A 115,343-nucleotide genomic window follows, 5' to 3' on the forward strand; every position below is an offset into this window, starting at 1 on the left:
TCGTCTGGCTGACAAGCCGGTTTGTAAGCCGTTGTGCCGTGTCAGTGGAGGCGCAGTATAGGGATTTTCTGGAAGCTGACAACCCCTATTTTCAATTTTTATTTCAACCGTCGATTTTTTATTCGAAATCGCTACAAACAGCCAGTTTTTCAAGCCTTAGGAAGCCATAACGCTGCAAAACGGGTGCTAATTGTGCAATCTCAGGCGTAAGCCCCATACAGAACGCAATGTTCTCATCAGAAGATAATGCTTTCGGAGATTCATGCTCTAAAAGCCATACGGTACGGCGAGCAATCGCAGCACCTGAATCAATCAGCCTGGTGCCTTCCGGCAGGACTTGCAGTAACTCTTCTTCTAATAGAGGGAAATGAGTGCAGCCTAATACAACTGTATCAGGTGGCTCTTTCATTCTTAGCCATGGACGAAGGATCTTACGCAGTTCTTCAAGGTCGACAGCGTACCCGTGTAATTTGGCCTCTGCTAACTCCACCAGCTCTGCCGAACCGAGCATTTCGATTTTGCATTCTGACGCAAAGCGCGCAACCAGCTCGTGAGTATAAGGACGGCGAACCGTACCGCGCGTTGCAAGCAAACCGACAACACCGTTAGTCGTCAGACGCGCAGCAGGTTTAATAGCAGGGACAACGCCGACGACGGGGAAAGCGAATTTTTCACGTAGCGCAGGAAGCGAAACGGTACTCGCCGTATTACAGGCGATAATGGCGAGCGCGAGTGGGTAACGTTCCTGAACCGCAGTAACAATTTCAACTACGCGCTCAACAATGAACTCTTCGCTTTTCTCACCGTAGGGAAATGCCACGTTATCGAAGGCATATATATAGTGCAGGTCAGGCAAAAGCTGCCGGACTTCGTCATACACAGAAAGCCCACCGACACCGGAATCGAAAACCAGTACGGTGGGACGTGTATTAGAAGGTATAGCTGCCAGTGAGGTAGTATTCCCGTCCTGGGGTTTGATAGCCATAAACCGTCTCGTAATCTTTATCGAACAGGTTGGCAATTCTACCACGAACGGTTAGCTGTGAGGTGACAGGATATGATGCGGAAACATCAACAGTGCTGTAACTCGGCAAAACCTGCTGAGTCGGGCTGTACGAAGAAGTATTGTTGTCGTAGCGTTTGCCGTAGTACTGCCACGCAACATCCATATCGACATTAAACATACTCCAGTCGAGCTGATACTTCGCCTGACGTTTGGCGCGACGAGCCAACACCTCATCAGTCTGGTCATCACGCGGGTCCATATACTGAAGCGTCACTTTATGGGTAAAGATGCCGGTATCAACGCTGCCCGTCCATTCCAGCCCTTTGATGGTCGCGGACTTGATGTTGTCGTAATTCCCTTCGAAAGATCCCGGGGCAGAATAGTAGGTAATGAGGTTTTCTATCTGGTAATGATAAGCCGACAAGCGCCAATCTACTGGCCCTGTCAATCCTTCAAGTCCGGCTTCCCATTGTTTAGACTCTTCTGGCTTCAGGTTTGGATTTGAGTCGATACCAAAACGTGTCGAACCAAACTGCTGCCCAAGCGATGGCGCGAGGAACCCGGTACCATAAGAGACCGTCGCACGATAACCTTCAACAAATTCCCAGCCAGCGGCCGTCTGCCATGTGCCGTGCCAGCCAAATTGTTCGTCATTATCTTCACGACCAGAGGCTTCCAGCGTCACATCACCAAACTGCTGCTGACCGCTGAGGTAAGCACCCGTGTTATCGCGCTTATAGGTATCAGACATCGCAGTGTCTGAAGACGTCAAGCGCTGCTGCTGCCAATCAACGCCTGCACTGACTGAGCCATTTCCTACAACAAAGTTATTACCCCACTGAATGTTACGCTGGGTCATATTGTCGAGAGTGGTACCGTCGTTATAGCGGCCATTCACGCTGCTATAGTTGTAGTCTTTTACTTTTTGATAGCTAGCCAACAACTGGGAAGAGTAAAGGCCAGAATGGAAGCGCATGCCCGCATCGAATGTCTGGTTGTAAAGTTGCTCTTCATCGCCACCACCGGCATACCCATACGACCCCTGGTCGTAATCAGTATTGTTGGTATAACCGTAACCACGGAAGAAACCATCAAACTCGTCACTGAACTTATGCTCAAGCCCACCCCAGAAAGATTTGCTGCGATAGCCATCACGATCGCTATCGCCGCTATAAGGTGAGTCCGGCAAGACGTTGAAGCCTTTGGTCGTTTCATACGAACCAGCCACCGTCGCCACGGTGTCGCCAAAGCGATGACGCAAAGTACCGTCGTATTGCTGATAGCCGTTCGAGCCTACACCCGCATTGATTTGCGATTTATCTTCATCGGTTTGCGTGATGATATTCACCACACCGCCAATTGCGCCCGATCCATAAACAGCTGAGCGAGGGCCGCGAATGTATTCGACGCGTTGCACCAATGAAAGGGGGATTTGATTGATATCAGCAGTGTTAGAGATTCCTGGACGAGCGATAGGAATACCATCTACCAGCACTAACACATGGCTTGCATTGGTTCCGCGAATAAACATAGAAGAACCTTGCCCAATACCGCCGTACTGCGCGATATCCACGCCAGGCAAACGACGCATCACATCGTTAAGCGATTTTGCCTGCCATTGGTCAATATCTTCCCGGGTAACAACATCAGTCGGAGCCAACACCGTATTAACCGGTTGCTGAAAACGATTTGCCGTCACCACCAGGTTTTCTTCAGAATTGCTGTCTTGCGCCCAGCCAGAAAAAGCCGTTACGGACAACGCCGTAAGCAGCGAAAGTTTTTTTAACTTCATTTATATAAGCATCCGCTTTTAAATCAAGGATGCCGCAGACATAACCGATAGCACGCGATAGTTATGACAAATTGCGACGTATACCGGCAGGTCTTCGGGCTTGGATGTGTTTTATTTACGGATGATGACTTCCCACTTTATTAAGCAGTGTCTGCACATGGCGTTCATCCCACTATTCCTTACCGCTGCGCGTCAGCCCCAGAATTGCACTGGGTTCCCTTTTAACTCATGTAAAAAGGCCGGAAACGCTATGCTACGATTTTGTTAATAAGCTTGTCTATAAGCATCAAAATGCAACAGCGCTGGACATCACGAGCCTAATCCCTACAATCGCCGCGTAGTTTGACTTTATTAACAGGTAGCCGCTTATGACTCCAGAACATCTCCCGATAGAACTTTACGACGCGCAACTGGCCGAAAAAGTCGCCCGATTGCAAAGCATGATGGCCCCTTTTGCAGCTCCCGCGCCGGAGGTGTTCCGTTCGCCAGTCAGCCATTACCGGATGCGCGCTGAATTCCGCATCTGGCACGATGAAGACGACCTGTACCACATCATGTTTGACCAGGAAACTAAGCAACGTATTCGGGTCAATAGTTTCCCGGCAGCAAGTGAACTTATCAACGCACTAATGCCAGCAATGCTCGATGGTGTGCGCGATATTCCCGCCCTGCGTTTTAAGCTTTTCCAGATTGATTATCTGACTACCATGAGCAATCAGGCTGTGGTTTCGTTGCTTTATCATCGCAAGTTGGGTGAAGAGTGGCAGCAACACGCTGAAGCATTGCGCGATAATCTGCGTGCTCAGGGTTTCAACGTTCATTTAATTGGACGCGCGACCAAAACCAAGATCGAACTGGATCAGGATTTTATTGATGAGCGTTTAACCGTTGCCGGTAAAGAGATGATTTATCGCCAGGTTGAGAACAGCTTCACTCAGCCAAACGCGGCAATGAATGTTCATATGCTGGAATGGGCACTGGATGCAACTCAGGGTTCCAGGGGCGACCTGCTGGAATTGTACTGTGGTAACGGTAACTTCTCGCTGGCGCTAGCACGTAACTTTAACCGTGTACTGGCGACTGAAATCGCCAAGCCGTCTGTCGCTTCCGCGCAATACAACATTGCAGCGAATGAAATCGACAACGTGCAGATTATCCGCATGTCAGCAGAAGAGTTTACTCAGGCGATGAATGGCGTGCGTGAATTCAGGCGTCTGGAAGGGATCGACTTGAAAAGCTATCAGTGCGAAACCATTTTCGTCGATCCACCTCGCAGCGGTCTGGATGCAGACACGGTGAAGATGGTGCAGGCATACCCACGTATTCTCTATATTTCCTGCAACCCGCAGACCCTATGCGAGAATCTGGAAGTATTAAGCGAAACCCATAATGTTTCGCGCCTGGCGCTCTTCGACCAGTTCCCGTATACGCATCATATGGAATGCGGCGTGTGGCTGACACGCAAATAGCAAAACGGACGCCTCGGCGTCCGTTATTATTTCTGGCTAAGAATACTATTCAGTTACCTGCGCTTTACGGGCGCGAACTTTGAAACCAATCCAGAACAGCAATGCAACTGAAAGCACCGCAGGCAAGAAGTTAGAACCAATCACCGGATACTCAGCCCGCACAACTGCGCTATATAACAAGACACCTAGCACAAAGCACGCCGCAGCAATACTTGGCAGGCCAACTGGCATCGTGCGGTTCAGGTAGCGTTGATGCAAACAGTACACCGTCAGCACCAGCGTGATCATCGGGAAAATGGAAAACGGCACAACCGAGCTAAATAGCGCGGCAAACGTGCCGTTAATTGCCAGGCCTGCAATAAACGCCAGCCCGAGCGTACCTCTCTCTTGTAACTGTTTCATTGCTCTTCCTTTACTCACTCTTCAGATATTTGAGCTAATGCCACTTTTTCTTGCTCCCGGCGATACCAGTAGTACGCACCTTTTGAAATCATGCGCAACTGGAGTACCAGGCGCTCTTCAAGCTGACGACGCTGATCGGCATCAACGTCCAGCGCTTCGGCACCAGCACTAAAGACAATCGTAACCATCGCTTCTGCCTGCGCTTCAGTAAAACTACGCGGCATGCGATTTTCGAGTTCAAGATAGTCAGCAAGTTCCGCAATAAAGTGCTGAATTTCACGGGCGACAGCGGCACGAAATGCGGCAGATGTTCCAGAACGCTCACGTAACAACAAACGAAATGCGTTGGGATTATTACCGATAAATTCCATAAATGTTGAGACAGAAGTACGAATTACGCTCCCGCCTTTGGCAATTCGCTGGCGAGCCTGGCGCATTAACTGGCGCAGCATCAGGCCGCTTTCATCAACCATCGTTAAACCCAGTTCGTCAACATCACGAAAGTGGCGATAAAACGATGTTGGCGCTATACCAGCCTCACGGGCGACTTCGCGCAAACTCAGGCTGGCAAAACTTCGTTCAGCACTTAACTGGCTAAACGCGGCTTCGACCAGAGAACGCCTGGTTCTTTCTTTTTGTTGCGCTCTTACACCCATCATATTGCCTGAATCTCTTAATCGAACTCGCACTATACCAGAGAATAACTTAACTGGTTTTATACAGGATTGTGAATGATTGTTTACGCGAGCCGCTTCGCGTAACGCAGCAAAAAGCACAAGGATAATTGGGTTATCCCGCTGTTGATGTTACCATTGTGTTGCTTTTATGTATAAGAACAGGTAAGCCTTACCATGTCACACACCTACGATTATGACGCAATAGTAATTGGTTCCGGTCCTGGCGGCGAAGGTGCCGCAATGGGGCTGGTGAAACTCGGAGCAAGGGTAGCCGTTGTTGAGCGCTACCATAACGTGGGTGGCGGTTGCACTCACTGGGGAACCATCCCCTCAAAAGCGCTGCGCCACGCAGTCAGCCGCATTATCGAATTTAACCAAAACCCTTTATACAGCGACCACACACATCTCCTCCGTTCATCCTTCGCCGATATTCTTAATCACGCTGATAGCGTCATTAACCAACAAACTCGCATGCGCCAGAGCTTTTATGAGCGTAATCGCTGCGAGATGTTGCAGGGCGACGCACGCTTTGTAGATGCACATACTATCTCGCTGGAATGTCACGATGGCTCGGTGGAGATGATCACCGCCGAGAAGTTCATTATTGCTTGCGGCTCGCGCCCTTATCGTCCGCCAGAAGTCGATTTCAGCCATCCGCGGGTGTACGACAGCGATTCCATTCTTAACCTCCACCATGAACCACGCCACGTCATTATTTATGGTGCAGGGGTGATTGGTTGCGAGTATGCGTCGATCTTCCGTGGCATGAACGTCAAGGTTGATTTGATTAATACCCGCGATCGCCTGTTGGCGTTTCTCGATCAGGAGATGTCCGACTCGCTCTCTTACCACTTCTGGAATAGCGGCGTCGTTATTCGCCACAACGAAGAGTTTGAGAATATCGAAGGCGTGGAAGATGGCGTCATTGTGTCGTTAAAGTCTGGCAAAAAAGTGAAAGCTGACTGCCTGCTTTATGCGAACGGGCGCACGGGTAATACCGATTCGCTGTCACTGGAAAATGTTGGGCTGGAAGCAGATGGCCGTGGTCTGTTGAAGGTCAACAGCATGTACCAGACTGCACAACCGCATATTTATGCCGTTGGCGATGTGATTGGTTACCCGAGCCTGGCATCTGCGGCTTACGATCAGGGCAGAATCGCGGCCCAAGCTCTGGTTAAAGGCGAAGCAACGGCGCATCTGATTGAAGATATTCCGACAGGTATTTATACCATTCCGGAAATCAGCTCCGTCGGGAAAACCGAGCAGCAGTTAACGTCGATGAAAGTGCCGTATGAAGTGGGCCGGGCGCAGTTCAAGCACCTTGCGCGCGCGCAAATCGTTGGCATGAACGTAGGCACGCTAAAAATTCTCTTCCATCGTGAGACGAAAGAGATTTTAGGGATCCACTGCTTTGGTGAGCGTGCGGCCGAAATTATTCACATCGGCCAGGCAATTATGGAGCAGAAAGGGGGTGGTAACACGATTGAGTACTTTGTTAACACCACCTTTAACTACCCGACCATGGCGGAAGCCTATCGAGTAGCGGCTTTAAACGGCTTGAACCGCTTGTTTTAACTCTGGCTCAAAATGGCCATCCATATGCGTGCGGATGGCCTCAGCGAGTTGCTCATAGCGACCACGCAGTGGAGAACCCGGACGATAAACCAGACCGATAGTACGACGCGGCTCTGGTTTATAACATGGCAGGTAAACCACACCGTCCCGGCAGCGCTCGTTTGGAACTGCCAGCGCAGGTAACAATGTTATCCCACTTCCGGCTGCCACCATGTTACGCAGCGTTTCAAGGCTGGTTGCACGGAAATGCGTGTCTTCTTCCGCTCCCGCTTGAAAACAGAAACCTAATGCCTGATCGCGCAGGCAGTGCCCGTCTTCCAGCATCAACAGCTTTTCACCTGCAAGATCCGATAATGGAACGCGATCACGGTCCGCCCACGGGTGGTCCTGGTAAATCGCCAGCATCATTGGCTCATCAAACAACGGCACTTCAATAAAGGCTTCACTCTCTTTCACCAAAGCGAGAATCGCACAGTCGAGTTTTCCGCTATCAAGCTGCGCTAACAACTGATGGGTCTGCGCCTCGTGCAGGTACATTTCTAGTTTCGGGAAAGTTTTATGCAGCATCGGGATAATCTGCGGCAGCAGATAAGGCCCAACGGTTGGGATCAAACCGATGTGCAGCGGCCCGGACATTGCCTCGCCCTGCTGACTCGCCATCTCTTTAAGGACTTTTACTTCTCGCAGCACAGTGCGAGCCTGGTCCACCAGCAACAAACCCGCCTGAGTGAACAACACTTTACGGCTAGTGCGTTCAAGCAACATCACGCCGAGTTCATCTTCAAGTTTACGAATCTGACCGCTAAGCGTTGGCTGACTGACATGGCAGGCATCCGCTGCCCGACGAAAGTGACGATGCTCAGCCAGCGCCACCAGGTATTCTAGATCACGAATATTCATTCTCTATCCTCCGTCGCCATGATAGCCCATGGCGATAGAAATCATAGCAACGAACGATTATCCCTATCAACCATTGATAATGAATAATAGTCATCAACAGCACAAACCATCCATGACCCGGTTGTGCCGTAGGGGGAAACCCCTTGTTCTCCGAACAAAAACTGAAGCCAACGTGAATTATTTAGCGGACATTATGTCCGCTCTTTTTTTATCCGCTAAAAACAAAAAAGCCCGGCACAAGGCCAGGCTCATTTTATGTGGCAAAGCTTCTACACCAGACGTTGCTTCGCGTCCGCAATCGCTCGCGCTACCTGCTGAGGAGACACGCCGCCTTTGGCTGCACGTTTATCCAGGCAAGACTGCAAAGAGAGGATCGGGTAAACATCATCACCGATTGTGGCACTGAATTTCTGCAAATCAGCAAGCGGCAATGCTTCCAGCGCTTTACCCTGGCGAATCGCTTCGACTACCGCTTCACCCACAATATGGTGCGCTTCACGGAACGGTACGCCTTTCGCTACCAGGTAATCAGCCAGTTCAGTTGCGTTGGCATAACCCTGCTCGGCAGCTTCTTTGCAGCGCGGGCGTTTAACCTGAATACCATCCAGCACCAGCACGGACATATGCAAACAATCCATCCAGGTATCGAGCGCGTCGAACAGACCTTCTTTGTCTTCCTGCATATCTTTGTTATACGCCAGCGGCAGTCCTTTCAGGGTCATCATCATGCCCGTCAATGCCCCCTGCACACGGCCACATTTACCACGGATAAGCTCCAGCGCATCCGGGTTTTTCTTTTGTGGCATCAGGGAAGAGCCAGAGGTCACGCGGTCAGACAGCTCAACAAACCCGGCTTCACCGGTGTTGAAGAAAATCAGATCTTCTGCGAAACGGGACAGGTGAACCATGCCGATAGAGGCATCAGAAAGCAGTTCCAGCACGTGGTCACGATCGGAGACGCTATCCAGGCTGTTGCGCGTTGCGGATGCAAAACCTAACCAGCCCGCCAGTTGCTCGCGGTCGATTTCATAGGCTGTACCAGCCAGTGCGCCGCTACCCAGCGGGCTAACGTCGAGGCGCTCAAGGGTACTTTGCAAACGGCTTTCATCACGCGCCAGCATTTCAACATAAGCCAGGCACCAGTGAGCAAACGTCACCGGCTGCGCACGTTGCAGGTGCGTGTAACCCGGCATCACTGCATCCTGGTTATTTTCAGCGGTTTCAACCAGCGCATGTTGCAGTTGGCGAGTCGCACCCAACAATTCACTGATTTGCATTTTGCACCACAGTTTAAGATCGGTAGCAACCTGGTCATTACGGCTACGGCCAGTGTGGAGTTTTTTACCCAACGCACCGACTTTGTCAATGAGTTTGCCTTCCACCCAGCTGTGAATATCTTCCGCATCGCTCTCAAGGATCGCCTGCGGATTGGCATGCACTTCTTCCAGCAGGAAATTCAATGCCTGCTCAAGTTCGACCTGCTCAGCAACAGTCAGAACACCCACGGTAACCAGCGCTTTGGACCAGGCGACAGAACCCACAATGTCTTGCTCCGCCAGTCGGTAATCAAAGCGTAATGAGTCATTGAACGATTTGAACCGCTGATCTGCTGCCTGAGTAAAACGTCCACCCCAAAGTGCCATAGTGATGCTCCATTGATTAAATGATTCGACTACCGTCAGGCGTTATCGTCGAAGGCAGTTTGGACACGGCCAGCGCGCAGGAACCGGAGCGTACATGAAGTACGTGAGGATTATGCGCTTCGCTTACCCCTTCGGGGCCGACCTTTGGTCGTTCAAAACACAGAGTGTTTTGTCCAAGCACTGCCCGGGTTCAAAATGACAAGTAAGATAGCCTGATTACTTCTTAAGTTCGTTTAAAGCACGAATACGTGATGACAAAGAGAACAGACGGATAAAGCCGCCCGCGTGGCTGTGGTCATACACTTCGTCTTCGCCGAACGTTGCGAACTCTTCACTATAAAGGCTGTTCGGTGATTTTTTCTGCTTCGCAGTGACATGGCCTTTATACAGCTCAATAATCACTTCACCGTTCACTTCTTCTGCCAGCGATTCCGCAGATGCCTGCAGAGATTTACGCAGTGGTGCGAACCAACGGCCGTCATAAACTACGTAGGACATTTCCAGGCCCAGTTGTTCACGCCATTTGAAGCTATCGCGATCCAGAACCAGCTGCTCAACGCCACGCAGTGCAGCCATCATAATGGTGCCCCCTGGAGTTTCGTAGCAGCCACGGGATTTAATCCCTACCAGACGGTTTTCGACGATATCAATACGACCGATGCCGTGCTTAGAACCAATCTTGTTCAACGTTTCCAGGCACTGGAACGGCGTCATCGCTTCGCCGTTAACGGCAACGACTTTGCCTTTCTTAACCGTAACGGTAACTTCTTCAGCCTGATCTGGTGCTTCTTTAGGATCAACAGTCCAGACCCAGCAATCTTTGTTCGGTGCATTCCACGGGCTTTCCAGCACGCCGCCTTCGGTAGAGATGTGCCATGCGTTTTCGTCACGGCTGTAGATTTTCTCAAGAGAAGCGGTAGTCGGGATGTCACGCTCTTTCAGGTAATCAAGCAGTGCTTCACGGGAACGCAGGTTCCACTCACGCCATGGCGCAACCACTTTCAGATGTGGTGCCAGTGCCGCCCATGCGGATTCGAAACGTACCTGGTCGTTACCTTTACCGGTCGCACCGTGGCACAGCGCATCTGCGCCCACTTTATTTGCCACATCAACCAGCGCTTTAGCGATAAGCGGACGCGCCATAGAAGTACCCAGCAAATAGGTGCCTTCGTACAGTGCGCCGGTCTGCAATACCGGATAAACGTAATCACTGATGAACTCTTCACGCGCATCGACGACGTAGCACTCAGTTGCACCGGAGCGCAGTGCTTTTTGCTCAACGCCTTTCAGGTCTTCACGGTCCTGGCCGATATCCACCACACATGCGACCACTTCACAGCCGCCGTAGTTTTCCTTCAGCCATGGAATAATGGCTGAAGTATCAAGGCCGCCAGAGTATGCGAGAACGATTTTTTTGATGCCGTGATTTTGCATTGTCTTATCCTTCAAAAACTTATTTTAAAATTAAGCTAAGATCCGGGTGCCAATGGCTACACCGTTAAATAATGATGGTAACTGCTCCGCGTGACGCCAGGATGCGATATCCACCGGGCGACCCAGCGTGCGTGCTGCATCCAGCGCCGCGTTAACTTTCACTATCATGCCGTCGGTAATAATGCCCTGAGCGATTAACTGCTCAGCTTTCGCCGCCGTCATTTCTGCAATACGTTGCCCTTTGCCATCCAGAATGCCGCTGACATCTGACAGCAGAATCAAATCCGCACCAAGCGTTGCGGCCAAAGCGGTCGCCGCCTGGTCAGCATTCACGTTCATCAACTCACCTTCAGCAGTGACGCCAATAGAGCTGACAATCGGCAGGAAACCAGAATCTAAAAGCGTGGTAATCAGCTTAGCCGAACCCGGTTTTGCAAGCCCTACATGGCCCAGTTCTTCATCCAGTTTTGTGACCGTCACACTGCCGCCATCACCGAGACAAAGACCCACACCATTGATGCCATGCTTTTTCGCCCACGCCAACAAGGTTTTATTCGCCGTCCCAGCAAGCGCACCAGTAATGATGTCAATCTGGTCAGCAGGCGTGACACGCAGGCCGTTTTTCTTTGTCACTGGCAACGAGAGCTTTTTCATCAACTCGTCCACCAGGCAACCGCCACCGTGCACAATCACCAACGGACGTTGGTGGGATTCGCGATAGTTCACCAGCGCCGTAAATAGGCGCTCGAGCGCTTCTTCGCTATCGAGCAGTACGCCGCCTAATTTGATAATTAATGGATTCATCATGTCACCCGGCATCAATTAAATAAGAGACTGCGTTTCGGCAAAGCCAAAACGAATATTCAGGCATTGCACAGCCTGAGCTGATGCGCCTTTCAGAAGATTGTCTTCCGTGGCGACGACAATCAGATGCTCACCCTGCACCGCAAAACCGATATCGCAGAATGGCAGCCCAACCACATTTTTCAGTGCCGGCACACCTTTGTCATACAGGCGCACTAACGGTTTATTCTGGTACGCCTGATTAAAAACATCGGCGATTTGTTGCTGCGTCACACCGGCGTTCAGACGGCAGGTGATGGTTTCCAGAATCCCACGCGGGAAATTGCCCAGGTGAGGTGTGAAAATCACCGGAGTACCAAGATGCGTCGAAATTTCTGGATGATGGCGATGGTTAAAAATGCCATACGGTTGCAGGCTCACTTCGCAGAAGCTGTTGGAAATCGCGGCCTTACGCCCTGCACCACTGACCCCGCTGGTTGCGTTAATCACTGGCCATTGCGTCAAATCCAGCAACCCGGCATCAATCAGCGGTTTTAACGCCAGTTGCGCCGCCGTCGGGTAGCAACCTGGGACTGAGATCAAACTGGTTTCTTTCAGTTTGTCGCTCTGCCATTCAGCAAGGCCATACACCGCCTGCTCCAGTAGTTCCGGATGTTGATGGCTAAAACCGTAATAGCGCTGATAGAACTCAGCATCGTTAACGCGGAATGCACCAGAAAGGTCGATAACAACACAGCCTTTTGCCAGGAATTGTGGCGCCAGATCGTGACTCACTTCGTGGGCCGTGGCGAGGAACACCACATCGACGCCGTCAGTAAATTCGCTGATATCCGACATCGCCTGTAACGGCATGTCGACAATACCTTTTAATTGCGGATGCAATTCAGATATCAATTTTCCTGCGTCATTACTTTGCGCTGAAACCGTCAAAGCGGTTATGTTCATATGAGGATGGCGATTCAAATAGTTCACAAGCTCTGCGCCTGCATAACCGCTGGCACCAACAATCAGCGTATTCAACATCTCGGCTGTACACCTTCTTAGGTTATGTCTGCTAAAGGTGTCAGCTGGTAAGCCATCACCCAACGTGCAATTACGTGGTTAAATCCACCGGAACCTGGGGTTCCCTTACGGCAGTTAATATTGTATTTTTATTCAATATAAATGCATGATTATGTATACCAACCCGAGCTAAGGCCTGTCAACAGTGAAGATGAAATTACCTCCTTTTATCGAGATTTACCGCGCGTTGATCGCGACTCCTTCCATCAGCGCCACCGACAGCGCGTTGGATCAGAGCAATGAGTCTTTAATCAATTTATTGGCTGGATGGTTCCGCGACCTGGGCTTCAATGTTGAAGTACAATCGGTTCCTGGTACGCGCAATAAATTCAATATGCTGGCGAGTACCGGAAACGGTGCCGGTGGCTTACTGCTGGCAGGGCATACCGATACGGTGCCGTTTGATGATGGCCGCTGGACACGCGACCCGTTCACGCTGACTGAGCACGAAAACAAGCTATACGGTCTCGGCACTGCCGACATGAAAGGCTTCTTTGCCTTTATTCTTGATTCATTGCGCGATGTGGATGTGACGCAGCTTAAAAAGCCACTCTATATTCTGGCGACAGCTGATGAAGAAACGACGATGACGGGCGCTCGCTATTTCTCTGAGACCACCCATATTCGCCCGGACTGCGCAATCATTGGCGAACCGACGTCATTGCAGCCCGTCCGTGCGCATAAAGGCCATATCTCTAATGCGATTCGGATTCTTGGCCAGTCCGGTCACTCCAGCGATCCTGCTCGCGGTGTGAATGCAATCGAACTGATGCACGATGCTATCGGCCACATCATGTCGCTGAAGAACACCCTGAAAGAGCGTTATCACCATGATGCCTTCACCGTGCCGTATCCAACGCTAAACCTCGGTCATATCAGCGGTGGCGATGCCGCCAACCGTATTTGTGCTTGTTGTGAATTGCATATGGATATTCGCCCGCTGCCGGGTCTTACGTTAAACGACCTGAACGGTTTGCTTAACGAAGCACTGGAGCCGGTTAGCCAGAAATGGCCTGGCCGCCTGACGATTTCTGAGCTTCACCCGCCGATTCCGGGCTATGAATGCGCCAAAGACCACCAGTTAGTACAAGTCGTTGAGAAACTGCTGGGTGCGCAAACCGAAGTCGTGAACTACTGCACCGAAGCGCCATTTATTCAGACGCTTTGCCCAACGCTGGTTCTTGGCCCGGGTTCTATTAACCAGGCGCATCAGCCAGACGAATACATCGAAACTCGGTTTATTGAGCCTACGCGCAAACTTATTAGCCAGGTTATTCATCATTTTTGTTGGCATTAAAAATAGCGATTCAGGGGGTTTTGCCCCCTTTTTACGCTGCTTTTTAGCGGATCCTCATAAGAAACGCTTATCCACGAAGTTAGTAATTAAATTTCATGAATTAGCGCAATTTATTCGTTTGCTGAAACGATTTCGTAGCAATTGACGAATGAGGACTTACGTGGCTTTATAAAGACGGTGTTGAACCTTCACGGGTGAAATTAAATTACATATCAGATTGGATAGGGTGTCTGGGGTCATATGAACGAACAGTATTCCGCTTTGCGAAGTAATGTCAGTATGCTCGGCAAGTTGCTCGGGGATACCATCAAGGATGCGTTAGGTGAAAACATTCTTGACCGCGTAGAAACAATCCGCAAATTGTCAAAGTCTTCACGGGCTGGCAATGAGGCAAACCGCCAGGAGCTGCTAACCACGTTACAGAACCTGTCTAACGATGAACTACTCCCTGTAGCCCGTGCATTCAGCCAATTCTTGAATCTGGCCAACACCGCCGAGCAATATCACAGCATTTCAGCCAATGGCGAAGCCGCCAGCAATCCCGAAGTTATCGCTAAGACACTCCAAAAATTAAAAAATCAGCCGGACCTTAGTGAAGCTGCCATTCGTGATGCTGTTGAGTCTCTGTCACTGGAATTAGTTCTGACCGCACACCCAACCGAAATCACCCGTCGCACCCTGATTCACAAACTGGTTGAAGTAAATAGCTGCCTCAAGCAACTCGACCACAGCGACATCGCCGATTACGAACGTAACCAGATTATGCGCCGTCTGCGCCAACTGGTCGCTCAGGCATGGCACACCGATGAAATCCGTAAGCACCGCCCTTCCCCTGTAGATGAAGCAAAATGGGGCTTTGCGGTAGTAGAAAACAGCCTGTGGGAAGGAGTTCCAAACTACCTGCGTGAGCTGAACGAGCAACTCGAAGACAACCTGAATTACAAACTGCCTGTCGATTTTGTTCCGGTACGTTTCACTTCATGGATGGGCGGCGACCGCGACGGCAACCCGAACGTGACTGCTGATATTACCCGTCACGTTCTGCTGCTAAGCCGCTGGAAAGCAACCGACCTGTTCTTGCGCGATATTCAGGTACTGATTTCCGAACTCTCGATGGTGGAATGCACGCCAGAGCTGAGTGAACTGGCCGGCCCAGACGCTGCACAAGAACCGTATCGCTGCATCATGAAAGGCATTCGTCAGCAATTACTGGCGACACAAGCCTGGCTGGAAGCTCGCCTGAAAGGCCAGCGCCTGCCAAAACCTGAAGGTTTGTTAACCCAAAACGAACAGCTTTGGGATCCGCTCTACGCGTGTTACCAGTCGCTGCAAGCGTGCGGAATGGGCATTATCGCCAACGGTCAGTTGCTTGATACCCTGCGCCGCGTGAAAAGCTTCGGCGTGCCATTAGTGCGCATTGATGTGCGCCAGGAAAGTACTCGTCATACCGAAGCACTCGGCGAAATGACGCGTTACCTGGGCATTGGCGATTACGAAAGCTGGTCTGAAGCCGACAAACAAGCATTCCTTATCCGCGAACTGAATTCCAAGCGCCCTCTGCTGCCACGCCAGTGGGAGCCGAGCGATGACACCCGCGAAGTGCTGGAAACCTGCAAAGTGGTTGCCGAAGCACCGCGTGGTTCTATCGCCGCGTATGTTATCTCCATGGCGAAAACACCTTCTGACGTGCTGGCCGTTCATTTGCTACTCAAAGAAGCTGGCTGCACTTTCGCTTTGCCGGTTGCGCCGCTTTTTGAAACCCTCGATGACCTGAACAACGCCGACGACGTCATGACTCAGTTACTGAACATCGACTGGTATCGCGGCTTTATTCAGGGCAAACAGATGGTCATGATTGGCTATTCTGACTCTGCGAAAGATGCAGGCGTGATGGCGGCATCCTGGGCGCAATACCAGGCTCAGGACGCACTGATCAAAACCTGCGAGAAAGCCGGAATCACCCTGACGCTGTTCCACGGACGTGGTGGTTCTATCGGCCGTGGCGGTGCGCCTGCGCACGCAGCTCTGCTTTCTCAACCGCCGGGCAGCCTGAAAGGTGGCCTGCGTGTGACCGAGCAAGGCGAGATGATTCGCTTTAAATACGGTCTGCCGGAAATCACCATCAGCAGCCTGTCGCTCTACACCAGCGCGATTCTGGAAGCCAACCTGTTGCCACCGCCAGAGCCGAAAAAAGAGTGGAAACATATCATGGAGGATCTGTCAGTGACCTCGTGTGATATGTATCGTGGATATATCCGCGAAAACGAAGACTTCGTGCCGTACTTCCGTTCGGCAACGCCTGAGCTGGAACTGGGTAAATTGCCGCTGGGTTCACGCCCGGCGAAACGTAAACCTAACGGTGGTGTTGAGTCTCTGCGTGCTATCCCATGGATCTTCGCCTGGACGCAAAACCGCCTGATGTTGCCAGCCTGGCTGGGTGCCGGTGCTGCGCTACAAAAAGTGGTCGAAGATGGCAAACAAGACGTGCTGGAAACCATGTGCCGCGACTGGCCATTCTTCTCGACTCGCCTTGGTATGCTGGAAATGGTGTTTGCAAAAGCTGACCTGTGGCTTGCGGAATATTACGATCAGCGCCTGGTGAAACCAGAGCTGTGGGCACTTGGTAAACAACTGCGCGACCAACTGGAAGCCGACATCAAAGTGGTACTGGATATCGCCAACGATTCGCACCTGATGGCTGACCTGCCATGGATTGCCGAGTCCATCCAGCTGCGTAACATCTACACCGACCCATTGAACGTATTGCAGGCTGAATTGCTGCATCGCTCACGTCAGTTGGAAGATAAAGGTGAAGAGCCAAATGCGCAGGTAGAACAAGCATTGATGGTGACGATTGCAGGTGTTGCAGCAGGTATGCGTAACACTGGTTAAGCCTCATAAAAAAATCCCCGCATCAGCGGGGATTTTTACGTCTGATACCGCCTTACTTCAGGTCAAAGCGATCCAGATTCATCACTTTCACCCAGGCGGCAACGAAGTCCTTCACAAATTTCTCTTTCACATCACCGCTGGCATAAACTTCCGCCAGTGCGCGCAGAACAGAGTTAGACCCGAAGACCAGATCCGCGCGGCTTGCCAGATGTTTCACTTCACCCGTTTGACGGTCACGGCCTTCAAACAGTTCTGAAGAGTCATCAGTCGCCTTCCATTCCGTGCCCATATCCAACAGATTGATAAAGAAATCGTTACTGAGCACACCTAAACGCTCGGTGAATACGCCATGCTTGCCGCCATCAAAGTTCGCACCCAGCACACGCATACCACCAACCAAAACGGTGAGTTCAGGTGCAGTCAGCGTAAGTTGCTGTGCTTTATCAATCAGCAGGGATTCTGTTGTCGCCGCATCCACACGAGCACGGTAGTTACGGAACCCATCGGCTGTAGGCTCCATAAGGTTGAACATCTCGATATCTGTCTGATCCTGGCTGGCATCCACACGCCCAGGAATAAACGGCACGCGAACGCTGATACCAGCCGCTTCCGCCGCCTGTTCAACACCCACAACACCCGCCAGCACGATGATATCGGCCAGTGACGCTTTACCAGACGCTTTCTGAATTGCTTCTAACGCAGGCAATGCACGCGCCGCTAAAGCATTCACATCCCAGTTGCGCTGAGGTGCCAGTGCCAGGCGTGCGCCATTGGCTCCGCCACGTTTATCGCCGCCACGGAAAGTCGACGCCGACGCCCAGGCTACAGAAATCAATTCACTGACAGAAAGGCCAGAATGGGCAATTTCTGCTTTCAGGTGATCGATATCAGCAGGCGTTGGGCTGAATGTCGCTTTAGGCAACGGGTCCTGCCAAATCAGTTCTTCTTTTGGCACTTCCGGGCCGATGTAACGCGCAATTGGCCCCATATCGCGGTGGGTCAATTTGAACCATGCACGGGCAAAAGCTTCATTGAAAGCTTGTGGATCATTGAGGAAGCGACGGGAAATTTTTTCGAATTCCGGATCGAAACGCAGCGTCAGGTCGGTGACCAACATTGTCGGTTTACGTTTTTTCGATGGATCAAACGGATCAGGAATAATTTCAGGCGCATCGGCCGCTTCAAACTGAATTGCACCAGCAGGGCTACGTGTCTGGACCCATTCGAATTTGAACAAGTTCTCGAAGAAGTAGTTACTCCACTGGGTTGGTGTTTGTGACCAGACAACTTCCAGGCCAGATGTAATTGCATCTGCACCGGCACCACTGCCGTAGCTGGTCGTCCAACCTAAGCCTTGCGCTTCAATCGGTGCAGCTTCCGGGTCAACACCCACATGGGTTGCTTCTGCTGCACCGTGAGTTTTGCCCAACGTATGACCGCCAGCGATAAGCGCTACAGTCTCTTCGTCGTTCATCCCCATATTGCCGAAAGTAGCACGAATGGCAGCAGCGGCAGAGAGTGGTTCACCGCTGGCGTTTGGCCCTTCGGGGTTAACATAAATCAGCCCCATCTCGGTCGCGGCTAATGGGCGTTTAGCAAGTGCCTCCGGGTCGCGATGTTCCAACCAGGCTTTTTCATTACCCCAGTTCACATCCAGATCTGGCTCCCAAACATCTTCACGCCCGGCACCAAAACCAAAGGTGCGGAAGCCGGAGTTTTCCAGCGCGACGTTCCCCGCCAGTATAAACAGGTCGGCCCAGGATATTTTCTGGCCATATTTCTGTTTGATAGGCCACAGCAGGCGGCGAGCTTTATCAAGGCTTACGTTATCTGGCCAGGAGTTAAGTGGAGCAAAGCGTTGCTGACCACGACCTGCGCCACCACGTCCGTCCAGGGAACGGTAAGTGCCGGCACCATGCCAGGCCATACGAATAAATAGCCCGGCATAGCTGCCCCAATCGGCAGGCCACCACGGCTGGGAATCAGTTAGTAATGCTTTTAGGTCGCCTTTCAGCGCGGAATAATCGAGTTTGCTGAATTCTTTGCGGTAATCAAAATCTTCGCCGAGGGGGTTAGAGCGGTTTGAGTGCTGATTGAGGAGATCAACACGGAGTTGTTTCGGCCACCAGTCCCGCGTGCTTGTTCCGGCTCCTGCACTCACATCATGACTGCCCTGATGAAACGGGCACTTCCCTGCTGACAACGTATTATGATCGTTTTCGTTTGTGCTCATCTTCCTGCTCCCTTCATTATTTTAATACCAGGATATACAGCTCTGCAGATAAGTTATAGATGAAAAAAACTACAGATTTGATAGTTATTTCCTGCTGGCTAATGAGCAACATAGCAAAAGTCTTTCGAAGAAACGTCGACAGCAACATAAACTTTCAAAACTTAACATTACAAATGAAATGGGTATTGTGAGGGGGAGTGGATCCAGAGGTCAAAGTCATGGCCCTTGCGGGCCATTATCAGAATTAAACTGCCGGGCGAACACCCAGAGTGTGGCAAATCGCGTAGCTCATTTCGGCACGGTTAAGCGTGTAGAAATGGAAGTCTTTCACACCTTCACGGCTGAGGATTTTCACCATATCCATCGCAATATTGGCGCCGACCATTTTGCGAGTTTCTGCATCGTTATCCAGCCCTTCAAACATTTGTGCCATCCAGTGCGGAACACGCACGTTGGTCATGGTCGCAAACTTATGCGCCTGTTTGTAGTTACTCACTGGCAAAATGCCTGGCACGATTTCGACATCGATACCCGCAGCGGCGCAACGGTCACGGAAGCGCAGGTAACTTTCCACATCGAAGAAGAACTGTGTGATTGCACGGTTTGCACCAGCGTCAATCTTGCGCTTCAGGTTAATCAAATCAGCCTGTGCACTTTTCGCTTCCGGGTGAACTTCCGGGTAAGCCGCAACGGAAATATCAAAGTCACCGACATCTTTAAGCAGTGTGACCAAGTCAGAAGCATACATATCTGGTTTGCCACCACCGGGAGGTAAATCACCGCGCAGAGCGACGATATGACGGATACCGCTATTCCAGTAATCCTGCGCAATAGTACGCAACTCGTCGGGAGTGGCATCAATACAAGTCAGATGCGGTGCAGCTTCCAGACCTGTACGGTCTTTAATACCTTTGATGATGCTATGGGTACGGTCACGCTCACCGGAGTTTGCGCCGTAAGTTACGGAGACAAATTTAGGTTTCAGGCTACTCAGTCGATCAATTGAGCTCCACAGGGTCTGTTCCATTTCACTGGTGCGCGGCGGGAAAAACTCAAAGGAAACGTTAATTTGCCCGGCGACTTCGGCCAGACTCTGATTTAGTGCTTCCCGCTGGTTGGCGTGAAAAAAGCTCATACCCTTACCTCATTAATCGCATTTTATTATGTGATGTTGTGTTTTGTTGCTATCCAGACGTTTAGACGTCCAGATAGCAAGATGAAGGAAAAGCATGATTCCGTCAACTGAAAATTCAACACAAGAAATGAGGAATTCTCACCCAAATTGAATTTTCCTCATGTTCGATTGAAAAGAATAAAAAAAGGCCAGCAATCGCTGGCCTCAGTATTTTTGTGTTTCAGCGAGTTATAGCAATTGCGCCAGACGATTGAGATCCGACTGAATAGCACCGGCTGTGACATCACGCCCGGCACCAGGCCCACGAATAACCAGCGGGTTATCGCGATACCAACGGCTTTCGATAGCAAACACGTTGTCGCACGGTAGCAGCGAAGCCAGTGGATGCTCAGTGCGCACAGCTTCCACACCGACACGCGCTTTACCATTCGCATCGAAACGCGCGACATAACGCAGAACCAATCCCATTTCCTGAGCCGCTTCAAAACGCTGAAGCATTTGGTCATTCAACTCATCACCATTTTCAAAGAAATGGTCAATTGAGCCAGTCTCACTGCCGTTTGTAACCAGCGACTCAACACGAACCTGATCCGGCTCGATGTCGTAACCTGCTTCGCGAGCCAGGATCACTAGCTTGCGCATCACGTCTTTCCCGGAGAGATCGACGCGCGGATCGGGTTCTGTTAGCCCTTGCTGCCAGGCCTGGTCCACCAGCTCGGTAAATGGCACCGTGCCATCGAATTGCAGGAACAGCCATGAAAGCGTACCGGAGAAAATACCGCTGATAGCCAGAATGGAGTCGCCGCTTTCGCGTAAATCACGAACGGTATGGTTTACCGGCAAACCAGCGCCCACGGTGGCGTTATACAGCCAGTGGCGGCCCGTCTTGGTAAAAGCGTTACGAATTTCACGGTACTTCTGGCTATTACTGGCGCCCGCAAGTTTATTGGCGCTGATAACGTGGAAACCGTGGCTGGCAAAATCGAGGTATTGATCGGCCAGTTGTTCACTCGCAGTCACATCCAGAACCACCAAATCATCATAAGGATGCGCACGCATCCATTGGAATAGTGATTCTTCATCCTGTTCTACCGCTTCGTCGTTGAAGAAAGCGAGAGCACGGCTGGCATCCAGACCTTCATAATTTAGCAAGCTGCGGCTGCTATCTACTACACCTGAAAGCACGAATTCAAAACCGGTTCGTGCAGAGATAGTTTCTTGCTCGCGGGCAAACAGCTCCAGCCAGCGTGAACCAATGTTCCCTTTGCCGAACAGAACCAGACCAATACGTTTTTCAGCACGGAACAGTGACTTATGCAGACCCTTAATGAGGTTTTCTGTTGGGCCAACACGTAGTACCGCAACCAGGCTGATACCATCTTCGGACTGCCAGATAAACTCAACAGGCTGATCTTTCAATTGCTGCCAGAAACGATGGCTGTGTAGTGGGTTACGGCAAACGCCCGCACCAACCATTGCCACCAGAGCTAAGCCTTCACGCAGACGTAATTCGCCCGGAAGAGCTGCTTCCTGAAGAGTTTGTAGTGCGCTGCCAGCAACTTCTGAGGTGTAGCAAAGCTGAAGCAGGTTACGGTCAGGATGAACGCCAATCGACAACGGGCGAATCTGAGCGCGGTTTAGCAGGGTATCTAGTTCTTTGTGCGCCAGCTTGAAATCTTGCTGTGGAGCAACCTGAAGTTCGATCAGGCAAACATCATCGTGGCTGGTAACGATTCGCGCACCAGTACCAGAAGCCAACACTCGTTCGATACGAGTTGACCCTTGTTCTGGTGAATAGCTACAACGCAGTTGCAGATCGATATCGCTACCAGAAACAGGCTGCAAAGTACGAGCGTGCAGCACTGGGGCGGCAAGACGGGCCAGTTCACTGGCTTCATCCAGACGCAGCAGCGGCAGCAAGCAAGCATCTTTCACTTTACGCGGGTCAGCACTGTAAACCCCGGCAACGTCACTCCAGATGGTCACGCGGGAAACCCCAGCCAGTGCACCAATTTGAGTTGCGGAATAGTCAGAACCGTTACGGCCCAGCAGAACCGTTTCGCCCGCGTCGTTACGGCAGATAAAACCGGTAACCACGAGGCGTTTGTTCGGATGCTGCGCCATAAGCTCTTGTAGCAGCGGCCAGGATAAACCTTCATTAACTTGTGGCTGAGCTGCACGCTCTGCACGCATAAATTCGCGTGCATCCAACCATGCAGCCGGGTGACCTAACTGATTCAGCACCGCAGACATGAGGCGTGCAGACCAAATTTCACCATGGCCTACAACTTCGGAATACACTGCGTCGGTCATTTTGCCATCCAGCAAACCCGCCAGACGCTCAAGATCGTGAATAAATTGACCGATTAAAGTATCAGCAACATCAGGTGCAACAAGGCCACTAATCAGCTCGCTCTGATAACGGCGCAGTGCTTGCTGAACCTGATGGGCAGAAAGGCGATCGCTTTGGCTTAATTTTAACCAGTTAATCAACTGATTAGTGGTACTACCCGCTGCGGAAACAACCATCATGTCGCCAGGTTTTGAATACTCGGCCATGATCCCCGCAACGCGTAGATAGCACTTCACATCTGCCAGACTACTGCCACCAAATTTATGCAGCTGACGACCCGACGCCCCTGCTGGTGCTGAAACACTCATGCTTACCCCTCGGCTGCAACCCGGAACGCATTTTCCAGGTCAGCAATTAAATCTTCGCTATCTTCAATGCCAGTCGAAATACGCAACAAGGTTTCAGAGATCCCCGCTGCAGCACGCGCTTCTGGCGCCATGCCCGCGTGGGTCATCGTCGCCGCGTGTGAAATCAAACTTTCTACTCCACCCAGCGATTCCGCCAGCGTGAAGAGAGTCAGGCTACTCAGGAATCGACGCAGCGTTTGCTCGTCGCCGTTAAATTCAAAACTTAGCATCGCGCCAAAACCTTTTTGCTGACGAGCAGCAATTTCATGGCCCTGGTTTTCAGGCAGCGAAGGATGATACAGCTTTTTCACCAGCGGTTGAGTTTGCAGGAAATCAACAATCGCCTGCGCGTTGCGTTGCGCCACTTCCATACGTGGTGAAAGCGTGCGCAAACCGCGCAATAGCAAATAACTATCGAAAGCACCGCCAGTCACGCCAATGTTATTTGCCCACCAGGCAAGCTCAGTGACAGTTTCGGCATCTTTCGCAATCACTACGCCCGCAACAACATCTGAGTGACCATTCAAATATTTGGTACATGAGTGCAGAACCAAATCCGCACCCAATGCCAATGGGTTTTGCAAAGCCGGGCTCAAGAAGGTGTTATCCACCACACTGATTGCCCCAACTTCACGCGCGGCGGCGCAGATTTTCGCAATATCTACCACTCGTAACAAGGGATTACTTGGGCTTTCGACCAGCACGAGTTTTGGTTTTTCGTTAAGTGCCGCAGTTAAAGCCGCTTCATCTCCTTGATCGACAAACAAAACGCGATAGGCGCCGCGTTTTGCCAGGCTATCAAACAAACGGTAGCTGCCACCGTAACAGTCATGCGGAGCCACTAACAGGTCGCCAGGCTTAAGGTAAACGGTGGTTACCAGATGGATTGCCGACATACCGGTATTCGTCAGCACAGCGCCAGCTCCGCCTTCCAGCTCTGCCAGTGCGCGCTGAACAACATCACGCGTAGGATTGCCACGACGCGAATAGTCATGCGCGCGCGGTTCGTTAAACCCGGTGAAATTATAAGTACTGGAGAGATGGATTGGCGGTACAACGCAGCCGTATTGCTCGTCATCGTTCAAACCGCTACGTACTGCGATAGTTGCCTGTTTGCGCGTCATGGCTCTCGAATCCTTGCTGGTCGAATAAAGGTCAGGCACCAGAGTAAACACTGCCGAGTTAGACGTCAATACATCTGGACATCTAAACTTCTTTGCGTATAGATTGAGCAAACACGCAATAGCCGTTAAAATTATACGCTTTAGGGTGATAGCGTCGCAGACCGCGAATCAATAAACGCTTACACTACGACCAGATAATCGCTTCTGCCGCGCATATTACCGGTGGAAGCCTAAATACATTGATTAAGAGGATTAAGTATCTCATGGCTGAATGGAGCGGCGAATATATCAGCCCTTACGCTGAGCACGGGAAGAAGAGTGAGCAAGTAAAGAAAATTACGGTGTCCATTCCTCTGAAGGTGTTAAAAATCCTCACCGATGAGCGTACCCGTCGCCAGGTGAATAACCTGCGTCACGCAACAAACAGTGAGCTCCTGTGCGAAGCATTCCTGCATGCGTTTACCGGCCAACCACTGCCAAATGATGCAGATCTGCGCAAAGAGCGTAGTGATGAGATTCCTGAAGCGGCGAAGGTGATTATGCGCGAGTTAGGGATTGATCCAGAGACGTGGGAATACTAGCTCTAACCGTTATCCTTCAAGTTGCTGCGGCGTTGGCTGCACTCAATCGCCCCAGTCACTTACTAGTGTAAGCTCCTGGGGACTCTTTCATTTGCCGCCTTGCAGAAACTCGAATGCTAGCGGTTATAAGAAAGTGACAGATACAAAAAAGGCGCCGTTAGGCGCCTTTTTCTTACTACCGTCGGCGAAAAATTACTTCTTCGCGCCTGGAACGCTGAAACGCTTGTTGAAGCGGTCAACGCGGCCACCGGTAGCAACATCACGCTGCTTGCCAGTGTAGAACGGGTGGCATTCGCCACATACGTCCAGGTTCAGATCATGACCCACGGTAGAGCGAATCTTGATAACATTACCGCATGAGCAGTTTGCAGTAACTTCTGCGTAGTTCGGGTGAATATTCTTTTTCATGGAAAACCTCTGTATAAGGCCGCGTCGCTCTTCCAGCCCTAACGCCAGACACCACGCGAAGTTGATAAATTAGGTTTTTTGATACCAAAAACTGCGCATCAAAGGCGGCGAATCATACAGAACCCCGCCAGCGTATGCAAACTGATCCGCATTTTCTGGAGTACACAGTGTACACTATCTCGTCATTTTTATCAGTTCGGAAATATTGATGCCTGTCGCCCACGTCGCTTTGCCGGTTCCCCTTGCCCGTACTTTTGACTACTTCGTTCCTGAGGGAATGCAGGTGGAGTCAGGCTGTCGCGTCATGGTGCCGTTTGGTAAACGCCAGGCTGTCGGGATTGTCGTCACTGTTAGCGAGCACAGCGAATTGCCGATTAATGAGCTAAAGCCAGTTGCTGAAGTTCTGGATGGCGCTTCGTTGTTTCCTGTTTCTCTGTGGCGCGTTTTGCTGTGGGCGGCAGAGTATTACCACCATCCGCTTGGCGATGTCCTCTTCCACGCCCTACCAGGTTTGCTTCGCGAAGGAAAACCCGCGCACCATGCGCCGTTGTGGTACTGGTTCGCTACAGAAGAAGGCAAAGCTGTAGACCTCAATAGCCTGAAGCGCGCACCGAAGCAGCAACAAGCATTGGCGGCGGTACGGCAAAATATCATCTGGCGTCACCAGGTGAGCGAAATGGAAATCAGCGAGCCTGGATTACAAGCGCTGCGGGCCAAAGGTTTATGTGACCTGAAAAGTGCCGCCCCTGCGACGACGGACTGGCGCGATAGCTATTCCGTTGAAGGAGAGCGCTTACGGCTGAACACCGAGCAGGCTACTGCTATCGGTGCTATCCACAGTTCTGCCGACCATTTTGCGGTCTGGTTACTTGCGGGTATTACCGGATCAGGCAAAACGGAAGTGTATCTTAGCGTGTTGGAAAACGTGCTGGCACAAGGCAAACAAGCGCTAGTTCTGGTCCCTGAAATTGGCCTGACGCCACAAACCATTGCCCGTTTCCGTGAGCGTTTTAACGCTCCGGTCGAAGTGCTGCACTCCGGGCTTAATGACAGTGAGCGTCTTGCTGTGTGGTTAAAAGCTCGTAGCGGCGAAGCAGCGATTGTGATTGGCACCCGCTCGTCCCTGTTCACACCGTTTTGCCGACTTGGCGTCATTGTTATAGATGAAGAGCACGACAGCTCTTACAAGCAGCATGAAGGCTGGCGTTATCACGCTCGTGATTTAGCCGTGTACCGTGCACATGCGGAAGATATTCCCATCATCCTCGGCTCAGCGACCCCCGCCCTCGAAACATTGCACAACGTTCAATTGGGAAAATATCGCCAGTTACGCCTGACAAAACGCGCCGGTAATGCGCGCCCGGCAACACAGCAAGTGGTGGACTTAAAAGGCCAGCCACTGAAATCCGGCCTGGCGCCTGCGCTTATCAAAAAAATTGGCCAGCATCTTAAAGCTGACAACCAGGTGATCCTGTTTCTTAACCGCCGCGGGTTTGCTCCCGCTCTGCTGTGCCATGAATGCGGCTGGATAGCGGAGTGCCCGCGCTGCGATCACTACTACACCTATCATCAGGGCCAGCGTCATTTACGTTGCCACCATTGTGACAGCCAAAGAGCTATTCCTCAGCAATGCCCACATTGTGGCTCCACCAATCTGGTTCCTGTCGGTATGGGAACGGAACAGCTCGAACATAGCCTGACACCGGAATTCCCGGGCGTGCCAATTTCGCGTATTGACCGCGACACCACCAGCCGTAAAGGTGCGCTTGAGCAGCAACTGGCGGAAGTCCATCGCGGCGGTGCTCGTATTCTGATTGGTACGCAGATGCTCGCGAAAGGCCACCACTTCCCGGATGTGACTCTGGTAGCTTTACTCGATGTCGATGGCGCACTGTTTTCGGCTGACTTCCGCGCAGCGGAGCGTTTTGCACAACTTTATGTCCAGGTGTCTGGCCGCGCCGGACGCGCCGGTAAGCAAGGCGAAGTCATGCTGCAAACTCACCATCCTGAGCATCCTTTATTACAAACGCTTCTCTCCAAAGGTTATGACGACTTCGCAAACCAGGCACTGAAAGAGCGCCAGGCGGTATTCTTGCCGCCGTTTACCAGCCACATCATGTTCCGCGCAGAAGACCAAAATAACCATCAGGCGCCGCTCTTCTTGCAGCAGTTACGAAACCTGCTTGAGTCCAGCCCTTTACGAGATGATCAGCTCTGGGTTATGGGTCCGGTGCCATGCTTGCAACCCAAACGCGGTGGGCGTTTCCGTTGGCAAATTCTGCTGCAACACCCTTCGCGCGCGCGTCTGCAACGCCTGGTCAGTCATTCGTTGAAGCTGGTCAATACTTTACCGGAATCACGCAAAGTGAAGTGGACGCTGGATGTTGATCCAATAGACGGCTAGCACAAAGCCCTGTGGTTATGCGAAGCGGATCGAAAATTTCAACAACCATCACACTTTTAATGAAATAACTGTAACCAACGAACATCAATTTCTGCTAAGAATGTGGACATGGTCAGACACCACGGACGTTGTCAGCACCTGTACAGTGCACGCGAGGAGAAGAAGTTGAAGCCGAAGAATCAGGTTGCCAATGCAACCATGAAAGATGTTGCTGTTCAGGCGAAAGTCTCAACTGCAACGGTGTCCAGGGCATTAATGAACCCGGACAAAGTATCGCAAAGCACTCGTAATCGTGTGGAACAAGCGGCAATAGCCGTAGGTTATTTACCCCACTCCCTGGGGCGAAATCTAAAGCGTAATGAATCACGCACCATTCTGGTTATTGTCCCGGATATCTGCGACCCCTTCTTTAGCGAAATCATCCGCGGTATCGAAGTGACGGCTGCCGAACAGGGCTACCTGGTGCTGATTGGCGATTGCGCCCACCAAAATCAGCAGGAAAAAACCTTCATTAATCTGATTATCACCAAGCAGATTGATGGCATGCTGCTGCTCGGCTCACGCCTTCCCTTTGATGCCAGCATTGAAGAACAACGCAATTTACCGCCGATGGTAATGGCAAACGAATTTGCTCCTGAGCTGGAACTGCCTACGGTTCATATTGATAACCTTACGGCCGCATTTAATGCTGTTTATTATTTACAGCAGCTCGGCCATCAAAAAATTGCCTGTATTGCAGGCCCAGAAGAGATGCCGCTTTGCCACTATCGCTTGCAGGGGTATATCCAGGCATTGCGTCGTACGGGTGCAGTAATTGATCCGCACTACATTGCGCGTGGTAACTTTACCTATGAAGCCGGTGCCGCTGCATTGTCGCAGCTGCTGGCGCTGCCAAACCCGCCGACTGCGGTGTTCTGCCATAGCGATGTGATGGCGCTGGGCGCACTGTCTCAGGCCAAGCGAAATGGCTTACGCGTGCCGGAAGATTTATCGATTATGGGCTTTGATGACATCGCACTTTCACAGTTCTGTGACCCACCGCTCACCACCGTAGCTCAACCCCGTTTTGATATCGGGAGGGAAGCTATGCTGTTGTTATTGGATCAACTTAACGGGCACACCGTGAGTAGTGGTTCGCGTTTGCTGGACTGTGAACTCATTGAACGAGGCTCCACCAGCGCACCTGGCAGTAGAAAATGACCCGCTTTAGGACACTGGATTCTGGTCAAAGGGATATCCATTAAGTAACATGGCGGGCTGATAAACGAATAAAATATAGCGAATCAATAGTGGCACAACGAGATTATGTACGCCGCGGGCAATCGGCAGGTACGCGGCGTAAGAAAAGTAACACCCGCAGTAAGCAACGCAGCCTACCATCTGTCTCGCCGACAATGGTCGCAATTGCGGCCGCCGTTCTGGTGACCTTTATTGGTGCTCTCTACTTCATTACTCATCATAAAAAAGATGAAAGCGAAACCCTGCCTGGCCATAAAGTCACAGGAAATGGTCTGCCACCTAAACCGGAAGAGCGCTGGCGTTATATCAAAGAACTGGAAAATCGCCAGACGGGTGTGCGTGCCCCAACCGAACCATCTGCCGGTGGTGAAGTGCAGAATAAAGATCAGCTCACCAGCGAACAGCGCCAGTTACTGGAGCAGATGCAGGCCGATATGCGCCAGCAACCTACTCAGTTGAACGAAGTGCCGTGGAATGAGCAGACGCCGGAACAGCGTCAGAGCACCTTGCAGCGCCAAAAAATTATTCAGCAGCAGCAAGCCCAACAGCAACAATTCAATACTCAATCTGTTACGGCACAACCGCGGCCTGTTCAGCAATCACAGCCCGTAGCACAGCAGCCACGCCCGGTGCAGCAGCAACAACGCACCACGGCATCTCAGCAGCCGTATCAAGATTTGCTGCAAACACCGCCGCATACTCAACAGCGTGCAGCGGCGCAAACCGCTCAACCAGCAGCGCCGATTACCCGTGAAGAAGTGGTCAAACAGGCTCCGGCACCTCAGGACAAGCCGAAAGATGAGAAACGCTGGATGGTACAGTGTGGCTCCTTCAAGGGTGCCGAACAGGCAGAAACTGTCCGTGCGCAGCTTGCTTTCGAAGGTTTTGATTCACGCATTACCACCAACAATGGCTGGAACCGCGTCGTCATTGGCCCAATCAAGGGCAAAGAGAAAGCTGACGGTACAATTAGCCAGTTGAAGATGGCAGGCCACTCTAACTGTATTCGTCTTGGTGCTGGGGGTTGAAACCCCCAAAATCCCCCCCATCTATAATTGCATTCAACCCCAAACACATTTTGGGGATCATATTTCTACCCTAAATAATTCGGGTTGAAGGAAGGCGGCAAAAGAAGGAGTCCCGATGAGCTTACTCAAGTAAGTGATTCGGGTGACTGAAAGCAGCCAACGCAACTGCAACTTGAATTATGACGGGTATAGCTGATGCAATAAGGGGTCTGCTCGTGACAACAATAGTAAGTGTGCGCCGTAACGGCCATGTCGTAATCGGTGGTGATGGTCAGGCCACGCTCGGCAATACTGTAATGAAAGGCAACGTTAAAAAAGTACGTCGTTTGTATAACGACAAAGTGATTGCCGGTTTTGCTGGCGGCACTGCGGATGCCTTTACCCTATTCGAACTGTTTGAGCGCAAGCTAGAAATGCACCAGGGCCACCTGGTGAAAGCTGCGGTTGAACTGGCAAAAGACTGGCGTACCGATCGCATGCTGCGCAAGCTCGAAGCGTTGCTTGCCGTCGCCGATGAAAATTCATCTCTTATCATCACCGGTAATGGTGATGTGATTCAGCCAGAAGATGATCTGATTGCAATTGGTTCAGGTGGCCCGTATGCGCAGGCAGCGGCACGTGCACTTCTTGATAACACCGAACTGGGTGCTCGTGACATCGTAGAGAAATCGCTGGGGATTGCCGGTGATATCTGTATCTACACCAACCATTTCCATACTATTGAAGAATTAGCGTCTAAGGCGTAAGGAATCCCCATGTCTGAAATGACTCCACGCGAAATTGTCAGCGAACTGAATAAACACATCATTGGCCAGGACAATGCCAAGCGTTCCGTGGCGATTGCGCTGCGCAACCGCTGGCGCCGTATGCAGCTTAATGAAGAGCTGCGCCATGAAGTTACGCCAAAAAACATTCTGATGATCGGCCCAACCGGTGTCGGTAAAACCGAAATCGCCCGTCGTCTGGCAAAACTTGCCAACGCACCGTTCATCAAAGTCGAAGCCACCAAATTCACCGAAGTGGGTTATGTTGGTAAAGAAGTTGATTCTATCATCCGCGATCTGACCGATTCTGCGATGAAAATGGTTCGCCTGCAATCCATCGAGAAAAACCGCTACCGCGCCGAAGAAATGGCCGAAGAGCGCATTCTTGATGTGCTGATCCCACCAGCTAAGAACAACTGGGGCCAAAACGAAACGGCACCTGAGCCATCTACCGCGCGCCAGTCTTTCCGTAAGAAATTGCGTGAAGGCCAGTTAGACGATAAAGAAATTGAGATCGATCTGGCTGCAGCACCGATGGGCGTTGAAATCATGGCTCCTCCTGGCATGGAAGAAATGACTAGCCAGTTGCAGTCAATGTTCCAGAACCTGGGCGGTCAGAAGCAAAAACCACGCAAGCTGAAAATCAAAGAGGCGATGAAACTTCTGATTGAAGAAGAAGCCGCGAAACTTGTGAACCCGGAAGAACTGAAGCAAGACGCCATTGATGCCGTCGAGCAACACGGTATCGTGTTTATCGATGAGATCGACAAGATCTGTAAGCGTGGTGGCAACAGCTCCGGCCCGGACGTTTCCCGTGAAGGCGTTCAGCGCGACTTACTGCCACTGGTCGAAGGCTGCACCGTTTCGACTAAACACGGAATGGTCAAAACTGACCACATCCTGTTTATCGCATCTGGCGCATTCCAGGTAGCAAGTCCGTCAGACCTGATCCCAGAATTGCAGGGTCGTCTGCCAATTCGTGTGGAATTGCAGGCACTGACTGTCGAAGATTTCGAGCGCATTCTGACTGAGCCGAACGCGTCTATCACCGTGCAGTACAAAGCATTGTTGGGCACCGAAGGCGTGAATATCGACTTCACCGAAGACGGTATTCGCCGCATTGCTCAGGCTGCATGGCAAGTGAACGAGTCCACCGAAAACATTGGTGCGCGTCGTCTGCACACTGTTCTGGAACGCCTGGTTGAAGACATCTCTTACGATGCCAGCGAGATGAACGGCCAGTCCATCCTGATTGATGGCGAATATGTCAGTAAACATCTGGATGAGTTGGTAGCAGATGAAGACTTGAGCCGTTTTATCCTATAATCGCGCTCAACGTATTTTCTTCATTTGAAATGGAGGGCTTATGCCCTCCATTTTTTTATATCTAACAGAGAGAACTATGAGCGAATCGCACTCTGTAAGCACGACTCAAGCCTGGCTTGAAAGCTTGCGCCCACGCACATTACCACTGGCATTTGCCTCTATCGTCTGTGGATCCGCGTTGGCTTTCTGGCAAGGCGTGTTCAACCCCACAATTGCATTGCTGGCACTACTGACTGCCGGGTTACTGCAAATCCTCTCAAACCTGGCGAATGACTACGGTGATGCGGTAAAAGGGAGCGACAAAGAAGACAGAATCGGGCCATTGCGCGGAATGCAAAAAGGCGTGATTACCCAGGCGCAGATGAAAAAGGCGCTGATTATCACAGTGGTATTAATCTGTGTTTCTGGTCTGGCGCTGGTCGCGGTTGCTTGTCGTACGCTGGCAGATTTTCTCGGTTTCCTGGTGCTCGGTTTACTGGCCATTATCGCGGCTATTACCTACACCGTCGGAACTCGTCCGTATGGTTACATGGGACTTGGGGACATTTCAGTACTGGTCTTCTTTGGTTGGTTAAGTGTGGCTGGTACCTGGTATCTTCAGGCTCATGCTCTCGCCCCGTTAGTGTTTTTACCCGCGACAGCTTGCGGATTACTGGCAACAGCTGTGCTGAACATCAATAACTTGCGTGATATCGACAGCGACCGTGAGAACGGTAAAAACACACTGGCTGTGCGCCTGGGCCCAGTACTTGCCCGTCGCTATCATGCCTGCCTGCTAATGGGTGCGCTGGCGTGCCTTGCGGTATTTAACCTGGTGTGGTTGCAAAGCCTCTGGGGATGGCTGTTTGTGCTTGCAGCACCGTTACTGATTAAGCAGGCGCGTTTTGTGTTACGCGAGAAGGAACCTGTTGCGATGCGCCCAATGCTTGAACGGACAGTAAAAGCCGCATTGCTTGCTAACGTATTGTTTGCGGTAGGAGTTGTGCTCAGCACGGTGTCGCTTTAGCTGACAAATATCAATTAACAATTGATGATTTTGCCAACAGTTGAGATTAAGCGATATACTGACAACTCATGCAGCAACAGAACCTTAATCCTATGAAATATGATACTTCCGAGCTTTGCGACATCTACCAGGAAGATGTCAACGTCGTTGAACCGCTGTTTTCCAACTTCGGTGGGCGGTCGTCCTTTGGCGGGCAAATCATCACAGTGAAATGTTTCGAGGACAACGGATTGTTGTATGATCTGCTCGAACAAAATGGCCGTGGCCGAGTGCTGGTCATCGATGGTGGCGGCTCTGTTCGCCGTGCTTTGATTGACGCAGAACTTGCCCGTCTGGCGACTCAAAATGAGTGGGAAGGCATCGTGGTATACGGTGCAGTACGCCAGGTAGATGACCTGGAAGAACTGGATATTGGTATTCAGGCAATTGCCGCCATTCCTGTTGGCTCTGCTGGCGTTGGCGTTGGCGAAAGTGACGTGCGCGTTAACTTTGGCGGCGTGACATTCTTCTCCGGCGACCATCTGTATGCGGATAACACCGGCATCATCCTTTCCGAAGATCCCCTCGATATTGAATAACCCAATCGAATAACAAAACGGGCGCCCTAAGGCGCCCGTTCTTTTTCTGGTCGAATAAATCGATACCCTAAATAATTCAAGTTGCAGGACAAAAGGCTTCAGACTTTTGAACAGCGCTTGCGCTGGCCCCACCGGGGCGAGGCTCAGCCGAGTAATGCGGCAATTGAGTGAATCCCCAGGAGCTTACTAAAGTAAGTGACTGGGGTGAACGAAAACAGCCAACGCCCCTGCAGCTTGAAGTATGGCGGGTATTAGACTTCTTCCATCTTACCCAGCAGCGCATGCAGACGATCCTGCCAAACGTGCTGCTGTTCTTTCAGAGAATTGTTTTCGCGCACTAATTCTTCATGGTTGCTCTGAGACTGCTGAACTTGCTGAGACAAATTGTTGTTGGTCTCTTTCAGCTCTTCAATTTCCATTTGCAGCAGGGTAATGGTATCAATCGCCTGCTGTACTTTTGCTTCCAGTTTCTCAAACACTTCAAATGACATTTCTGAACCTCTTCTGAATTGCAAGGCGTTGATGGATGTCTATACCCGTTAGCATTCGAGTTGCAGGTAGGCGGCCAGGGAGCTTATCCCGATGAGCTTACTTCAGTAAGTGATTCGGGTAACTGAGCGCAGCCAACGCCCCTGCAGCTTGAAGGATGATGGGTATAAATCCCCGTTCCGGATATTCCCCGAAGACACCTTATGAATATATGCGCTCCACGCAGCGTGTCTCGATTGTAAGTAGCGTAAGTAGCCGTGTCCAGCGAGTTCAAGCGCTCTTTGCATAACATAACGTTTTTCAGCATATGCCGAATGACCATGAGCGCTAAAATCACTATTTGTTAACGCATTGATTACTTCCATGAGCGTTTGCGTTGTCTTTTCTGGGTGATAATGCGCACACTTCAGCGCGAAATCGCTCATTTTTATGACGAACAACACAAATTTAAAGTTCGATATTTCTCGTTTATGTTCGTTAACGATAAATTAACACTATGCCTACATGGCACCTGCGCGGCAGGGAAGCCCGAACAAACAATAATCATTAATTTTGCCTTCAGGACCCTACTATGAGTCAGTCAGCTCCATCAACCTTGAAAGGTCAGTGCATCGCCGAGTTCATGGGTACCGCGTTGTTGATTTTCTTTGGTGTCGGATGTGTCGCCGCCTTAAAAGTCGCGGGCGCAAGCTTCGGGCAGTGGGAAATCAGTATCATCTGGGGTTTGGGAGTAGCTATGGCTATCTACCTGACTGCAGGAGTTTCCGGTGCACATCTTAACCCGGCGGTGACTATCGCACTTTGCCTGTTCGCATGCTTCGATAAACGCAAAGTGGTGCCGTTTATTCTTTCGCAAGTTGCAGGTGCGTTCTGTGCCGCAGCTTTGGTCTATGGCCTGTATTACAATTTATTCCTCGATTACGAGCAGACGCACCACATGGTACGCGGCAGTGTGGAAAGCCTGGATTTGGCAGGTATCTTCTCAACCTACCCTAACCCACACATCAATCTTGTGCAGGCGTTTGCCGTAGAGATGGTGATCACAGCCATTCTGATGGGCGTTATTCTGGCGCTGACTGACGATGGCAACGGCATCCCGCGTGGCCCGTTAGCACCATTGCTGATTGGCTTACTGATTGCGGTAATCGGTGCCTCAATGGGTCCGTTGACCGGATTTGCGATGAATCCAGCACGTGACTTTGGCCCGAAACTTTTCGCCTGGTTAGCTGGCTGGGGCGATGTCGCCTTCACCGGTGGCCGCGATATTCCTTACTTCCTGGTGCCTGTATTTGGCCCGATTGTAGGCGCGGCTCTAGGTGCGTTTGGTTACCGTAAACTGATTGGCCACCATTTACCTTGTGATGTTTGTGTTGAAGATGAAGAAAAATCCAGCACATCCACACAACAAAATGCTTCTTTGTAAGACTGACTTCAGGACAAAATTATGACCCACGAAAAAAAATATATTGTCGCACTCGATCAGGGTACAACCAGCTCCCGCGCCGTCGTCCTGGATCATGATGCCAACGTTGTTAGCGTGTCACAGCGCGAGTTTCAGCAAATCTATCCAAAAGCTGGATGGGTAGAGCACGACCCAATGGAGATCTGGGCAACACAAAGCTCCACGCTTGTAGAAGTGCTGGCTAAAGCGGACATCAACTCCGACCAAATCGCCGCAATAGGTATCACTAACCAGCGTGAAACCGCGATTGTCTGGGAAAAAGAGACCGGCAAACCAATTTATAACGCCATCGTCTGGCAGTGCCGTCGTACCGCAGAGATCTGCGAGCAGCTCAAACGCGACGGCCTGGAAGAGTACATCAAATCAGCAACCGGGCTGGTTGTTGACCCGTATTTCTCCGGCACCAAAGTGAAGTGGATTCTTGATCACGTTGAAGGTTCCCGCGAACGCGCGCGCCGTGGCGAATTGCTGTTTGGTACGGTCGATACCTGGCTTATCTGGAAAATGACTCAAGGGCGCGTGCACGTTACTGACTACACCAACGCCTCCCGAACCATGTTGTTTAACATCCACGATCTCACCTGGGATGACCGCATGCTCGAAGCGCTGGATATCCCACGCGAGATGCTGCCAGAAGTGCGTAAATCCTCCGAAGTTTACGGCCAGACCAACATCGGTGGTAAAGGCGGTACGCGTATTCCTATCGCCGGGATCGCCGGTGACCAGCAGGCGGCACTCTTCGGCCAGCTGTGCGTGAAGGAAGGGATGGCGAAAAACACCTACGGCACCGGCTGCTTTATGCTGATGAACACCGGAACTCAGGCGGTTAAATCGACTCACGGTTTGTTGACGACGATTGCTTGCGGCCCACGCGGTGAAGTGAACTATGCGCTGGAAGGCGCAGTATTCATGGGCGGCGCGTCTATCCAGTGGCTACGCGATGAGATGAAACTGATTAGCGACGCGACTGATTCCGAGTACTTTGCAACGAAAGTCAAAGACACCAACGGCGTATATGTCGTCCCTGCGTTTACCGGTCTGGGCGCTCCTTACTGGGACCCGTATGCCCGTGGCGCTATCTTCGGTCTGACTCGTGGCGTCAATGCAAACCATATTATCCGCGCAACACTTGAGTCCATCGCTTATCAGACTCGTGACGTACTGGAAGCGATGCAGGCTGATGCTGATATTCGCCTGCACGCTCTGCGTGTGGACGGTGGTGCGGTGGCGAACAACTTCCTGATGCAATTCCAGGCCGACATTTTAGGTACACGCGTTGAGCGCCCTGAAGTGCGTGAAGTCACGGCGTTAGGTGCTGCTTATCTTGCAGGCCTGGCCGTTGGTTTCTGGCAGAACCTGGATGAAGTCAGCGAGAAAGCGGTTATCGAAAAAGAGTTCCGCCCGGGTATCGAAACCACCGAACGTAACGTCCGTTATGCTGGCTGGAAAAAAGCAGTTAAGCGTGCGCTGGCGTGGGAAGACCACGACGAAAGTTAAGTTCTGACACCACCAACCTACTCTCTCCCTATTCCGGGAGAGAGTAGAGGTGAGTGAGTTCCAAATCCACAGCAACACTCCGCCTTCCCCGACGATTCCTCACCTGTGCTAAAATGCGTCGCAATTAAGCTTCTTAAAATGAGTGTGCGATGAGACGAGAACTGGCGATTGAATTTTCCCGCGTAACTGAAGCCGCAGCACTGGCTGGTTATAAATGGTTGGGCCGTGGCGATAAAAATACGGCGGATGGCGCAGCCGTTCACGCCATGCGTATCATGCTTAATCAGGTCAATATTGATGGCCAGATTGTGATTGGTGAAGGAGAAATCGACGAAGCGCCGATGCTCTACATTGGCGAAAAAGTCGGGACCGGCCAGGGTGATGCAGTAGATATCGCGGTTGACCCGATTGAAGGCACCCGCATGACCGCCATGGGTCAGGCCAACGCGCTGGCGGTGCTGGCTGTGGGTGACAAAGGTAGTTTCCTCAACGCCCCAGACATGTACATGGAAAAACTGATTGTTGGCCCTGGCGCTAAAGGCATTATCGACCTCAATCTGCCGCTGGCTGAAAACCTCTATAACATCGCCGTTGCGCTCAACAAGCCACTGAGTGAACTCACCGTAACTATTCTCGCCAAACCGCGCCACGACGCCACCATTGCCGAACTGCAAAAGCTTGGCGTACGCGTTTTCGCCATTCCTGATGGTGATGTTGCGGCATCCATTCTGACCTGTATGCCTGATAGCGAAGTCGATGTGATGTACGGTATCGGCGGCGCACCTGAGGGCGTGATTTCCGCAGCAGTTATTCGCGCGTTGGATGGCGACATGCAAGGCCGCTTGTTAGCTCGTCACCACGTCAAAGGCGATAGCGAAGAAAACCGTGTGATGGGTGAGAAAGAACTTGAGCGCTGCAAAGCGATGGGCATTGAAGCGGGTGTAGTATTGAAACTCGATGATATGGCGCGTAACGACAACGTGATTTTCTCCGCGACCGGTATCACCAAAGGTGATTTGCTGGATGGCATTACCCGTAAAGGGAATATGGCGACCACTGAAACATTGCTGATCCGTGGTAAATCGCGCACCATTCGCCGTATCAAATCTATTCACTATCTCGACCGCAAAGATCCAGACGTACAAACGCATATTCTGTAAGACTGCCGTTTGTCTGAATGAGCTTTCCAGCTTTAACCGGCTGGAAATCTCACAGTTTTCTGGTGAAGATAGGACAATAGACACAGAGGGGAATGAACATCATGGCGGAATGGGTCAAAGGTAAAGTCATCCAGATTGAAAACTGGACGGACGCTCTATTTAGTCTCACTGTGCATGCACCTGTCGCCCCTTTCACTGCCGGGCAATTCACCAAGCTTGGGATGGAAATTGACGGTGAACGCGTGCAGCGCGCCTATTCCTACGTCAATGCGCCGAACGATCCTAATCTTGAGTTCTATCTAGTCACCGTGCCTGAGGGCAAACTCAGCCCACGCCTGCATGCTCTGCAACCCGGCGATGAAATTATGCTGGTGAGCGAAGCCGCGGGGTTCTTTGTACTGGATGAAGTCCCGGATTGCCAGACGTTATGGATGCTGGCGACAGGCACAGCATTAGGCCCCTATCTTTCGATTTTGCAGGAAGGCAAAGACCTGGATCGTTTCGAGAATATCGTTTTGCTTCATGCCGTGCGTTATGCGCAGGATTTGAGTTATTTGCCATTGATGCAAAAACTCCAGCAGCAATACGAAGGGAAATTACGGATTCAGACAGTGGTGAGCCGGGAATCAATTCCGGGTTCATTGACCGGACGCGTGCCCGCACTTATCGAGAGCGGTGAACTGGAAGCGGCTGTAGGTCTGCCGATGAATACCGAAACTAGCCATGTGATGTTGTGCGGCAACCCGCAGATGGTACGTGACACGCAGCAGTTACTGAAAGATACCCGGCAGATGACCAAACATTTGCGCCGCCGACCGGGCCATATGACAGCTGAACACTACTGGTAGTGTTAGCGGTACTTCACTTCGCTTGTATCTTTACCAAAGCGATTCTCGCCCTGGGTGCCAACAAATGCACCCAGGTCCATAATGACCATCACCAGAATCAAGGTTGGGATAAAACGCCCAAGTCCCCACTGCGCTAATGTGCCGAATGTTTCCCAATTTCCGGCAAGCAACAGCCAGGCCGGAATAAACAGTAGCGCCCACCAGCCTTTCTTATTGCGATCGTGCAGACGCTTCACAATCACAGCGGCAGTCGGAATCAAAGAACCCGATAAGAAGAAACCGGCGGTGGAATAAGGCATAATTTCAGCACCCGCTAGGGTGAAGAGAATGATCAGCGCGACTAACCAAACGCCAATCCAAATCCAGAAGTCACGGCGTCCAATACGTCCGTTAAAAGAGAACAGCCATTGCTGTATGGTCATGGTAAGGTCCATTTTATTGTTTAGCGCCGTAGTGTACCCTGGCTATGCCGGGTTTTGACAAGCCAACGGAATGCCGATTTAATCGGGAAGCAGAATTCACAGGAGAATTTGTCAATGAGACATCTGTTTGCAGCTCTGGCTTTACTGATGCTACCCGCTGCGGTGGTGTGGGCCGACCCGCCTTCAGACTCCACCTCCCCACTGCAAGCCGCTCCATATTTACTGGCCGGTGCACCAACATTTGATATGAACATTACGCAGTTTCGGGAAAAATTCACCGCGGAAAACCCGTCTTTGCCGATAAATGAATTTCGCGCTATCGACTCCAGCGCCGATGAAGTAAATCTGATGCGCGCTGCCAGCAAAATAAACGAAAATCTCTACGCTTCCACAGCGCTTGAACGCGGTACGTTGAAAATAAAGTCGATGCAGATAACGTGGTTGCCGATTCAGGGCCCAGAGCAAAAAGCGGCGCGCTCGAAAGCGTCTGAATACATGTCAGCGCTGATTCGCACCTTTACCCCGTCGCTTTCAAAACCGCAAAGCGTGGCAAAACTCACCAAATTACTTAGCGATGGAAAGAACAAACGTTATTACGCACAAACCGATGGCGCTATTCGCTATGTTGTTGCGGATAACGGTGAAAAGGGACTTACCTTCGCAGTTGAACCGATTAAGCTGACGCTATCTGAAACGCTTAACACCAATTAATATACCCGTTAGCATTCAAGTTGCAGATAGGCGGCAAGGGAGCTTACGTCGATAAGCTTACTTTAGTAAGTGATTCAGGTAAGTGAGTGCAGCCACCAACACCCCTGTGGCTTGAAGGATGATGGGTATATATGACGAAAAGCAAAGCCTTTAGGCGGTTGAGTCTCTATACTGTTTCACAGACCATGCTGCCCTGAGCGGCAGCGATTCTTTTATTAGTTTGACCTTGTGGAGAATTAAGATGCGACATCCTTTGGTGATGGGTAACTGGAAACTGAACGGCAGCAAGCACATGGTACACGAGCTGATTGCTGGCTTACGCAAAGAACTGGCTGGCGTTGCTGGCTGTGGCGTTGCTATCGCTCCTCCAACAATGTACCTGGATCTGGCTAAACACGCCGCTTCTGGCAGCCACATCATTCTTGGTGCTCAGAACGTTGACCTGAACCTGTCTGGCGCATTCACTGGCGAAGTTTCCGCAGAAATGCTGAAAGATGTTGGTGCTAAATACATCATCATCGGTCACTCAGAGCGTCGTACATACCACGCAGAGTCTGACGAACTGATCGCTAAAAAATTCGCTATCCTGAAAGAAGTTGGCCTGATCCCAGTACTGTGCATCGGTGAAACTGAAGCAGAAAACGAAGCTGGCAAAACTGAAGAAGTTTGCGCACGTCAAATCGACGCAGTTCTGAAAACTCAGGGTGCTGCGGCATTCGAAGGCGTTGTAATCGCTTACGAACCAGTATGGGCAATCGGTACTGGCAAATCTGCAACTCCTGCTCAGGCTCAGGCAGTTCACAAATTCATTCGTGACCACATTGCTAAAGCTGATGCGAAAGTTGCTGAGCAAGTGATCATCCAGTACGGCGGTTCCGTAAACGACAAAAATGCTGCAGAGCTGTTTGCTCAGCCTGACATCGACGGTGCCCTGGTTGGCGGCGCATCTCTGAAAGCTGACGCATTCGCAGTTATCGTTAAAGCTGCTGCAAAAGCGAAACAAGCGTAAGTATTCTCGCTTGAAAATATTAAGGCTCTGCTCCGGCAGGGCCTTTTTTATTTCAATATTCCGCAATCGTGATCTTGTAGCTGTTCGGCAGAAGCCAGATTCAGACGCAGTAAATTCCGCTCCGTCGCCAACGCTATCCATTCCCCACCTGGCAATTTCGCCATCGCCAGACTGTAACGGCCCATATGCTTGCGAGCTTGTGAAACCTGAGATGCCAACATAATAAACGGACCACGTTGTGAAAATTCAGCCGCGCTGACTTTTCTGGCGATGTATGCGTTTCCAGCCAGCGCCACCGGGAGTTCCTGCCATTCGGTGTTCAACGTATTCGCATATTGATCCAATTGCCCACGCACATCCTCCCGCAAGCAAGAAATATGGATGTGTAATTGATTCTGGGTACGCCCGGAGGTGGAGTTAATGGTAAGGGAAATGGCGTTATCAGGAACTTGAGTTCCCCGACGCTCGCTCATCACATTGCGTTCTTGCCAGGCAAGCCAGAAGAAGTTAGCGGTTTTTGGCTGCAATAAATCGGGGCTTTCCATGCCTTTCATTTTTACCGTCGGCATTAGCAGATATTGAAGTGGCCCGTTGATATCTTTCAGCAATACGAAACCCGATTGCAAATCCACTTTGGCGCAAGGCGCCGGGTTATGGTTGTCGCGTTGATTAGGAACACACTGCTGGCTGACGATACGCCACAAAGCATCCGGGTGATGCAGATATTGCCGGAGACTAAACCCACATACTGCGACAACAGCTAACAAAAGGATAAAGAGAATTATCGTACGACGGCGCAGCAGCATACAAAACCTCAGACACAGTGAGAGGGCTGTTCAGCGTAACGCATACTCTGGGATCTCAAAAGCAAAATGGCCCCTTTCGGGGCCGTTGTAAAACTTAACGCTGACTTATCTGGTCGAAGGTCCCGCCGTTGGCGAAGTGCTCTTTCTGGGCTTTCGCCCAACCGCCAAACTCTTCATCAATGGTGAACAATTTAAGTTTAGGGAAGACGTTTTCATACTTCTTCGCCACTTCAGCATTGCGTGGGCGATAGTAGTTTTTCGCTACAATTTCCTGACCTTGCGGGGAATAAAGGTATTTCAGGTACTCTTCAGCCACTTTCTGAGTGCCTTTCTTCTCTGTCACTTTATCTACGACTGAAACAGTAGGCTCAGCAAGAATCGACTCGCTCGGCGTGACGATTTCAAACTTGTCTTTACCCAACTCGTTGGTCGCCAGGAACGCTTCGTTTTCCCAGGCAATCAGCACGTCGCCGATACCACGCTCAACAAAAGTACTGGTTGAACCGCGAGCACCTGAATCCAGCACTTCAACGTTCTTATACAGCGCTTTCACGAAATCCTGCGCTTTAGCTTGATCGTTGTTGTTGTGATGCAGGGCGTAACCCCACGCTGCCAGATAATTCCAGCGCGCACCGCCTGAGCTTTTCGGGTTCGGGGTAATAACTGAAACGCCCGGTTTAATCAGATCGTTCCAGTCATGAATTTGTTTCGGGTTGCCTTTGCGCACCAGGAAAACGATGGTCGAAGTGTAAGGTGCGGAGTTATCTGGCAGACGTTTAATCCAGTTTTTGTCGATACGACCGCGTTCAGCGATGGCATCCACGTCGTAGGCCAGAGCCAAAGTCACCACGTCAGCTTCGATACCGTTGATAACGGATGTCGCTTGTTTGCCTGAGCCGCCGTGAGACTGGCGAACCACCACGTTATCACCGGTTTGTTGTTTCCAGTGAGCACTGAACGCCTTGTTATACTCGTCATAAAGTTCGCGAGTGGGATCGTATGAGACGTTAAGTAACTGAATATCTTTTGCCAGTACGCTGGTTGACGCCAACAGTAATGTAAGTCCAACTCCCCACTTATTCATTGTTCGCTCTCTTTAATCAGATTTGATGAAAGCAGCGTGCCAGAAATTTAACCATTCATTAAAGAATAAAAAAAGATTGGCTATAACTATTGGGCATATAACAGACAACAAAAAGCCGGGTTTCCCCGGCTTCAATTATCACTGTTCATGAATTAGTAAAGTTTCTTGGCGCAATCCAGCCAGTCACCTTTGAACGGACGCTTCATGCTTTCGATAGCGTCGATGATGTCGTGGTGAACCAGTTTCTCATTCTGAATGCCTACGCAACGACCACCGTGGCCTTGCAACAGCAGTTCGATGGAGTAAGCACCCATGCGGGAAGCCAGAATGCGATCGTAAGCAACCGGCGAACCACCACGCTGAATGTGGCCCAGGACGGTGGCGCGAGTTTCGCGTTTGGTTTCCGTCTCGATATATTGAGCCAGCTCATCGATGTCGCAGATGTGCTCGGTAATAGCGACGATTGCGTGTTTTTTACCTTTAGCGATGCCCGCTTTGATTTCTTCAACCAGATCTTCGCGATTAAACTCAACTTCTGGCAGCACAACAAATTCACAGCCACCAGCAATTGACGCAGCTAAGGTCAAATCGCCACAGTAACGGCCCATCACTTCCACGATAGAAATACGCTGGTGGGAAGAAGAGGTATCACGCAGGCGGTCGATTGCTTCCACGACTGTTTCCAGTGCGGTGAAGAAACCGATAGTGTAATCGGTGCCTTTGATGTCGTTATCAATGGTGCCTGGCAGACCGATGCATGGGAAGCCCATTTCGGTCAGGCGCATTGCACCCATATAGGAGCCATCACCGCCGATAACAACCAGCGCATCGATACCGCGTTTTTTCAAATTCTCGATAGCCACTTCACGGATTTTCTCATCACGAAACTCCGGGAAACGAGCGGAACCCAAGAAGGTACCACCGCGGTTAATCATATCAGACACGCTATAACGGTCCAGATTCACCATGCGGTCTTCATACAGACCCAGATAGCCGTCATAAACACCCACGACTTCCAGACCTTCCGACAATGCTGCACGGACAACACCACGAATCGCGGCGTTCATACCCGGCGCATCACCGCCACTCGTCAACACACCAATTTTTTTGATCATGACTACCTCTGAACTTTTGAATGCAAATTAATCCTGTTGCCGGAAACGGCCTGCGGCATGCCGAGGCGTCGACTCTGCTACAAATAGTATAACAACCGCTTCTTGCTGAATTGATTCAGGTCAGGCCATAAGTCGTACTTTATCCAAAAAACATCGACTACGTCTGACTTTTATAACGAATATTTAAAGCTCAAAATGGCCTTGCTGCTGCGTCGGAACAACCGAGCAGGGGTCCTGGTGAATAATCACATCTGACCCAGGGAAACGACGTAAAATCGCTTGTTCCACTTGTTCGGCAATCACATGCGCCTGAACCAGCGGGAGATTGTCTTCCATTTCGATATGAACTTGAATAAAGCGGGTCGGCCCTGACTGCCGCGTACGTAAATCATGCGCCCCTTTCACACCGGGCCATGCATTGATGATATCAATAATTGCCTGACGTTCGTCATCGGGTAATGCACGGTCTAGCAGAGACTGCACTGCCTCATGCCCCATACGAATCGCGTTATATAAAATATAGACGCCGATCCCTAACGCAAATATTGAATCTGCACGGTGCCAGCCATACCAGGACAGTGCCAGAGCAACCAGAATCGCTCCGTTCATCATAACATCAGACTGATAATGAAGCATATCTGCCCGGACTGCCTGGCTTTGTGTCTTCCGAACTACCCAGCGCTGGAAAGTCACAAGTATCAACGTGCTGAATAATGCAATGACCGTGACTACGACGCCAACTAAAGGTTGTTTCATCTGTGAGGGTTCAGCTAAATGCTGGAATCCAGTCAAGAACAGGAACAGCGCTGAGCCAGAAATAAACATACTTTGCGCGAGTGCTGCCAGCGATTCCGCTTTACCATGGCCAAAGGTATGTTCTTCATCCGCCGGTTGCAGTGAGTAGCGTACGACAAGAAGGTTAGTCAGCGACGCAGCAATGTCCACCAGCGAATCCACCAATGCCGCCAGAATACTGACCGAACCGGTATACCACCAGGCGAAAATCTTGATCAAAAGTAACAATGATGCCATTACCGTTGCGGCGATGGCTGCACGGCTGACCAGTTTCCCATATTGTTGATTCATAGGGGCTCCAGCAAATGATTGCTGGCTAGTATAGCGGATTCACCTGAACCTTCAGGCAAAAAAAACCCGCCGGTTAAGGCGGGGAAGACAGGGATGGTGTCTATGGCAAGGAAAACAGGGTTTGTTACTGGTTACTATGCTTACTGCTATTACTCAGTGCCTGCATCGAAGACATCTGTTGCAGGTCCGCCAGTTCACGGAATTGATCCATGCGCTGTTGGTGTTTGTCATTTAAAACGGCCTGTTGCTCAGGACTTAACAAGCGGTACATTTGGTTGCGTACTTTCGCCATTTCAACTTGGCGAGCCACTTGTTCTTGTGCCATTTTTTCAGCCTGGACACGCACTGCCGTTTCATCAAAATTATCTGCGGTGACCAGATTATGCATGGTCTCCATTTCGCTTACATTCACGGGTGGGCTATCATGCCGTGCCCGTTGCATTAGATCGCGCATTTGTTGGCGCTGTTGTTCGGTAAGGTTTATCCCATCGAACATATGGCTCTGAAGGTGATTACGCTTTACTAAACCTTCACCGCCCTGGTACCAGTTATCGCTGGCCGGTAAGTCTCTGGCCTGGCAAGCCAGGGTTACCAGAGTCAATGTAGAGGCCATGACGGCAGCGGTAACATTGCGCATCACTTGCTCCTGATATCATCTGTGCTGCGATTCAACGAGATTCAGTCTACGATTCCCGCTGCAAACTAGCGTCAGGGGGTGTAAAACAACGTAAAGTCATAGATTAGCTCGCCTTGATGACGTAATTTCTGCCTCGGAGGTAATTTAACAATGAATAAAATTCTGCTAGTTGATGATGACCGAGAGCTTACTTCCCTGTTAAAGGAACTGCTCGACATGGAAGGTTTTAACGTAATTGTTGCCCACGACGGCGAACAAGCGTTGGAGCTCCTAGATGACACCATTGACCTTTTATTGCTCGACGTGATGATGCCGAAGAAAAATGGCATTGATACGTTGAAAGAGTTGCGTCAATCACACCAGACCCCAGTCATTATGCTAACAGCGCGAGGAAGTGAGCTCGATCGCGTGCTGGGCCTTGAACTCGGTGCAGATGACTATCTGCCTAAACCATTCAACGATCGTGAACTGGTGGCCCGTATACGCGCTATTTTGCGTCGTTCACACTGGAGCGAGCAGCAACAAAACAGTGACAGTGGCTCACCGACTGTCGAAGTCGACGGTTTAAGCCTGAATCCTGGACGTCAGGAAGCAAGCTTTGATGGGCAAGCGCTGGATTTGACCGGTACCGAATTCACCCTGCTCTACTTGCTGGCACAGCATCTGGGCCAGGTGGTTTCACGCGAACATTTAAGCCAGGAAGTTCTGGGTAAACGCCTGACACCTTTTGACCGCGCAATCGACATGCATATTTCCAATTTGCGTCGTAAATTGCCAGACCGTAAAGATGGGCATCCGTGGTTTAAAACATTACGTGGCCGCGGCTACCTGATGGTGTCTGCTTCATGATAAGTAGCCTTACCGCGCGTATTTTTGCCATCTTCTGGTTGACGTTGGCGTTAGTGCTGATGCTAGTGCTGATGCTGCCTAAACTGGATTCGCGTCAAATGACCGAATTGATGGAGAATGAGCAACGTCAAGGCATCATGATTGAACAGCATGTCGAAGCGGAACTTGAAAACGATCCACCCAACGACCTGATGTGGTGGCGTCGTTTGTTCCGGGCCATTGATAAATGGGCACCACCGGGGCAGCGTTTATTACTTGTGACCAGCGAAGGGCGAGTGATTGGCGCCCAGCGCAATGAAATGCAGATCATTCGTAACTTTATCGGCCAGTCCGATAACTCAGATCATCCGCAAAAGAAAAAATATGGTCGTGTCGAATTAGTAGGGCCATTCTCCGTACGAGATGGCGAAGATAACTACCAGCTCTACCTGATTCGCCCTGCAAGTAACTCCCAATCTGATTTTATTAACCTGCTGTTTGATAGACCTTTACTGTTACTCATCGTCACAATGCTGGTCAGTTCACCGCTGCTATTATGGCTGGCGTGGAGCCTGGCAAAACCAGCGCGCAAGTTGAAAAATGCTGCGGATGAAGTAGCCCAGGGGAATTTGCGTCAGCACCCTGAACTCGAATCCGGGCCGCAAGAATTTCTCGCAGCCGGCGCCAGCTTTAACCAGATGATTACCGCGCTGGAAAGAATGATGACAAGCCAGCAACGGCTGTTGTCCGATATCTCTCACGAATTGCGTACCCCATTGACGCGCCTGCAATTAGGCACAGCATTGCTGCGACGTAAAACCGGTGAAAGCAAAGAACTGGAGCGTATCGAAACCGAAGCTCAGCGTCTGGACGGTATGATCAACGACCTGTTAGTGATGTCCCGCAATCAGCAAAAAAATGCGCTGGCGAGTGAGACAATGAAAGCCAATCAGATCTGGTCTGAAGTGCTGGATAACGCGGCTTTCGAAGCGGAGCAAATGGGTAAATCACTGGAAGTGACCTACCCGCCTGGCCCGTGGCTGATGTACGGCAACCCGAACTCACTGGAAAGTGCGCTGGAAAATATTGTCCGTAATGCATTACGTTATTCGCACACGAAAATTGCCGTTAATTTCTCCGTGGATAATCAAGGCATTACTGTCACGGTAGATGATGATGGCCCAGGCGTGAGCCCGGAAGATCGTGAACAAATATTCCGTCCTTTCTACCGCACAGATGAAGCGCGCGATCGCGAATCTGGTGGTACCGGTCTGGGGTTAGCGATTGTCGAAACTGCCGTTCAGCAACATCGTGGCTGGGTGAAAGCCGATGACAGCCCGTTGGGCGGATTGCGGTTAGTGCTTTGGCTGCCGCTTTATCATCGTTAATTTTTCGCCATAAAGAACAGGTCCTTCGGGGCCTGTTTTCCTTCCTGCCATAAATTGATATTCTGCGCGCCAGGTCTTATGGGGGCAGTATGCTAAATATCGTTTTGTTTGAACCAGAAATCCCACCCAATACCGGGAATATTATTCGTCTATGCGCCAATACCGGCTTCCGGCTGCATATCATCGAGCCGACAGGCTTTGGCTGGGACGATAAGCGACTGCGCCGTGCTGGTCTGGATTATCATGAGTTTGCAGCCGTGAATCGCCATCACAACTATGACGCATTTTTAGCGGCGGAAAACCCACAACGAATTTTTGCATTAACCACAAAGGGTACGCCTGCGCACAGCGCAGTAAGCTATCAGGATGGGGATTATTTGGTGTTTGGCCCGGAAACACGCGGCCTGCCAGCAACGATTCTTGATGCTTTGCCTGCTGAGCAAAAAATCCGTATTCCGATGATGCCGGACAGCCGCAGCATGAATTTATCGAATGCAGTATCGGTGGTGGTGTATGAAGCGTGGCGCCAGCTTGGTTACCCCGGCGCCGTGCTGAGAAGCTAGATTCCGTCGCCGTATTCGAAACCATTGTTAGCACCGTTAAAGTGCTGATCCATATCAATGGCAGGCATATCGCTTTCAGGCTTGCCAACAATTCGCGCAGGAACGCCAGCCGCCGTGGTATGAGGCGGCACTGGCTGTAACACTACAGAGCCTGCGCCAATTTTTGCCCCACGCCCAATTTCAATGTTGCCGAGGATTTTCGCCCCGGCACCAATCATCACGCCTTCACGAATTTTCGGGTGGCGGTCGCCGCTGGTTTTGCCCGTACCGCCCAGGGTAACAGACTGCAAAATCGACACATCGTTTTCAACAATAGCGGTTTCACCGATCACAATGCCGGTTGCGTGATCGAGCATGATCCCACAGCCAATTTTCGCCGCCGGATGAATATCTACCTGAAATGAAACCGAAACCTGATTTTGCAGGAATATCGCCAGAGCCCTGCGTCCCTCTTTCCACAGCCAATGGCCGATACGGTAGGACTGCAAAGCATGAAAACCTTTCAGGTATAACAGCGGAGTGGAATATTTATCGACTGCCGGGTCACGGGTGCGCACGGCCTGAATATCGCAGGCAGCGGAAGCAATCATTTGTGGTTCTGCCGCGTATGCCTCTTCGACAACTTCACGAATCGCAATGGCAGGCATAATCGGGGAGGCTAGCTTATTGGCGAGCATGTAGCTCAGCGCGCTGCCGAGGTTTTCGTGCTTGAGGAGAGTTGCGTGGTAAAAACTGGCCAACATTGGTTCACAATCGGCAAGCGCTCGTGCTTCGGCTTTAATGTTGTTCCACACCAGATCCAGTTCTTCAGACGACATTGCTCTCTCCAGACAGAAAAACAGCGCCCGGCACAAAGTACCGGAACGCTTCAGTTATTGCGGTTGTGTTGTTCCATCAATTGTAGCGATACCCAAAATAATTCGAGTTGCATCGCGGCGGCAAGAGAACGAGTCCCGATGAGCTTACATAAGTAAGTGATTCGGGTGAGTTCTCGCAGCCAATAAAGATGCAGCTTGAAGTATGAAGGTATTAACTACCGCTCCGCTCATCCTTGCGAGTACGACCAAGCAAAGTCAATGCTGCCTCGCGCGCGTTTTTTCCGCAATACAATACCTGATAAATTTCCTCGGTTATTGGCATTTCAACGCCAAAACGCGCCGCCAACTCCCGAACTTCTTTGGTATTACGGTAACCTTCAACCACCTGGCCAATTTTCTGCTGCGCCGAATCCACATCCGCACCTTGCCCCAGCGCCATGCCGAAGCGACGGTTACGAGATTGGTTATCGGTACACGTCAATACCAGGTCGCCCAGGCCAGCCATTCCCATGAACGTTTCAGGGTCAGCGCCTAAAGCAGTGCCAAGACGTGTCATTTCCGCAAGGCCGCGAGTGATTAGAGCCGTACGAGCATTCGCACCGAAGCCAATACCGTCAGACATACCCGCACCAATCGCAATCACGTTCTTCACCGCACCGCCCAACTGCACGCCGATGAAATCCGGGTTGCTGTAAACACGGAAGCTTTTGCCGCAGTGCAGCAATTGCTGGAGATCCTGAGCGAAAGTTTCGTCAGTTGCCGCGAGAGCAATTGCCGTTGGTAAACCAGCTGCCAGCTCTTTGGCAAACGTAGGGCCGGAAATCACCGCCAGAGGAATATCATCCCCTAACGCTTCACGCGCCACGTCTTGCAACAGACGACCGGTTTCCGCCTCCAGACCTTTAGTCGCCCAGACGATACGAGCATCTGCACGCATCAGCGGTTTAATTTGACGCAGCACTTCGCCAAATACATGGCTCGGCACCACTACCAGAATATTACGGCTGGCCGCCAAAGCTTTCGCTAAGTCGCTTTCAAGGTGAAGAGTGTCAGGGAAAGGTACGTCAGGAAGAAATGCGGCATTACAGCGATCGGCCTGCAATACAGCAAGGTGTTTAGGGTCATGGCCCCACAGTACAACGTGGTGACCATTACGCGCCAGGGTGATGGCAAGAGCGGTGCCGTACGAGCCGGCACCGATCACAGTCATTGAAGCATTAAGGCTGTTCATCAGGCATCCTGATGGTTTTCAGCACCTTCGCCTTCGCCAGATTGCTGCTGCAGGTAGCTCATGAACAGCGCATCGAAGTTAACCGGTGCAAGGTTCAGCTGCGGGAAGGTGCCACGAGAAACCAGGCTAGTGATTGCTTCACGTGCATAAGGGAACAGAATGTTCGGGCAGTACGCACCCAGGCAATGTGCCATCTGCGGACCTTCGATCCCACCGATGGAGAAGATACCAGCCTGCTGAACTTCACACAGGAACGCAGTGTCTTCGCCCAGTGTTGCGGTCACGGTTACACGCAACACAACTTCATAAACGTCGTCTGCCAGTTGGCTTGAAGCGGTATCGAGATCCAGCTTCACTTCAGGCTGCCAGTCTTTCTGGAATACGTGCGGTGCATTTGGTGCTTCGAAAGAGATGTCCTTGGTGTAGACACGCTGAATCTGGAAAGCCATTTCTGTGTTGTTTTGTTCTGACATTGTTAAACCCTTAAAAAATTAATACGTCCTTTAAACGGCAGTAAGCGACAAAGGAACTGCACTAGCGCAGCAGAGGATCGAGTCCACCACGAGCGTCGAGTGCATACAAGTCATCGCAACCACCAATGTGCTGCGCATCAATAAAAATCTGCGGCACTGTGGTTCGCCCACTGCGTTTAATCATCTCTTCACGCTTAACAGCATCGCCATCAATCGCTAATTCCTGAAACTTGACCCCTTTGCTTTGCAGCAGGTCTTTTGCACGGTGGCAAAATGGACAGGTTGCTTTAGTGTAGATTTCAATATTCGCCATGGTTTTACCCCAGTGTGCGTAGCATTATTTACCGCGAACTAATGGCAGGTTTTCCCCGCTCCAGCCAGCAATACCTTCTTTCAGCAAAGTCACCTTTTCAAAACCAGCTTTCGTCAATAACGCTGCTGATTCCTGAGAGGAAATACCATTACCACAAACAACGATCACAGGCTGCGCTTTATGTTTTTCCAGCTCACCAAAGTTGCCACTTTTAATATCAGTGGTCAGTACATTCAATGAGTTAGCGATATGACCTTTACGGTAATCATCACGCGAACGGACGTCGACGACAACAGCGTCTTCTTTGTTGATAAGGCGTGTTGCTTCACCACGGGTGATGACCTTAACTTTAGAGGTCAAACCTTTAAAGGTCATGAAAAGTACGGCGGCCAGTAAGCCAACCCACGCCAGACTAAGTATGGGATGGCGACTCACGAATTGCATAATTTCTTGCATGGGGGGGTGTAACTCCCGACTAAGTAATATGAAAAAACCAAGTGAGGAGTATACATTTGCGTTGTGCCAAATACAGCCAGTCTGCGCCAGGTAATGTAGATTCTGCGGACTGTTACGAAAAAAATTACCGCAACGACGTAAAACCGATCACAATCCAGCCTCTTTCTTTGATCTTCTGCGGCTATTTACCCCGCAGCCTGTAGTAAAATTACGCAAATTTTGTCTTTGACTTAGAGGTTGTCGCAATGTCAGTTACTAAAAAACCTATGGTTCTGGTGATTCTTGATGGTTATGGTCACCGCGAAGAGCAGCAGGATAACGCTATTCTGAATGCAAAAACCCCGGTTATGGATAGCCTGTGGGCTCAGCGTCCACATACTTTGATCAACGCATCTGGCCTGGAAGTCGGTCTGCCAGAAGGCCAAATGGGTAACTCCGAAGTTGGCCACGTAAACCTCGGCGCAGGCCGTATTGTTTACCAGGATTTGACTCGTCTGGACGTTGAAATTAAAGAACGTACTTTCTTCGCAAACCCTACGCTGACTGCGGCAGTAGACAAAGCTGTTGCTGCTGGTAAAGCAGTACACATCATGGGTCTGGCTTCAGCCGGTGGCGTTCACAGCCACGAAGAACACATTCTGGCAATGATTGAGCTGGCTGCTGAACGAGGTGCTGAAGCAATCTACCTGCACGCATTCCTGGATGGCCGCGATACTCCGCCACGCAGCGCTGAATCCTCTCTGAAGAAGTTTGCCGACAAGTTTGCTGCTCTGGGCAAAGGCCGCGTTGCGTCTCTGATTGGCCGTTACTACGCTATGGACCGCGACAACCGCTGGGATCGCGTTGAACTGGCTTACGACCTGCTAACTCTGGCTCAAGGCGAATACCAGGCAGAATCCGCTATTGCGGGTCTGGAAGCCGCATACGCTCGCGATGAGAACGATGAATTCGTTAAACCAACTGTTATTCGTGCTGAAGGCGAAGCAGACGCAGCAATGAACGATGGCGATGCGCTGATCTTCATGAACTTCCGTGCTGACCGTGCTCGTCAAATCACCCGTACTTTCGTTAACGCTGACTTCGACGGTTTTGCCCGTAAGAAAGTGGTTAACTTCGGTGATTTCGTGATGCTGACTGAATATGCAGCGGATATCAAAGCCGCTTGTGCTTACCCACCAGCTTCACTGAGCAACACCTTCGGTGAGTGGATGGCGAAGCATGACAAAACCCAGCTGCGTATTTCCGAAACTGAAAAATATGCTCACGTTACCTTCTTCTATAACGGTGGCGTTGAAGAACCATTTGCTGGCGAAGACCGCATTCTGATTAACTCCCCGAAAGTTGCTACTTACGATCTGCAACCAGAAATGAGTTCTGTAGAGCTGACCGAAAAACTGCTGGCAGCGATCAACAGCGGCAAATACGACACCATCATTTGTAACTATCCAAATGGTGATATGGTCGGGCATACCGGTGTTTACGAAGCAGCTATCGCAGCTATCGAAGCGCTGGACCAGTGTATTGCTCAGGTTGTTTCCGCCGTTGAAAACGTAGGTGGGCAGTTGCTGATCACCGCTGACCACGGTAACGCAGAGCAGATGGCTGACCCGGCTACTGGCCAGGCGCACACCGCGCATACCAGCCTGCCTGTTCCATTGATTTATGTGGGCGATCGTAGTGTGAAAGCGGTAGAAGGCGGCAAGCTTTCTGATATCGCACCGACTATGTTGAGCCTGATGGGTATGGAAATCCCGCAAGAGATGACTGGCAAGCCGCTGTTCATCGTGGAATAATCCCTCCCCATGAGGGGAAAGGCGATTTTTTCAATAACATGGGCCGTGAAAACGAAACTGTTTTCAGTCAGGCCTGTGATGTACGCCAGCGTGTTAAGCGCTGGCGTATTGTTATGCCCCATGATCAGCCATGCCGACGATCGCGCCGAGTTAAAATCTATCCAGCAGGATATTGCTACTCAAGAACGTGCGGTACGTCAGCAACAGCAACAACGTTCAACATTACTCGCCCAACTCCAGGCACAAGAAAAAGCCATTGCCGAAGCCAGCCGCAAGCTGCGCGACACGCAAAACACGCTTGCCGAACTCAACAGCCAAATCGACACCATGAATGCTTCACTCGCGAAACTGCAAAAGCAGCAGGCTTCGCAGGAACGCAACCTGGCCGCTCAGCTCGATGCTTCTTTCCGTCAGGGCCAACATACCGGTATTCAGCTGATTTTAAGCGGCGAAGAGAGCCAGCGTGGGCAACGTTTACAGGCTTACTTTGGTTACCTGAACGCTGCACGCCAGGAAACGATTGAAGGGCTGAAGCAAACCAAAGCGGAAGTGGCGACGCAAAAAGAGAGTCTGGAATCCAAGCAAACCGAACAGCAAACGTTGCTTTACGAACAACAAGCTCAGCAAACTCAGCTTGAAAGCGCGCGTAACGAGCGCAAGAAAACACTGTCGACGCTCGAATCCTCTTTGCAGCAAGATCAGCAAAAGCTGAGTGAAATGCGCCAGAACCAGTCGCGTCTCCAGGGGCAGATTGCCCGTGCGGAAGCCGCTGCGAAAGCAAGAGCAGAAAAAGAAGCGCGCGAAGCTGAGCAAGTTAAAACTCGCCAAAAGGAAGCAACCAGCAAAGGCAGCACCTACAAACCAACAGAAAGCGAACGCTCACTGATTTCGCGTACAGGTGGTCTCGGCGCTCCACGCGGCCAAGCATTCTGGCCGGTACGCGGTTCAATCCTGCATCGCTATGGCGAACAACTCCAGGGTGAGCTACGTTGGAAAGGTATTGTTATCGCCGCAGGTGAAGGCACTGAAGTTAAAGCCATCGCTGATGGGCGTGTGATCCTTGCCGACTGGTTGCAAGGTTACGGCCTCGTTGTTGTAGTTGAACACGGCAAAGGCGATATGAGTTTGTACGGTTACAACCAAAGTGCGTTGGTTAACGTTGGAACACAAGTTCGCGCCGGCCAGGCTATCGCTCTGGTGGGTAACAGTGGTGGTCAGGGCCGCCCGTCACTTTATTTCGAAATTCGTCGCCAGGGCCAGGCAGTCAATCCACAACCGTGGTTGGGAAGATAAGTTTTGCTTCAATTCCGTCGTGTGTTTTTCTCTTTCGTCAGCACACTCATGCTGGCAACCCCTGTTTACGCTGGAAAGCTGGCAATCGTTATAGATGACTTCGGTTATCGCCCCGCGCAAGAAAATCAGGTTATCGCTCTGCCCTCTAATATTTCCGTGGCTGTTTTGCCCAACGCTCCTCACGCCCGCGAAATGGCAACCAAAGCGCACAATGCCGGGCATGAAGTGCTGATCCATTTACCGATGGCTCCGCTCAGCAAGCAGCCTCTGGAAAAAGACACGCTGCGTCCGGATATGAGCAGTGGTGAAATCGAACGAATCATCCGTGAAGCCGTCAATGATGTTCCCTATGCCGTGGGGTTGAATAACCACATGGGTAGCGCGATGACATCCAGCCTGTTTGGCATGCAGAAAGTGATGCAGGCGCTGGGGCAATATAATCTCTATTTCCTCGATAGCATGACGATAGGCAATAGCCAGTCGATGCGAGCTGCCGCCGGAACGAATGTCAAAGTTATCAAGCGCAAAGTGTTCCTGGACGATACTCAGAATGAAGCTGATATTCGTTTCCAGTTTAACCGTGCTGTAGAACTTGCGCGCCGAAATGGCTCTGCGATAGCCATCGGTCACCCGCATCCAACAACCGTGCGCGTATTGCAACAGATGGTGTACAACTTACCTTCAGATATTACGTTGGTCCGCCCGAGCAGCTTGTTGAACGAACCGCAGGTTGATACCTCGAAGCCAAACAATACTCGCCCTGTAGTGCCCGGCAAACCGACGGAGCAACCGCGTAATCCATTTAAAGGCATTAGTCTGTGCAAACCGAAACAGCCTTTGCAGCCTGTCTATGCCACTACGTTCTTTACTGTGTTGAGTGAAAGCATCAGCCAGAGCCAATTAATGCAATATATGCAGCATCAATGGCAGGGTTGGGGAAAAAGCACACCCACAGTTGGAAATGTCGCGGGATAGTTATCACGGTTGATAGCCCTTATAATGCCGCGTTGAATAAAGCTACAGGAGTCGGTCTACGATGACGCAACAGCGGCATAAAATTCTCTTGCTGGATAACGGTAAAGAGTGGGGCGGCGGTACCAATAGTATGTTGGAACTGCTCAAACGTATTGACCGCCAACGGTTTGATATCACGTGCTGCTTTTACTACAACTACGCGCGCGGTGAAGGTGAAACCATTGAGAAAGTGCTGAAGAGCATTCAGATTCCTGTCATTTTTATTCCACAACGCAAGCAACCTGGCTGGGCAAAAATCTGCAAGGAAGTGGCTCGCTCATTTTTGTTTTTCAGCAAGTCAGGGCGTAAAAAAGTAACCGCATATATTGATGAGCAATGGCGTATCAAACCTAACGCTATGGCATTGCGTGAGCGGTTGCAGAAAGATGGCTACGAAATTCTATATATGAATAACCAGCCGGGTTCTAACCTGGAAGGGTATCAGGCAGCCGAGCCGCTCAATGTTGCGGTAGTACAGCACTGCCGTATCGAACCGGTAATGAGTCAGATGATTACAAAAATCGTCAACCGTACAGGCGACGCTATAATCGCCGTCTCTCATGGTGTGGAAAGCGTGCTGCTTAACCACGGCGTGAAAAAGTCTCTCTGCACGACTGTTCCTAACGCCATTGATATTCACCAGCCCTTACCTTCTGGCGAGGCGGTACGCCGCTCGTTGGGCATCGGCGACGATACATTTTTGTTTGGTAGTATCGGCTCGCTTATCCCAAGAAAATCCTGTCACCATACGCTGGAAGCTTTGCACCGTTTTCATCAGCAACATCCCGACGCAAAATGGAAATTTGTTCTGGTAGGCGAAGGGGCCGACCGCGAAAAACTACAGCGCCAGGCCGCTGATTACGGATTTGCCGATCGGGTTATCTTTACCGGCTTTCGTAACAACCCTCTGGATTATCTGGCCGCATTTGATGTCTTTATTCTGGCATCGAAAAGCGAAGGGTTACCGCGTGTGGTGCTCGAATCCATGCTGCTTAAAACCGTGGTGATCGGTTCGAGTGTGACGGGAACGGCAGAGTTAATCGACTCCGGACGTACCGGTCTGCTTTATCCTTATGGCGATACCGCCATGCTCGCTTCGCATCTTCAGCAAGTATGGCAAGATAGCGCATTACGTGATGCCCTCACACAAGCCGCCTACCAACGCGTGATTGATAACTATGCGATCGAACACTATGTTGCCGGTGTCGAAGCCGTACTTGGCGCAGTAAAACCAACCCGGAATGAATATGTTTAAATTTCTGAACCCAAAATATCGCCATATTACGGCGCGACATAATATCCCTTATCAGGAACCTGCGGCCGGAAGTGCAGCAGTGCCAGTGACATCGATTGTCATTCCTTGCGCAGGTGCGGACTACATAGAAGAAGGCTTACTTTCTGCGCAATTCGCAGCTCGTTTCGCCCCGGATGTGGAGGAGATTGTGATTGTTTCCGATCGCCCAGCGCACGAATTTGGTGAACTTCCACCGAAAACCCGCATCGCGACTCTTGAGCTTCCACAGCGCGAAGAAGGGTACCGTTACAAGCAAATTTATCTCAGCCGTTTAATCAAATTGAATGCGCCGTTGCAGGCTCGTACAGACGGTATTTTGATGATCGATTCAGATCTCAACTTGCTGCAAATGCCGCGTTTTAAAATTGAAGAGCACCACATTTACTCCAGTTTCCGTCAGGGCAAAATGATCGCCAAACTGGATAAAGCACCAGTCGATAAGGTCCCGGCATATTATAAAGATACCGTGCGTCCGTATATTGTGGATCACGTTAACGGGGCATTCCTGGCGGCAACGCGTAAAACCTGGCGTCGAATTTGCCCGTTATGGCTCACGCTGTTCCAGGATACCTGGGAGTTGATGGATGATAGCCAGCCACCGACAGATCAGCTGCCACTAGCCGCTTTGCTGGATATGCTCGATATCAAAACCGTGAATTTAGGTGACTGGATGAACTGGCCAGTATCTAAGAAAATTGGCGGCACACCATCGGTGATTCCAAAACAAGTTGTGGGCGCGCATGGCGGTTTCCCACTTTCTGAATGGCAAAAATATCTGGTTTCGCCGGAAAGTGAATTGCTGTTTAAAGGGCAGGATTACACACGCAAAGTACGTTATCTGACGGATGCTGAAAAGCAGACGGCAAGCGAGTAAAGATGTGAAAAAGGCCGGTTTCCCGGCCTTTTTTAATTGCTCAGCGCGGTTAATCCCAGCTAAGAATGACTTTACCAGACTGCCCAGAACGCATGGCATCAAAACCTTTCTGGAAATCATCGATACCAAAACGGTGAGTGATAATTGGTGACAGATCCAGACCAGACTGAATCAGCGCCGCCATTTTGTACCAGGTTTCGAACATCTCGCGCCCGTAAATACCTTTTATGAACAAGCCCTTGAAGATGACTTTCGTCCAGTCGATAGACATATCTGACGGAGGAATACCCAGCATCGCAATACGACCACCGTGGTTCATGGTATCGAGCATGGTACGGAATGCCGGTGGAGCACCAGACATCTCAAGGCCCACATCAAAGCCTTCGGTCATGCCCAACTCTTTCATTACGTCGGTCAGGCTCTCTTTGCTGACGTTTACCGCGCGGGTCACGCCCATTTCACGCGCCAGTTCAAGACGGTATTCGTTCACATCGGTGATCACAACATTACGCGCACCAACGTGTTTAGCGACAGCCGCTGCCATAATACCGATTGGACCAGCACCTGAAACCAGCACATCTTCACCCACCAGATCGAAAGACAAAGCAGTGTGAACTGCATTGCCAAACGGGTCGAAGATAGATGCCAGATCGTCAGAAATATTGTCAGGAATTTTGAAAGCATTGAAGGCAGGCAGCACCAGGTACTCTGCGAAACAGCCTGGCCGGTTTACGCCAACACCTGTGGTATTACGGCACAAGTGAGTGCGGCCAGCGCGACAGTTACGGCAGTGACCACAAGTGATATGGCCTTCACCGGATACACGGTCGCCAATTTTAAAGCCTTTAACTTCTTGGCCGATGCCAACCACTTCGCCCACATATTCGTGACCGACAACCATCGGAACCGGAATAGTTTTCTGCGACCATTCGTCCCAGTTATAAATATGCACATCGGTGCCGCAGATTGCGGTTTTACGGATTTTGATCAGCAGATCGTTATGACCCATTTCAGGCGTGGGTGCATCCGTCATCCAGATGCCTTCTTCTGCTTTCAGTTTCGCTAATGCTTTCATGACCGCTCCCTCAGGCGATAACGCCCAACTGTTTACCGATACGCGTAAATGCGTCAACCGCACGTTCAATTTGTTCAGTCGTGTGAGCCGCTGACATCTGAGTACGGATGCGCGCCTGACCTTTTGGTACTACCGGGAAGAAGAACCCAGTGACATAAATGCCTTCTTTTTGCAGTTCACGCGCAAAGTTCTGTGCCACAACCGCTTCACCTAGCATCACAGGGATGATGGCGTGATCCGCCCCCGCCAGGGTAAAACCTGCTGCGGACATTTTCTCGCGGAACAAACTCGCGTTAGCCCACAGACGAGCACGAATCTCAGCGCCGGTTTCCAGCATTTCCAGAACTTTGATGGATGCCGAAACGATAGCCGGGGCCAAAGAGTTAGAGAAAAGGTATGGGCGAGAGCGCTGACGCAGCCACTCGATCACTTCTTTACGACCCGCAGTATAGCCGCCGGACGCACCGCCGAGCGCTTTGCCCAACGTGCCGGTAATGATGTCTACACGATCCATCACATCGCAATATTCATGCGTGCCACGGCCATTTTCACCGACAAAACCGACTGCGTGAGAATCATCAACCATCACCAGCGCATCATATTCATCAGCTAAATCACAAACACCGTTCAGGTTCGCAATCACGCCATCCATAGAGAAGACACCATCGGTGGCAATCATGATGTGACGAGCCCCTGCCGCACGCGCTTCTTTCAGGCGAGCCTCAAGCTCTTGCATATCGTTGTTTGCATAGCGATAACGCTGTGCTTTACACAGACGCACACCATCAATAATGGATGCGTGGTTCAGGGCATCAGAAATAATCGCATCTTCTGGGCCAAGCAGTGTTTCAAACAGGCCGCCGTTGGCATCGAAGCAGGAAGAATAAAGAATTGCATCTTCCATTCCGAGGAAGCCAGCAAGCTTGCCCTCCAGCTCTTTATGGCTGTCTTGCGTCCCACAAATGAAACGCACAGATGCCATCCCAAAACCGTGTGTATCCATGCCCTGCTTTGCGGCATCGATCAGCTGCGGGTGGTTAGCGAGCCCAAGATAGTTATTGGCGCAGAAGTTAATAACATGACTGCCATCAGCAACAGTGATATCTGCCTGTTGGGCAGAAGTGATAATACGTTCTTCTTTAAACAACCCTTCCGCCCGTGCGGTTTCAAGTTGGGATGTTAACTGTTGGTAAAAATCTCCGCGCATTGCGATTCTCCAGGCATGGCTAATTTCGGCACATATTACCCAAACCTATACCAGGACACGAGATTACGCTTCAATGAAATTGAAATTTGCAGCATAAATCACGAGGCTGAGAAACTTCCTCATATTAGGCGGGTCCACGAATGTAATGGTATGATAAGAGCCATTAGCGCGTGAGGTATTGTGCCTTACGGCCCTCTTTTTTTAAGGTTTTCGCTTATGATTATTGTCACCGGCGGTGCTGGCCTTATTGGCAGCAACATCATTAAGTCACTGAATGATATAGGCCATACTGATATTCTGGTGGTCGACAACCTGAAGGATGGCACTAAGTTCGCCAACCTCGTAGATTTAAATATTGCCGACTACATGGATAAAGAAGACTTCTTAATCCAGATTATGGCCGGTGAAGAATTCGGCGATATAGAAGCAATTTTCCATGAAGGTGCTTGTTCTTCCACCACTGAGTGGGATGGCAAGTACATGATGGATAATAACTATCAGTACTCAAAAGAAGTTCTGCATTACTGCCTTGAGCGCGAAATTCCGTTCCTGTATGCCTCATCTGCTGCAACTTACGGCGGCCGCAACAGCGATTTTATCGAGTCTCGTGAATTCGAGCAGCCGCTGAATGTTTATGGTTACTCCAAATTCCTGTTCGACGAATACGTGCGCCAAATCCTGCCTGAAGCTAACTCCCAGATCACTGGCTTCCGTTACTTCAACGTCTACGGGCCACGCGAAGGCCATAAAGGCAGTATGGCAAGCGTTGCGTTCCATCTGAACACTCAGTTGAACAACGGCGAAAATCCAAAACTGTTTGAAGGCAGCGATAGCTTTAAGCGCGACTTCATTTACGTGGGTGATGTTGCAGCGGTTAACCTGTGGTTCTGGCAGAACGGCGTATCCGGAATTTATAACTGTGGTACTGGTCGTGCGGAATCCTTCCAGGCCGTTGCTGACGCAGCCCTGGCATTCCATAAAAAAGGCAGCATTGAGTACATTCCGTTCCCGGAAAAACTCAAAGGCCGCTATCAGGCATTTACTCAGGCCGACTTAACCAATCTGCGTGCCGCAGGTTACGACAAGCCATTCAAAACTGTTGCCGAAGGCGTAACAGAATATATGGCCTGGCTGAACCGTGACGCATAAGCAGGTAGCCTGACGCATGAAAATACTGGTGATTGGCCCATCATGGGTGGGCGACATGATGATGTCGCAAAGTCTCTATCGCACGCTCAAGGCGCGCTATCCCCAGGCAATCATTGATGTGATGGCACCGGCATGGTGCCGTCCATTGCTGTCACGTATGCCAGAAGTTAACGAAGCGTTGGCGATGCCACTTGGGCATGGCGCTCTGGAGATTGGCGAACGACGCCGTCTTGGACACGCCCTGCGAGCTAAACGTTACGATCAAGCCTATGTGCTGCCAAACTCATTCAAATCTGCACTGGTTCCTTTTTTTGCCAATATCCCACAACGTACCGGCTGGCGCGGTGAAATGCGCTATGGGTTGCTCAACGACGCCCGCGTGCTGGATAAGCAAGCCTGGCCATTAATGGTCGAGCGTTACGTTGCGTTAGCATATGAGAAAGGGGTAATGCAGTCGGCTAAAGACCTCCCCCAGCCGTTGCTATGGCCTCAGTTGCAAGTCAATGAAAGCGAAAAGCTTCAGACGACTGCTGCATTTAGCCTTGATGCCAAACGCCCAATTATTGGTTTCTGCCCTGGTGCTGAATTTGGTCCGGCGAAACGCTGGCCGCATTATCACTACGCAACCCTTGCTGGCAAACTCATTGATGATGGCTATCAAGTTGTGTTGTTTGGTTCGGCAAAAGATAAAGAAGCCGGGAATGATATTGTCTCCGCATTAACCACACAGCAGCAGGCGCATTGCCGTAATCTTGCGGGTGATACCGCTCTTGAGCAAGCCGTTATACTCATCGCCGCTTGTCAGGCTGTGGTGAGTAACGATTCAGGTTTAATGCACGTTGCCGCAGCGCTCAATCGCCCACTTGTTGCGTTGTATGGCCCAAGCAGCCCAGACTTTACCCCACCGTTATCGCATAAGGCGCGCGTTATCCGCCTTATTAGCGGCTATCACAAAGTGCGTAAAGGCGACGCCGCAGAAGGCTACCATCAAAGTTTGATTGATATTACTCCAGAGCGAGTAATGGAAGAGCTTACAGCTCTGCTGCTAGCGGAGAACGAAGCGTAATGCGGGTATTAATCGTCAAAACATCTTCAATGGGCGATGTGCTACATACCTTGCCTGCGCTGACTGACGCAATGAATGCCATTCCTGGTATCCGCTTCGATTGGGTAGTTGAGGAAGGCTTTGCGCAAATCCCTGGCTGGCATCCAGCTATCGATAAAGTTCTTCCAGTGGCGATTCGTCGCTGGCGTAAAAGCTGGTTTTCAACCGCAGTGAAAGCCGAGCGAGCGGCATTCTACCAGGCGCTACGCGCCGAAAATTACGATCTCATCGTTGATGCCCAGGGATTAATAAAGAGCGCTGCTCTGGTGACTCGTAAAGCCCGTGGGACAAAACATGGTATGGACTGGAATAGCGCCCGTGAACCGTTAGCCAGCCTCTTCTACAATCGCCGGCATTCAATCGCGAAACAGCAGCATGCAGTGGAACGTACGCGCGAGTTATTTGCCAAAAGTATTGGTTATCAGAAACCTGAAAAACAAGGTGACTATGCAATAGCCCAGCATTTTCTGGCTACCGCGCCGTCAGATATGGGGGAATATATGATTTTCCTTCATGCCACCACACGCGATGAAAAACATTGGCCGGAATCACACTGGCGAGATCTTATTCAATTAATGCACAATACTGGCTTACGTATTAAACTCCCGTGGGGTGCAAATCACGAGCACGAACGGGCAATTCGTTTAGCTGAAGGATTTGATAATGTTGAAGTGTTGCCACGTCTGTCCCTTGAACAGGTAGCCAAACAACTTGCTGGAGCCAGAGCTGTTGTCTCCGTCGATACCGGATTAAGTCATCTGACCGCCGCATTAGGTCAGCCAAACATCACATTGTATGGCCCAACCGATCCGGGTTTAATTGGTGGCTACGGTGAAAATCAACATGAAATCAGGGGCGCAGGAAAAAGTATGGCTAACATTACCGCTGTGGATACATTTACCGCACTCCAGAAAATTAGCCACTTAAAGACAGAATAACGATTAATGAGCTATCTAATCCTCTTTATCCTCTTTCTTCCGTTCAAATTGATCGGAAAACTGTTTTATAAAAAAACAGGCCGAAACTTACTCATTCAAACGGCAAAAATAGGCGATTTCGTCAACGTAACGCCCTTGCTCGCCCATCTGAAGCGCAGTGATGTTTTGATCAGTAAAACTGTTCTTCCTTTGGCTAAACATGATGAAACTATCGATACCATCTTCTTGATTGAAGAACATAAAAAGAGCCTATGGCGCAAGTTTCGCCTGGCTTTCAAATTGATGAATCGCTACGAAAATGTTTACTTGTTACATCCAAATAGTACGAATCTTTTCTTCGCGTCAGTCTGCAATGCGAAGAACAAACAGTACCTGTCGACTTACACGCGTCGCTGGTATCAAGCTCCGCTTTACTTTACGGCTACTGGTACTGTTGAACATAGCAAAGATCAATTAACTGTCGATGATTACCTTAAGCTCGCCGATCGTACTTTGACCTGGCGTAATGCTCCTAAGCATGCAACCCGGCCATTACGAAAGCCGGAGTCCTACCCAATATCGCTTGATAAACAAAACGTTATCAAAATTGGCCTGAGTATATCTGCAGGAAACAAGTCAAAAACAATTCCTGCCGCAGTATGGAAAAAAGTATTTGATGCTTTGGATGACTTAAATTGTATTTACTATGTTTTCGGTCCTCAAAGCGAACAAGTATGGCTCGATGACTTGCACCGTGCAGTCGGTGAACGAGAAGATATTGTGAGTCTGATTGGCGAATTACCTTTGGAAGATGTCCCTTTTGCTATTAGTAAAATGGATTTCTATATTGCATCAGATTCTGGAAATGTTTATATAGCAGATGCAGTTGGTGTCCCTATTGTTCTCATTTATGGTCCGTGCTGCATTGAAGAGCAGCGTCCGTTAGGCAACGTTCTGTTAATTGGTCATAAAGAGTATGAAAAATCATATATTTTTGAAGCTCCTTACTATTTTGATCGTTCAAGAGAGGAGATGTTTGCGTTGAGTGATGATGATCTTGAAAGAATAAATAATTTCATCTGTAACAATATCAATGAAAACACTAGAAGATAACTCAATTCTGCTTTTTGCTATTAATGAGTAGGTATATGGCCACCCTCCCTTTTCTAAGCATTATTATTGCAGCACATAATTGTGAAAAAACCATCGATGATACATTTGATAGTCTTATCAACGCGCTAGGCCCTGCGATAAGTGAATCTGAGATAATTATCATTGACGATGGTTCAGAAGACTCCACAGCCCAAAAAATTTCTTCTTTCGCTGAAAAATTCTCCCAAGTTATTATCTCAACAGTAAATTATAAAAATATTGGGATGGTTCGCCAACATGGTGTTTCCTTGTCACAAGGTAAATACATCACAATGTTGGATAGCGATGATATTATAAAGGCCGAAACTTTAACGCCCATTTTTACTTTTTTACATGATGTCAAACCTGACATGCTTCTCACCCGTTTACATGAAATTCGTGATCTTAATAAAATAAATCACCAGTGGTCGGGTTTAAAGCCTGAAAAAATATCTCAAAATGAAGCTATAACCCGTTTTCTTATCCATAAAGACCTTCAAGCCCATCTGATTGGTCAGTTTATAAAACGTGATATTTATATAGAAAATAAAATCCCTCCTATGACGTGCTATGAGGATTTTTATATTTTCCCTAAAATGTTAACGCAAGCGACAAACATTTACTTTCAGTTTGACAGTCATTATTACTATATAAAAAGGCAAGGTAGTTTATCTACCTCACTGGATCACGATAAAATAAAAAATCTACTCACCTGTACAATTAAAATGGAAGATGATTTACCAGTGAAATTTCGTCATCTTATATTGTGTCACTGGCTAGATATCTATCTTAAACACTATGATTCTCTGACAGAGAATGATCATCGTTCTATTGTTAAAAAACATGTCGTTATGACACATTCATTAGGTTTTTTCCTAAACCGCCATGTTCGATTCAGTTATAAGAGAAAAGCTTTGAGTACATTATGGAAAAATTAAAATCTCGCATTTACGTTTCGGTTTTTATTTTTGCAGCGCTTTCGGTCGCATTCGCATTACTTAGTAACGGAAGACAAAAAGATTTTTACTACATTGCAGTCTATTTGAGTATCATTGGCATAATCATTGAGCGGAAAAGTCTCTCTTTTAACAAATTTAACATTGCCTATCCGATAATGCTAATCGGTGTTGTAAAATTAATCTGGTTCTTATGGCTTGGTAAGGATGTAAATGGCTATAATACTTACAGCGATCAGTTTGGAGCAGGAAAAAAATTACTACTTGGCGGCGTGTTAGTTTTTTATCTCACTCAATTCAGCCACTATATTCGAGCGATAAATTATAGAAACGTTATGCTTGCCATAATTGGCATCGCTTTTGTTTCTGCATCTTGCTATGCATTTTGGCAATCGTGGAACGGAATTGGCCGGGCTGAAATGGCAATTAACAGAGCAACGATTTCTGCATATGTTTATTCAACTCTGAGTGTTATTTTTATTTATCTATTATATATTCAGAAAAAACCTTCATGTTATATCATAGCCGCATTAAGTATTGTTTTATCATTCACAGTTGTCATTTTAACAGGCACTCGCGCAGCAATTATTCTTCATTTGCTAATCATCGCGATGATGACGATTTATTACTTTAAAAAACTTCACTTCAAGTCAACATTAATTGTATTAGTTATCGCTCTACTAGCCAGTTTTGCTCTCTACAAAAACTACATTCACCCTAAAATACAACAAACATATAATGAAGTAACACTTTACCAGGAAGGTAAGGACAATACGTCGCTCGGTTCGCGCTTCTCTATGTGGACGGTTGGTTTAAAAAACTTTGTTAACGCCCCATTTGGGCAATCTATGCAATCTCGATTTAATTACTCAGAGCAATATGTCTCAAAGAACCCTCAATATAAATCGACAATGGAATTTCTCAATGTACATCTTCACGATGAAACGATCGAAACATTATCGCTGCAAGGGATATTCGGTGGGTTAACATTGTTGTGGTTCTATGTGAGTATATCCTGGGTAGCAATTCGCGACCGCAATACACCATTGTTATTTACGATGAACTGTTTAGCTGCATACGGTTTAAGTGATGTTTTACTTTTAAGCTCAGAAGCTATTTTATTTTACATCGCGCTAATAGGGATCTGTGGAATTAAGCTTCCCGAAAAAAGCATCTAGATAGAACGAAAAAGCCGGATTTTATCCGGCTTTTTTTGCGTCATAATACTCTGCCAGCGTCATCCCCACCGTTCTTTCAGCAAGCCAGGAAAATAACGTTTCTAAATCCTGATATAACTGCTCAATATCTGCTTCATTCTTAAATGTAGGGCTACCACCCGGCATAAACTCCGAGGAATGGAGCATAAATTCAACGTAGTCATTACCCTCAGCTAATGTTTTTTCCGCAACCGCTATCATTTGTGCGGCGTTACCACCCGATGGGCGCAACCAATTAACGGAAGGACTACGATATTTTCCACGAAGCCGGTCATAGCTCTGTTTAAAGCTATTCATTAATGGGCTGTGCTTATATTGAATGCTCATCGGGACTTCAAGCAGCGTAGAGTTACCGGGCTGGCTAATATTTTCCAGATCCATGAAATAAGCCTGGGTCGGAAAATGTTGATAATCCGTTCCGCCATTGCCTGTTGGGGCCCCTTTAGCATTTCGCCAGTTAACCCTTGGGGTCACTGAACAATCCACCTTATAACCCAATTCCACCAAAAGTTTGGCGTAACGGCTATCAAATGCCCAACGCCCGGCACGATGGCTGATCATTTTTGTGCCAAAAGTTTCTTCCAATAGAGTGGTCATATAAACCACCTTCTCGCGTAGGACCTCATCAGGATACTCAATCAGATAAGGCTGCCAGCGCCAGTCATCACCGGTTAAGTCATAATCAGGTGGGCTATTCCATGCATGTAAATGCATGCCAACTTCACCCTGGCCACGAGCAATTACATCCTTAGCAAATTCGATGTAATCCGGGTCGATAGCCATTTCATAATTTGTCAGCCAAACCGGTTTAAAACCATATTTCTCACATAATGCCTGGAAACGAGGTAAAAAACGGGCATTCTCAGTTTTGATTTGCCGGTGGTTTTGCCACAGATTATCGCCTTCGGTATCAATAGTAATGATGAATGCTGGTTTAGTCATTTCCGTCTCTGAGCTAACACGAGGTTTACATCATGTTACGCAGCCTGTCTGATTAGGGCAAACCGCTTACGTTCAAATTTCTGACTTCTGAGCACAAATGTAGCAACCATACTCAAGGTCTATTAGAATCACCCTCTGGTTGATCACCTAAAGATGATAATGAATAACGCCTTGAATTCTCTCGCAAGCGAGCCACCTGCTCGCATTCTACTAATAAAGTTGCGCCATCATGGTGACATGCTGCTCACCACCCCAGTGATCAACTCATTACATCAGGCATGGCCACAGGCAGAAATTGATGTACTGCTGTATGAAGAAACACGCGATATGCTGGCAGCTCATCCATTCATTCATCGTATTTATGGCATTGACCGTAAGTGGCGAAAACTCGGTACTCGCCAGCATTTATGCAAAGAATGGCAGTTACTCAAAACGCTGCGCGAGCAAAAATACACTTTGGTCATCAACCTTGCCGATCAGTGGCGTAGTGCTATTGTGACTCGTTTCACCGGCGCCCCTTCACGTATCGGTTTCGATTTCAATAAACGTCGCGGGTGGTTCTGGCGCAATTGCCATACTCAACTTGCATCGGTAGCCCACCATCAGACTCTGCATACCGTTGAACAAAATTTATCCATCCTTGCTCCGCTTGGTATCTCTGAATGTCGCAGTGTGACGATGAGTTACCAGCCTGAAGACTGGCAAACCGTGCAAGCTACGCTGCAAACCAAAGGTGTGGAAGGTTCATTTATCGTGGTGCAGCCTACATCCCGCTGGTTCTTCAAATGCTGGGATGAGAGCAAAATGGCGCAAACTATCACAGCGCTACAAAATGACGGTCATTCTCTTATTTTGACTTCCGGTCCCGATAAGAATGAAAAAGCGATGATTGAGAAAATCCGCGCATTATGCCCGCCAGAACGCATTTATTCCCTCGCAGGTGAATTAACCCTGCGACAATTAGCCGCGCTCATTGATCATGCTCGCCTGTTTATTGGCGTAGATTCAGTGCCAATGCATATGGCTGCTGCGTTAAGAACGCCCTGCATCGCATTATTTGGCCCGTCAAAATTGAGATTCTGGAGCCCGTGGGATGTCGTCGGTGACGTTATCTGGGCTGGTAACTTCGGTGAACTTCCCGATCCAGACAAGATTGATACCAATACGAAAGAACGTTATCTCGATGCCATTCCGGTTAATGTCGTTGTAGCCGCCGCAAGGAAACAGTTGTTATGAAGCACTGCCGTCTGGCAATCGTCCGCCAAAAATATCGCCCGGATGGAGGTGCCGAGCGTTTCGTTTCACGTGCGCTTGAAGCATTAAGTGCCCATGACATGGAACTCAACGTTATCACCCGGCAGTGGGAAGGCGAACGCCAGGATAACTGGCATATTCATATATGTGACCCAATGAAGCTTGGGCGAATCAGCCGTGAAAAAGGTTTTGCTGATGCGGCCAGGAAACTTTGGCAACGTGAAAATTTCGATATTGTTCAGAGTCATGAGCGCATCGCAGGGTGTGATATTTATCGGGCTGGTGATGGCGTTCATCGACGCTGGTTAATGCAGCGAGCCAGAATTTTACCGACATGGCGTGGAAAGTGGTTATTTATGGACAGATACCACCGCTATGTCATGCAAGCTGAAAGAGCTATGTACCAGGCTCCTGAGCTAAAAGCCGTAATCTGCAATGCAGAAATGGTGAAGCAAGAAATCATCGAAGATTTCTCTATACCTGCTAACAAGATACATGTCATCTATAATGCCATTGACTCCTCCCGCTTCGTTCCAGCAAATGATGAATTGAGAGCTAAGTTACGTAATGAAATGACCATCCCGCAAAATGCGGTGACGCTGGTCTTTGTAGGATCGGGATTTGAGCGCAAAGGGCTTGCCAGTGCGATAAGAGCCATTGCGAATACCGATCGCTATCTTGTCGTTGTCGGACAGGATAAAGCCGATAAACAGTACCAAGAACTGGCACAATCTTTGGGGTGCCAGAACCGAGTGCGGTTTATGGGGATGCAGAAAAACACACTGCCTTTCTATCAAGCTGTTGATGGACTATTACTGCCAACGCTATATGATCCATTCCCTAATGTGATACTTGAAGCAATGGCATGTGGTTTACCGGTTATTACTTCGCACACCTGTGGTGGTGCTGAATTTATTACAACCGGACAAAATGGATACGTTTGTGATGCACTCGATATCCCACGATTGTCAGAAGCGGTAATGGCAATACCATCGCGCTTTGTTGATGAAAGTATGGGGATATTTGCTCGTGAACGAGTCAGGGATGCGACACCGGAAAAACTTTCACAGCAGCTTATTTCGCTGTATCAAAACATACTGGATTAGATGATGCGTATCCTAATGGTTATTGATGGTTTACCTGGCGGCGGTGCTGAAAAGACCGTTCTAACCTTATCGCAAGGTTTGGTGGGCATGGGCCATCAGGTTTCCGTATTTTCTCTGCGCAGTGTCTGTGACTATGACCTCCCTGAGGGCGTTGATTATCAAGTCATTCTGGATACCTGTAGAAAACCCTGGCGTAAACTAACTGAACTATCTCGCCGTGCAGCGCTGCTCGATAGCGCAGTTGAACAAGCGCAGAAAAAAGGGAAATTTGACCTCATCTTTTCGCATCTGCATAAAACCGATCGCATTGTTGCCCACACAAAATCTATACCGCGTGAAAAGCTTTGGTATTGCGTGCATGGCATGTTCTCTTTCTCGTATCTCCAACATCGTCATGGCTTCTCCCGCTGGCTAAAACGCAAAAAAATTCAAAGTGTTTATCAGAACAGTAACGTCGTCGCCGTATCTAAAGCGGTGCTGCAAGATATTACTCAGGGTTTCGACATCACGCTTTCCCGCAGCTCCGTCATACATAACCCATTCGACATTGACGGGATTCATTTACGCGCGAAAGAGCCATGTGAGATGGCGGGGCAGGATTATCTCATTCATGTTGGGCGTTTCCATGAACATAAGCGCCATGATCGACTCATCAATGCCTACGCGCTTAGTAAGATTCAGGTTCCATTAGTCTTGATGGGCAGCGGTAGTGAAGAACGCATTGCCGAGATTAAAGCGATGGCTGCTGCCGCAGGCGTTGCTGACCGCGTCATTATCAAATCATTCGTTCCTAATCCTTATCCGTGGATTGCCAATGCACGCATGCTGCTGTTGAGTTCAGATTGCGAAGGGTTTGGTAACGTATTAGTAGAAGCTCTGATTTGCCAGACACCAGCAGTCAGTACGTACTGCCCGGGTGGGCCTGCAGAAATTCTCACAGAGGGACTAGCTCGCGGTCTTTCTGGTATGACGGCTCAGGAACTTGCGAATACCATGCTGGATATTTATAACAATCCACCGATTATCGACTCCACGAAGATTGAATCTTATAGCATTGGTGCCATCTGCCAGCAGTACTTGTCGCTGGCGGCAGAAGAAAGATAACGAAATTTTCAGGTAATTTTATGCCACAAAACCTACGTCCACTTCTTAGCGTTGTCGTTGCTGTTTATAACGGCGAACTTTTCTTGGCCAAATTTTTTGCCTGCCTTGAAGCTCAGAATATCAGCAGCATGGAAGTCATTATGGTGAACGATGGTTCAACCGATGGCTCGATGGCGATAATTGAAGCATGGCGCAGCAAATTCCCCGGCATGAAAGTTCTGGAGCAGGAAAACCAAGGCGTTTCTATTGCACGTAATACAGGACTGGCAGTGGCTACTGGCCAATACCTTTCCTTCCCGGACATTGATGACGACTTTAAACCTGGCATGTACCGCCATCTTCTTGATTTAGCGCTGAAAAATAACCTGGATGTTGTCACCTGTAATGGTAATTACGTCTATGAAAATAATAAGAAACCTTCACGCCCTATTTTCCCGCAGGATAAACTTCAGTCCACCGATGTACTGAGTGGTCCACAATGGCTGAAACGCGCACTGGATTCACGCAAATTTCTGCACGTTACTTGGCTAAACCTCTATCGCCATGATTTTATTCGCGAACATGGGTTTACGTTTGAGCCAGGTTTGCGCCACCAGGACATTCCGTGGACAACAGAAGTGTTACTAGCCGCAGAACGTGTTCAATATACTGACGAGCAATACTACGATTACTACATTCATTCAGCCTCGGTTTCCCACAAACCTGATACTGATGACACGCTGATCCGCTCCGCTCGCCATTACATGAAAATTCTGGAGATGCTGGATGCTATTAACCAGCGCTATCCTGAAGCCGTCAAAAACATTCCAGCCTGCAACTGGCAAATTGCAAAAGAAGGCCTTGGAATACTGCATACTTTCAACAGCATGAAAGATCCGCATAAAAAGAAGATGATCATCCAGGAGTTTTTTGATCGCGGTATCTGGCGCCTTATCTGGAAAAATGCCCGCGGCTTCCGCCTGCGCTGGCGCTTGGGTCGTCGTTATCTAAAACTGAAGAAAGCAACACGAGTACCTGGTTGAGAAACATTTCTTTTACGGGTAGTGCTTACTACCCGTCATTTTTGCAACACGACACAAACTGCTCCGAATACTAAGCAATGCCTTCGTGAAGTTACCAAAACAATAGCTTTAAGCCTCCCGAATGCTTAGAATTTGCCCGCCGATAATGAAAATACGGAAAATTCGCTTGGAATCGTTGTATACCGCCCTGTTCTACCTTATCCAGCCCCTTGTGTGGCTGCGACTATTACTCCGTAGCCGTAAAGCTCCCGCGTATCGTAAACGCTGGGCGGAACGCTACGGTTATTGCCGTGGAAAAGTGGAGCCCGATGGTATTCTTCTGCATTCAGTTTCGGTAGGTGAGACACTGGCGGCAATTCCGTTGGTGCGAGCACTACGCCATCGTTACCCAACGATTCCGATTACCGTCACCACGATGACCCCTACCGGCTCTGAACGTGCTCAGTCGGCGTTTGGGCAAAACGTGCATCACGTCTATTTGCCTTACGATCTCCCCTGCGCCATGAAGCGCTTTTTCAACACCGTGCGCCCGAAATTGGTCATCGTGATGGAAACCGAGCTGTGGCCAAACATGATCAACGAATTACATAAGCGTAAAATCCCGTTGGTCATTGCCAATGCCCGTCTCTCTGCCCGTTCGGCAAATGGATATAAAAAACTGGGTAAATTTACGCGCCGTCTGATGAGCAAAATTACCCTCATCGCCGCGCAGAATGAAGAAGATGGCGGACGTTTCATCGAACTAGGATTGAAACGCTCGCAACTGACTGTAACCGGCAGCCTAAAATTTGATATCTCTGTGACTCCAGAGCTTGCCGCGCGCGCGATTACGTTACGCCGCCAGTGGGCCCCGCATCGCAAAGTCTGGATTGCTACCAGCACCCATGATGGCGAAGAGAGCATCATTCTTGATGCCCACCGCCAGTTGCTGGCCAAATTCCCTGATTTATTACTCATTCTTGTCCCGCGCCATCCGGAACGCTTTAAAGACGCACGGGATATGGCTCAGAAAGCTGGTTTCAGTTACATCATGCGCAGCAGCGGAGAAAAACCGTCCAACAGCACGCAAGTGGTGATTGGCGATACGATGGGCGAACTGATGATGCTGTACGGGATTGCCGATCTCGCCTTTGTTGGCGGCAGCCTGGTTGAGCGTGGAGGCCATAACCCGCTGGAACCGTCTGCTCATGCAATTCCGGTCTTAATGGGCCCGCACACCTTCAATTTCAAAGACATTTGCGCCAGATTGCAGAATGCTGATGGGCTGATTACCGTCACCGATGCCAACTCATTGGTCAATGAAATCACCACTTTGCTGACTGATGAAGATTATCGTCTTTACTACGGTCGCCATGCAGTTGAAGTGCTTCACCAGAATCAAGGCGCACTGCAGCGCTTGCTACAATTACTGCAACCGTATCTGCCGCAACGGAGCCATTAATGCCCAATCGTTTGTCCGTCGTGATGATCGCTAAAAATGCGGCAGACGTATTGCCAGAATGCCTGGCTTCAGTTTCATGGGCAGATGAGGTGGTGTTGCTGGATTCAGGAAGTACCGATTCTACCGTCGAGATAGCCCTTCAGGCAGGTGCAAAGGTTTTCATTAATGAAGACTGGCAGGGCTTTGGCAAACAACGTCAGCTCGCACAGAGCTACGCCAGCCACGATTATATTTTGATGATCGATACCGATGAGCGCGTCACACCCGAACTGGCCAGCACACTCAAAGCGGTACTAGAAAATCCTCAGCAAGATACTGTTTACAGCATTGCACGCCGCAACCTATTCCTCGGACGCTTTATGCGCCACAGCGGTTGGTATCCCGATCGTGTGACTCGCCTCTATGCCCGTTCGCGCTATAGCTATAATGACAATCAGGTTCATGAATCTCTAGAAGCACCCGGCGCAAAAGTTGTCCCACTTAAAGGGGATTTGCTCCATTTGACCTGCCGTGATTTCGCAAGCTTCCAACGCAAACAGTTAAATTATGCGACCGCTTGGGCGCAAGAGCGTCATCAACGCGGCAAACGAGTCTCTATTGCAGGTATTTTTGGTCACACCTTCGGAGCATTTTGTAAAACTCTGTTGTTGCGTGCTGGTTTTCTCGATGGGAAGCAGGGCTGGTTACTTGCGGTCGTCAATGCACAATACACGTTTAACAAGTACGCTGAACTCTGGGCACTGAATCAAAGCTACACGGAAAACAAACCTCTATGACCACCCGAGCGATTTACCCGGGCACGTTTGATCCCATTACCAATGGTCATCTGGACATCGTGACTCGCGGTGCGATGATGTTCGATACTCTGATTCTGGCGATTGCGAACAGCCCACATAAAAAAACCCTCTTCACACTGGAAGAAAGAGTTCAGCTCGCGCAAGGTGTTACAGCACATTTGCCGAATGTTGAAGTGGTTGGGTTTAGCGATCTGATGGCGAACTTTGCGAAGACCCAGCAGGCGAATGTCCTGGTCCGTGGGCTACGTACAGCGGCAGATTTTGAGTATGAGATGCAGCTGGCTCATATGAACCGCCACTTAATGCCTGAGCTTGAAAGCGTGTTTCTGATGCCGTCGAAGGACTGGTCTTTTGTCTCTTCATCGCTGGTAAAAGAAGTCGCCCGCCATCATGGTGATGTTGCACACTTCCTGCCGAAAGCAGTTTGCAAAGCGTTACTGAAAAAAATCAATCAGCCCCAATAGCATTCGAGTTGCATGATGACGGGTGATAATTAATGCTGGCAGTGGCGGCAATAAAAAGTACTGCGCTGTCCATGCTTGCTGATAATAATTGGTGCACCACAAACCCTGCATGGTTCACCTGCCCGTCCGTAAACCTGTAATTCCTGAGCGAAATAGCCTGGCTTACCATCAGACTGCAGAAAATCTTTAAGTGTCGTACCACCTTGCTCAATCGAGCGAAGCAGCACTGCTTTAATCGTCTTAACCAGTAAATCACATTCTGTTTGAGACAATGACTGCGCAGCTCTATCCGGATGGATCCCCGCAGCAAACAGCGATTCGCTGGCGTAAATATTACCCACTCCCACCACAAGCTTGTTATCCATTAGCCACGGTTTAATGGCGATTTTCTTTTTCGCTGATTTCTCGCGCAGATAATCAGCCGAAAACTCGTCGCTCAGTGGCTCTGGGCCAAGATGTGCCAGCACATTGCTACCTTCAAGCTCTTTCGCCCACAGCCACGCACCAAAGCGGCGTGGATCTGTATAGCGCAGGACTTTGCCGTTACTCATCACCAAATCGACGTGATCGTGTTTTTCAGCAGGATAATCTTCAGGAAGAATGCGCAGGCTACCCGACATGCCAAGATGGATAATAATCCAGCCATCGGGAAGTTCGAGCAGCAAGTATTTAGCGCGACGCTGCACACTTAAAACGGGTTTATCACTCAGAGCATGGATTTCATCAGAGACAGGCCAACGCAGTCGACCATTACGCACGACAGCATGCAAGATGGTTTCACCAACCAGATGTGGCTCTATACCACGTCGGCTGGTTTCTACTTCAGGTAACTCGGGCATAAATCCTCCGCACTCTAAGTCCTAAAACAAAAAAACCCCGCCGAAGCGAGGTTTTCATCAAAGACACTAAAATTATTTAATTTTAGCTTCTTTGTACAGTACGTGTTGACGGACAACTGGATCGAATTTTTTCAATTCCAATTTTTCCGGTTTAGTACGCTTGTTCTTCGTGGTGGTATAGAAGTGACCAGTACCAGCAGAAGAAACCAGCTTGATCTTCTCGCGAACACCTTTAGCCATGACTTAGTTCCTCTTAGTACTTCTCGCCACGGGTACGCATATCGGCCAAGACCGTTTCGATACCCTTCTTATCAATTACACGCATACCTTTAGCAGATACACGCAGTGTGACAAAACGCTTCTCGCTCTCAACCCAAAAACGGTGAGAGTGCAGGTTCGGCAGGAAACGGCGTTTGGTCGCGTTCATTGCGTGGGAACGGTTATTACCGGTCACCGGACGCTTGCCAGTAACTTGGCAGACTCGGGACATGTCTATTCTCCAAAAATCAAATTAGCTCGAGCTTCGTATAGGGTTATGGCGCCTCGTCAGGCCGCAAGCCTGGTCCCTGGCGGTTCAATGTGAACCACAGTTCCAGGCGCATAATGCCAAAACCCGAGATTCTCAAAGGTGGCGTAGTATACGCTGCCTAACGCATGTGCTCAAGTCCCGAACAGACAAAGATCCCCAAGGATCGCGCAATTCGTCTTAAATCCACCCACGTTCGGCAAAAGAAACGTACTCTCCACGGCCAATAACAAGGTGATCGAGCACTCGAATTTCCATAAACAGGCAAGCTTTTACGATACGTTCAGTAATAACACGATCAGCTTTACTCGGTTCTGCTCGACCAGACGGGTGATTATGCGCGAGTATTAACGCCGCTGCATTGGATTTCATCGCTTCACGCACAATTTCTCTCGGATGAACCTCAACATGGTTCAATGTTCCCGAAAACATAGGGCAATGTTTAATCACCCGATGCTGATTATCCAAAAAAATAACCATAAAGATCTCACGCTCTGCAGTGGTCAGTTGGCTTTGGATGAAATCCCTTACGGAATCAGGCCCCTTGAGCGTTAGCTCCTCAACACCTCGCGAATAGTAATAACGCCTCGCCAGCTCAGCAATGGCATTCAACTGGGTGTATTTTGCGCTCCCAATACCTTTCACATCCTTAAATTGCGAATAATCAGCCGACAGCAGCCGACTTAACGACCCAAACTGATGCAGTATGCTTTGCGCAAATACCATGACATTCATGTTTCTGCAGCCAGTGCGTAAAAAAAGTGCCAGTAATTCCACATCAGATAATGAGCTAGCCCCAAATTTCAAAAGCTTTTCCCGCGGCATATCCGCTTTGTCTTGCCTCAATGATTCGTCCATCAGAACCTCCCTGCCCTTCGTTATTACTATTTAGCACAACTCGAGCAATGCACACGACTCGCAGATATTCTCCATGCGGGATGTCTCGCAAACTGCAAAAAGTCGATACCGAATGAGTGTGGTAAAATATTTAGATGACTGTGACTTCTGGTGGAAAAATCATGATTGGGCTTGCTGGCAAAAAAATTGTTCTGGGTGTGAGTGGCGGTATCGCTGCTTACAAAACGCCAGAACTGGTACGCCGTCTGCGCGAACGCGGCGCTGAGGTTCGGGTAGTAATGACTGAGGCCGCCAAAGCCTTTATTACACCACTGAGTTTACAAGCCGTTTCAGGTTATCCCGTATCAGATAGCTTGTTAGATCCCGCAGCAGAAGCGGCTATGGGGCATATCGAATTAGGCAAATGGGCTGATTTAGTTATTCTTGCACCAGCGACAGCTGATTTAATTGCTCGCATTACCGCAGGGATGGCAAATGACCTGGTAAGCACAATTTGCCTTGCGACACCCGCACCCGTTGCCGTTTTGCCAGCCATGAACCAACAAATGTATCGGGCTACAGCAACTCAGCACAATCTTGAGGTTTTATCTACGCGCGGCCTATTGATCTGGGGGCCTGATAGCGGCAGCCAAGCCTGTGGCGATATCGGTCCTGGCCGTATGCTCGACCCATTAGCGATTGTTGAGATGGCCGCGCAACATTTTACTGTCATCAAAGATCTGCAACATCTTAATGTCATGATTACCGCAGGCCCAACTCGTGAACGCCTGGACCCGGTGCGTTACATCACCAACGATAGCTCGGGAAAAATGGGCTTCGCAATTGCGGCTGCAGCGGCAACACGTGGTGCAAATGTGACATTAATTTCTGGCCCTGTTTCTTTGCCAACCCCACCATGGGTAAAACGCATTGATGTCACCACGGCCCTCGAAATGGAAGCCACGGTTCAACAACATGTCCAGGGGCAGCAAATTTTTGTTGGCTGTGCGGCTGTTGCAGACTATCGTGCCGCCGCAGTTGCTGAAGAAAAAATCAAAAAGCAAGGCGATGAAATCACAATAAAAATGATAAAAAACCCGGATATTGTCGCCGGTGTCGCAGCACTTTTAACTCATCGTCCTTATGTTGTTGGGTTTGCCGCCGAAACAAATAATGTGGAAGAATACGCCAGGCAAAAACGCGTGAGTAAAAACCTCGATCTGATTTGTGCGAACGATGTTTCACAAGAAGGTCAGGGATTTAACAGCGAAAACAATGCATTGCACCTTTTCTGGCAGGATGGAGATAAAGTCTTACCTCTTGAGCGTAAGGAACTCCTTGGCCATCTTTTACTGAACGAGATAGTTACCCGTTATGATGAAAAAAATCGACGTTAAGATTCTGGACCCACGCGTTGGCCAACAGTTCCCACTGCCGACTTATGCAACTTCTGGCTCCGCAGGTCTTGACCTACGTGCCTGTCTGGATGAGGCCGTAGAGCTTGCTCCTGGTGTAACCAAGCTTATTCCAACCGGGCTGGCTATCCATATCGCTGATCCGTCTCTGGCGGCCGTCATTCTGCCTCGTTCAGGACTTGGTCATAAGCATGGCGTAGTGTTAGGCAATCTTGTCGGGCTGATAGACTCCGATTACCAGGGTCAGTTAATGGTTTCCGTGTGGAACCGTGGACAAGACCACTTCACCATCGAACCCGGCGAACGCATTGCACAAATGGTGTTTGTGCCTGTCGTTCAAGCTGAATTCAATCTGGTTGAAGATTTCGACTCCAGTGACCGAGGCGAAGGCGGTTTCGGCCATTCTGGTCGCCAGTAACTTCGTTTATAAACGTAACCCCACAGCGTAAAAAATGTGAAAAAACCGCAAACTTTAAGTTTGCGAGCGCTGTGTGGCTACTTGCCTGACAAGTGCGTTATTTCAGGGGTATTTTAGAACATGGCAGAAAAACAAGCTGCGAAACGGAATCGTCGCGAAGAAATACTTCAGTCTCTGGCCCAAATGCTTGAATCCAGTGATGGAAGCCAACGAATTACCACCGCTAAGCTCGCGGCGACTGTTGGCGTTTCCGAAGCTGCCCTTTATCGACATTTTCCTAGCAAAACGAAGATGTTCGATAGTCTTATCGAGTTTATTGAAGACAGTCTAATTACCCGTATCAATCTCATTTTGAAAGATGAGAAAGACACACACTCTCGGTTACGTTTGATTGTTCTACTGATTCTCGGGTTTGGCGAACGCAACCCTGGTCTTACACGTATTCTCACCGGCCATGCTTTGATGTTTGAACAAGACCGCTTGCAAGGCCGCATCAACCAGCTCTTTGAGCGTATTGAAGTGCAATTGCGCCAGGTGATGCGAGAAAAGAAGATGCGTGAAGGCGAAGGGTTTGTTACCGATGAATCGCTGCTAGCAAGCCAGCTTCTGGCATTTTGCGAAGGGACGTTGTCGCGTTTTGTGCGAAGTGAATTCCGCTATCTACCGACCGTTGATTTTGATATCCGCTGGCCGCTGATTGCCTCACAACTTCGTTAAATCAAAACCACCCGCCTATTACTGAAAAACCTCCGGGTAATGGGCGGGTAAAAAAGACAGAACCCCACATTTTTGTAGGGTTTTGTCTTCTTATCAACTAGCCATTCACGTCAATCATGGTTTTTATTTCATTAACAATAGGTTGCGTCCATGCTTCCTGCGCACGCCGTAATGGCAGGCTGCGGCTTATCAGAATATCTGCATTCAGCTTCTGCGCTTCGAGTGCTGCGATCACCGCAGGCCAGGTAAATTTATAACGCATCACGCCATGAATAGTGACTTCCCGTTCGATGACCGCCGACATCGGAAAGCCCCCCACAGGCTCGCCCACGCCAATGATTATCGCCCGTCCGCCCGAAACCACATGCAGGCAAGCATCGTGACGCACTGACTGCACCCCGGTACATTCCAGCAGCACATCGTATTGCCGATCGTTGTCCGCAAGATCCCGCAACGTTTCAGCCCCCAGCCCGTGAGCAATCTGGCGACGACCATCCTGCGGTTCGACAAGCACCACTTCCGTCGCCCCAAAAGCTTTCGCCACCTGCACGGCGAATAACCCCACAGGCCCGCCGCCGGTGATCAACACCCGCGATCCCAACTGCACCCGGCCTTTTTGTACCCCCGCGAGCGCCACTGAAATAGTCTCAACCATCGCCGCCGCATGGTCACTGATGGCATCGCTAATTGCATGCGCGTTTCTTGCCGGGACACAAAGGTATTGCTGCATTGCGCCGTAAGTTCCCGGAACGCCGAAAAATTGCTGCGTCGGGCAAATATTGTAATCGCCGCGAAGGCAATGTGGGCAGTGACCACACGGCACCAGCGGGTCCACCGAGACGCGCTGACCCACGCGAGCGGCGCTCACCCCTTTCCCCACCGCCACAATCGTGCCGCCAAATTCATGGCCCATGATCATCGGTTCAGTGATAATTTCGCTACCGCAGCGTCCGTCAAAATAGAAATGTTTGTCCGAACCGCACACGCCAACCGAGCCGATTTTGAGCAACACCTCCCCCGCCTGCGGTTGTGGCACGGCGGTGGTTTGCAACGCCAGCGTCTCTTTCGCCACCAAAAACAGCGCCTGCTGGGTATCCGGAATAGCTGATGGTGAATACATAATAACCTCTCAGTCAGAATTAATTTTATGGAGTGAAAGAGCCTGCCGGGGGTTGAACTGTCCATTAATCAGGCTTTGCTCGATATCTTCCAGCGATCGTCCGCGCGTTTCAGGTGCATATCCCCAGACGAAAAACCAGGCCAGCGCATTGACGATTGCCAGCACGCCAAACACCAGGCCGATGCCGAGCGCGTCAGCGCTAAAATAGAGCAGCAGGGTGACGATAAAGTTGACGGTCCACAGCGTAAAAGAGCACAGCGCCGTTCCCTTCCCCCGCACACCAAGGGGGAAGATTTCTGCGCAATACAGCCAGGTGACGACAGAAAGGCTGCCGCCGTTAAACGCGAAATACCCCAGCAGACAGGTCAGCACTACGACTTTATTCGTGTCGCTGAGTATCTCCTGCGCGTTGGCAGACCACGGCAATAACAGCGACATCACCACCAGCACGATCACCGCACCCGGAAGGCCAATCAGCATTAAACGTCGGCGTCCCAGCACATCCAGCAGCCAGATCCCAAGCAGCGTGAACGCGGTGAGCACCACCCCAATCCCAACCGAACCGAGGATTGCCGCCGACTTACCAAACTGTGCCATGACTAATAAAGAGGGAGCGTAATAGATAATGGCGCTGATGCCGGTTGCCTGAGAAAAAATGGCAATGCCAAGCCCGGCCACCAGCGCGGGGCGCACCCACGGTTGAAAAAGCTCGCGCCAGCTTGATTGCTGTTGGCTGTGTAGTCGCTGGATCTCATCCACCTCCTGCCCAGCCTCCTGTTCAGTGCGCCCGACGCGCATCAGAATGGCTTTCGCCCGTAAGGCCTGCTGCTTGCCGACCAACCAGCGCGGGCTTTCAGGCAGGAAGAGCATCATCACCACAAAAATAACCGCCGGGATCACCGCCAGCCCCAGCATCCATTCCCAGGAGCCGGATGGCCCAAGCAGATATCCCACGGCATAGGCCAGTAGCGTACCGACGCAAATCATCATCTGAAACAGCACGCCTTGCGCACCACGCCGATGTGCCGGTGCCAGCTCAGCAATGTACATCGGGACGATTTGCGAAGAGCCGCCCACGCCCAGCCCCAGCAAAAATCGCATAACAATTAGCATCGTGAGAGAGGTCGCCAGCGCACATCCCAGCGCAAACAGCGCAAACAGTAATGAGATAACAATCACTGTTTTTCGTCGCCCCAGGCGGTCGGAGAGCGGGCCGGTCAGCAGCGCACCGAAAATCGCCCCGAGAAGCGTGGCGGAGGTCACCACTGACTGCATAAACGCGTTGTCCGTAATGGCGAAATCCTCGCGCAAAAACAGCAACGCACTGGCGATAATTCCCGTGTCATAGCCGTACAGTAGGCCACCAATACTGGCTCCAATGGCAACCAAAAAACTGTAACCTTTGCCGTGTCCGGCGGACGCAGAGTGTTGCGATAACGTGTTCATGTTAACCTCACAAAAGGGTTGCCAGGCTCCCTTGTGCGGATAACGGCAAAGGGAGTACCTGCGATAACGGGTATCACACGTAAGGATTAAGAGCACTGCCCAGGTCCAGAATGGCAAATAAAATAGTCTGATGGACCAGGCTCTCAGCGGGAGAAAGCGGACTTCCCACAGGACGAACAACGCGCAACCACGACCAACGACGAGAAACGTCACGGCCATGCGCGGGAAAGATCACACCTCGTGGACCGGGATCCGCAAAAGTTGGCCCAGCTTATGAAACGCCTGAGCGTGATGCCCACGCCCCATCGCACAGTGATGCGTTGGGCCGCAGGCAGCCCAGTCATCAACAAACGTGCGCAGTCCATTGCGGAAACGGAACAGCGCATTAGTGTCCCCTAACTGCAACGTTTTACCTTCAACCAGCTCCCCCTCGGCCAGTACCAGTATGTAGTGACCGTCCGCGCCCTGAGTCACGGAAGCCAGCGTCACCGGGCCAATGGCGGGCGTAAACTGAGTCAGAAAACCGCTGCCCGGTTTGCCGTGAAAAACGGGGCTCATTTTCAGGAGCGATTTTTCATTGGCAATATCAGGATCGCCCGCCCCGCTGTGGCCCACAATGCAGAGATCCTGATTGAAATCCATCGAGTACAGTTCCGTCAGCGTGGCACTCCCGGCCAGCGATTTCATCAGCGTCAGCGCAATGGCGGTTTTGATATCGGCCTCAACCGGGCAGGCGATCCCCTGCTGAGTGAGCATGGAAAATACCGGATTAGACGCCGAGATAATCTGATGCATATAACCGCTGGGCTGAACTTCAAAATGGTTCGACAGGGCGATCAGCTGATGCTCATCAACCAGCTTGCGGGTTGCCAGGTAGACCTCAATCATTGAGGCCAGATGCTGCTCATCCAAATCCTCCGGCAGACGAAAAACCGCTTTCACCTGTCGGCTCGCCTGTTCCAGTTGATCCTGATGAAAACCGTGGGCAATATTGGCCGCAATGTCTTCCCAGTTCAGATGCTTAACGTAGCTGCCAAAGGTGCGGAAAATCTGCGTTTCATCAACATTCAGATCCATCATGCCCGGATAAGGACGGCCCAGAATGCCAATATTGCCGGACTTCAGGCGACGACAGGCATCGGCGGCGGCACACCACTGGGCGATCTTCTCATCGAGGACAGCGTCCCCATCAAGGTAGCCGGAAATCACCGCAAAAGGATGTTCAAAGCGGCGTAACACGGCGGTCATTTCAGGAAGACCCGCGCAAGAACACCCTTTTCCTAACCAGTCATCAATGGTTTGCGTGCTTTCTAAATCCAGCGCCGGAACTGACTGGACGTTTAGCAGCACCAGCGTCACGTTGCCTAATGCCCGCACCACGGGCAATAAAGACTCCGACGAGGCGTAAGTTGCCAGGTGGCAGAAGACGATATCGACATCTTCCGCCTGAAAACGCCGACCCGCCTCACACGCTCTGGCCGGGTTATCCACCATCCCCACGGAGACAATATCCCGTGGCGAAAATTTGCCCAGCAACTGCTGATGATGCGCCATCAACTGCTCTTTCATCCCGGCAAACTGTGGCCAGTACGCTTCAAGCCCGATGGCAAATACCCCTATTTTTGCACTCATTTACGCTCTCCTTAACGGCTACACGATTCGATTTGCCTGCACGCCAAGCAGGGCGGCGAGTTTCTCAAGCGTCTCGCCATGATGACCAATCCCGATAGCACAGTGGTGAGCAGCCCCGCCGCGCGACCAGCGTTCGGTGAACGCTCTGGCACCAATGGCGAAGCGATAGCGGCTGTTGGTGTTGCCGATATCCAGCACTTCGCCCGCCACCGATTCCCCTTCGGCGTATTGCAAAATCACCTGGTTGTGGACATCTTCCACCACCGACAAAAAGGTGACCGGCCCGTTGCGCACGCTCATTTGAATCGAAATCCCCTTACCTGGCTTACCGTGGTAAACGGGCAGCGGCACCAGGCGCACATCGCCTTCTGCCATCGCCGGATGCGCGGGGCCATCGTGCCCCCAAAGAACAACATCATCATCAAAATCAATGCCGTAGGGTTCAGCAAACGAGCCGCCAGCCCCCAACAGTGAGAGCATTTTCATCGCAATCACATTTTTGATTTCGTACTCCCCGGCCACAGGAATATCCCGGCCAGTGAGCAGCGTGTTGCCCAGAATCAGTGAGGTGACGATGTTTTCATAGGCATTGCCCGCCATCCCCTCGTAGTAATAGGCCAGCGCGTGCAGCCCGTTTTCACGCACCAGGCCGTCGAGCGCCACGGCGGTGTGCATCGCCCGCTGTAGCTCCTGTTCATCACAACTGGCGTCGGTGACCAGTTTTTCCTGAATTTCCCGCTGTTTATCCGCAAACTGGGCAGGTGAAACCTGCTCTCGCAAGCTCAACAGCTCGCACATTTCCAGCGGCTGAAACCGCACGCCGAGCTTTGCCGAGAGGTTAGTCATATTGGAATAAACGTCGTACATGCCGTTGTAGTAATGGCCCAGCACACCGATATGGGTTTGCGCCAGTTGCTTTTTCAGGGTGAGCGCCGTAAGCCAGGCGTGGGTTTGCTGCCAGACGTGAGGGTCGTTGTGCAGCGCACCGACGATCATTTCCCAGTGAATACCGGCACGATTGAAGACGTTTGCCAGTTCAGGCGCACTACAGGCCTGGCAATGGGCTAACCATTCGCCGGTACGCACCCCGCGATCCGGCAAATCACGAATGGCCGCGTAGGGCAGCGTCCGTTCAGGTTGCAGGGCGAGGATCAGCACCGGCACGTTAAATTGTTGTACCAGCGGCAGTACCGTGGAGCTCAGGGCATAGGTGCTGATAACAATAACGATGACATCTGGCGAAAAGTGCTTCAGGCGCAGCGCCAGGGCGTCGCTTTTTTCCAGCGAATCCACCAGCCCACCGTTGAGCATATTCAGCGGCGGCGTGGCGAGCTGCTGTTCTATCTCATCCAGATAGCCAAGCAGGCGCTGTTCAAGTCCGGCAAATTGCGGCCAGTAGGTATTCAACCCAATGCCAAACAGGGCGGCATTGAGTGTGACGGGGAGGTTCATACGTTATCTCCTGAAGAGAGTAGATGGTCTGAGAAGGGAAAATGGCCTCGTCCCGTTCCACGCTCCTGAAGCACGCGTCGGCAGTGGCTGGGGGACTGATTAAAGGTTTTCTGGAAAATGACGGAAAAGTAGTTGCTGTCGCTAAAACCGCTGATTGAAGCGACCTCAGAGATGGGTAATTCGCTGGAGCTGAGCAGGTTAATGGCGTGGCAGAGCCGACGCTGCATCTGATAACGGCTGATGGTCATGCCAGTGACCTGTTTGAAGGTATCGCGGACCGAACGCGGTGACAGCTGATGCTGCACGCAAAGCGATTCCAGCTCAAACCTTTCGCTCATATTAGACCCCAGCGCGGCCATCACCAGATCGATATCCCGCCGGGCATGAGAGGCCGGTTTCTTCGCCTGGTAACGGTGTCGCATCAGTAACAGCACCAGCTCAAGAAATATCGATTCGGTAAGACGCAGAGAAAACAGGTCCTTTCTGCTGCACTCACCCGCCAGGCGCTCAATGTGTGGGTGGATCAATGCCAGCGATTCGCCGGTCAGCCGCCAGCTACGGCTTTCCTGGTGGGTTTCGATACCGGGCAACAGGCTGTTCCAGTCGGTGCCTAAGCGCAAACGATCCCGGCAAAATAAAATATTCACCAGTTCAAGATTCTCGACTGACTGGTAATAGTGCTTGTCCTGCTGCGTGACATACAGCACATCGCCATAGGTAATGCGGTACGGCAAACCATTCCAGATGTGTAAGCCGTTGCCCCGCCAGACAATCACGATTTCATCAAAATCATGGCTATGGAGAGGAAAAATATCCTGCGGATAACGATGTTCCACCGCCACCGGATGGGCCGCGCCAGTGAAGTAATCACTTCGCTTAAGCGTTAAGGATCTCATCATTTTCCCCGACGGTGGCTTCAAGATGGAGCCAATATAAGGTAAGTCAACGTAACGCTGCCTTGAGGACGGGGAAGAAAATTGGTCATATTGCGACCAAAAAATTAAGAATCAGGAGGGGATTATGGAAGTTGCAAAGGCGGTCACGTTTTGAAAATACGAGCGGGTCGATCGCTAAAAATCAAAACCACGTGCATAGCAGGTAGTTCAGACTGATGACAAAGCTATATTTGTAGGTGGGATTTTGTAGATCGGATTAGCGCAGCGACATCCGACACAACAGGTGTAAATGGTGGATGTCGCTTACGCTTATCCACCCTACAATTGTCAGATTTTCTTACACGCCATACTGAGTACGGTATTCCTGTACAGCCGCTAAATGCACAGCCATCTCAGGTTTTTCTTCCAGGTATTCAACCAAGTCTTTCAGAGTGATGATTGAAATCACTTTGCATTGGTAATCACGCTCAACTTCCTGAATCGCTGATATCTCGCCACGACCACGTTCCTGGCGGTCCAGAGAAATGAGCACGCCAGCCAGTGATGCATCATTAGCGGCAATAATTTCCATGGACTCACGAATTGCCGTACCTGCGGTGATAACATCATCCACCAGCATTACACGCCCTTGCAGCGCGCTACCAACCAGATTGCCACCTTCACCATGGTCTTTGGCTTCTTTGCGGTTAAAGCAATATGGCAGATCAAGCTCGTGATGTTCGGCCAACGCAACGGCGGTAGTCGTCGCGATTGGAATCCCTTTGTAAGCCGGCCCAAACAGCAAATCAAACTCAATCCCGGAATCCACTAACGCTGCAGCATAAAAACGGCCCAACAGTGCCAGGTCGCGCCCGGTATTGAACAGCCCGGCATTGAAGAAATAAGGACTGGTACGCCCGGATTTCAGCGTGAACTCGCCAAACTTAAGTACCTGCTTGTTAAGCGCAAACTCAATAAACTGGCGCTGATACGGTTTCATGGATTTGCTCCTATAACTTTCATTTATATATTTACCCAAAACAATTCGAGTTACATCACGGCAAGCGAATACTGCCAACTACGATGCAGCTTGAAGTATGACGGGTATAAAAAAGGCGACTCTCAGAGTCGCCTAAAATCAATTTTCTAACGCCGCCTTCTGCGCCGTTACGATAGATTCAATTCCCCCTCGGGCCAGCGCCAGTAGCGCCAGTAGCTCTTCATGGGTGAACGGCTCGCCTTCAGCGGTGCCTTGAACCTCAATCATTCGGCCATCTTCCATCATCACGACGTTCATGTCGGTTTCTGCAGCAGAATCTTCAACATATTCCAGATCGCAAACAGCAGCACCATTAACGATACCAACTGAGACTGCAGCTACCATCCCTTTCATCGGGTTGGTTTTCAGCTTACCTGCGGCAACCAGCTTGTTCAATGCGTCAGCCAGAGCAACACAAGCACCGGTGATTGAAGCTGTACGAGTACCACCGTCAGCCTGCAGAACATCGCAGTCCAGCGTGATGGTGTATTCACCGAGAACCTTCAAATCTACTGCTGCACGAAGCGAGCGAGCAATCAGGCGCTGAATCTCAAGAGTACGACCGCCCTGCTTACCTTTTGCTGCTTCACGGAAGTTACGCGTATGAGTTGCACGAGGCAACATACCGTATTCTGCGGTGATCCAACCCTGGCCCTGGCCTTTCAGAAAACGCGGAACGCCTTCTTCAACAGTGGCGGTGCAAAGCACTTTGGTATCGCCAAACTCGACCAGCACGGAGCCTTCTGCGTGTTTGGTGTAATTACGGGTCAGGGTGACTGGGCGCACTTGTTCGGCGCTACGACCTGATGGACGCATGGGGTTATCTCCGGCTAAAACGAATGTGGCTGCGCATTATACGGACTTCGCTCGCTTATTCCTATCATGCAAGTCCTGGCATAGCTATAATCCCCACATCTATTACGCAATACGGTTACGAAATATGATCCGCAGTATGACCGCCTATGCCCGACGTGAAGTTAAAGGCGAATGGGGCAGCGCCTCCTGGGAGTTACGTTCAGTAAACCAACGTTATCTCGAAACTTACATTCGCATGCCGGAGCAGTTCCGTAGCCTCGAACCTGTGGCACGCGAACGTATTCGCACTCGCTTAACCCGCGGAAAAGTAGAATGTAACCTGCGTTTCGAACCTGATGCCCGCTCACAAACTTCTTTGTTGCTCAATGAAAAACTGGCTAAACAGCTGGTAGAAGCGGCCAACTGGGTCAAAATGCAAAGCGATGAAGGCGAAATCAATCCGGTCGATATTTTGCGCTGGCCTGGTGTGATGTCAGCACAAGAACAAGATCTCGATGCCATCACCGCTGAAATTCTTGCAGCCCTTGATGGTGCGCTGGACGACTTTATTGTTGCCCGCGAAACCGAAGGCGAAGCTCTGAAAGCGATGATTGAGCAACGTCTGCAAGGTGTCAGTGCTGAGGTCGTCAATGTTCGCGCACAGATGCCTGAAGTTTTGAAATGGCAACGTGAACGCCTGGTTGCAAAACTGGAAGATGCCCAGGTTCAGCTTGAAAATAATCGCCTTGAGCAAGAGCTTGTGCTGATGGCTCAGCGTGTCGACGTTGCTGAAGAGCTGGATCGTCTGGAAGCTCACGTCAAAGAAACGTACAACATTCTGAAGAAAAAAGAAGCCGTTGGCCGCCGCCTCGACTTTATGATGCAAGAATTCAATCGCGAGTCGAATACCCTTGCCTCAAAATCTATCAATTCAGATGTCACCAATTCAGCGATTGAACTGAAAGTGCTGATTGAACAGATGCGTGAGCAGATTCAGAACATCGAGTGATGTTCACATTGTCTTTTTAAGCCCGCACTATGCGGGCTTTGTCATTTAAACGACCTGATTCATCAATTTAAATAATCCACTTTAAATACATAAACCACAGAAACCCCATACCTCGCTGCTAAAAAACACGATTAAGCATTAGTAAATGTAATCAAAACCGCTTCGCTTTAAAAAAACTCAATCGTGACATTGTTCACAAAACGTTACCCTCTCAGCGTTTCCACTGGAGGTATCAATGCTATTACACATTCTTTATTTGGTCGGGATTACCGCCGAAGCAATGACCGGCGCACTCGCTGCAGGCCGCCGCCGCATGGATACTTTCGGTGTCATCATTATTGCGACAGCTACTGCACTTGGCGGTGGGTCTGTGCGTGACATTCTGCTTGGGCACTACCCGTTAGGCTGGGTGAAACACCCTGAATACGTCGTGATTGTGGCCGTTGCCGCTGTACTCACCACCGTGTTTGCTCCTGTGATGCCTCATCTTCGCCGCCTTTTCCTGGTTCTCGACGCGCTCGGATTGGTTGTTTTCTCTATCATCGGTGCACAAATCGCCTTGGATATGGGTGAAGGCCCAATCATCGCCATTATTGCAGCCGTAGTGACCGGCGTATTTGGTGGTGTCCTGCGCGATATGTTCTGTAAACGTATCCCACTGGTTTTCCAGAAAGAGCTATATGCTGGCATCGCTTTCGCCTCAGCAGTGCTTTACATCGTCTTGCAGCACTATGTTTCGAACCAGGACGTGGTGATCATTTCCACACTTATCTTCGGATTCACGACACGTTTGTTGGCATTACGTCTGCGCCTTGGATTACCGGTATTCCACTACAAACATGCAGATCACTGATCAATAAATCCCCGAATTCCTTGCTGTGCCAGAAATGCCACTAGCCCAGCTATTTGGGGATGATTCACAAACTCCACCAGCTTTTTTGCCCTTATAGGACCTACTCCCGGCAGCTTTTGCCAACTAAGCTCATCCCTGGCAACCAAATGTGACCATTGTGAATCGGGCATTGTGGTGAGTACTGCCCTTGGTAGCGGCAAGCCAAATGCCAGCAGCCACTGCCTGAATGGTTGCTGCCGGGCTTGCGAGAATTGCTGCCAAAGATGTGCCGTCCTGGCCACAGAAGTATCACTAATCTGAGACAAATCATTTTGAGTGACTGCCAACCAAGAAAAGATATGTTCCATGTTGAGATTTTGTTGGAGCTGCTGCCAGGAACGTACACTAACTCCGTTGATATTTAGTATTTCAGGAGCGCTTAACCACGTAAGACGTGCAATAAACTGCTCGCGACACCAGCTCTCAAAATAGAGGCAGCTCAGCGTCGTGTTCTTTTTTTCGGATGGTGGTTGCGGTTTATTACGCGGATTAACTCGCCATACAACCTCGTCAAAACGAGGAATTCCCTGCCCGGCAAGGCTCACCATTATCTGATCGCCTGCGGCAATATCCAACGCCTGCCATTTTCTAACTGAACCGATGTTGACTCGTTTAACCTGTTTATCATCAATCTGTAAAGGATGCAGATTAAGTACAACGGAGACTTTGCCTGTACGCCCCACAGCAAACTGGACGCTTTTAACTTCAGCAATTTGCTGTAATGGCGGATATTTCCATGCAACTACCCATGAAGCCTTTCCCGGAGCCCAAAGCTTTCCAGTTGGTTCAACCCCTTCTCGGACAACAACGCCATCTGTCACAAAGGGTAGTGGGGTCGTAAACCATGACTCGCGCTGCTTCGATATCTCATCCATAGAATTAACGGACTTTGACCAGGTTTTAGTCAGCGGGAAACCGGCCTGAGCAAGTACTTCGATTTTCTGGTTCATTTGCGTTGGGCCGTCGGGCCAGGCCCATATAAAGATCCCCAACTCTTTGAGTAAAGCAGGGTCCCCCTTGCGCATCATAGCGCCAGCAGCTTTTCCTCGGGCGTTAATGCTGCCCATTGTTTTCTGTACGTGATTATCCCTTTTCCAGAAGATCTCACCCTGCAGCACACTATTGGCAAGTGGGCCGATAAGGGTTTGAGGGATGTCAGGAATCATTTTGGCTTTTACTGTCCAATCCTGCCCTTTTTCACCATCACCCCGGCTCAGAAGTTGAACGAGGTGACCCTGGCGATAAACCAATGTCACCGCCACACCATCCACTTTAGGCTGTACCCAGAGATCGGTTTTGCCTTTTACCCACAACGCAACGGCTGTTCTGTCGGGAAGTTTTTTAACGCCAGTATGAGCAACGGGATGAAGCGCTTTGCCGTGTGTGAATAACCCAGGCTGTTGAGGTTCTTCTGTCGGGCTAAAGCACCGCTGCCAATTATTGAACTGGTTACGTAGGCCATCGTATGTAGCATCACTGACGATACTGACACCTTGTTGATAATAGGCTTGATCCCATTCCCCAAGCTTTTCTTTCAATATCGCCATCTCCTGCTGGGCTTGCTCAGATGACCAGACCGGACATAATGCTGACGCCATTGCGCTGAACATCCCCAGAAACCCGATAAACTTTGTTATCCACCTCATATGACCCCTCCGTGTAGAAGCAAAGTCAGGTATAACGCTCAAAAACAAGCTCTACGATTGGGTTTTAAAAAGGATGCGAGGGGCTTTCAGAGGTTTTTAATGTATTGCAGTAATACGGCATGTTTTTTGGAAATCCTTGCGCAAAATGGCAGAAATATTGCTGGGGAGTGCGACAAATTCTCCGTGACACGTAGACGGCGTGTATAATAGGCCCGTATACGCACTTCTTTTTATGCTTACCGAATAAGTTAGAACTCATGGCTCAAGGCACGCTTTATATCGTTTCCGCCCCAAGTGGCGCGGGGAAATCCAGCCTCATCCAGGCTTTGTTAAAGACACAACCGCTGTATGACACGCAAGTTTCTATCTCCCATACCACTCGTGGTATTCGTCCGGGAGAGAAACATGGCGAGCACTATTTCTTTGTGGAAAAGGAAGAGTTTAAGCAGATGATTGCTGAAGACGCGTTCCTTGAACATGCGGAAGTGTTTGGTAATTACTACGGCACTTCTCGCCATGCCATTGAGCAAGTTCTGGCTACAGGTGTGGATGTGTTTTTGGATATTGACTGGCAAGGCGCGAAGCAGATTCGTCAGAAAATGCCGCACGCCCGCAGTATTTTTATCCTGCCGCCGTCAAAAGACGAGCTGGACCGTCGCCTTCGTGGCCGTGGGCAAGACAGTGAAGAAGTTATCACTAAGCGAATGGAGCAAGCTGTTGCAGAAATGAGCCATTACGCGGAATATGACTATTTAATCGTCAACGACGATTTTGACACCGCACTGTCAGATTTAAAAATTATCATTCGTGCCGAGCGTCTACGAATGGGTCGCCAAAAAGCGCGACATGACGCTTTAATCAGCAAACTATTGGCAGACTGAGCCCAGTTTCAGTATCATGCCCAGTCATTTCTTCATCTGTGGAGCATTTTAATTATGGCACGCGTAACTGTTCAGGACGCTGTTGAGAAAATTGGTAACCGTTTTGACCTGGTTCTGGTCGCCGCACGTCGCGCTCGTCAGATGCAAACTGGTGGTAAAGATCCACTAGTGCCTGAAGAAAACGATAAAACGACTGTAATCGCACTGCGCGAAATCGAAGAAGGGTTGATCACCAACCAGATTCTCGATGTTCGTGATCGCCAGGAACAGCAAGAGCAGGAAGCCGCAGAACTGCAGGCTGTTACCGCTATTGCTGAAGGTCGTCGTTAATTAGCCTGCGGGTAGCCCTTGTATCTGTTTGAAAGCCTGAATCAACTGATTCAACCATACTTGCCCGAGGAGCAGATTAAGCGACTTCGGCAAGCATACCTTGTTGCGCGTGATGCTCACGAGGGACAAGCACGTTCAAGCGGTGAACCCTATATCACCCATCCTGTCGCTGTAGCCTGCATTCTGGCCGAGATGAAACTCGACTATGAAACACTGATGGCTGCACTACTGCATGATGTGATCGAAGACACCCCAGCCACCTACCAGGATATGGAACAACTGTTTGGCAAAAGCGTTGCCGAACTGGTGGAAGGGGTATCTAAGCTCGACAAACTGAAATTCCGCGATAAGAAAGAAGCTCAGGCTGAAAACTTCCGCAAAATGATCATGGCGATGGTGCAAGACATCCGCGTCATTCTGATCAAACTCGCCGACCGTACGCATAACATGCGCACTCTCGGGGCTTTGCGCCCTGATAAGCGTCGACGCATTGCTCGCGAAACCCTCGAAATTTATAGCCCTCTGGCGCACCGTCTCGGTATTCATCACCTGAAAACCGAACTGGAAGAGCTGGGCTTTGAAGCGCTTTACCCGAACCGTTACCGCGTCATTAAAGAAGTGGTTAAAGCAGCGCGCGGTAACCGCAAAGAGATGATTCAAAAAATCCTCTCTGAAATCGATGGGCGTTTACAAGAAGCGGGCATTCCTTGTCGCGTCAGCGGTCGCGAAAAACACCTTTATTCTATTTACTGCAAAATGACGCTCAAAGAGCAGCGTTTCCACTCGATTATGGATATTTACGCCTTCCGCGTAATTGTTCACGACATGGATACCTGTTACCGCGTTCTTGGGCAGATGCATAGCCTCTACAAACCACGTCCGGGCCGGGTTAAAGACTATATCGCCATTCCAAAAGCGAACGGATATCAGTCCCTGCATACTTCAATGATTGGCCCACACGGTGTGCCGGTTGAAGTGCAAATCCGTACCGAAGATATGGACCAGATGGCAGAAATGGGTGTTGCCGCTCACTGGGCTTATAAAGAGCAAGGTGAAAGTGGCACTACAGCGCAAATCCGTGCCCAGCGCTGGATGCAAAGCCTGCTGGAACTACAGCAAAGTGCCGGTAGCTCATTTGAATTTATCGAGAGCGTAAAATCCGATCTGTTCCCGGATGAGATTTACGTTTTCACTCCGGAAGGGCGCATTGTCGAATTACCGGCTGGTGCGACACCTGTCGATTTCGCCTATGCCGTACATACCGATATCGGCCACGCATGCGTTGGTGCTCGTGTCGACAGACAACCCTATCCGCTGTCTCAGTCGCTTAGCAGCGGCCAGACAATCGAAATCATTACCGCACCGGGCGCTCGCCCGAATGCTGCCTGGCTGAACTTTGTGGTGAGCTCAAAAGCTCGCGCCAAAATCCGCCAGATGCTGAAAAACCTGAAGCGTGATGACTCTGTTAGCCTCGGACGCCGCCTGCTTAACCATGCGTTAGGTGGTAGCCGCAAGCTTGCCGAAGTTCCGCCAGAAAATATCCAACGTGAGCTTGAGCGCATGAAACTCGCCACGCTTGATGATTTGCTGGCTGAAATTGGTTTGGGTAACGCCATGAGTGTGGTTGTCGCGAAAAACCTGCAAGGAGAATCACAAGCGTCTTTGCAGGCGAATGCTCTGCCGCATAGCCATCTGCCTATCAAAGGCGCAGACGGCGTGCTGATTACTTTTGCTAAGTGTTGCCGTCCAATTCCTGGCGACCCGATAGTTGCTCACGTCAGCCCTGGTAAAGGGTTGGTTATCCACCATGAGTCTTGCCGTAATATTCGTGGCTACCAGAAAGAAGCCGAGAAGTTTATGGCGGTGGAATGGGATAAGGAAACTGAGCAAGAGTTCCTCACTGAAATCAAAGTAGATATGTTCAACCATCAGGGTGCACTGGCAAATCTGACTGCGGCTATCAACACAGCAGGCTCAAATATCCACAGCCTGAATACAGAAGAAAAAGATGGTCGCGTCTATAGCGCGTTTATCCGTATGTCTGCCCGCGATCGTGTTCATCTGGCTAATATTATGCGCAAAATCCGCGTGATGCCGGATGTCATCAAAGTTACCCGCAACCGAAACTAGTGTTATGAATCCTCAACGTTATGCGCGTATTTGCGAGATGCTCGCCAGGCGTCAGCCTGACTTGACCGTCTGCATGGAGCAAGTCCATAAACCTCATAACGTCTCGGCGATTATTCGCACCGCAGATGCAGTGGGTGTACATGAAGTTCACGCAGTCTGGCCGGGTAACCGAATGCGCACTATGGCTTCTTCTGCTGCGGGAAGTAACTCCTGGGTTGAAGTTAAAACGCACCGCGATATTGGCGATGCAGTTAGTCATCTAAAAAGCAGCGGGATGCAAATCCTCGCCACCAACCTTTCTGATAAAGCCGTCGATTTCCGCGAAATTGATTACACCCGCCCGACCTGTATTTTGATGGGGCAGGAAAAAACAGGTATCACCAGGGAAGCGTTAGCGCTGGCAGACCAGGACATCATTATTCCGATGATCGGGATGGTGCAATCGCTCAATGTGTCCGTTGCTTCCGCACTTATTCTTTATGAAGCACAGCGTCAACGCCAGAATGCCGGTATGTATCAGCGCGAAAACAGCACCCTGCCAGAGTCCGAACAACAGCGCCTGCTGTTTGAAGGCGGCTACCCTGTACTGGCGCGAGTTTCCCGCCGTAAAGGTTTGCCCTACCCACATGTGAATCAGCAAGGTGAGATAGAAGCTGATGCCGCATGGTGGGCCACAATGCAATCTGCGGAGTAGCTGGATGAAAGGCCGTTTGCTGGATGCCATACCGTTAAGCACGCTTGCCGGAGTCGGCGCCAGCCAGAGCGGTAAACTGGCCAAAATTGGCCTGTACACCATTCAGGATCTTCTTCTGCACCTGCCGCTTCGTTACGAAGACCGCACCCATCTCTACCCTATCAATGACCTGCTGCCAGGCGTTTACGCCACGGTGGAAGGTGAAGTGCTGAACTGCAATATCAGTTTTGGCCGCCGCCGTATGATGACCTGCCAGATTTCTGACGGCACCGGCATCCTGACGATGCGGTTTTTCAACTTCAACGCTGCAATGAAAAACAGTCTCGCGACCGGTAAACGCGTGCTTGCCTATGGCGAAGCAAAGCGCGGCGCACATGGCGCGGAAATGATTCATCCAGAGTACCGTATTCAGGGCGACCTCAGTACGCCAGAACTACAGGAAACGCTGACGCCGGTTTACCCCACAACGGAAGGTATCCGTCAGGCAACATTGCGCAAGCTGACCGATCAGGCCCTGGAATTGCTCGATACCTGCGCCATTGCTGAATTGCTCCCGGCTGATTTGAGCAAGGGAATGATGAGCTTGCCAGAAGCGTTGCGCACTCTACATCGTCCGCCTCCATCAATGCAGCTCGCCGATCTGGAGACGGGGAAACATCCGGCTCAACAGCGCTTAATTCTTGAAGAGTTGCTGGCGCATAATCTGAGCATGCTCGCGCTGCGCGCAGGTGCTCAGCGTTATCACGCGCTGCCTTTGCATGATCATGACGAATTAAAAAACCGCCTGTTGGCTGCGCTGCCTTTTAAACCAACTGGTGCGCAGGCTCGCGTTGTGGCCGAAATCGAACACGACTTAGCGCTGGATGTGCCAATGATGCGCCTGGTGCAGGGTGATGTGGGGTCAGGTAAAACCTTGGTTGCCGCCCTCGCCGCACTACGTGCTATCGCGCATGGGAAACAAGTGGGGTTGATGGCTCCAACTGAGCTACTCGCAGAACAGCACGCTAATAACTTCCGCCAGTGGTTTGCGCCGCTGGGCATTGAAGTGGGCTGGCTTGCTGGTAAGCAAAAAGGCAAAGCGCGTATCGCTCAACAGGACGCGATCGCCAGCGGTCAGGTGTCGATGGTGGTGGGAACGCACGCGATCTTCCAGGAACAGGTGCAGTTCTCGCAACTTGCACTGGTTATCATTGATGAACAACATCGCTTTGGAGTTCATCAACGCCTGGCGTTGTGGGAAAAGGGCCAGATTCAGGGCTTCCACCCGCATCAGCTCATCATGACTGCTACACCTATTCCGCGCACGCTGGCAATGACGGCCTATGCCGATTTAGACACATCTACGATCGATGAACTCCCACCTGGCCGTACTCCGGTAACAACCGTCGCTATTCCAGACTCACGCCGCAACGATATTATCGACCGCGTGCGTGGAGCTTGCAGTGATGAAGGCCGTCAGGCGTACTGGGTTTGTACGTTGATTGAAGAATCTGAGCTGCTCGAAGCCCAGGCGGCGGAAGTCACGTGGGATGAGCTAAAAATAGCCTTGCCTAATCTGAATGTCGGCCTGGTTCATGGCCGCATGAAGCCGCAGGAAAAGCAGGCGGTGATGCAGGCTTTTAAAGAAGGCTCAATTCATCTGCTGGTTGCGACAACGGTTATTGAAGTTGGTGTTGATGTACCAAATGCCAGCCTGATGATTATCGAAAACCCTGAGCGTCTGGGTCTTGCGCAGCTCCATCAGCTTCGTGGCCGTGTGGGTCGTGGTGCGGTTGCATCTCACTGTGTGTTGCTTTACAAGTCACCACTATCGAAAACCGCACAGCTGCGTTTACAGGTACTGCGCGATAGCAACGATGGCTTCGTCATTGCTCAGAAAGATTTGGAAATTCGTGGTCCGGGGGAATTACTCGGCACGCGCCAGACGGGAAGTGCCGAGTTTAAAGTAGCAGATCTATTGCGCGACCAGGCGATGATCCCGGAAGTACAGCGCCTTGCGCGCCATATTCATGAACGCTATCCCGAGCAGGCAACCGCGCTCATTGAACGCTGGATGCCTGAAACGGAACGCTATTCAAACGCCTGATGGTTTAGCCAAAGATTGGCAGCATCAAATACATCTTGATGACCAGCGCGTTGACGATATCAATAAAGAACGCGCCGACCATCGGCACCACCAGGAATGCCATATGTGACGGGCCAAAACGCTCGGTAATCGCCTGCATATTGGCGATCGCCGTTGGTGTTGCCCCCAGGCCAAAACCACAATGCCCCGCAGCCAGAACCGCCGCATCGTAGTTTTTCCCCATCAAACGGTAAGTCACGAAAATCGCATACAACGCCATAAAGATGGTTTGTACGGTCAAAATTGCCAGCATCGGCAACGCCAGCGAAGCCAGTTCCCACAGCTTGAGGCTCATAAGCGCCATGGCGAGGAACAGCGACAAACAGACGTTCCCTAACACGGAAACCGCACGTTCAAATACCCGATAGAAACCGAGCAGTGACATGGTGTTGCTGAGAATAACCCCAACAAATAACACGCAAACGAATGTCGGCAATTCAAAGCTGGTGCCTTGTATGAGATGGCCGACAAACTTACCAACCGTAAGGCAGATAGCAATCATCGCGATGGTTTCAATCAACACCATAGAGGTGATCATGCGCCCGACCGCAGGTTTCTCAAAAGCGGTTGGGTCAATGCTATCTTCAGGTGTGCCATCAGGTGTAGATGAGTGTTTGACCAGATATCGTGCCACTGGCCCGCCAATCAAACCGCCCAGCACCAGACCAAAGGTTGCGCATGCCATAGCAACTTCGGTGGCATTCTGGAAACCATAACGCTCGGTGAACAGCTTACTCCAGGCTGCACCTGTGCCATGCCCGCCCGATAACGTAATAGAACCCGCCAGTAATCCCATTAACGGATCAAGACCTAACAGGCTCGCCATACCGATACCAATGGCGTTTTGCATCACCAGCAAACCCACCACCACAATCAGAAAAATACCGACAACTTTGCCACCCGCTCGCAAGCTGGACAGGTTGGCATTCAGGCCGATTGTGGCAAAGAAGGCGAGCATCAAAGGATCTTTGAGGCTCATATCAAATTCAAATTCCCAACCGACACTTTTTTTGAGTACCAGCAAGGCAAGGGCGATTAAGAGTCCACCCGCTACGGGTTCAGGGATAGTGTATTTTTTTAATAGCGGTATGGTGTGGACCATTTTTCGGCCCAGTAATAACACGAGAGTCGCAGCAACAAGGGTAGAAAGGGTGTCGAGATAAAACATAGAAGTGCTCCTGTTTGCGCATATTTCTCACAGACGCTTTTAATTTATCCTTCACTGGAATTTCAGGTTCTAGAAAAGTCAGCTGCTGGATTTTAACCAAAAAACAGTCGAAAGTTATATAAAAAGCTCGGTATATACACTTTTTATCTTAGGAAACACCCTTAGCAAACGTTTGCTTTTGGCCTTTAGTCCGCTAAAATCACCGTTTTTTCGGCAGGGGATAATTTCTAATGTCTGTTAATGCTGTTGAGTCTGAAGGTGCGCAACCGATTGCCCACACTAGTACCAGTGAGTTGATTTACCGCCTCGAGGACCGTCCACCTCTCCCACAAACGCTGTTCGCTGCTGGCCAGCATTTATTAGCAATGTTTGTTGCGGTGATCACACCTGCGATGTTGATTTGCCAGGCTCTGGGACTTCCAGCAGAAGATACCCAACACATTATCAGTATGTCCCTGTTCGCATCAGGTGTGGCATCAATTATCCAGATTAAAGCGTGGGGCCCGGTAGGCTCTGGGCTTCTGTCTATTCAAGGCACCAGTTTTAATTTTGTCGCACCGCTGATTATGGGTGGCATGGCATTAAAGAATGGCGGGGCTGATGTTCCGACCATGATGGCTGCACTTTTTGGCACCTTAATGCTCGCAAGCTGCACCGAGATGCTTTTATCACGCTTCCTTCACCTTGCTCGTCGCATTATCACGCCGCTGGTTTCTGGTGTAGTTGTGATGATTATAGGTCTGTCCTTGATTCAGGTTGGCCTGACATCTATTGGCGGTGGCTATGGTGCAATGAGTGACCATACATTTGGCGCACCGAAAAATCTGCTGCTGGCAGGTGCAGTATTAGTGGTCATCATTCTTCTGAATCGCCAGCGCAACCCGTACTTGCGCGTGGCTTCGCTGGTTATCGCCATGGCAGTAGGTTACGCGCTGGCATGGGCAATGGGCATGCTGCCTGATGTTGCGCCATCAACCAATACTGACCTGATCATGGTGCCAACACCGCTTTACTACGGCCTGGGCATTGACTGGAACCTACTGATTCCGCTGATGCTGATCTTTATGGTGACCTCCCTTGAAACCATTGGCGATATTACGGCGACATCTGACGTCTCTGAGCAACCGGTTTCTGGGCCATTGTATATGAAGCGCCTGAAAGGCGGCGTGCTGGCTAATGGCCTGAACTCTTGTGTTTCAGCCGTATTCAACACCTTCCCTAACTCTTGCTTTGGACAGAACAATGGCGTTATTCAGCTTACGGGTGTGGCCAGCCGTTATGTTGGATTTGTCGTTGCGCTGATGCTGATTTTATTGGGCCTATTCCCGGCAGTAAGTGGGTTTGTACAACACATTCCTGAGCCAGTTTTAGGCGGCGCAACTATCGTAATGTTCGGCACGATCGCAGCATCAGGTGTGCGTATTGTCTCCCGTGAGCCACTGAATCGCCGCGCAATTATGATTATTGCACTGTCACTCGCGGTTGGTATGGGTGTCTCTCAGCAGCCACTTATTCTCCAGTTCGCCCCTGACTGGCTGAAAACCTTGCTCTCATCTGGCATTGCTGCCGGTGGTATTACCGCTATCGTTTTAAACCTGATTTTCCCACCTGAAAAAAATTGATGTACTTCACGCGCTGGTTATTTGTTAGCGCCAGCGCGTGTTATCCCTCCTGACAATCCCATCCTTGAGCTATAACGGTAAATGGGGCATAACACCCTTACCGAAACTTCATGGGATGGAAGACAATGAAATTTCTAGGAAAGCTGATCACAGCTTTATTGGTTGTCATAATAGTGGCACTTATAGCCGCTTATTTATTACTTCAAACTCGTTGGGGAGCATCCCAGATCAGTAGTTGGGTCAATGAGAAGAGTGATTACAATTTCTCTTTTGAAGTGATCGACCACAAGTGGGCATCGCCCACTCATGTCACGCTGACAAATGTCACCTTCGGACGCAAAGGCCAGCCAGCAACCCTGGTTGCGCAAAATATTGATATTGGCCTGAGCTCACGTCAGTTTTCGGAGCCTTTGCACGTCGACACGATAGTGCTGCAAAACGGAACGCTCAATATCAGCCCTGATGCTGCCCCGCTCCCCTTCCAGTCCGATATGCTGCAATTGAGCGATATGGCAATCAACAGCCCAAATACTGGGTGGGATCTGCACGCTCAACGCGTCAACGGGGGGGTAATACCGTGGCAACCAAAGCAAGGTAAAGTGCTGGGTAATACTGCTGATATTCAATTTAGCGCTGGTTCCATGACACTCAACGGAGTCCCGGCTACCAACGTCTTGTTGCAAGGTGCGATTAATAACGAACAGGTGACGCTATCAACCATCGGTGCAGATATTGCACGTGGCTCGCTCACCGGTAATGCAAACCGCCTTGCCGATGGCTCCTGGCAGATCGGCAGCTTACGGCTCAACGATATCCGCCTACAAACCAATAAATCCATTACCGATTTCCTGGCGCCTCTTGGCAGCGTCCCTTCACTGAAAATCGATAGCCTCGAGGTGACAGATGCGCGCATGGAAGGAAAAGACTGGGCAATAACCGATTTAGATCTGAGTTTGCGCAACCTGACGCTGGCAAAAGGTGGCTGGCAAAGCGATGACGGGCGTTTATCGATGAATGCCAGTGATTTTATTATTGGTGCGTTGCAGCTAAATGACCCTATCGTGAATATCGATTTTAACCCGCAAACCGCTGTGATTCGCCAGTTCACTTCCCGTTGGGAAAGAGGCATGGTTCGCGCCTCAGGCGAATGGCAACGCACCGAGAAAAAACTGGCGCTGGATGAGCTGGTTTTTGCCGGGCTGGAATATACGCTGCCAGCCGACTGGAAAGCACGCTGGATAGAGCCATTGCCGCAATGGTTAAACACGGTGACGATTAAAAAACTGTCGGCAAACCGTAATTTGATCATTGATATTGATCCCGCCTTCCCGTTCCAGCTCACCGCATTAGATGGCACGGGGAGCAATCTCGAAGTGGTGCGCAATAACCAGTGGGGAATATGGAGTGGAAACGCCACGCTGAACGCCGCGGCGGCCACGTTTAACCGTGTCGATGTTCGCCGCCCATCCATTTCACTGAATGCGGCAGACAGCCAGATATCTATTACGGAACTTAGTGCTTTTGCTGGTGAAGGTATGCTGGAAGCAACTGGCGCTATCTCGCAAGCTCCGCAACGCAATGCGGCAATGAACCTGCGCGGACGCGCGGTGCCAGTAAATGTGTTGCAACAATGGGGGTGGCCAGCGTTACCGCTTGAAGGCAACGGTAATTTGCAGCTTTCAGTGACCGGCAACCTTGCAGCTCAAACAGCACTGAAACCCACGGTGAACGGGACATTACAGGCCACAAGCGCTGACGGAAAACAAGTACAGCAGACCATGCAGAATGGGGAAGTACCCGGCGCATAAGCGCCGGGCGGTTACCCTTCAACTATTCTTCTTCGTTCCCGCCTTCTTCAAGCGGGCCAAAAGGTTTCGCGGGGAGAACCAGATACACACCTTCAAAAACAGCACCAGGCGTGTCATCACCGTAAAGCTCAACTTGCAATGCAACGCGAGCCTTGCGGCCACGCGCCAGACGGTCCAGATCGCCGCTCAACGAGCCTAAGTCAGCAATCGCTCCCGGTCTTCCGGTGATCGGGCTGCTATATCGGATATGTGCATCAGCCAGAATAATCGTGCCGCCAAGGTGGCGTTCACGCAACATCAGCCAAATCAGCCCCCAGCCGGTAAGCGTTGCAAGGGAAAACAGGCTGCCTGCGAATAAGGTTTGATGCGGATTTTGATTTCCCGCTTCAGGCATCGTCGTAATAAATTTCTGCCCAGTGTATTGCAAGATACGCACGCCCATCTTCTCGCTAAGCGGAATATGTTCGTACCAGGCCTGCTGTAACTGCCCACACCAGTCTGCGCGATGGAGAATGTCATCAAGCGAGGCGACCGGTTTAATCATTAGAAAGTGGCGAATAGGCGTGGTGGAAGGCGTGGTGATTTCACCCTGGTTCTCAAAACCGAGTTTGGCAAAAAACTCGACGGCATCTTCACGTGCGCTACATACCACACGTTTAACCCCTTCCTGGCGAGCGACAGTTTCCAGCGTCATTGCCACCAGCGTACCCAAGCCTTTGTCCTGCACCGAGGGGTGAACCGCCATAAAACGGATCGCTGCTTCGTTATCAGCATTGATGTACAAACGGCCAATTGCGACCGGATTGCCTTCTTCATCCACCACCATCTGGTGGTGAGCTAAGGCATCCCAGGCGTCACGTTCTGAACCTTTTGGTTGATGCAACGGCTTACGTAGCATCTCCCAGCGAAACTGGTAATAGAGCTCAAGCTCTTCTTCGGTTTGCGGTACGCGAAGGTGATACATACATGTACTCTCTCTTGTTACGCGGGACCGTAAAGGCTGCGAATTCAGACCTGTAACCAAAACGTCACCGGGCCGTCATTGGTCAGGCTGACTTTCATGTCGGCGGCAAAACGCCCAGTTTCGGCAACAATGCCCTGCTGTCGACAGCGTTGAACAAAGTATTCATATAACTCTTCAGCAAGCTCAGGTGCTGCACCACAAGAAAAACTCGGGCGCATGCCGCGTTCGGTATCAGCGGCGAGGGTAAACTGCGACACCACCAGCACGCTGCCACCGGCTTGCTGAACGTTCAGGTTCATCTTGTCGTTTTCATCGCCAAAAATGCGGTAACCCAAAACACGTTCGCAAAGGCGATTCGCTTTCTGTTCGTTATCTTCTTTTTCGACACCCAATAACACTAAAAGTCCCGGGCCAATTTCACCCGTCACTTCACCGTCCACGGTGACGCGAGCGTGGGTGACACGCTGTATTAATGCAATCATGGTTCTTCCAATTCTTCCTGCTGGGCTTCGACACGGAGTTTGCGGTAATCACCGAGAGTGACAGTAATTTCGGCGCCGAGCAACACGATACACCAGGTCCAATAGACCCAGACAAATAAAATGGGGATCACGGCTAATACGCCGTAAATCAATTGGTAAGAGGGAAACATGGTGATGTAGAGGGCAAAACCTTTCTTACCAAGCTCAAATAAAAGAGCGGCCACCAGCGAGCCAATCAGTGCGTCTCGTACCGGGACTCGAGTGGTTGGAACGATGCTATATAACATCCAGAATGACAGCCAGGAGAGCAGCAACGGGAAGATACGCAACACAATATCAATCGTGCTGTTAAAGCCCGTCACCCAGCGCAGCGAAAGCAGATACGAACTTATCACCAGACTCGCACCTGCCAGCAGCGGCCCTAGCGTCAAAATCATCCAGTAGACGGCAAACGAGTAAATTTTTGGCCTGGTGCGCGTGCTGCGCCAGATAGTATTTAGTGCGCTATCCACGGCATACATCAGCAGCAATGCTGTAACGATAAGGCCACAGGCCCCCACAGCAGTCATCTTGTTGGAGTTAGCAACAAACTGTTCGATATAGCGTTGGATGATATCGCCCGTCGCGGGCAGAAAGTTTGAGAAGACAAAATGCCGCAGTTGAATACTAACGTCGGCAAACATCGGGAAAGCTGCAAATAACGCAAACACTACCGCAACCAAAGGCACCAGTGAGAGCAATGACACGTAAGCAAGGTTACCTGCAAGCGTGGTCATATTGTCCTGGTCAATCCGATGCCAGAGCAATTTACCCCAGGCGATACAGGGCCTGAGGTGCTTGCTCGTTTTGCGATGAACGTCTTTTATCATAGGCTTTTTGAGAAATAATCGGGCACCGTGTTTTTACCGGTCACCAAAATGCTGGTGATCCCCACCTGTTGAGCTCCTTTAATATTATCGGCGTTGTCGTCAAAAAAGACGGCTTCATTCGCGGAAAAACCTTCCGTTTCGAGGAGTTTTTGATAGATCTCTGCATCGGGTTTACGCATTCCCATTTCCTGAGACAGATAGATTTTATCTGCCGCCTCGGCGATTTGCGGATATTCACCGGGCCAGAAATAAGTATGTAAGCGGTTGGTATTAGAGAGCACAACGACGCGATGCCCCTGTTCACGAAGTTTATTCATGACGGCAATCACTTCTGGACGTAAGCCAACAAAGATAGCCTGCCAGCCTGCAGAAAACTGATCAAAGCTCAACGCCATGCCCATTTCTTCGCATATCGCAGCAGCAAATTCTTCGTCGCTAATTTGCCCCCGCTCGTGGCGTTGAAACGCCTCGCCCATTACAAAGCTTTTCTGCAAATTCGCCAGCGGGACACGGCTGTAATCGCTCCAAACCCCCATTACTCGGTTGAAGTCGATATCAACGATGACGTTTCCTAAATCAAAGATATACAGCATAAGCTTCTCCTTTGCGCATGGACAAATAACTGTAGCGGTAAAGGGTAGCTTTGACTATCGCAGATAAAAAAGCGATCCGGGTTCTGCGAGTTATTAAGCAAAAAAAAGCCCCGCCTAAACAGGCAGGGCTTCAATGCTTTGCAGGAAAGAAACTTACGCTTCTTTGCTACCACGACCCGCACGTTTGCGGTCGTTTTCAGTCAGGTGACGCTTACGAATACGTACGGAAGTCGGAGTAACTTCTACCAGTTCGTCATCATCGATGAATTCCAGAGCTTGCTCCAGAGACATCTTCAATGCAGGAACCAGAGTTGTTGCTTCGTCAGTACCGGACGCACGCATGTTGGTCAGTTTCTTACCGGTCAGGCAGTTTACAGTCAGGTCGTTAGAACGACTGTGAATACCGATGATCTGGCCTTCGTAAACTTCTGCACCGTGACCCAGGAACAGCTTACCGCGGTCCTGCAGGCTGAACAGCGCAAACGCGACTGCTTTACCCTGGCCGTTAGAGATCAGCACGCCGTTCTGGCGCTGGCCGATTTCGCCTGGCTTCACGTCGTCGTAATGGCTGAATGTGGAGTACAGCAGACCAGTACCAGAAGTCATGGTCATGAACTCAGTACGGAAGCCGATCAGGCCACGTGCTGGGATCAGGTAATCCAGACGGATACGGCCTTTGCCGTCAGGGATCATGTCTTTGACATCGCCCTTACGCTCGCCCATCGCCTGCATTACAGAACCCTGGTGCTGTTCTTCGATATCCAGAGTCACGTTTTCGAACGGCTCTTGCATACGACCATCGATCATACGGTTGATTACTTTCGGACGGGACACAGCCAGTTCGAAGCCTTCACGACGCATGTTTTCGATCAACACAGACAGGTGCAGTTCGCCACGACCGGATACACGGAATGCATCCGCATCTTCGGTTTCTTCAACACGCAGTGCAACGTTGTGCACCAGCTCTTTGTTCAGGCGGTCAAGGATCTGACGAGAGGTAACAAATTTACCTTCTTTGCCACAGAACGGAGAGGTGTTGACGTTGAAGAACATGGTAACAGTTGGTTCATCAACAGACAGTGCTGGCAGCGCTTCAACATTTTGCGTATCGCAAAGAGTGTCGGAGATGTTCAGCTCGCCCAGACCGGTAATCGCGATGATGTCGCCGGCTTCAGCTTCGGTGGATTCAATACGCTCCAGACCGAGGTGAGTCAGTACTTTACCGACTTTACCGTTACGAGTTTTACCTTCGCTGTCGATGATAGTGATTTGCTGGTTAGGCTTCACTTTACCGCGTTTGATGCGACCGATGCCGATTACGCCAACGTAGTTGTTGTAATCAAGCTGGGAGATTTGCATCTGGAACGGACCATCAGAGTCAACGGATGGTGCTTTAACGTGGTCAACAATCGCCTGGTACAGCGGGGTCATGTCTTCCGCCATCTCATTGTGATCGTTACCCGCGATACCCATCAATGCTGATGCATAGATGATTGGGAAATCGAGCTGCTCGTCAGTCGCATCAAGGTTAACGAACAGGTCAAATACCTGATCAACAACCCAGTCAGGACGCGCGCCAGGACGGTCAACTTTGTTGATTACAACAATTGGCTTCAAACCGTGGGCAAATGCCTTTTTGGTTACGAAGCGCGTCTGCGGCATTGGGCCATCCATTGCGTCAACGACCAGCAGAACGGAGTCTACCATGGACATTACACGTTCAACTTCGCCACCGAAGTCGGCGTGCCCAGGGGTATCAACGATGTTGATACGGTAGTCATTCCATTTGATAGCGGTGTTTTTAGCGAGGATGGTAATCCCACGCTCTTTCTCCAAATCGTTGGAGTCCATCACGCGTTCGGTGGCTTCAGCACGTTCGTTACTGAAAGTACCAGATTGCTGCAGCAGCTTATCAACCAGGGTAGTTTTACCATGGTCAACGTGCGCGATGATGGCGATATTACGCAGATTTTCGATCACAACTTTGCCTCAGGCATTAGAAATAGCGCGTTATTGTACACGTATTAATCGAAGGACATAACAGGATCACAAAGAACTTTTACAAACAATGTAAAAAGTAATGGTTTGTGATCGCTTTCACGGAGCAAAAAAGGGAGCCACAACGAAAATTGCACCAATATGGTGCTCAAATCTCAGACTGAAGCACTACATTGGTGCAAACTATCCATCGTGGTGCAGCCCTTTTGCACTATAGTGCGCATGATAGCGCCTTTTTGGGGTAATTTAAAAGTTGGCACAGATTTCGCTTTAATCATTTCAGGGCAACAAGCCAATTCAATGACCAAATCCGGGAGAGTTAAGTATGTCCGCTGAACACGTTTTGACGATGCTGAATGAACACGAAGTGAAGTTTGTTGATCTGCGCTTCACTGACACCAAAGGTAAAGAACAGCACGTCACTATCCCTGCTCATCAGGTTACTGCTGACTTCTTCGAAGAAGGCAAAATGTTTGATGGCTCTTCAATTGGTGGCTGGAAAGGCATCAATGAATCCGACATGGTTCTGATGCCAGATGCGTCTACTGCTGTCATCGACCCGTTCTTCGCTGATTCTACGCTGATCATTCGTTGCGACATTCTTGAGCCAGGCACCATGCAAGGTTATGACCGCGACCCGCGTTCCATTTCCAAGCGTGCTGAAGACTACCTGCGTTCTACTGGCATCGCCGATACCGTACTGTTCGGGCCAGAACCAGAGTTCTTCCTGTTCGACGACGTTCGTTTCGGTAGCTCTATCTCCGGTTCTCACGTTGCTATCGATGATATCGAAGGCGCTTGGAACAGCGGCACCAAATACGAAGGCGGCAACAAAGGCCACCGTCCTGCTGTTAAAGGCGGTTACTTCCCAGTTCCACCAGTTGACTCCGCACAAGACCTGCGTTCTGCAATGTGTCTGACTATGGAGCAAATGGGCCTGGTTGTTGAAGCTCACCACCACGAAGTAGCAACTGCTGGTCAGAACGAAGTGGCTACCCGCTTCAACACCATGACCAAAAAAGCAGATGAAATTCAGATCTACAAATATGTGGTTCACAACGTTGCACATGCTTACGGCAAAACAGCGACCTTTATGCCAAAACCAATGTTTGGCGATAACGGTTCTGGTATGCACTGCCATATGTCCCTGGCTAAGAACGGCGTAAACCTGTTCGCTGGTGACAAATATGCTGGCCTGTCTGAGCAAGCGCTGTACTACATCGGCGGTGTTATCAAACACGCTAAAGCCATCAACGCCCTGGCTAACCCAACCACCAACTCCTACAAGCGTCTGGTCCCGGGTTACGAAGCTCCAGTAATGCTGGCTTACTCTGCCGCTAACCGTTCTGCTTCAATCCGTATCCCAGTAGTTGCGTCTCCGAAAGCACGTCGTATCGAAGTGCGTTTCCCAGACCCAGCGGCTAACCCGTACCTGTGCTTCGCAGCACTGCTGATGGCTGGTCTTGATGGTATCAAGAACAAAATCCATCCGGGCGAAGCAATGGACAAAAACCTGTATGACCTGCCGCCAGAAGAAGCTAAAGAGATCCCACAAGTTGCGGGTTCTCTGGAAGAAGCACTGAGCTGCCTGAACGAAGACCGCGAGTTCCTGACTGCGGGCGGCGTGTTCACTGATGAAGCTATCGATGCTTACATCGCTCTGCGTATCGAAGAAAACGACCGTGTGCGCATGACTCCACACCCAGTTGAGTTTGAGCTGTACTACAGCGTTTAATGAGTTAGTCATGTCCGACTTAAGCCCATCGTTGATGGGCTTTTTTATCCACAAATAACCTGTTGCAGCAACGTTTATTGCCGCCAGGAAACTATAATGCACCATCACAGTGCAAATTATCGGAGACTGCTGTATGGCAACCGGCACACTGCCCGATGCTGGGCAGATCCTGAATTCTTTAATCAACAGTATTTTACTGGTCGATGACGAACTGGCGGTTCATTACGCCAACCCGGCGGCACAGCAACTTTTGGCGCAGAGTTCGCGCAAGCTGTACGGCACACCGCTACCAGAACTGTTGAGTTACTTTTCGCTAAATGTTGGCTTGATGCAGGAAAGCCTGACGGCAGGCCAAGGCTTTACCGATAACGAAGTCACACTGGTTATTGATAGCCGCTCCCATATTCTTTCCCTGACTGCACAACGTTTACCAGAAGGTTTCATCCTGATGGAAATGGCGCCGATGGATAACCAACGCCGTTTAAGTCAGGAACAGTTACAGCAGGCGCAGCAAATTGCCGCTCGTGACTTAGTCCGTGGGCTGGCTCACGAGATTAAAAACCCCTTGGGCGGGTTACGCGGTGCAGCGCAATTGCTGGCTAAAGCCTTACCGGACCCTTCGCTCACTGAATACACCAAGGTGATTATTGAGCAAGCCGACCGCTTACGTAACCTGGTCGACAGGCTGTTAGGCCCGCAACAACCCGGCATGCACGTCACAGAAAGTATTCACAAAGTCACCGAACGGGTTATGAAACTGGTGTCGATGGAGTTGCCAGCGAATGTCACGCTGATAAGAGATTACGACCCAAGTTTGCCTGAACTGGCACACGACCCGGATCAAATTGAACAGATTTTACTGAATATTGTGCGTAACGCGCTTCAGGCGCTGGGCAGTGATGGTGGCGAAATAGTGTTACGTACGCGTACCGCTTTTCAGCTTACTCTGCACGGCACTCGCTATCGCCTGGCTGCACGTATTGATATTGAAGACAACGGTCCGGGTATTCCGGCCCATCTGCAGGACACACTATTCTACCCAATGGTGAGCGGACGTGAGGGAGGGACAGGTTTAGGTCTTTCTATTGCACGCAACTTGATCGATCAGCATTCGGGGAAAATCGAATTTAACAGTTGGCCTGGTCATACCGAGTTTTCGGTTTACCTGCCTATTCGTAAGTAGAGGTCTTTATGCAACGAGGGATAGTCTGGGTCGTTGATGATGATAGCTCCATCCGTTGGGTGCTGGAACGTGCACTAACTGGGGCTGGTTTAAGCTGCACCACATTTGAGAGCGGCAATGAAGTTCTGAACGCTCTCGCAACCAAGACCCCGGACGTATTGTTATCTGATATCCGCATGCCAGGCATGGATGGTCTGGCACTGCTAAAGCAGATTAAACAGCGTCACCCGATGTTGCCGGTCATCATAATGACCGCTCATTCAGATCTTGAAGCAGCGGTGAGTGCTTATCAGCAAGGCGCTTTTGATTACCTGCCAAAACCATTTGATATTGATGAAGCGGTGGCACTTGTTGAGCGCGCTATCAGCCACTATCAGGAACAGCAGCAGCCGCGCAATGTGCAGGTTAATGGGCCAACCACCGATATTATTGGTGAAGCGCCAGCTATGCAGGATGTGTTTCGCATTATTGGCCGCCTCTCCCGTTCATCAATAAGTGTGTTGATTAACGGTGAGTCTGGTACCGGTAAAGAGTTGGTTGCACACGCTCTGCATCGCCATAGCCCACGCGTGAAATCACCTTTTATTGCGCTGAACATGGCCGCAATCCCGAAGGATTTGATTGAGTCTGAGCTGTTTGGTCACGAGAAAGGCGCGTTTACCGGTGCGAATCAAATTCGCCAGGGCCGCTTTGAGCAAGCCGACGGTGGCACACTTTTCCTCGATGAAATCGGTGATATGCCGTTGGATGTGCAGACTCGCTTGTTGCGCGTACTCGCTGATGGTCAGTTTTATCGCGTTGGCGGTTATGCACCGGTAAAAGTCGATGTGCGAATCATTGCCGCGACCCACCAGAACCTTGAGTTGCGCGTGCAGGAAGGGAAATTCCGTGAGGATTTATTCCATCGCCTGAACGTTATTCGCGTGCATTTGCCACCGCTGCGTGAACGCCGCGAAGATATTCCGCGCCTGGCTCGTCACTTCTTGCAAGATGCGGCCAAGGAACTGGGCGTGGAAGCGAAATTGCTGCACCCGGAAACAGAAAATGCGTTAACGCGCCTTGCCTGGCCCGGAAACGTGCGCCAACTGGAAAACACCTGTCGTTGGTTAACCGTGATGGCTGCGGGCCAGGAAGTGTTGATTCAGGATTTGCCTGCTGAGCTGTTCGAGACAACCATTCCCGATAGCCCAGCGCATTCTCAGTCAGACAGTTGGGCAACACTTCTGGCGCAATGGGCGGACCGCGCATTACGTTCCGGTCATCAGAACTTACTCTCTGAAGCTCAGCCTGAAATGGAGCGTACATTGCTAACAACAGCACTGCGACATACGCAGGGGCACAAGCAGGAAGCGGCTCGTTTACTTGGCTGGGGGCGAAATACCCTGACGCGTAAATTGAAAGAGTTGGGAATGGAGTAAAAAAAGGGATAAGTCAGCACCATCTGGCTCTTTCTGGTGGATGTCGCTTCGCTAATCCCCCCTACGGATCGTGTAGGTCGGATTAGCGAAGCGACATCCGACACAGATCAGATAACGCGAGAGAACTGCTGCAACCGCGCCTTCTGACGCAAGTAACTATCAAAACACATGCAGATATTACGGATTAGCAGGCGACCTTTTGCCGTCACCTGAATGTGTTTTCCGTCGATATCCACCAGCCCATCTTTCGCCAGTGGTGACAGCAATTTCAGGTCTTCTGCGAAGTACTGTGCAAAATCCAAATCCCAAAGCTGCTCGATTTCCACAAAGCTAAGCTGGAAATTACAGATAAGCGCCTTGATCACGTCACGGCGAATGCAGTCATCACGGGTTAGCGCCAGACCTCGCCACAGCGCATCGCCTTGCTGATCAACCTGTTGATAGTAGGTTTTTAGCTCTTTCTGGTTCTGCGCATAGCAATCGCCAATCATGCTGATGGCGGAAACGCCCATCCCAAGCAAATCTGTATCGCCCTGCGTGGTATAGCCCTGGAAATTACGATGCAATTTCCCTTCACGCTGCGCGATCGCCAGTTCGTCATCTGGCCGGGCGAAGTGGTCCATACCAATAAACTGGTATCCGGCATGGGTCAGCGAGCCGATAGTTTCTTGCAGAATATCGAGTTTTTGCTGAGCGCTGGGTAAGTCTGCATCTTTGATTTTACGTTGTGCGGCAAACAGAGTCGGTAAGTGCGCATAGTTAAAAACGCTTAACCGATGCGGGCTCAGTTCTGCAACACGCTTGAGCGTGAAGGCAAAACTTTCTGGCGTCTGTTTTGGTAGGCCGTAAATCAAGTCGATATTGGTCGAGGTGAAACCGAGTTCACGCGCACGTTGAATCAGCGCAAAGATAAACTCTTCATCTTGCTCACGGTTAACCAGGCGCTGCACTTCTTTGTTGAAATCCTGCACCCCCATACTCAGGCGGATAAACCCTTCCTGACGCAAATGGTCCAGCACATCGAGTTCAATTTCACGCGGATCAATTTCAATAGAGAGTTCAGCATCTTCGTTGAAACTGAAATGACCCCGTAGAAGCCCCATCAGACGGCTTATCTGCGTTTTACTGAGGTAAGTGGGTGTACCGCCGCCCCAATGCAGTTGACTGACGTGACGGCCCTTAAAGAGCGGTGCACGGTGGGCAATCTCTTGCTCCAGGGCATCGAGGTACTGATCGGCCTTATGCGTCTGGCGAGTCACGATTTTATTGCAGCCACAGAAGTAGCAAAGCTTGTGGCAGAACGGAATATGGACGTATAGCGAAAGCGGGCGCTCAGGATAACGAGCAACCGCTTCAAGAAATGCCGCCTCGCCGAAGCCTTCTGAGAACTCCAGCGCGGTAGGATAAGAGGTATAACGCGGCCCTGAATAATTATATTTCTGGATCAGGGCCAGATCCCAATCAATTAACTGCTCAGACATGCTTACTCCCTCCGGTGATGCCGCATTCGTTGACGGCGCAACGATTTTTGCAATCGCGACAACCGCCGTAGTTTAACGAATAACCACAGCAGATAACACACCAGAGGAATAACCACGCAAAGAACAGGTAATCCCATTGAGATTTACCGTTAGTCGGTGCCTTTGAGCAGACGCATCAAATCATCGCCTTTCTCTTTTTCTTCTTCATCTTCGTCATCTTCATAGGCGATGCCGAGTTCAGCCATCAGCGCATCGATGCGATCAAGCTTAGCGTTAACCCAAGCCTGCTCTTCTGCGTTGAGTGTTTCACCTTCTTCAAGACGCTCTAACAGCGCATCCAGGCGCTCATCGTTCTCCAGCAAATCCAGTTCAGCCTGTGGTGTTAGCATAGGTTTCTCGACTTTAGGTTTGTGCTGTTTAGGTTTTTTGACCTGGACTTCAGTTACGCCCAGGGCGATTGGTTTTTTGCTGCCAATGCGCGGATCTTTAGCCTGTGAGCTGCCACTTCCACTTTTTTCCTGCGTGCCACCGGTTGAACGGCTACCCGCTGCGTGCCCGCTGCGTTTTTTCTCACGCTTACGGTCACGTGCTTCACGATCGATCTCTTCACGTGTTTTGCGACGTGCTTTTGAAGGTTTAGAGCCAGGTGCTGCTGAGTTTTGTTGCTTCATAATAAATTATCTTGAGCCATTTTTATTCAGTATAGAATTGCGGCGGAATCTAGCAGAAAGCAAGCAAAGAAAAAAGGCGGCAGGTTAACCTGTCGCCTTTTTCTTGTCTTTGGACCCTTCATAAGTCACACAATCCCTGTTTGCACTCGACGCCCTGTCTTTCCCTTGCAAACAACTTCCGTGTAAATCCTTGTCCTTTTTAAACGTCTCCAGACGTTGCCTCCTGGCATTTTCCTGGTTCTTCGCCATCCTGACGATCCTGAACCCTCATCCTGAGTTGCTATCCTTGGTGGCTCTCCTTTGCCTGTGCCGCTTACTTTACTCTGAGCGCTTGATTCCACAAGATTAGTATTTGTGTAAGCTTACAGTTGAGACTTAGCAGTCGATACATAACCACATGTTATATAATCACTTTCAATTATGTCTGCATCTTACAACACTGCATTGTCTGTCAATATGAATGGTCAATGTCTTACAAACCTCGGGCGAATTTCTGTAATCCTGTAAGCCTTGCCCGAGAAACACGGCGTTTTCCCCATGTTCAGGTATAATCCTCCACAATGCTCATCCTGAGGGAGACAACCGTTTTGAAAAACTGGAATTACCAGCTGACCCACTTCGTGCTTAGCGCACCGGACATTCGCCATTTACCTTCTGATACCGGTATTGAGGTTGCTTTCGCAGGCCGCTCCAACGCAGGGAAATCCAGCGCATTAAATACGCTGACCAACCAGAAAGCCCTGGCGCGTACCAGTAAAACACCTGGCCGTACGCAGCTCATCAACCTGTTTGAAGTGGCTGAAGGCTTACGTGTGGTGGATTTACCGGGCTATGGCTACGCCGAAGTACCGGAAGAAGTAAAACTGAAATGGCAGCGCGCGCTTGGCGAGTATCTGCAAAAACGTAATAGCCTGAAGGGTTTAGTCGTGCTGATGGATATCCGTCATCCACTGAAAGACCTTGATCAGCAAATGATTAACTGGGCTGTTGCGAGCGGCATTCCAGTGATGCTGCTGTTAACCAAGGCCGATAAACTGGCGTCTGGCGCGCGTAAAGCACAGCTGAAAATGGTGCGCGAAGCGGTGGTAGATTTTGGCGGTGATATTCAGGTAGAAGCGTTTTCGTCACTGAAAAAGATCGGTGTCGATGTACTGCGTCATAAGCTTGATGGTTGGTATAACGATATCCCGCCAGCGACCGAAGAAGATGATGTAGAAGAAGACGACGAAACAGCTGGCGAATAAAAAGAGGCATGGGTTCGCCCGTGCTTTTCCTTATTTTCCTGACTTGCGCGCAATAAAAAACGCCCCAGTCATTACTGACTGGGGCGGCTAAAATATTCAGCCAAATCCGATTACGTGAAGTAAAAGGTCTGAAAGATAGAACATCTTACCTCTGTACCCTACGCAAATAACTCTACTCCTTTTTATTCGGTTGAAAAAGCATTTTTTGTAGTTTTTTTTCACCCTTTACACTCCGATATTGAAGCGTCATCACAAAAAG

At 50.3% G+C, this 115,343-nt stretch carries 104 protein-coding genes and 1 riboswitch; of the genes, 55 read left to right on the forward strand and 49 right to left on the reverse strand.

The annotated features are described in order from the left end of the window. Nucleotides 1–118: 118 nt before the first annotated feature. Nucleotides 119–985 carry a glutamate racemase gene (gene murI, locus EDF88_RS23000; RefSeq protein WP_134187617.1) on the reverse strand — a complete coding sequence of 289 codons (867 nt, stop codon included), beginning with the start codon at nucleotides 983–985 and terminating at the stop codon, nucleotides 119–121. Continuing rightward, nucleotides 930–2,798 carry a TonB-dependent vitamin B12 receptor BtuB gene (gene btuB, locus EDF88_RS23005; RefSeq protein ID WP_134187619.1) on the reverse strand — a complete coding sequence of 623 codons (1,869 nt, stop codon included), beginning with the start codon at nucleotides 2,796–2,798 and terminating at the stop codon, nucleotides 930–932. Before btuB ends, murI begins: the two co-directional genes overlap by 56 nt. Before the next feature lie 67 nt (nucleotides 2,799–2,865). After that, nucleotides 2,866–3,057: riboswitch (cobalamin riboswitch) on the reverse strand. Between the two features lie 109 nt (nucleotides 3,058–3,166). Here btuB and trmA point away from each other — a divergent pair. After that, nucleotides 3,167–4,267: a tRNA (uridine(54)-C5)-methyltransferase TrmA gene (trmA, locus tag EDF88_RS23010; protein WP_064515118.1), complete on the forward strand. Its 1,101-nt coding sequence runs from the start codon at nucleotides 3,167–3,169 to the stop codon at nucleotides 4,265–4,267. A 45-nt stretch (nucleotides 4,268–4,312) separates the two neighbouring features. On the opposite strand, the gene EDF88_RS23015 is transcribed toward trmA, so the two are convergent. Continuing rightward, nucleotides 4,313–4,669 (reverse strand): YijD family membrane protein, encoded by a 357-nt coding sequence (locus tag EDF88_RS23015; RefSeq protein WP_064515116.1) that lies wholly within the window; start codon nucleotides 4,667–4,669, stop codon nucleotides 4,313–4,315. Between the two features lie 14 nt (nucleotides 4,670–4,683). After that, entirely contained in the window at nucleotides 4,684–5,328 is a 645-nt protein-coding gene (gene fabR / locus EDF88_RS23020) for an HTH-type transcriptional repressor FabR (protein WP_115631628.1), read from the reverse strand. A gap of 192 nt (nucleotides 5,329–5,520) precedes the next feature. On the opposite strand from fabR, the gene sthA reads away from it, so the two are divergent. Continuing rightward, on the forward strand, nucleotides 5,521–6,921 hold the full coding sequence (gene sthA, locus EDF88_RS23025; RefSeq protein ID WP_034461384.1) for a Si-specific NAD(P)(+) transhydrogenase: 1,401 nt from the start codon (nucleotides 5,521–5,523) through the stop codon (nucleotides 6,919–6,921). Here sthA and oxyR read toward each other — a convergent pair. The 5 genes from oxyR to argC form a co-directional block, all read right to left on the reverse strand. After that, the gene (gene oxyR / locus EDF88_RS23030) at nucleotides 6,895–7,821 is read right to left on the reverse strand and encodes a DNA-binding transcriptional regulator OxyR (RefSeq protein WP_064515114.1); all 927 of its coding nucleotides are present in this window, start codon (nucleotides 7,819–7,821) and stop codon (nucleotides 6,895–6,897) included. The genes sthA and oxyR overlap by 27 nt on opposite strands. Before the next feature lie 269 nt (nucleotides 7,822–8,090). Next, nucleotides 8,091–9,464: an argininosuccinate lyase gene (gene argH, locus EDF88_RS23035; RefSeq protein WP_134187621.1), complete on the reverse strand. Its 1,374-nt coding sequence runs from the start codon at nucleotides 9,462–9,464 to the stop codon at nucleotides 8,091–8,093. 216 nt (nucleotides 9,465–9,680) lie between these two features. Continuing rightward, nucleotides 9,681–10,898 carry an argininosuccinate synthase gene (locus tag EDF88_RS23040; RefSeq protein WP_064515111.1) on the reverse strand — a complete coding sequence of 406 codons (1,218 nt, stop codon included), beginning with the start codon at nucleotides 10,896–10,898 and terminating at the stop codon, nucleotides 9,681–9,683. 30 nt (nucleotides 10,899–10,928) lie between these two features. After that, nucleotides 10,929–11,705: an acetylglutamate kinase gene (gene argB / locus EDF88_RS23045; RefSeq protein WP_134187623.1), complete on the reverse strand. Its 777-nt coding sequence runs from the start codon at nucleotides 11,703–11,705 to the stop codon at nucleotides 10,929–10,931. Between the two features lie 15 nt (nucleotides 11,706–11,720). Next, nucleotides 11,721–12,725: an N-acetyl-gamma-glutamyl-phosphate reductase gene (gene argC / locus EDF88_RS23050; RefSeq protein WP_134187625.1), complete on the reverse strand. Its 1,005-nt coding sequence runs from the start codon at nucleotides 12,723–12,725 to the stop codon at nucleotides 11,721–11,723. A 184-nt stretch (nucleotides 12,726–12,909) separates the two neighbouring features. Here argC and argE point away from each other — a divergent pair, with 184 nt between their 5' ends. Both argE and ppc read left to right on the forward strand, forming a co-directional pair. Further along, a complete protein-coding gene (argE, locus tag EDF88_RS23055) occupies nucleotides 12,910–14,061 on the forward strand; it encodes an acetylornithine deacetylase (RefSeq protein ID WP_134187627.1) in 1,152 nt (383 codons plus the stop codon). Between the two features lie 240 nt (nucleotides 14,062–14,301). Then, nucleotides 14,302–16,953 (forward strand): phosphoenolpyruvate carboxylase, encoded by a 2,652-nt coding sequence (ppc, locus tag EDF88_RS23060; protein WP_134187629.1) that lies wholly within the window; start codon nucleotides 14,302–14,304, stop codon nucleotides 16,951–16,953. Between the two features lie 52 nt (nucleotides 16,954–17,005). Here ppc and katG read toward each other — a convergent pair whose 3' ends face one another. The 4 genes from katG to metB form a co-directional block, all read right to left on the reverse strand. Then, nucleotides 17,006–19,186 (reverse strand): catalase/peroxidase HPI, encoded by a 2,181-nt coding sequence (gene katG, locus EDF88_RS23065; protein WP_134187631.1) that lies wholly within the window; start codon nucleotides 19,184–19,186, stop codon nucleotides 17,006–17,008. Between the two features lie 244 nt (nucleotides 19,187–19,430). Further along, on the reverse strand, nucleotides 19,431–20,321 hold the full coding sequence (gene metF, locus EDF88_RS23070; RefSeq protein WP_134187633.1) for a methylenetetrahydrofolate reductase: 891 nt from the start codon (nucleotides 20,319–20,321) through the stop codon (nucleotides 19,431–19,433). Nucleotides 20,322–20,549: 228 nt separating this feature from the next. Further along, the gene (locus EDF88_RS23075; protein ID WP_134187635.1) at nucleotides 20,550–22,982 is read right to left on the reverse strand and encodes a bifunctional aspartate kinase/homoserine dehydrogenase II; all 2,433 of its coding nucleotides are present in this window, start codon (nucleotides 22,980–22,982) and stop codon (nucleotides 20,550–20,552) included. 2 nt (nucleotides 22,983–22,984) lie between these two features. After that, complete coding sequence (gene metB / locus EDF88_RS23080; RefSeq protein ID WP_134187637.1) at nucleotides 22,985–24,145, reverse strand: cystathionine gamma-synthase; 1,161 nt, start codon at nucleotides 24,143–24,145, stop codon at nucleotides 22,985–22,987. 263 nt (nucleotides 24,146–24,408) lie between these two features. Here metB and metJ point away from each other — a divergent pair, with 263 nt between their 5' ends. Then, nucleotides 24,409–24,726 (forward strand): met regulon transcriptional regulator MetJ, encoded by a 318-nt coding sequence (metJ, locus tag EDF88_RS23085; RefSeq protein WP_034461414.1) that lies wholly within the window; start codon nucleotides 24,409–24,411, stop codon nucleotides 24,724–24,726. Nucleotides 24,727–24,918: 192 nt separating this feature from the next. On the opposite strand, the gene rpmE is transcribed toward metJ, so the two are convergent. Further along, nucleotides 24,919–25,134 (reverse strand): 50S ribosomal protein L31, encoded by a 216-nt coding sequence (gene rpmE, locus EDF88_RS23090; RefSeq protein ID WP_034461415.1) that lies wholly within the window; start codon nucleotides 25,132–25,134, stop codon nucleotides 24,919–24,921. A 208-nt stretch (nucleotides 25,135–25,342) separates the two neighbouring features. Between rpmE and priA the strand changes: the two genes are divergently transcribed. The 7 genes from priA (at nucleotide 25,343) to rraA (ending at nucleotide 33,479) form a co-directional block, all read left to right on the forward strand. Continuing rightward, nucleotides 25,343–27,538: a primosomal protein N' gene (gene priA, locus EDF88_RS23095; protein WP_064515087.1), complete on the forward strand. Its 2,196-nt coding sequence runs from the start codon at nucleotides 25,343–25,345 to the stop codon at nucleotides 27,536–27,538. Between the two features lie 165 nt (nucleotides 27,539–27,703). Next, nucleotides 27,704–28,738: a DNA-binding transcriptional regulator CytR gene (cytR, locus tag EDF88_RS23100; protein ID WP_134187639.1), complete on the forward strand. Its 1,035-nt coding sequence runs from the start codon at nucleotides 27,704–27,706 to the stop codon at nucleotides 28,736–28,738. Nucleotides 28,739–28,827: 89 nt separating this feature from the next. Continuing rightward, nucleotides 28,828–29,805 (forward strand): cell division protein FtsN, encoded by a 978-nt coding sequence (gene ftsN / locus EDF88_RS23105; RefSeq protein ID WP_064515083.1) that lies wholly within the window; start codon nucleotides 28,828–28,830, stop codon nucleotides 29,803–29,805. Nucleotides 29,806–30,020: 215 nt separating this feature from the next. Then, a complete protein-coding gene (gene hslV, locus EDF88_RS23110; protein WP_064515081.1) occupies nucleotides 30,021–30,551 on the forward strand; it encodes an ATP-dependent protease subunit HslV in 531 nt (176 codons plus the stop codon). A gap of 9 nt (nucleotides 30,552–30,560) precedes the next feature. Next, entirely contained in the window at nucleotides 30,561–31,895 is a 1,335-nt protein-coding gene (gene hslU, locus EDF88_RS23115; RefSeq protein WP_064515079.1) for an HslU--HslV peptidase ATPase subunit, read from the forward strand. A gap of 76 nt (nucleotides 31,896–31,971) precedes the next feature. Next, nucleotides 31,972–32,901: a 1,4-dihydroxy-2-naphthoate polyprenyltransferase gene (menA, locus tag EDF88_RS23120; protein ID WP_134187641.1), complete on the forward strand. Its 930-nt coding sequence runs from the start codon at nucleotides 31,972–31,974 to the stop codon at nucleotides 32,899–32,901. 92 nt (nucleotides 32,902–32,993) lie between these two features. Then, nucleotides 32,994–33,479 carry a ribonuclease E activity regulator RraA gene (rraA, locus tag EDF88_RS23125; protein ID WP_034500052.1) on the forward strand — a complete coding sequence of 162 codons (486 nt, stop codon included), beginning with the start codon at nucleotides 32,994–32,996 and terminating at the stop codon, nucleotides 33,477–33,479. A gap of 251 nt (nucleotides 33,480–33,730) precedes the next feature. Here rraA and zapB read toward each other — a convergent pair whose 3' ends face one another. Continuing rightward, nucleotides 33,731–33,970 carry a septal ring assembly protein ZapB gene (zapB, locus tag EDF88_RS23130; RefSeq protein ID WP_034461423.1) on the reverse strand — a complete coding sequence of 80 codons (240 nt, stop codon included), beginning with the start codon at nucleotides 33,968–33,970 and terminating at the stop codon, nucleotides 33,731–33,733. 569 nt (nucleotides 33,971–34,539) lie between these two features. Between zapB and EDF88_RS23135 the strand changes: the two genes are divergently transcribed. From EDF88_RS23135 to fpr, 4 genes are all read left to right on the forward strand, one after another. Next, nucleotides 34,540–35,391 carry an MIP/aquaporin family protein gene (locus EDF88_RS23135; protein ID WP_134187643.1) on the forward strand — a complete coding sequence of 284 codons (852 nt, stop codon included), beginning with the start codon at nucleotides 34,540–34,542 and terminating at the stop codon, nucleotides 35,389–35,391. Nucleotides 35,392–35,412: 21 nt separating this feature from the next. Then, nucleotides 35,413–36,927 (forward strand): glycerol kinase GlpK, encoded by a 1,515-nt coding sequence (gene glpK / locus EDF88_RS23140; RefSeq protein WP_064515068.1) that lies wholly within the window; start codon nucleotides 35,413–35,415, stop codon nucleotides 36,925–36,927. 149 nt (nucleotides 36,928–37,076) lie between these two features. Further along, nucleotides 37,077–38,087: a class II fructose-bisphosphatase gene (gene glpX, locus EDF88_RS23145; RefSeq protein WP_064515066.1), complete on the forward strand. Its 1,011-nt coding sequence runs from the start codon at nucleotides 37,077–37,079 to the stop codon at nucleotides 38,085–38,087. Nucleotides 38,088–38,188: 101 nt separating this feature from the next. Then, the gene (fpr, locus tag EDF88_RS23150) at nucleotides 38,189–38,935 is read left to right on the forward strand and encodes a ferredoxin--NADP(+) reductase (protein WP_134187645.1); all 747 of its coding nucleotides are present in this window, start codon (nucleotides 38,189–38,191) and stop codon (nucleotides 38,933–38,935) included. A 2-nt stretch (nucleotides 38,936–38,937) separates the two neighbouring features. Here fpr and EDF88_RS23155 read toward each other — a convergent pair whose 3' ends face one another. Further along, nucleotides 38,938–39,357, reverse strand: coding sequence for a DUF805 domain-containing protein (locus EDF88_RS23155; protein ID WP_034461428.1), 420 nt, complete (start codon nucleotides 39,355–39,357; stop codon nucleotides 38,938–38,940). A 114-nt stretch (nucleotides 39,358–39,471) separates the two neighbouring features. Here EDF88_RS23155 and EDF88_RS23160 point away from each other — a divergent pair, with 114 nt between their 5' ends. Together EDF88_RS23160 and tpiA are read left to right on the forward strand one after the other, a co-directional pair. Next, nucleotides 39,472–40,068: a YiiQ family protein gene (locus EDF88_RS23160; RefSeq protein WP_064515062.1), complete on the forward strand. Its 597-nt coding sequence runs from the start codon at nucleotides 39,472–39,474 to the stop codon at nucleotides 40,066–40,068. Nucleotides 40,069–40,309: 241 nt separating this feature from the next. Beyond that, nucleotides 40,310–41,077 (forward strand): triose-phosphate isomerase, encoded by a 768-nt coding sequence (gene tpiA / locus EDF88_RS23165; protein ID WP_064515060.1) that lies wholly within the window; start codon nucleotides 40,310–40,312, stop codon nucleotides 41,075–41,077. A 47-nt stretch (nucleotides 41,078–41,124) separates the two neighbouring features. Here the strand turns inward: tpiA and EDF88_RS23170 are convergent, their stop codons facing one another. The 5 genes from EDF88_RS23170 to cpxP form a co-directional block, all read right to left on the reverse strand. Next, nucleotides 41,125–41,883, reverse strand: a complete 759-nt coding sequence (locus EDF88_RS23170) for a CDP-diacylglycerol diphosphatase (RefSeq protein WP_134187647.1) — start codon at nucleotides 41,881–41,883, stop codon at nucleotides 41,125–41,127. Between the two features lie 94 nt (nucleotides 41,884–41,977). After that, on the reverse strand, nucleotides 41,978–42,967 hold the full coding sequence (locus EDF88_RS23175; protein WP_064515056.1) for a sulfate ABC transporter substrate-binding protein: 990 nt from the start codon (nucleotides 42,965–42,967) through the stop codon (nucleotides 41,978–41,980). Between the two features lie 152 nt (nucleotides 42,968–43,119). Continuing rightward, nucleotides 43,120–44,082, reverse strand: a complete 963-nt coding sequence (gene pfkA / locus EDF88_RS23180) for a 6-phosphofructokinase (protein ID WP_064515054.1) — start codon at nucleotides 44,080–44,082, stop codon at nucleotides 43,120–43,122. A 183-nt stretch (nucleotides 44,083–44,265) separates the two neighbouring features. After that, nucleotides 44,266–45,168 (reverse strand): CDF family cation-efflux transporter FieF, encoded by a 903-nt coding sequence (gene fieF / locus EDF88_RS23185; RefSeq protein WP_064561521.1) that lies wholly within the window; start codon nucleotides 45,166–45,168, stop codon nucleotides 44,266–44,268. 124 nt (nucleotides 45,169–45,292) lie between these two features. Further along, nucleotides 45,293–45,805: a cell-envelope stress modulator CpxP gene (gene cpxP / locus EDF88_RS23190; protein ID WP_064515050.1), complete on the reverse strand. Its 513-nt coding sequence runs from the start codon at nucleotides 45,803–45,805 to the stop codon at nucleotides 45,293–45,295. Between the two features lie 150 nt (nucleotides 45,806–45,955). Between cpxP and cpxR the strand changes: the two genes are divergently transcribed. The 3 genes from cpxR (at nucleotide 45,956) to trmL (ending at nucleotide 48,584) form a co-directional block, all read left to right on the forward strand. Then, a complete protein-coding gene (cpxR, locus tag EDF88_RS23195; RefSeq protein WP_034461436.1) occupies nucleotides 45,956–46,654 on the forward strand; it encodes an envelope stress response regulator transcription factor CpxR in 699 nt (232 codons plus the stop codon). Then, entirely contained in the window at nucleotides 46,651–48,021 is a 1,371-nt protein-coding gene (gene cpxA / locus EDF88_RS23200) for an envelope stress sensor histidine kinase CpxA (RefSeq protein WP_064515048.1), read from the forward strand. The genes cpxR and cpxA overlap by 4 nt, the downstream gene beginning before the upstream one ends. Nucleotides 48,022–48,110: 89 nt before the next feature. Further along, the gene (gene trmL / locus EDF88_RS23205) at nucleotides 48,111–48,584 is read left to right on the forward strand and encodes a tRNA (uridine(34)/cytosine(34)/5-carboxymethylaminomethyluridine(34)-2'-O)-methyltransferase TrmL (RefSeq protein WP_064515046.1); all 474 of its coding nucleotides are present in this window, start codon (nucleotides 48,111–48,113) and stop codon (nucleotides 48,582–48,584) included. On the opposite strand, the gene cysE is transcribed toward trmL, so the two are convergent. From cysE to EDF88_RS23230, 5 genes are all read right to left on the reverse strand, one after another. After that, on the reverse strand, nucleotides 48,581–49,402 hold the full coding sequence (gene cysE, locus EDF88_RS23210; RefSeq protein WP_034500031.1) for a serine O-acetyltransferase: 822 nt from the start codon (nucleotides 49,400–49,402) through the stop codon (nucleotides 48,581–48,583). The genes trmL and cysE overlap by 4 nt on opposite strands. A 211-nt stretch (nucleotides 49,403–49,613) precedes the next feature. Continuing rightward, nucleotides 49,614–50,633: an NAD(P)H-dependent glycerol-3-phosphate dehydrogenase gene (gene gpsA, locus EDF88_RS23215; RefSeq protein ID WP_064515044.1), complete on the reverse strand. Its 1,020-nt coding sequence runs from the start codon at nucleotides 50,631–50,633 to the stop codon at nucleotides 49,614–49,616. After that, nucleotides 50,633–51,106 carry a protein-export chaperone SecB gene (secB, locus tag EDF88_RS23220; RefSeq protein ID WP_034461441.1) on the reverse strand — a complete coding sequence of 158 codons (474 nt, stop codon included), beginning with the start codon at nucleotides 51,104–51,106 and terminating at the stop codon, nucleotides 50,633–50,635. The genes gpsA and secB overlap by 1 nt, the downstream gene beginning before the upstream one ends. Before the next feature lie 61 nt (nucleotides 51,107–51,167). Further along, on the reverse strand, nucleotides 51,168–51,419 hold the full coding sequence (gene grxC / locus EDF88_RS23225) for a glutaredoxin 3 (protein WP_064515041.1): 252 nt from the start codon (nucleotides 51,417–51,419) through the stop codon (nucleotides 51,168–51,170). 24 nt (nucleotides 51,420–51,443) lie between these two features. Further along, on the reverse strand, nucleotides 51,444–51,875 hold the full coding sequence (locus EDF88_RS23230) for a rhodanese-like domain-containing protein (protein WP_134187649.1): 432 nt from the start codon (nucleotides 51,873–51,875) through the stop codon (nucleotides 51,444–51,446). A 245-nt stretch (nucleotides 51,876–52,120) separates the two neighbouring features. Between EDF88_RS23230 and gpmM the strand changes: the two genes are divergently transcribed. The 5 genes from gpmM (at nucleotide 52,121) to EDF88_RS23255 (ending at nucleotide 58,143) form a co-directional block, all read left to right on the forward strand. Next, on the forward strand, nucleotides 52,121–53,668 hold the full coding sequence (gene gpmM, locus EDF88_RS23235; RefSeq protein WP_134187651.1) for a 2,3-bisphosphoglycerate-independent phosphoglycerate mutase: 1,548 nt from the start codon (nucleotides 52,121–52,123) through the stop codon (nucleotides 53,666–53,668). 9 nt (nucleotides 53,669–53,677) lie between these two features. Beyond that, nucleotides 53,678–54,961: a murein hydrolase activator EnvC gene (gene envC / locus EDF88_RS23240; RefSeq protein ID WP_134187653.1), complete on the forward strand. Its 1,284-nt coding sequence runs from the start codon at nucleotides 53,678–53,680 to the stop codon at nucleotides 54,959–54,961. A 48-nt stretch (nucleotides 54,962–55,009) separates the two neighbouring features. Beyond that, on the forward strand, nucleotides 55,010–55,936 hold the full coding sequence (locus tag EDF88_RS23245; RefSeq protein WP_134187655.1) for a divergent polysaccharide deacetylase family protein: 927 nt from the start codon (nucleotides 55,010–55,012) through the stop codon (nucleotides 55,934–55,936). A gap of 61 nt (nucleotides 55,937–55,997) precedes the next feature. Next, nucleotides 55,998–57,230, forward strand: a complete 1,233-nt coding sequence (locus EDF88_RS23250) for a glycosyltransferase (RefSeq protein WP_134187657.1) — start codon at nucleotides 55,998–56,000, stop codon at nucleotides 57,228–57,230. Beyond that, nucleotides 57,223–58,143, forward strand: coding sequence for a hypothetical protein (locus EDF88_RS23255; RefSeq protein ID WP_134187659.1), 921 nt, complete (start codon nucleotides 57,223–57,225; stop codon nucleotides 58,141–58,143). Before EDF88_RS23250 ends, EDF88_RS23255 begins: the two co-directional genes overlap by 8 nt. 49 nt (nucleotides 58,144–58,192) lie before the next feature. Here EDF88_RS23255 and tdh read toward each other — a convergent pair whose 3' ends face one another. Next, nucleotides 58,193–59,218 carry an L-threonine 3-dehydrogenase gene (gene tdh, locus EDF88_RS23260; protein WP_064515031.1) on the reverse strand — a complete coding sequence of 342 codons (1,026 nt, stop codon included), beginning with the start codon at nucleotides 59,216–59,218 and terminating at the stop codon, nucleotides 58,193–58,195. A 10-nt stretch (nucleotides 59,219–59,228) separates the two neighbouring features. Then, nucleotides 59,229–60,425, reverse strand: coding sequence for a glycine C-acetyltransferase (gene kbl / locus EDF88_RS23265; protein WP_064515029.1), 1,197 nt, complete (start codon nucleotides 60,423–60,425; stop codon nucleotides 59,229–59,231). A gap of 216 nt (nucleotides 60,426–60,641) precedes the next feature. On the opposite strand from kbl, the gene rfaD reads away from it, so the two are divergent. The 6 genes from rfaD to EDF88_RS23295 are packed head-to-tail and all read left to right on the forward strand — an operon-like array spanning nucleotide 60,642 to nucleotide 66,861. Then, the gene (rfaD, locus tag EDF88_RS23270; protein ID WP_064515027.1) at nucleotides 60,642–61,574 is read left to right on the forward strand and encodes an ADP-glyceromanno-heptose 6-epimerase; all 933 of its coding nucleotides are present in this window, start codon (nucleotides 60,642–60,644) and stop codon (nucleotides 61,572–61,574) included. A 16-nt stretch (nucleotides 61,575–61,590) separates the two neighbouring features. After that, nucleotides 61,591–62,640 carry an ADP-heptose--LPS heptosyltransferase RfaF gene (gene rfaF / locus EDF88_RS23275; protein WP_134187661.1) on the forward strand — a complete coding sequence of 350 codons (1,050 nt, stop codon included), beginning with the start codon at nucleotides 61,591–61,593 and terminating at the stop codon, nucleotides 62,638–62,640. Next, nucleotides 62,640–63,617 (forward strand): lipopolysaccharide heptosyltransferase RfaC, encoded by a 978-nt coding sequence (gene rfaC, locus EDF88_RS23280; protein ID WP_134187663.1) that lies wholly within the window; start codon nucleotides 62,640–62,642, stop codon nucleotides 63,615–63,617. The genes rfaF and rfaC overlap by 1 nt, the downstream gene beginning before the upstream one ends. A 6-nt stretch (nucleotides 63,618–63,623) precedes the next feature. Next, a complete protein-coding gene (locus EDF88_RS23285; protein WP_134187665.1) occupies nucleotides 63,624–64,709 on the forward strand; it encodes a glycosyltransferase family 9 protein in 1,086 nt (361 codons plus the stop codon). A gap of 35 nt (nucleotides 64,710–64,744) precedes the next feature. Beyond that, on the forward strand, nucleotides 64,745–65,665 hold the full coding sequence (locus EDF88_RS23290; protein WP_134187667.1) for a glycosyltransferase: 921 nt from the start codon (nucleotides 64,745–64,747) through the stop codon (nucleotides 65,663–65,665). Beyond that, complete coding sequence (locus tag EDF88_RS23295; protein ID WP_134187669.1) at nucleotides 65,653–66,861, forward strand: O-antigen ligase family protein; 1,209 nt, start codon at nucleotides 65,653–65,655, stop codon at nucleotides 66,859–66,861. Before EDF88_RS23290 ends, EDF88_RS23295 begins: the two co-directional genes overlap by 13 nt. Before the next feature lie 21 nt (nucleotides 66,862–66,882). Here the strand turns inward: EDF88_RS23295 and EDF88_RS23300 are convergent, their stop codons facing one another. Next, nucleotides 66,883–67,842, reverse strand: a complete 960-nt coding sequence (locus EDF88_RS23300) for a polysaccharide deacetylase family protein (protein ID WP_134187671.1) — start codon at nucleotides 67,840–67,842, stop codon at nucleotides 66,883–66,885. Between the two features lie 153 nt (nucleotides 67,843–67,995). Between EDF88_RS23300 and rfaQ the strand changes: the two genes are divergently transcribed. From rfaQ to coaD, 7 genes are all read left to right on the forward strand, one after another. Continuing rightward, on the forward strand, nucleotides 67,996–69,078 hold the full coding sequence (rfaQ, locus tag EDF88_RS23305) for a putative lipopolysaccharide heptosyltransferase III (RefSeq protein WP_134187673.1): 1,083 nt from the start codon (nucleotides 67,996–67,998) through the stop codon (nucleotides 69,076–69,078). Then, nucleotides 69,075–70,202 (forward strand): glycosyltransferase family 4 protein, encoded by a 1,128-nt coding sequence (locus tag EDF88_RS23310; RefSeq protein WP_134187675.1) that lies wholly within the window; start codon nucleotides 69,075–69,077, stop codon nucleotides 70,200–70,202. The genes rfaQ and EDF88_RS23310 overlap by 4 nt, the downstream gene beginning before the upstream one ends. A gap of 3 nt (nucleotides 70,203–70,205) precedes the next feature. Then, entirely contained in the window at nucleotides 70,206–71,306 is a 1,101-nt protein-coding gene (locus EDF88_RS23315; RefSeq protein ID WP_134187720.1) for a glycosyltransferase, read from the forward strand. Between the two features lie 20 nt (nucleotides 71,307–71,326). Next, the gene (locus EDF88_RS23320; protein ID WP_134187677.1) at nucleotides 71,327–72,328 is read left to right on the forward strand and encodes a glycosyltransferase; all 1,002 of its coding nucleotides are present in this window, start codon (nucleotides 71,327–71,329) and stop codon (nucleotides 72,326–72,328) included. 166 nt (nucleotides 72,329–72,494) lie between these two features. Then, complete coding sequence (waaA, locus tag EDF88_RS23325) at nucleotides 72,495–73,769, forward strand: lipid IV(A) 3-deoxy-D-manno-octulosonic acid transferase (RefSeq protein WP_064515010.1); 1,275 nt, start codon at nucleotides 72,495–72,497, stop codon at nucleotides 73,767–73,769. Further along, complete coding sequence (locus tag EDF88_RS23330) at nucleotides 73,769–74,545, forward strand: glycosyltransferase family 2 protein (RefSeq protein WP_134187679.1); 777 nt, start codon at nucleotides 73,769–73,771, stop codon at nucleotides 74,543–74,545. Before waaA ends, EDF88_RS23330 begins: the two co-directional genes overlap by 1 nt. Then, nucleotides 74,542–75,030 carry a pantetheine-phosphate adenylyltransferase gene (gene coaD, locus EDF88_RS23335; RefSeq protein ID WP_064515006.1) on the forward strand — a complete coding sequence of 163 codons (489 nt, stop codon included), beginning with the start codon at nucleotides 74,542–74,544 and terminating at the stop codon, nucleotides 75,028–75,030. Before EDF88_RS23330 ends, coaD begins: the two co-directional genes overlap by 4 nt. Before the next feature lie 29 nt (nucleotides 75,031–75,059). On the opposite strand, the gene mutM is transcribed toward coaD, so the two are convergent. From mutM to radC, 4 genes are all read right to left on the reverse strand, one after another. Continuing rightward, the gene (gene mutM, locus EDF88_RS23340) at nucleotides 75,060–75,869 is read right to left on the reverse strand and encodes a bifunctional DNA-formamidopyrimidine glycosylase/DNA-(apurinic or apyrimidinic site) lyase (protein WP_064515004.1); all 810 of its coding nucleotides are present in this window, start codon (nucleotides 75,867–75,869) and stop codon (nucleotides 75,060–75,062) included. Between the two features lie 72 nt (nucleotides 75,870–75,941). After that, nucleotides 75,942–76,109 carry a 50S ribosomal protein L33 gene (gene rpmG, locus EDF88_RS23345; protein ID WP_002208990.1) on the reverse strand — a complete coding sequence of 56 codons (168 nt, stop codon included), beginning with the start codon at nucleotides 76,107–76,109 and terminating at the stop codon, nucleotides 75,942–75,944. Nucleotides 76,110–76,122: 13 nt separating this feature from the next. Further along, nucleotides 76,123–76,359, reverse strand: coding sequence for a 50S ribosomal protein L28 (gene rpmB / locus EDF88_RS23350; protein ID WP_034461465.1), 237 nt, complete (start codon nucleotides 76,357–76,359; stop codon nucleotides 76,123–76,125). A 216-nt stretch (nucleotides 76,360–76,575) separates the two neighbouring features. Beyond that, a complete protein-coding gene (radC, locus tag EDF88_RS23355; RefSeq protein WP_208326171.1) occupies nucleotides 76,576–77,253 on the reverse strand; it encodes a DNA repair protein RadC in 678 nt (225 codons plus the stop codon). A 164-nt stretch (nucleotides 77,254–77,417) separates the two neighbouring features. Between radC and coaBC the strand changes: the two genes are divergently transcribed. From coaBC to slmA, 3 genes are all read left to right on the forward strand, one after another. Then, nucleotides 77,418–78,629 (forward strand): bifunctional phosphopantothenoylcysteine decarboxylase/phosphopantothenate--cysteine ligase CoaBC, encoded by a 1,212-nt coding sequence (gene coaBC / locus EDF88_RS23360; protein WP_134187726.1) that lies wholly within the window; start codon nucleotides 77,418–77,420, stop codon nucleotides 78,627–78,629. Then, nucleotides 78,607–79,065 (forward strand): dUTP diphosphatase, encoded by a 459-nt coding sequence (gene dut, locus EDF88_RS23365; RefSeq protein ID WP_064514998.1) that lies wholly within the window; start codon nucleotides 78,607–78,609, stop codon nucleotides 79,063–79,065. The genes coaBC and dut overlap by 23 nt, the downstream gene beginning before the upstream one ends. A 120-nt stretch (nucleotides 79,066–79,185) precedes the next feature. Continuing rightward, nucleotides 79,186–79,782, forward strand: coding sequence for a nucleoid occlusion factor SlmA (gene slmA / locus EDF88_RS23370; protein WP_134187681.1), 597 nt, complete (start codon nucleotides 79,186–79,188; stop codon nucleotides 79,780–79,782). Between the two features lie 97 nt (nucleotides 79,783–79,879). On the opposite strand, the gene EDF88_RS23375 is transcribed toward slmA, so the two are convergent. The 7 genes from EDF88_RS23375 to rph form a co-directional block, all read right to left on the reverse strand. Further along, a complete protein-coding gene (locus EDF88_RS23375; RefSeq protein ID WP_134187683.1) occupies nucleotides 79,880–80,902 on the reverse strand; it encodes an alcohol dehydrogenase catalytic domain-containing protein in 1,023 nt (340 codons plus the stop codon). Between the two features lie 9 nt (nucleotides 80,903–80,911). Further along, the gene (locus EDF88_RS23380; protein ID WP_134187685.1) at nucleotides 80,912–82,348 is read right to left on the reverse strand and encodes a sugar porter family MFS transporter; all 1,437 of its coding nucleotides are present in this window, start codon (nucleotides 82,346–82,348) and stop codon (nucleotides 80,912–80,914) included. 231 nt (nucleotides 82,349–82,579) lie between these two features. Beyond that, nucleotides 82,580–83,980 carry a sugar isomerase gene (locus tag EDF88_RS23385; protein ID WP_134187687.1) on the reverse strand — a complete coding sequence of 467 codons (1,401 nt, stop codon included), beginning with the start codon at nucleotides 83,978–83,980 and terminating at the stop codon, nucleotides 82,580–82,582. Between the two features lie 18 nt (nucleotides 83,981–83,998). Continuing rightward, nucleotides 83,999–85,432, reverse strand: coding sequence for an L-fucose/L-arabinose isomerase family protein (locus EDF88_RS23390; protein WP_134187689.1), 1,434 nt, complete (start codon nucleotides 85,430–85,432; stop codon nucleotides 83,999–84,001). Next, nucleotides 85,429–86,328, reverse strand: coding sequence for a helix-turn-helix domain-containing protein (locus tag EDF88_RS23395; protein ID WP_134187728.1), 900 nt, complete (start codon nucleotides 86,326–86,328; stop codon nucleotides 85,429–85,431). The genes EDF88_RS23390 and EDF88_RS23395 overlap by 4 nt, the downstream gene beginning before the upstream one ends. A 337-nt stretch (nucleotides 86,329–86,665) precedes the next feature. Beyond that, nucleotides 86,666–87,307, reverse strand: a complete 642-nt coding sequence (gene pyrE / locus EDF88_RS23400) for an orotate phosphoribosyltransferase (protein WP_064514994.1) — start codon at nucleotides 87,305–87,307, stop codon at nucleotides 86,666–86,668. Nucleotides 87,308–87,445: 138 nt separating this feature from the next. Next, on the reverse strand, nucleotides 87,446–88,162 hold the full coding sequence (gene rph, locus EDF88_RS23405; protein WP_034461471.1) for a ribonuclease PH: 717 nt from the start codon (nucleotides 88,160–88,162) through the stop codon (nucleotides 87,446–87,448). A gap of 124 nt (nucleotides 88,163–88,286) precedes the next feature. Here rph and EDF88_RS23410 point away from each other — a divergent pair, with 124 nt between their 5' ends. Together EDF88_RS23410 and EDF88_RS23415 are read left to right on the forward strand one after the other, a co-directional pair. Beyond that, on the forward strand, nucleotides 88,287–89,150 hold the full coding sequence (locus EDF88_RS23410) for a YicC/YloC family endoribonuclease (RefSeq protein WP_134187691.1): 864 nt from the start codon (nucleotides 88,287–88,289) through the stop codon (nucleotides 89,148–89,150). Nucleotides 89,151–89,385: 235 nt separating this feature from the next. Continuing rightward, the gene (locus EDF88_RS23415) at nucleotides 89,386–90,003 is read left to right on the forward strand and encodes a trimeric intracellular cation channel family protein (RefSeq protein WP_034461473.1); all 618 of its coding nucleotides are present in this window, start codon (nucleotides 89,386–89,388) and stop codon (nucleotides 90,001–90,003) included. Here EDF88_RS23415 and ligB read toward each other — a convergent pair. Continuing rightward, entirely contained in the window at nucleotides 89,997–91,688 is a 1,692-nt protein-coding gene (gene ligB, locus EDF88_RS23420) for an NAD-dependent DNA ligase LigB (RefSeq protein WP_134187693.1), read from the reverse strand. The two genes, EDF88_RS23415 and ligB, sit on opposite strands and share 7 nt — an antisense overlap. 257 nt (nucleotides 91,689–91,945) lie before the next feature. On the opposite strand from ligB, the gene gmk reads away from it, so the two are divergent. The 5 genes from gmk to recG are packed head-to-tail and all read left to right on the forward strand — an operon-like array spanning nucleotide 91,946 to nucleotide 97,809. Continuing rightward, the gene (gene gmk, locus EDF88_RS23425; RefSeq protein ID WP_134187695.1) at nucleotides 91,946–92,569 is read left to right on the forward strand and encodes a guanylate kinase; all 624 of its coding nucleotides are present in this window, start codon (nucleotides 91,946–91,948) and stop codon (nucleotides 92,567–92,569) included. 54 nt (nucleotides 92,570–92,623) lie between these two features. Then, complete coding sequence (gene rpoZ / locus EDF88_RS23430; RefSeq protein ID WP_034461476.1) at nucleotides 92,624–92,899, forward strand: DNA-directed RNA polymerase subunit omega; 276 nt, start codon at nucleotides 92,624–92,626, stop codon at nucleotides 92,897–92,899. Between the two features lie 18 nt (nucleotides 92,900–92,917). Next, a complete protein-coding gene (gene spoT, locus EDF88_RS23435; protein WP_134187697.1) occupies nucleotides 92,918–95,029 on the forward strand; it encodes a bifunctional GTP diphosphokinase/guanosine-3',5'-bis pyrophosphate 3'-pyrophosphohydrolase in 2,112 nt (703 codons plus the stop codon). A 4-nt stretch (nucleotides 95,030–95,033) separates the two neighbouring features. Continuing rightward, on the forward strand, nucleotides 95,034–95,723 hold the full coding sequence (trmH, locus tag EDF88_RS23440) for a tRNA (guanosine(18)-2'-O)-methyltransferase TrmH (RefSeq protein WP_134187699.1): 690 nt from the start codon (nucleotides 95,034–95,036) through the stop codon (nucleotides 95,721–95,723). 4 nt (nucleotides 95,724–95,727) lie between these two features. Further along, on the forward strand, nucleotides 95,728–97,809 hold the full coding sequence (gene recG, locus EDF88_RS23445) for an ATP-dependent DNA helicase RecG (RefSeq protein ID WP_134187701.1): 2,082 nt from the start codon (nucleotides 95,728–95,730) through the stop codon (nucleotides 97,807–97,809). Between the two features lie 4 nt (nucleotides 97,810–97,813). Here the strand turns inward: recG and gltS are convergent, their stop codons facing one another. After that, on the reverse strand, nucleotides 97,814–99,016 hold the full coding sequence (gene gltS / locus EDF88_RS23450; RefSeq protein WP_064514977.1) for a sodium/glutamate symporter: 1,203 nt from the start codon (nucleotides 99,014–99,016) through the stop codon (nucleotides 97,814–97,816). Between the two features lie 230 nt (nucleotides 99,017–99,246). On the opposite strand from gltS, the gene EDF88_RS23455 reads away from it, so the two are divergent. Both EDF88_RS23455 and EDF88_RS23460 read left to right on the forward strand, forming a co-directional pair. Continuing rightward, nucleotides 99,247–100,638 (forward strand): uracil-xanthine permease family protein, encoded by a 1,392-nt coding sequence (locus EDF88_RS23455; protein ID WP_134187703.1) that lies wholly within the window; start codon nucleotides 99,247–99,249, stop codon nucleotides 100,636–100,638. A 125-nt stretch (nucleotides 100,639–100,763) separates the two neighbouring features. After that, nucleotides 100,764–102,446, forward strand: a complete 1,683-nt coding sequence (locus EDF88_RS23460; protein ID WP_134187704.1) for an AsmA family protein — start codon at nucleotides 100,764–100,766, stop codon at nucleotides 102,444–102,446. A 22-nt stretch (nucleotides 102,447–102,468) separates the two neighbouring features. On the opposite strand, the gene fabY is transcribed toward EDF88_RS23460, so the two are convergent. From fabY to typA, 5 genes are all read right to left on the reverse strand, one after another. Beyond that, on the reverse strand, nucleotides 102,469–103,410 hold the full coding sequence (gene fabY / locus EDF88_RS23465) for a fatty acid biosynthesis protein FabY (protein WP_064514971.1): 942 nt from the start codon (nucleotides 103,408–103,410) through the stop codon (nucleotides 102,469–102,471). Nucleotides 103,411–103,454: 44 nt separating this feature from the next. Then, nucleotides 103,455–103,892 carry a D-aminoacyl-tRNA deacylase gene (gene dtd, locus EDF88_RS23470; protein ID WP_064514968.1) on the reverse strand — a complete coding sequence of 146 codons (438 nt, stop codon included), beginning with the start codon at nucleotides 103,890–103,892 and terminating at the stop codon, nucleotides 103,455–103,457. Then, nucleotides 103,889–104,761 (reverse strand): virulence factor BrkB family protein, encoded by an 873-nt coding sequence (locus EDF88_RS23475; protein ID WP_064514966.1) that lies wholly within the window; start codon nucleotides 104,759–104,761, stop codon nucleotides 103,889–103,891. Before EDF88_RS23475 ends, dtd begins: the two co-directional genes overlap by 4 nt. Then, complete coding sequence (gene yihX, locus EDF88_RS23480; RefSeq protein WP_134187706.1) at nucleotides 104,758–105,354, reverse strand: glucose-1-phosphatase; 597 nt, start codon at nucleotides 105,352–105,354, stop codon at nucleotides 104,758–104,760. Before yihX ends, EDF88_RS23475 begins: the two co-directional genes overlap by 4 nt. A gap of 153 nt (nucleotides 105,355–105,507) precedes the next feature. Next, nucleotides 105,508–107,334: a ribosome-dependent GTPase TypA gene (gene typA / locus EDF88_RS23485; protein ID WP_064514962.1), complete on the reverse strand. Its 1,827-nt coding sequence runs from the start codon at nucleotides 107,332–107,334 to the stop codon at nucleotides 105,508–105,510. A 343-nt stretch (nucleotides 107,335–107,677) separates the two neighbouring features. On the opposite strand from typA, the gene glnA reads away from it, so the two are divergent. From glnA to glnG, 3 genes are all read left to right on the forward strand, one after another. Beyond that, nucleotides 107,678–109,087: a glutamate--ammonia ligase gene (glnA, locus tag EDF88_RS23490; protein WP_064514959.1), complete on the forward strand. Its 1,410-nt coding sequence runs from the start codon at nucleotides 107,678–107,680 to the stop codon at nucleotides 109,085–109,087. A gap of 133 nt (nucleotides 109,088–109,220) precedes the next feature. Continuing rightward, a complete protein-coding gene (gene glnL / locus EDF88_RS23495; protein ID WP_064514957.1) occupies nucleotides 109,221–110,270 on the forward strand; it encodes a nitrogen regulation protein NR(II) in 1,050 nt (349 codons plus the stop codon). An 8-nt stretch (nucleotides 110,271–110,278) separates the two neighbouring features. Further along, nucleotides 110,279–111,688, forward strand: coding sequence for a nitrogen regulation protein NR(I) (gene glnG, locus EDF88_RS23500; RefSeq protein ID WP_064514955.1), 1,410 nt, complete (start codon nucleotides 110,279–110,281; stop codon nucleotides 111,686–111,688). Between the two features lie 107 nt (nucleotides 111,689–111,795). On the opposite strand, the gene hemN is transcribed toward glnG, so the two are convergent. Then, nucleotides 111,796–113,169 (reverse strand): oxygen-independent coproporphyrinogen III oxidase, encoded by a 1,374-nt coding sequence (gene hemN / locus EDF88_RS23505; protein WP_134187708.1) that lies wholly within the window; start codon nucleotides 113,167–113,169, stop codon nucleotides 111,796–111,798. Between the two features lie 149 nt (nucleotides 113,170–113,318). Then, the gene (yihI, locus tag EDF88_RS23510) at nucleotides 113,319–113,840 is read right to left on the reverse strand and encodes a Der GTPase-activating protein YihI (protein ID WP_064561467.1); all 522 of its coding nucleotides are present in this window, start codon (nucleotides 113,838–113,840) and stop codon (nucleotides 113,319–113,321) included. Nucleotides 113,841–114,400: 560 nt separating this feature from the next. Here yihI and yihA point away from each other — a divergent pair. Further along, a complete protein-coding gene (gene yihA, locus EDF88_RS23515; RefSeq protein ID WP_134187710.1) occupies nucleotides 114,401–115,084 on the forward strand; it encodes a ribosome biogenesis GTP-binding protein YihA/YsxC in 684 nt (227 codons plus the stop codon). The last annotated feature ends 259 nt before the right edge of the window (nucleotides 115,085–115,343 follow it).

Source organism: Buttiauxella sp. BIGb0552, assembly GCF_004366275.1.
Classification (GTDB): domain Bacteria; phylum Pseudomonadota; class Gammaproteobacteria; order Enterobacterales; family Enterobacteriaceae; genus Buttiauxella; species Buttiauxella gaviniae.

Excerpts from the sequence above, each read along its gene's own strand:
- EDF88_RS23375 (WP_134187683.1), bottom strand. The coding sequence starts at position 80,902 with ATGTATTCACCATCAGCTATTCCGGATACCCAGCAGGCGCTGTTTTTG.
- yihA (WP_134187710.1), top strand. The coding sequence starts at position 114,401 with ATGCTCATCCTGAGGGAGACAACCGTTTTGAAAAACTGGAATTACCAG.
- EDF88_RS23475 (WP_064514966.1), bottom strand. The coding sequence starts at position 104,761 with ATGATAAAAGACGTTCATCGCAAAACGAGCAAGCACCTCAGGCCCTGT.
- yihX (WP_134187706.1), bottom strand. The coding sequence starts at position 105,354 with ATGCTGTATATCTTTGATTTAGGAAACGTCATCGTTGATATCGACTTC.
- metB (WP_134187637.1), bottom strand. The coding sequence starts at position 24,145 with ATGACGCGCAAACAGGCAACTATCGCAGTACGTAGCGGTTTGAACGAT.
- EDF88_RS23175 (WP_064515056.1), bottom strand. The coding sequence starts at position 42,967 with ATGAATAAGTGGGGAGTTGGACTTACATTACTGTTGGCGTCAACCAGC.
- katG (WP_134187631.1), bottom strand. The coding sequence starts at position 19,186 with ATGAGCACAAACGAAAACGATCATAATACGTTGTCAGCAGGGAAGTGC.
- trmL (WP_064515046.1), top strand. The coding sequence starts at position 48,111 with ATGCTAAATATCGTTTTGTTTGAACCAGAAATCCCACCCAATACCGGG.
- cysE (WP_034500031.1), bottom strand. The coding sequence starts at position 49,402 with ATGTCGTCTGAAGAACTGGATCTGGTGTGGAACAACATTAAAGCCGAA.
- dtd (WP_064514968.1), bottom strand. The coding sequence starts at position 103,892 with ATGATTGCATTAATACAGCGTGTCACCCACGCTCGCGTCACCGTGGAC.
- secB (WP_034461441.1), bottom strand. The coding sequence starts at position 51,106 with ATGTCAGAACAAAACAACACAGAAATGGCTTTCCAGATTCAGCGTGTC.
- EDF88_RS23075 (WP_134187635.1), bottom strand. The coding sequence starts at position 22,982 with ATGAGTGTTTCAGCACCAGCAGGGGCGTCGGGTCGTCAGCTGCATAAA.
- EDF88_RS23155 (WP_034461428.1), bottom strand. The coding sequence starts at position 39,357 with ATGACCATACAGCAATGGCTGTTCTCTTTTAACGGACGTATTGGACGC.
- EDF88_RS23290 (WP_134187667.1), top strand. The coding sequence starts at position 64,745 with ATGGCCACCCTCCCTTTTCTAAGCATTATTATTGCAGCACATAATTGT.
- EDF88_RS23230 (WP_134187649.1), bottom strand. The coding sequence starts at position 51,875 with ATGCAAGAAATTATGCAATTCGTGAGTCGCCATCCCATACTTAGTCTG.
- pfkA (WP_064515054.1), bottom strand. The coding sequence starts at position 44,082 with ATGATCAAAAAAATTGGTGTGTTGACGAGTGGCGGTGATGCGCCGGGT.
- EDF88_RS23310 (WP_134187675.1), top strand. The coding sequence starts at position 69,075 with ATGAAGCACTGCCGTCTGGCAATCGTCCGCCAAAAATATCGCCCGGAT.
- btuB (WP_134187619.1), bottom strand. The coding sequence starts at position 2,798 with ATGAAGTTAAAAAAACTTTCGCTGCTTACGGCGTTGTCCGTAACGGCT.
- glnL (WP_064514957.1), top strand. The coding sequence starts at position 109,221 with ATGGCAACCGGCACACTGCCCGATGCTGGGCAGATCCTGAATTCTTTA.
- EDF88_RS23380 (WP_134187685.1), bottom strand. The coding sequence starts at position 82,348 with ATGAACACGTTATCGCAACACTCTGCGTCCGCCGGACACGGCAAAGGT.
- tdh (WP_064515031.1), bottom strand. The coding sequence starts at position 59,218 with ATGAAAGCATTAGCGAAACTGAAAGCAGAAGAAGGCATCTGGATGACG.
- dut (WP_064514998.1), top strand. The coding sequence starts at position 78,607 with ATGATGAAAAAAATCGACGTTAAGATTCTGGACCCACGCGTTGGCCAA.
- oxyR (WP_064515114.1), bottom strand. The coding sequence starts at position 7,821 with ATGAATATTCGTGATCTAGAATACCTGGTGGCGCTGGCTGAGCATCGT.
- EDF88_RS23320 (WP_134187677.1), top strand. The coding sequence starts at position 71,327 with ATGCCACAAAACCTACGTCCACTTCTTAGCGTTGTCGTTGCTGTTTAT.
- rpmB (WP_034461465.1), bottom strand. The coding sequence starts at position 76,359 with ATGTCCCGAGTCTGCCAAGTTACTGGCAAGCGTCCGGTGACCGGTAAT.
- EDF88_RS23160 (WP_064515062.1), top strand. The coding sequence starts at position 39,472 with ATGAGACATCTGTTTGCAGCTCTGGCTTTACTGATGCTACCCGCTGCG.
- fabR (WP_115631628.1), bottom strand. The coding sequence starts at position 5,328 with ATGATGGGTGTAAGAGCGCAACAAAAAGAAAGAACCAGGCGTTCTCTG.
- glnA (WP_064514959.1), top strand. The coding sequence starts at position 107,678 with ATGTCCGCTGAACACGTTTTGACGATGCTGAATGAACACGAAGTGAAG.
- EDF88_RS23410 (WP_134187691.1), top strand. The coding sequence starts at position 88,287 with ATGATCCGCAGTATGACCGCCTATGCCCGACGTGAAGTTAAAGGCGAA.
- rfaC (WP_134187663.1), top strand. The coding sequence starts at position 62,640 with ATGCGGGTATTAATCGTCAAAACATCTTCAATGGGCGATGTGCTACAT.
- mutM (WP_064515004.1), bottom strand. The coding sequence starts at position 75,869 with ATGCCCGAGTTACCTGAAGTAGAAACCAGCCGACGTGGTATAGAGCCA.
- zapB (WP_034461423.1), bottom strand. The coding sequence starts at position 33,970 with ATGTCATTTGAAGTGTTTGAGAAACTGGAAGCAAAAGTACAGCAGGCG.
- ligB (WP_134187693.1), bottom strand. The coding sequence starts at position 91,688 with ATGAGGTGGATAACAAAGTTTATCGGGTTTCTGGGGATGTTCAGCGCA.
- envC (WP_134187653.1), top strand. The coding sequence starts at position 53,678 with ATGAGGGGAAAGGCGATTTTTTCAATAACATGGGCCGTGAAAACGAAA.
- grxC (WP_064515041.1), bottom strand. The coding sequence starts at position 51,419 with ATGGCGAATATTGAAATCTACACTAAAGCAACCTGTCCATTTTGCCAC.
- EDF88_RS23300 (WP_134187671.1), bottom strand. The coding sequence starts at position 67,842 with ATGACTAAACCAGCATTCATCATTACTATTGATACCGAAGGCGATAAT.
- rpmG (WP_002208990.1), bottom strand. The coding sequence starts at position 76,109 with ATGGCTAAAGGTGTTCGCGAGAAGATCAAGCTGGTTTCTTCTGCTGGT.
- EDF88_RS23040 (WP_064515111.1), bottom strand. The coding sequence starts at position 10,898 with ATGCAAAATCACGGCATCAAAAAAATCGTTCTCGCATACTCTGGCGGC.
- gpmM (WP_134187651.1), top strand. The coding sequence starts at position 52,121 with ATGTCAGTTACTAAAAAACCTATGGTTCTGGTGATTCTTGATGGTTAT.
- EDF88_RS23330 (WP_134187679.1), top strand. The coding sequence starts at position 73,769 with ATGCCCAATCGTTTGTCCGTCGTGATGATCGCTAAAAATGCGGCAGAC.
- gmk (WP_134187695.1), top strand. The coding sequence starts at position 91,946 with ATGGCTCAAGGCACGCTTTATATCGTTTCCGCCCCAAGTGGCGCGGGG.
- cpxR (WP_034461436.1), top strand. The coding sequence starts at position 45,956 with ATGAATAAAATTCTGCTAGTTGATGATGACCGAGAGCTTACTTCCCTG.
- priA (WP_064515087.1), top strand. The coding sequence starts at position 25,343 with ATGCCTGTCGCCCACGTCGCTTTGCCGGTTCCCCTTGCCCGTACTTTT.
- EDF88_RS23245 (WP_134187655.1), top strand. The coding sequence starts at position 55,010 with ATGCTGGCAACCCCTGTTTACGCTGGAAAGCTGGCAATCGTTATAGAT.
- gpsA (WP_064515044.1), bottom strand. The coding sequence starts at position 50,633 with ATGAACAGCCTTAATGCTTCAATGACTGTGATCGGTGCCGGCTCGTAC.
- rfaF (WP_134187661.1), top strand. The coding sequence starts at position 61,591 with ATGAAAATACTGGTGATTGGCCCATCATGGGTGGGCGACATGATGATG.
- cpxP (WP_064515050.1), bottom strand. The coding sequence starts at position 45,805 with ATGCGCAATGTTACCGCTGCCGTCATGGCCTCTACATTGACTCTGGTA.
- hslU (WP_064515079.1), top strand. The coding sequence starts at position 30,561 with ATGTCTGAAATGACTCCACGCGAAATTGTCAGCGAACTGAATAAACAC.
- EDF88_RS23285 (WP_134187665.1), top strand. The coding sequence starts at position 63,624 with ATGAGCTATCTAATCCTCTTTATCCTCTTTCTTCCGTTCAAATTGATC.
- radC (WP_208326171.1), bottom strand. The coding sequence starts at position 77,253 with ATGGACGAATCATTGAGGCAAGACAAAGCGGATATGCCGCGGGAAAAG.
- murI (WP_134187617.1), bottom strand. The coding sequence starts at position 985 with ATGGCTATCAAACCCCAGGACGGGAATACTACCTCACTGGCAGCTATA.
- glpK (WP_064515068.1), top strand. The coding sequence starts at position 35,413 with ATGACCCACGAAAAAAAATATATTGTCGCACTCGATCAGGGTACAACC.
- gltS (WP_064514977.1), bottom strand. The coding sequence starts at position 99,016 with ATGTTTTATCTCGACACCCTTTCTACCCTTGTTGCTGCGACTCTCGTG.
- rraA (WP_034500052.1), top strand. The coding sequence starts at position 32,994 with ATGAAATATGATACTTCCGAGCTTTGCGACATCTACCAGGAAGATGTC.
- trmA (WP_064515118.1), top strand. The coding sequence starts at position 3,167 with ATGACTCCAGAACATCTCCCGATAGAACTTTACGACGCGCAACTGGCC.
- EDF88_RS23315 (WP_134187720.1), top strand. The coding sequence starts at position 70,206 with ATGCGTATCCTAATGGTTATTGATGGTTTACCTGGCGGCGGTGCTGAA.
- rph (WP_034461471.1), bottom strand. The coding sequence starts at position 88,162 with ATGCGTCCATCAGGTCGTAGCGCCGAACAAGTGCGCCCAGTCACCCTG.
- kbl (WP_064515029.1), bottom strand. The coding sequence starts at position 60,425 with ATGCGCGGAGATTTTTACCAACAGTTAACATCCCAACTTGAAACCGCA.
- EDF88_RS23455 (WP_134187703.1), top strand. The coding sequence starts at position 99,247 with ATGTCTGTTAATGCTGTTGAGTCTGAAGGTGCGCAACCGATTGCCCAC.
- cpxA (WP_064515048.1), top strand. The coding sequence starts at position 46,651 with ATGATAAGTAGCCTTACCGCGCGTATTTTTGCCATCTTCTGGTTGACG.
- rpoZ (WP_034461476.1), top strand. The coding sequence starts at position 92,624 with ATGGCACGCGTAACTGTTCAGGACGCTGTTGAGAAAATTGGTAACCGT.
- ppc (WP_134187629.1), top strand. The coding sequence starts at position 14,302 with ATGAACGAACAGTATTCCGCTTTGCGAAGTAATGTCAGTATGCTCGGC.
- tpiA (WP_064515060.1), top strand. The coding sequence starts at position 40,310 with ATGCGACATCCTTTGGTGATGGGTAACTGGAAACTGAACGGCAGCAAG.
- EDF88_RS23135 (WP_134187643.1), top strand. The coding sequence starts at position 34,540 with ATGAGTCAGTCAGCTCCATCAACCTTGAAAGGTCAGTGCATCGCCGAG.
- fieF (WP_064561521.1), bottom strand. The coding sequence starts at position 45,168 with ATGAATCAACAATATGGGAAACTGGTCAGCCGTGCAGCCATCGCCGCA.
- argC (WP_134187625.1), bottom strand. The coding sequence starts at position 12,725 with ATGTTGAATACGCTGATTGTTGGTGCCAGCGGTTATGCAGGCGCAGAG.
- EDF88_RS23390 (WP_134187689.1), bottom strand. The coding sequence starts at position 85,432 with ATGAACCTCCCCGTCACACTCAATGCCGCCCTGTTTGGCATTGGGTTG.
- EDF88_RS23250 (WP_134187657.1), top strand. The coding sequence starts at position 55,998 with ATGACGCAACAGCGGCATAAAATTCTCTTGCTGGATAACGGTAAAGAG.
- pyrE (WP_064514994.1), bottom strand. The coding sequence starts at position 87,307 with ATGAAACCGTATCAGCGCCAGTTTATTGAGTTTGCGCTTAACAAGCAG.
- EDF88_RS23295 (WP_134187669.1), top strand. The coding sequence starts at position 65,653 with ATGGAAAAATTAAAATCTCGCATTTACGTTTCGGTTTTTATTTTTGCA.
- yihI (WP_064561467.1), bottom strand. The coding sequence starts at position 113,840 with ATGAAGCAACAAAACTCAGCAGCACCTGGCTCTAAACCTTCAAAAGCA.
- menA (WP_134187641.1), top strand. The coding sequence starts at position 31,972 with ATGAGCGAATCGCACTCTGTAAGCACGACTCAAGCCTGGCTTGAAAGC.
- glpX (WP_064515066.1), top strand. The coding sequence starts at position 37,077 with ATGAGACGAGAACTGGCGATTGAATTTTCCCGCGTAACTGAAGCCGCA.
- fpr (WP_134187645.1), top strand. The coding sequence starts at position 38,189 with ATGGCGGAATGGGTCAAAGGTAAAGTCATCCAGATTGAAAACTGGACG.
- argH (WP_134187621.1), bottom strand. The coding sequence starts at position 9,464 with ATGGCACTTTGGGGTGGACGTTTTACTCAGGCAGCAGATCAGCGGTTC.
- coaD (WP_064515006.1), top strand. The coding sequence starts at position 74,542 with ATGACCACCCGAGCGATTTACCCGGGCACGTTTGATCCCATTACCAAT.
- rpmE (WP_034461415.1), bottom strand. The coding sequence starts at position 25,134 with ATGAAAAAGAATATTCACCCGAACTACGCAGAAGTTACTGCAAACTGC.
- rfaQ (WP_134187673.1), top strand. The coding sequence starts at position 67,996 with ATGATAATGAATAACGCCTTGAATTCTCTCGCAAGCGAGCCACCTGCT.
- trmH (WP_134187699.1), top strand. The coding sequence starts at position 95,034 with ATGAATCCTCAACGTTATGCGCGTATTTGCGAGATGCTCGCCAGGCGT.
- EDF88_RS23385 (WP_134187687.1), bottom strand. The coding sequence starts at position 83,980 with ATGAGTGCAAAAATAGGGGTATTTGCCATCGGGCTTGAAGCGTACTGG.
- EDF88_RS23460 (WP_134187704.1), top strand. The coding sequence starts at position 100,764 with ATGAAATTTCTAGGAAAGCTGATCACAGCTTTATTGGTTGTCATAATA.
- EDF88_RS23170 (WP_134187647.1), bottom strand. The coding sequence starts at position 41,883 with ATGCTGCTGCGCCGTCGTACGATAATTCTCTTTATCCTTTTGTTAGCT.
- sthA (WP_034461384.1), top strand. The coding sequence starts at position 5,521 with ATGTCACACACCTACGATTATGACGCAATAGTAATTGGTTCCGGTCCT.
- EDF88_RS23015 (WP_064515116.1), bottom strand. The coding sequence starts at position 4,669 with ATGAAACAGTTACAAGAGAGAGGTACGCTCGGGCTGGCGTTTATTGCA.
- EDF88_RS23255 (WP_134187659.1), top strand. The coding sequence starts at position 57,223 with ATGTTTAAATTTCTGAACCCAAAATATCGCCATATTACGGCGCGACAT.
- metF (WP_134187633.1), bottom strand. The coding sequence starts at position 20,321 with ATGAGCTTTTTTCACGCCAACCAGCGGGAAGCACTAAATCAGAGTCTG.
- glnG (WP_064514955.1), top strand. The coding sequence starts at position 110,279 with ATGCAACGAGGGATAGTCTGGGTCGTTGATGATGATAGCTCCATCCGT.
- hemN (WP_134187708.1), bottom strand. The coding sequence starts at position 113,169 with ATGTCTGAGCAGTTAATTGATTGGGATCTGGCCCTGATCCAGAAATAT.
- metJ (WP_034461414.1), top strand. The coding sequence starts at position 24,409 with ATGGCTGAATGGAGCGGCGAATATATCAGCCCTTACGCTGAGCACGGG.
- EDF88_RS23415 (WP_034461473.1), top strand. The coding sequence starts at position 89,386 with ATGCTATTACACATTCTTTATTTGGTCGGGATTACCGCCGAAGCAATG.
- slmA (WP_134187681.1), top strand. The coding sequence starts at position 79,186 with ATGGCAGAAAAACAAGCTGCGAAACGGAATCGTCGCGAAGAAATACTT.
- recG (WP_134187701.1), top strand. The coding sequence starts at position 95,728 with ATGAAAGGCCGTTTGCTGGATGCCATACCGTTAAGCACGCTTGCCGGA.
- argB (WP_134187623.1), bottom strand. The coding sequence starts at position 11,705 with ATGATGAATCCATTAATTATCAAATTAGGCGGCGTACTGCTCGATAGC.
- EDF88_RS23395 (WP_134187728.1), bottom strand. The coding sequence starts at position 86,328 with ATGAGATCCTTAACGCTTAAGCGAAGTGATTACTTCACTGGCGCGGCC.
- rfaD (WP_064515027.1), top strand. The coding sequence starts at position 60,642 with ATGATTATTGTCACCGGCGGTGCTGGCCTTATTGGCAGCAACATCATT.
- fabY (WP_064514971.1), bottom strand. The coding sequence starts at position 103,410 with ATGTATCACCTTCGCGTACCGCAAACCGAAGAAGAGCTTGAGCTCTAT.